This window comes from Hathewaya proteolytica DSM 3090, assembly GCF_900142225.1.
Lineage (GTDB): Bacteria > Bacillota > Clostridia > Clostridiales > Clostridiaceae > Hathewaya > Hathewaya proteolytica.
Genome location: NZ_FRAD01000005.1, coordinates 115,343 through 217,856 on the forward strand (window position 1 = coordinate 115,343; position 102,514 = coordinate 217,856).

Here is a 102,514-nt window from a genome sequence, read left to right on the forward strand (position 1 = left end):
TTCAATTTGTCCATTGATTAGTAGAGAATTAATTTTTGATTTTATATTATCCTTTACGATTTTTTCATTTGCAGCTTCCATTTCATCGCTCTTTTTAGATCTTATTATTGAAATTACACCATCCATAACCATATCTTTATTGAATTTAAGTTCTTCATCTAATTTAGAGTTTTCTTCATACCCTAAAGATACTTTTATTTTTATATACCTTTTTCCCGTGGTATCTGCAAGGTTTACTGTTACAGTGTCTAAAGGATACACCTTCAATACCTTCCTTGCTTCCTTTTTTACCGTGCTGTTATCAGCTTTTTCACTCTTATTTCCTATTATAAAGCCGGTCAAAACACCACCTACAATAAGGATCATAGACAAAATTACAATTATAATTATCTTTAGAAGATTGTCCTTCTTATCTTGCGGTTTTGCAACAGCATTATTATCTTTTTTTGCCATTACCATCACTCCTTGCTATTAGTTGACTTGGTGACTATTAATATGTTTACACGTCTATTTTTGGCTCTATTCTTCTCTGTATCGTTTTTTACCAGTGGAAAAAATTCTCCAAGGCCAGTTGGTTTAAGCCTTCGGGGAGATACTTTGCCCTTATTTATAAAATATCTGGTCACATTATTGGCTCTATCTGCGGACAATGCGTAATTGTCTTCATATCTGTCATTGCTTATAGGTACATTGTCTGTATGGCCTTCTACAATAATTTCATTGTCAATGGTTTTAACATATTTAACTATAAACTCTAATATAGGAAAACTTTCTTTTCTCAAATCAGCCTTTCCCGTTTCAAATAATATTTTGTCCTTTATCTCGAACAAATAACCTCTTGCATCGGTTTTAATATCAATATAATCCTGCATATCATGTTCTTGAATATAGTTTTTTAAACCTTCAACAGTGGCCTCCACATTTTCACCAGAATTTTCTCCCACATCATCAAATTTTTCTGTATTTCCTACTACGGGGACTTCTCCACCAGACACATTTAAATCTAAAAGCTGATTTGAAGAAGTGCCCATAAGTACATTTTGCAATGCCACAGCTACAGATTTAAATTTTGTAGCATCCACATTGGAAAAAGCATACAGTAGTACAAAGAATGTAAGTAAAAGAGTTATGGTATCTGCATATGTTCCAAGCCAGGAGTTTGTATCCATAGCCTTTTTAGGTTTCTTTTTTCTAGACATTTTCCGTCACCTCTGCCTCCGATGACTTTCTGAATTCTAGTCTCTCTTTTGGCGATAAGTAGCCCATAAGTTTTTCCTCCACAATTCTTGGATTTACTCCAGACTGGATAGCCAATATTCCTTCAAGCATCATAGACATATTTGCTGTTTCTTGCTCTGTTTTAATATCTAAATTGTTTCCCATGGGTATAAGAATTAAATTTGCGATTAAAGAACCATAAAAAGTTGTAATAAGTGCTTTTGCCATACCAGAAGCTAGTCCGGCTTGGTCCTGCATATTGGCAAGCATTTGAATAAGTCCTATTAATGTACCAACCATTCCGAAGGCAGGTGCAAACGTTGCCCAAGCCATAAGTATTTTTGAATTAAAGTTATGCCTTGATTCTAGCTCATCAATTTCTAATTCAAGAATATCTCTTATTACTTCTGGCTCAATTCCATCCACCACCATTTGAAGACCTTTTTTCATAAATTCATTGTCTACATTTGTTATTTCATCTTCTAGGGAAAGAAGACCTTCTCTTCTCGCCTTTTGAGATAAATCTCCAAATCTTTTTATAATCTGCCCCGAGTTCATAGCTGGACTTTTAAAACTCTGTGGCAATACTTTAAATAAAAGCTTTACATCATTTAAGGAATATGTTATAAGTACTGCGGCAAATGATCCTCCCACAGTTATGGCCAGACTCTGAAGATCCCAGAATATCTTTAATCCTAATTCACTGGTCATACCCCATAAAAGTAATACAATACCTAGTAATAAACCTATACCTGTCGTAATATCTGATTTCTTCATCCAATTATCCCCCTGATTGATTCATTACTATAAGTTCTTCATAAAGCGTCTTTTAAATAAGACTATTTCATCCATAATTTCATCTATACTTTCCACCACCATATACTTTCTATCATTGCTCATTGTAATGATGGTTTCTGGAACATTTTCCATTTTTTCAATATTATCTTCATTTAAATAAAATACATTGTTGTTAATTGCAGTAACTTTTATCATGGCCTTCTCCCATTAGAAACAGGTATGGAGAAGTGCTTCCCATACCTGAAATTATGATGAATCACTATCTCTTAAGATTAATTATATCTTGTAATATTTCATCTCCTGTAGATATCATCTTAGTGCTTGCTTGGAAAGCTCTATTTGCTACTATCATATCTGTGAACTGCTCTGCTATATCCACGTTTGACATCTCCAAAACACCTTGAATCATATCTCCGAAAGCCTTTCCATTGTCGTAATCCGCACCGATACCAGTTCTTATTAAGGCCACACCTGAGTTAGAGGAATTTTGGTAAAGGTTCTTACCTAGAGATTCTAGACCTTCTGGGTTGTTAAATGTAGCCATGGCAATCTGGCCTAAAACACTTACCTTTCCATCTTCAAGCACCGCCTTTAGCATGCCATCCTTTTCCACAACGAATGTATTTACTTTTCTATCTCCCTCTGCAGATATAACAGATGTAAAGGAATATTTAGCTGCATCCTTATCTTTAGAATCTAATCCATTAATATTCATATCCGTTACTTCTACAGTCATGCTGTCACTTAAATTTAATTGTTCATAAAGTTTATTCCTATTTTTTTCGATTTCATCTGTTGATGGTGGTGTAGCTGCTTTTTGCAAAATAATACTTGAACCCGGAGTTCCCACCAATAAACCATTAATATAAACTTTAGATTTATATTCATCGCCATCTTTTACTTTTTTAACTTCGATTTTCATGTCTGTGCTTCCCAAATACTTATTGTTGCCGCCTGATTCCAGTGTAACTTTAGGTATTCCATCCTTTTCAATCTTAGTTTTATCACCTGTACCTGTAAATTCCATATCCAAGTCTTTTACTACAGAAGCCTTTACATATACCTTGTCTGGTATTCTAAGAGGAACAAGAGTTTCTTCTGCCTTTAAACCACCCTTGCTGTCAGCATTTACAAAAGAACATTCGCCGTTCTTTTCGTAATCTATACTAGAAGTTCCAGCGTTGTCTCCCTCCTTTTCCCTAACAGCATATCCAAGTACTCTGTATCCGTCAGAAGTGACTAAATTTCCACTAGTGTCCAAGGCTAAAGCACCATCTCTCGTGTATGATACTGCCATGCCGTTACCAGAGGCAATAGAACCATCTGTAGTGTCCAAAAGAACTCCATTGGCATTGTTTATGGGAATAGGCCCCCTTCCCACCACAAAATAGCTATCACCGTCCATAGCTACATCTAGTTTACGCCCAGTGGGCTGCATCATACCTTGAGTTACTATTCTATCAATACCTGCTACTCTTACACCCAGTCCAACCTGTCCTGGATTCACACCACCAGTATTCATAGCTGGCGCAGAAGCAGTGGATTGTGTTTGGCTGAGCATGTCCTGAAATCTAACCCTAGAAGATTTAAAAGCTGTGGTTCCAGAATTGGATACATTATTACCAACCACGTCCAATTTTGTCTGATTTACCTTCATTCCCGAAATACCAGAATACATAGATCTTAACATTTCAATTTCCTCCTACAGATTTATAATCACCGACTATTTTTTAATTAAAATTACATTTTCGCTGGCAACGTTTCTATCGCCACCATTTACTGCATTACAATCTACACTCCAAACCACCGTATTGTTTGGCTTGCTTTCCGGAAGAACAAAACTTACACCCTCTGGAGGTTTTTTCTCATCATATGTTGTCCACTGTACCTCTTCCGTTTTTTCGCTACCCTTCACAAATTTATATTGGTATACATCCATTTCACTATCATATCTTAATAAAACTTCGCCAGCTTCAGGCCCTTTGTATATTCCCTTAAAAGTTGGTTTTTCCACACTATATCCTGATTCCAAGCTCATATCAGAGGATACATACTCACCTTCTACATTGATGTTTAAGTTTATTAGCATTCCATCTTTATATACAGAGTTTACCTTAGCAGAATATAATTTACCGCCATCAGATACTTCCACCGTTTTTCCAATGAGAGACGAGGACATGAGAAAATTCATATTACTGTTAACAGCATATTCTGGGCTAATGGTGTTCATCACGTCTGTAATATCAGAAACACTAAATTTTTTTCTTTCATATTTGCCATTCTCGTATACGTCAACCTCCGCTATCAATTCTCCCTTATCCTTATAGACACTCTGCACCACACCACCGTATTGATTTCCATGGATATCCTGTTGATTAAATGCCACAGTCTTACCTACTAAGGAATATGCATTGTACTCAGTCATAGATGTTGTTAGATTGGTCATTTGTTCGATTTGTGAAAATTGCGCTAGCTGGGCTACAAAAGCTGAACTATCTTGCGTGTTAAATGGATCTTGATTTGTAAGCTGTGCTGTCAATATTTTTAGGAATGCATTTTTATCCAATGCATTATTCTTTACGATTTTAGTTCCTCGATTAGTAGCTGTAGCATATCCCTCCGCCGCCTTTGAAGAAATACTATTTTTTAAACTATTATTGGTCTCCAACTCTTCACCTCCTAAGCTAACATATTTAAAACACCATAATCATCTTCCTGAAGCTCCTCACTTATGTCCATATCCTCAATGAGACTTTCACGGGATCCATTTTTTCTAGTTATAATATAATTCATATTTTCATTATGTCTAAAATTTTCTTTGTTTCCAGTAGTTGAATTCTGATCATATATGTCCACTGAGAATTCTTGGATTTTCATATTTTCATTGCCTAATTTCTCTTTAATGAACTCTGCATTATTTTGCATTAATTCATAGCCTTCCTTTGTGGATGCCTTGATGTTGGCTTTCAAAATGCCATTCTCCGAGGACACAGTTATTACTAGTTCACCTAATTCCTTTGGTATTACCTTTAAGGTCAATTCCTTCATGTTTGAAAGATTCATTAATCGTACAGATTTTATTATATCTACTTGAATATTCTCTTTTCTAATTGTCAAATTCTCGCCTTGCATCTTTTCACCTACATTGGCATCAAAAGAAGCATAACTTTTAAATTCCACCAGTGGATTTATTTTTATATTGTCTATAGTTGAACTCTTCTTTGGACTTTCTGAAACAATTGACTTTAAAAAGGAAACTTCATGTGAATCAACACTTCTAGTTGTTTTATCTCCTTTATTTGCGAACTGTTCAGCACTAAAATATCCATTTGAGAACTTTTTGTCATCTCCTTGAATACCTAACAAAGAAGTTTTGTCGACTACTTCTAGCTTTTTATTGATTTCCTCCATGAACTCACCATGCAGACTTTTAAAATCATTAATTAAAGGGCCTACATGAGGTGTATCTTTTGCTGCTACAATTTCTGTGGTTTTATCAACTATACCCTTTACATAATCTACAATGTCACCTTTAGTACCCTTACTAAAAAGTTCAAATAGCATCCCATCATGTTTAGTGTTCTCATCGCCTAATTTAATTAGAGTCCCCTCTTCAGCAGAGTTCATATTTTCCATTACTATTTGAAGAAAATCAAACCTGTCCATACCTATGTCTTTCATGTTATCTGATTCATTTAAAATTCCTTCTAGTAAAGTCCTTATCTTTACCTCTGGCACTCCAAGGAGATGACTTATAATAGAGATATCCTCTGGTGAAAACTCTTCTTCAACTTGGGATTTGTTTTTATCTTTACACTGAGGAGAGACATCCTTAGATGGTTCATTTTCATTGACATTGATTCCTTCATCAGCATTTATTCCCTTACTAATGTTCGCTTCTTCACCGGCTTTTGATTTGTCACTAGTTTTGCAATCATCATCAGCCTTAGTCACATTCTTTTCTATCCGACTTTGTTTTGCCTTATTACCCTTAGAAAGCACCTTAGCGAACTCTTCTCCAGTATTACTTTCAGAGGAATAATTGCTCTTAGAGTTTTTTAATATATGGCCAGATAGACTAGTGGAAATATTTATCATAGCTTCTCTCCTCTCTACAATTTTCTATTTCTAATAAAAGCATATAAAGCAAGTTCATCGTTATTTCTCTGCTCTACAAGTTTTTCTTCAGTTAAAAAGTCCTGATACTTTTTTTCCTTTAAAACCTCTACGGTTTTTTTTGAAATCTGCTTTTCTAAAAGCTCACTTCTGTTTTCATCAACTTTTTTACTTTGCACTGTGATTTCAGACTTCATAGTGCTAATATTGTTGCTGATTAAATTTAAATAGTTAAGCCTTAATTTTTTCTCGACCACCGATTCCTCTTTATGAAAATCATTATGCTGCTGATAATTTTTTTCAAGACTTTTAAGTTTCATATCCATTTCTTTTTTATGTTCAATGGATTTTTTTAGCTTCATTTTACACAAATCCTCTTCCTTAACTCTCATGTCCAACACCTTCTGGAGCCTGAATTCAAATTTGTTCTCCATAAAGATCACTCCTTTAATATAATTTAAATTTTAACTTCCTTAAGTGTTTCAATAAGATTGTTAACACAATGATCCATACTATCTTTTTCATGTACACCCTGTTTTAAAAAGTTTGTAAGGTATTCATGGTACTCAATGGATAAATCAATTTTTCTATTGCTACCCTTGGAGTATGCACCAATATTTATTAGGTCCTCAGCCTCCTTATATGTGGCTAGGAGGTCCCTTCCCAGTGAAGCTGCTCTTTGGTGTTCCTTAGAAGTAATCTCTGACATAAGCCTGCTTACAGATGATAAAATATCAATGGCCGGATAATGGTTTTGGGATGCCAGTTTTCTCGATAATACAATGTGACCATCTAAAATACCTCTCACAGCATCAGCTATGGGTTCATTAAAATCATCTCCATCTACAAGAACAGTGTAAAATGCTGTTATGGAGCCTTTATCTGAGGTACCAGCTCTTTCCATAAGCCTAGGCAACTTTGCAAAAACAGATGGAGTGTATCCCTTTGTAGCCGGTGGTTCACCAATAGCTAGTCCAATTTCCCTCTGTGCCATGGCAAATCTAGTAACGGAATCCATCATTAAAATCACTTTTTTACCACAATCTCTAAAATATTCAGCTATGGCAGTAGCAGTAAACGCACCTTTTAATCTTACTAAGGCTGGATTGTCTGACGTTGCACACACAATTACGGATTTTTTCATACCCTGGTCTCCAAGGTCCTTCTCAAGGAAGTCCTTAACTTCCCTACCTCTTTCACCAATCAACGCAATGACATTTACATCTGCCTTTGCTTCACGGGCAATCATTCCGAGGGTTGTACTTTTTCCCACACCACTGCCTGCAAAAATTCCTATTCTCTGTCCTTCCCCACAAGTTAGAAAAGCATCTATAGCTCTAACACCAGTTGGAATTATGTCCTTAATTCTTCTTCTATTAAGAGGGTCTGGCGGTGAAGCATCCATGTTATAGCTCTCTCCTAACATAGTTCTCTCAAAACTTTTTAAAGGATTTCCTATACCATCAAGAACGTGTCCAAGCAATTCCTCAGAGCAAACTACATTAAGAGCTTCCCCAGTAGGTATTACCTTGCAACCTGGTGATATTCCCATAAGCTCTCCTAGAGGCATTAGAAGTAGCGATTCATCCTTAAAGCCTACTACTTCACACTTAATCTCTTCATTCAGGTTATTATATATAATACAAACCTCCCCAACAAAGGCTTTTATACCGCTGACCTCAATGGTTAGCCCAATTATATTCTTTACGACTCCTTCGTAATAAGTGGTAGTTGTATTTAATATTTTTTTATTTAACTTATGAAAATTAATCTCCAAAATGGTTACCTCTCTGATTATTTTTACTTCAACAGCTCATCCTTTATCTTTTCCATGGCATAATTCACATCTATTTTTATTTTCCCGTAGTCTTTTTCAATAATCACTTTGTCCATCTGCATGTCATCCATTGGGATGAAGAAAACATTGTCTAATACGTACTCTAGTTTCCATCTTTCAATATTGTTTTTAATTTCTTCTTCATAACTTGAGTTAGCTTTTATAATGACGGTTTTACTTTGTGATATTTTTTCCAACTCTTCCTTTATCATCTCTGAAATGACCCCAGTGTTTCTGATTTCTGTGTGAATAACTTGTTTTGCCATATCTATAATGCACTGAATAATGTTTTTTTCATGCTGCCTGAAATATTTTTCATGTTCATCTCTACAGTAATTCAGGATTTTCTCACCCTCACCAATAATTCTTTCTTTTTCTTCTTGGGCTTTATCTATAGCATCTTGATATGCTTTACCGTATCCCTCATCATAGCCTAATTTATAACCCTCGTCATAGGAGTTTTCTTTAATTACTTTAGCCTTATTATTAGCTTCACTTATTATTTCCTGAGCTTTCTGTCGTGCATTTTTAATCATGTTTTCACCAAGAGTCTTATACATTTCTTGGGTAGCATCCTCACTCTGTTTTGCTTCGTCATGGTACTTTTCATCCTCATGGCAGTGTTCCCTGTTTTCTTTGCAACTGTATACGTATTGAGTTTCTATTTCAACATTGCCCTGCAACTCCACATGTCCATTTTTTATGACATTAGATGATGATTGCATCTTCACCACCCCTAGCCATGATGATTTCGCCTGTCTCATCAAGTCGTCTTATTATGTTAACTATATTCTGCTGTGCCTTCTCCACATCAACTAATCTAACTGGACCAAGGTACTCCATATCTTCCTTCATAGACTCAGCTGCCCTCTTAGACTGATTCTTAAATATGTGTTGCTGTACATCTTCAGATACATTTTTAAGCGCCAATACAAGATCTTTGCTGTCCACTTCTCTAAGAATTCTTTGAACTGATAAATCATCCAGATTGATGATGTCTTCGAATACGAACATTGACTCTTTAACCTTTTCCGCTAATTCTGCATCTTCTCTTTCTAAACTCTCTGTTATGTTCTTCTCTGTTGTCCTGTCAACCTGATTTAATATATCTACTATAGATTGAATTCCACCTAGATTAGTTGTCTCGGTTTTTATAACTGATGACAGCTTTCCATCTAGAACCTTTTCAATTTCTTTTATAACTGTAGGTGAAGTTGTATTCATAGTTGCTATCCTATAAGCTACATCTGCCTGAAGCTCTTCAGGCAGCTCTGCTATTATCTGTGCCGCTTTATCAGATTGCAGATAACATAAAACCAAAGCTATGGTCTGAGGGTGCTCATTTAGCAGCACATTTACCAGTTGTATAGGATCAGCTTTTCTAGCAATGGAGAATGGTCTAAACTGCTGAGTGGCCTCAGTTACCTTGTCTAAAATTTCAGCTGCCCTCTGTGGTCCTAAAGCTTTTCCAAGTAGAACGCGGGCATAGTCTATTCCACCTTCCTTTAAAAATTCTTTTGCCTTATTTATCTCAATAAACTCTTGAAGGATGTCCTGTCTTTGTTCAGATTTTACTGTATTTATGTTAGCTATCTCAAAAGTGATTTTTTGTATTTCTCTTTCAGGCAATTTTTTTATTATATTAGAGGATATTTCAGGACCTAAGGTGATAAATAGAATTGCTGCCTTTTGCACTCCTGTCAAACTATCAAATTTACTCATTTAGATCACCTCTCATCCTCAGCCAACCAAGATTTAACTATATCTACAACTTGTTCTGGTTGATTCTGTGCATATTTCTTTACTTCAGATTCCATGTGAGTAGTTGGAGTCTCAGATTCAAATACTATAGGTTCAAATTTATCCTCTCGACCCTTAGGCTGTATTACACTTTCCATGATTTCATCCAACCCAACATCATCCTCTTCTATATCTTTCTTTCCCCAAACTTTTTTGTATACTACTAACATTACTATTAATAAGATTATTCCTAGAATAGCCATTATAAGATTTCTTTCCAATGTCTTTTGCAGATTTTGATTTGAAGTAGAATTCATTTGATTTTTTGCCTCATCCATAAGAGGATTCTTGCTATCTGCAAATACAAAACCTTGTATGCTCACAGTATCTCCCCTAGTTTTGTCTATACCAGCAGCGGACATAACAGCTTCTTCAATTTTTAATCTAGAGAGATCATCCAATTTCGCTTTGGTTTCATCTATGGCAACTGAGATATTAATTTTATTGATTTTTCCTGGGGCTTCTACCTCCGTTCTATTCACCGATGGAACCTGATAATTTCTCGTCTCATCCTTATAAGTATACTCTGTACTTGTACCTTCCCCATCTACCACAACTGGTGACAAATTATTGTCCACAGGAGAACTAGTGGTTTTGTCTGGAGTTTTATTTTTATCGTTGGTTTCTATTATATTCTCACTAACAACTACACCAGGAGAATAGTTTTTGCTATCAGTTTGCACTGCATTAAAATTCAAATCTACATTTACAGAAACTTTAACACCACTGCCATAAACAGGTTTTAAAATTTCCAATACTTTTTCCTTCATAGATTCTTCTTTATTGTTTATCATCTCTCTTTGTTTATCAGTTGATACTTGACCCTTTGCAACATCTTCCTCATCATCAAATAATTTATCTGTAACTAGCTGAATGTCATTTACAGCTATATTCACATTTTCCCTTTGTATATTGGGCACTGCGCCAGTTACCAAAGAAACTATGGCCTTTACTTGATTATCCTGAAGAGATTTTACACCGGATTTCAACTTAATATAAATAGCTGCAGAGGCAGCTTCAGTAGATTCCTTTATAGCAAAGGTGTCCTTTTCTACAAGCTTTAAAAGTACTTTGCAATTCTCAACTTCCTCAAAGGACTTTATCATAAGTTCAATTTCCCCCTGAAGAGCCCTTTGATACTTAACATTGTTTTCAAAATCAGTAAGAACCATACTATCCGATTCAAATAATTCAAGACCTACACTGCCATTTTTAAAATCCACCTTGGAAAGCGTTTCCATACGAGTTTTAGAAATATCCTGTTTAGGAACCATAATAGAATTACCCTGCACCTTATAATCGATGTTTTGTTCCTTTAGATAATCTATAACGCTACCTGAGTCCTTTGAGTCAAGATTTGAAAATAGAACAGCATACTCCGTTCTAAAAACAGAAAAGCAAATATATGCAATAATTAGCAGTGTACCAATTATTGCGGATATTATGGTAATCTTTTTCCCCTTACTTAGTGCCTTCCATTTTCCTTTTATGCCACTTACTTTTTCTGTTAGTTTTCCCATTACGCGCACTCCCAACCTTTAAATCTGCATTCTGCTTATTTCCAAATATGCATCAACTAACTTGTTCCTTATTTCTACCGCCATTTGAAGGGTTGTACTTGCCTCCTTAGCAGACACCATTACTTCGTACATGTCAATATCTTCGCCATTTAAATACTTTTCTATGTTTTGCTCATTATTTACCTGATAATTATTAACCTTGTCCAGCTCATTTTTTAGAACACTTCCAAAATCTCCTGGACCATTTATGGATTCCAGGTCTTCTGATTTGCTTTTATTTACACTGTCGCTTTTCAATATGTTTCTTGCACTATTTATGAGATCTAAATTAACTGAAGGTATAAATTGATTTGTAACCATGTATTTTCACTCCTGTTATTTTCCTATTTCTAAAGTTTTCATAAGAATGTTTTTTTGAATATTTATGCATGTAACATTGGCCTCATAGGCTCTAGAAGATGCAATTAAATCCGCCATTTCATTAAGAGTGTTAACGTTTGGCATGGTTACATATCCATTCTCATCTGCATCCGGATGCTCTGGGTCGTATACATTCCTTAAAGGGGATGGATCTTCCTCAATCTTTACAGCCTTTACCCCCATAAGTTGACTAGTTTTTCTTCCAGTAACTCTGCTTATTTCATTTTGATAATTCTCTTTAAATACGGCTATCTTCCTTACATAGGGCTTGCCGTCTTTTCCTCTTGTAGTTGTAGCATTTACCATATTTGAAGCTATGGTGTCCATTCGTAGACGTTCTGCAGCAAGTCCACTTGTGCTAATCCTCATGCTCTGGAAAGCTCTCATTATTATTTACCTCCCCTAATGACAGTATTCTTCATAGCAAATTCGTTGTTAATTGAAGTTACTAAAGATTGATACAATATTGCATTTGCTGCAAGATTGCCCATTTCAGAATCCACATCCACATTATTGCCATCATTTTTCATAGAAGTTGAGTTATCTCTCTTAATTTCGTATGCTGATTCAATTGAATTGGAGGGTAGATGTTTTTCCTCAGTCCTCTTCATTTCCATTTTATTGTGGTTTTTTAAATTATTTTTAAGAATTACGTCAAACCTCTTGTAACCCTGAGTATTTACGTTGGCTATATTGTTTGAAATCACACTATCTCTTTTCATACTTGCCGCCATAGCATCTTTTATATAACCATAAACATGGCTTCCGTAACTATTGTTATTGAATATACTATTAACACCATTACTCATAGAATCAACCTCCTTAATATATTATATGTGAATAAAAAGTAAATAACTTTTGCTTTTACAAATACTCTTTTATTGGGATTTGCTATTTTAGTTCATTATTTATTTAAGTTGAATATATTTTTTAAATATATTTATTAATACATTATAATTGATAAACAAGTTTTTTTAAACATGTTTTATTACCATAATTTAAATATTCTCTTTCAACATTGTATTTTTCTTAAATGTTTAATTTAATTTTATATTTAACATTATTTTTGTTAAATATTATACTCTAGGTAGATATGCCTTCAATTTTTTTCACTTTTACTATTCTTTAAAAGCTTTTTTTAAACAAATGATACAATATACATTTTTTTGCATAAAAGAAAGCTACTATTTATATAAATAGTAGCTTTCTTTTATTTCATATTCCTTAATATATTCAAAACCTCTGAGGGCATTCTATTTGTTTGAACCATGATAGCATTACTTGCTTCTGTAATAATATTTTTTGTAGTCAAATTTAGTATTTCTTCAGCTACATCTGCATCGCTTATCATACTATCAGCCCCCTCCATTGCTAGTACAGTATCTTGCACTATATCAAAGGTAGATTCTAATCTATTTTGTATAGAGCCGTAGCTGCTTCTAGCAGTAATGACTTTTTCCATGGCTGAGTCAATTTTTTCAAGAGATTCTCCCACCTTATCCACAGTTGAAATATCTATCTGTTCTTTTTCAATGCCAAGCTTGTCTGTTGTTAGTTGAAAAGTGGGAATTTTTATATCATCGTCTTCCATACTGATTTTGGAGATTATATAATCTGGTGTCCCCTCTATGCCATCTCTATTCAGCATACTCAAACCATTCATATCCGTATTTTTTGCCAAATAATTTATATTGTCCACCATTACATTGATCTCTTTTTTTATTTCCTCTTTATCTTTTTCTGTCATCATTCCGCCAGCTTGCACCGTAAGTTCTCGTATCCTCTGAAGACTTTCAGACATACCAGATAATCCACCATCCATGGTTTGAATTAAGCTAACACTATCTTGAATATTTCTAGAGCAACTATTAAGGGATCTTATGCCCAACTTTAGCCTCTCACTTTGAGAGATTCTATTGGGATCATCAGCAGCGGAATTGAGCTTGCTTCCAGTGTTGATTCTATTCATGGCCACAGATTGCTTCTTTTCAGTCCTTAACAAATTTCTATACACATTTAACGATTGAAGATTGTGATTTAATCTCATTACGGCCTCCAAATTACTATACTTGAGTATTAAAATGAACTTGCCTTTTCAAATGGTCATTGTAAGCATTGTGTGCTTCCCTATTCCTGACTATTGACGCCATCTCATTTTTGTACTCTTGAAGTTTATTCTTAATTAACTTATTGATCTCCTTCTGAAGCTGGTCAACATTTAGATTTTGCCTCACTTCTTGAGATACCTTGTTTAAATCCATATTCTTAAGGTCTAGCAAAATTTTCTCTCTCTCTTCAGTGAGATCATAAAAAGATACAAAATCACTTTTTTCAAGGGCTTCCACTATCTTTTCACTTATTTTTTTGTACTCCAAAAGAGTTTTTTCTTCATTATTCATTATTTTATACCGCCTAACTGGGAAGCAAGCCAATTACTTTGTGCATTCAGCTTATTCATAGCTTCCTCCAGCTTTGCAAACTGACTGTAATATACCTTCTCTTTGTTGAACATTTTGTTTTCCATTTGAGCAATAGCTTTTTCTTGCTTCAAAATGCTCTTTGTAAGGTCATTTTCAAATGCATATCTAGAATTTTCAAATCCCGCTTTTTTTACAAAAACACCCTCGCCACCGGCATATTCATCTAAAATAGAAGATATCCTTCTAAAAATACCTCTTTCATTGTAAGCTTGCCTTTTTTCATTTGCTGTAGATTCATAATTAATATTTAGCTTTGTATCCTTAGTAAGCAAATTAAATATTTCTTCACCATTAACTTCAAAAGCAGTCTTAAACTTATCCTTGTCAAAGGTAATAGTATTGCTATCTTTTTTTGTATCTATCCCTATTTTTCTGTAGTCAGTAGAAACGCCCTCTATTCCATCGCTAAAAGCCCTTCTCAAACTCAAAATCATGGACTCTAATTGCTTGTCATTTCTAAACAATCCTTTTTTAGCTTGATTTTCCCACTTTTCAATTTGCTTCTCTGATAAACTATCTTTTTCCTCATCTGTCAGAGGTTTATATCCTGTGGTCTTTTCTGAAAGTAGGTCCTCAATTTTTTTCACTAATTCATTGTAGGAATTTATAAATTTTTCAACCTTGCCCGCTACCTCAGTGGCATCTGGTCTAAGGTTAAAGGAAATTTCTTTAGTGGAATCTGCCTCTTTCAATGCAAAAGTAATATTATCCCTAGTAAATAAATTTGATTCGCTGGTGACCTTAGAGTACTCTGTCTCACCTGGTATTTTCACTTCTATTTCAGCATCGGTTCCTTTTGCCTCTACAGGTAGGCCACTGCTCATGCCTAATTTTTCAGCAATGCTACCTTCAACCTTAATTGAAGAATTGCTTCCTGTTTTAACAGTCTGGAAAACAATTTTATTTGTTATGGTACTAGCCCCTATGTTTAAAACACTAGAAAGAGATTTGCTATTTCCGTTGCTATCTTTAACTGTTGTATTCTTAAGCTCCTTTAGGAAATCTCCCAAAGTCATGTCGCTGTTCATATTAAATTCAAAAACATCATCGCCTACAGTTATTTTAAGATTTTCATTTTGTCCTTCTCCCACTGCACCAATATAATCGCTAATTGGTTTGTCCACATCTAACTTAGTTCCTTCAGGTAGATTGCTATGAATGCTTGCATTGCTAGCTAGGTTGTTTACCTTAACCTTATAGTTACCTTGTATGGCACCAATGCTTCCTTTAACATCCAAATTTTTTCTATCAGCTTCTAAAATATCATTTTTTAAAGTACTATAAGTGGAATTTAGAAGTAGATTATTATCTCCAGATTTAACAATATCCATATAATCTGACTTAAGTTTTCTCAAGTTTTGCGTTAACTCCACATATGTTTCCTGTTTCCACTCATCCACTTGTTTTTTTTGCTTAAATCTATCCACCTTGATCTTATGAGCTTTCAACATATTTTTTACTACTTGATCTGTGTCCATCCCAGTTGCAAGACCTGTTATTCTATTTGTATTAATACCTGAAATAGCCATTATCCTTCCTCCTTTTCCTCCATTAAAACTACTTATTATCCACTTTTGATAGCTTGTACGCTTCGTTCCACGTATCTCTCACATCGCAAATTAGTGAAATTGTGTCATCCAAGGTTTTTGCATCCTTACTTATATTTGCTCTTCCCAAGTTATCAACTATAAATTCATATACTCTTTTTAAGTCTTCTGCCCACTTGCCACCTAAATTTGTATCAAGACTGTATGTCAATTCTAAAAATATATTCTCAGTCTTAACGATATTATTATGTGCTTCATTTATATTGTTCTCTTCTATAGCAACCCTTGCCAATTTCGAAAATTTAACTGCACCATCTAACAACATAAGAAGAAGTTGTTCCTTAGATGCATAATTTACACTGTTACTTTTATACACATTATAAGCATTCCCAAAGGTCATTCCTTTTCCCCTCCACAACAAAATTTACAGCGTTCTATCCAAAAGCAAGCCTTTGCCTTCACTCTTAGCGGCTTCCTCAATATTCATCTCTGCATCCACAATGACCGTCTTTTCATTGGATTTTTTTAAATTCATATTTTGGTGCTTCATATCATCGTTTTCTCTTATTATATTTTCCTGTTTTCTGTGCACCTTACTTTCGGAAGTCTTTTCATTTATTCCTTGGCGAATTTCAAGATCGACCTTGTTCAATTTGGTTTCCATACGGCTCCACTTCCTTAGGCTTTTTTATCAACCATAATTCCCACCATCTCGCACATTTTTGCAATCATATCCAAGATTTTTTTAGGTGGCACCTCTTGCAACACCCTTCCGCTATCTGTATCTACTATTTTTATCATGATCACGTTTTTAAACTTATCGTGCATAGAGTACTCTGCGTGAGAATTGTGTTTCTTTAATAGGGCATTTACTATATCCAAAGATTCTTTTAATTCCTTTTCAGAATAAGACTGTTCTTTTACACTTTCTTTGTTAGAAGTATTGTCTAAATTTGACGTTTCCTCCTTGTTGATTTCCTCAACTGAAAGTTCTTCTTGCTCAGCTACGTTGGAAATAAGATTTTTCATGCTTTCCATTGTGTTGTTTTGTTTCATATTTACGATTTCCAAAATAAAATCACCTCCATTAACTTTAGTTAAACTTTTATCTCATATAATCCATTAACGTCGGTTGAAGTACTTTTGCACTAGTCTGCAGTGAAGCTAAGTAAACTGATTGCAACACTGCATATTCCATGGTCTTTTCCGTTATATCTATATCTTCTGTTTTAGATAAAATCTCAGTAAGATTAAAATTCTGCTCTATATTCTTTTCCTTTGCAGAATCCATCCTATTCTGTTTTGCACCAACCTCTGCCCTAACTCTTAGTACATTTTCCATGGCACTCTTTAACTCTGACAAATCTTCAGTAAGTAATTTTTCCACGGCTTTTTCATCTATTTCATTTCCATTGCTGTCTTTTCCGTCAAGATGATTGGTTATGGATTTTAAAAGTTGCCTAAAATCTTTGGAATCACCATTTTTGTCCCTAAAACTTAGCACATCAGTGGCTGTTACATTGTATCCAATAGTTACACCTTGAGATATCTCTACCAAAAGACTTTCAGATAAAATTTTGTTGGGCTGTCCATCTTCCGTATTGTACATTATTTCAGTATTGCCGTTGTCTACTTTAACAGAAGTGGTGATACTTTTTATGTCATTAACACTGTTTGGAATTGGACCTCCACCTGCATTACTTGTAACAGAAATATTTAGCTCTTTTCCAGTTTCATTTATGAATAAAAGCTTTCTATCCTTGTTGTTAGTTACAACCCTTAAGTCGTCCTTTTCATATTGTTCAGATATACTTTTATTTATTTCAGCTGCAATATCATCCAATGTTGGTTTGTCATTCAATGCCTTTAGATCCACCTCTATTTTTTTTGTTGGGTCCAAAGGATTATCTATACTAAGTTTTACATTTTTCCATTTTGCTATCTCATCTTTGTCATCGCTAAATTTGATACTAGCAGCATTATTGTAGCTTATACCACCAATTGTCTTAATAGGTTTAGTTGTGCCGCTTGTACCGGAAAAAATATATTTTCCATCAAAAGAAGTATTTAATATCTGACTTAATTCAGAAATCTTTTGATTTATTTCATCCTTGATAGCTCTTCTCTCTGAAGAACCATAGCCTGCATTTCCAGCAGATACCAGTAATTCATTAACCCTTTGCATCATCTGAGTTGTTTGATTTAATGCAGTGTCCGTTACATCTAAAAAATTAATGGCATCTTCTATATTTTTATTGTACTGCTTATTTGTACTTATATCGGTGTGCAATTGCATGGCCCTAGCCACCTTAAAAGGATCATCAGAAGGAAGCCTTACCTCTTTTCCAGAAGTCATTTGTTGCTGTAGTGTCTGCAAGTGATTAAGATTTCTATTCATGTCTGAAAGAAAAGAGGTAGCCAGCATTTTATTTGTTATTCTCAATTAATATCCCTCCCTTTCATTATCTAATCAATCCATTGACAACCACGTCAAGCAATTGATCAACTATAGATATTATCTTAGCATTGGCTTGGTAACAATGTTGAAATTGAATAAGGTTAGTCATTTCCTCATCCAAAGAAACGCCAGATTCCGAAGCTCTTCTCTCTTCAAAGTTTGAAAGCAATGTATTCTGATTGTTTACTATTCTCTTAGCCTCTGAACGCTGTATTCCCAACTGATCCACAATATCCTTAAAATACGCATCAGTTTTGGTTCCCGATTTATTTCCTTTAAGGATTATAGCACCATTCAACTCAGAAGACACCTCTGTTCCACCAAGGATTTTGTCTATGAAGTCCTCTTTATCAGTTATATCTTTGGAGTTGCAATTTGAAAAATCAATGAGAACTTGCTGAATTTGTGCAATGGCAAGAGCCCTAGAGCCATCCGATGCTCCACTGGCTGTGCCATCGTACTTACTGCCAGCTTTGATTTTCATAACATTTTCTAACAATTCTTTATTTATAGCTATATTTTTAGCATTTATCTTCATATCATCATGAGGTACTCCATCATTATTAACAAAAAATAAAGTTTTATCTGCATCTTCCTTAGGACTGTAAAGAGCATTTACAGCTATGGAAAAGCCCTTTGCCATCTTGTCCAGTTCTTCTTGATATTTATCTATATCCTTTTGAATGGAGATTAAGCCCTTGACTTCGCCATTGTCAGGCACAAACAATCCTAATTGTGACTTGATAGAATCAAATTTCTCACCTTTAATTTCTTTACTGTATGCCTGTCCATCTTCATCACAAAATATAATTCTGCTTTGTTCTATGTCCTTATATATAGAGTCTACCTTGTCTGCAGCTATATTCTTAATGGTTATCACTTCTTGTTCGTTTGTATTTCCCAGCTTTGAATACTTCAAAGTCAAAGTAAAAGTATTGTCATTCTCTTCCTTCTTCTCAATGGAATTAATATAAGAAAATCTGCTAACTGCATAATTAGGCTCTTTTCTAACAAGAAGTTCCTGTCCCACTGAAGGCACATTCTCAGTATTTCCCGGTTTGATATCTATAGAGTAAAATTCTTTTTTATCTATGTCTATATTAAAAGCTTTACTAAGTTTGTCAATCAATAAATCCCTTCTATCCATGAGATCATTGGGCTCTTGTCCAGCTATCTTTACATTCATTATCTGTTGATTTAAATCATCAATTTGATTCAGCATGCTATTCACATTGGTAACTTGCTGATTTATCTCTAAATGTATATTGTTCTTTGTATTTGTAAGTTGACTATAGGTATGATTTATTTCCTTCGCCAGAGCATCTGCCTGATTGGCTACCACTGTACGGGCATTGGAGTTTTCAGCTTGTTTTGATAAATCGTGCCAGGCCCCAAAAAATTGGCCGAACATAGTGGATAGACCGTGTTCCGTTGGTTCATTTAATATACTTTCAACCTCGCTAAGATACCTATCTCTGTATTCATATGTGCCCAATACCGTAACTTCTTTTCTTACCTGAAAGTCAAGAAAATGGTCTCGGATTCTGCTTATAGTTACAATTTGAGATCCTGTCCCAAGTTGACCCGGACTTATGGCAGAGTGCATGGAAGGCATAGAAAAAGGTTTTGTAGTCTGTAGTTCCGCCCTTTGTCTTGAATAACCTTCCGTATTGGCATTTGCGATGTTGTGTGATGTTACTTGTAATGCTTTTTGTTGCGAACTCATTCCTCTTGTTGATACTCCAAATGTTGCAAATAATCCTGACACATTATCACCTCTTCACTTTTCCATATGAATTATATGTTTTGGGAGTTTTCCCACTAGGATTTATAAAATCTAAAATTTGCGTTGTAAATCCTAGCCCTTGCCTTATGAGAATATCATTAGAATCCTTTTGTGTTTTTAGCTCATGAAGAAGATGTTGAATCTCTCTATAAAGCAAATCTAAATTTTCATTGCCAAAGTTTTTCACAATTTCTCTTATAGACTGTTCACCAGTTATACTTCTTCTCTCCATTTCCAGAGAAGCCACATCCTTATTGGCATTTTCAATTTTTTTTACTATGGCATCCAGGGCAAATACATCTTCTTTAGTAAGGTATTCGTGCTGTTGCTCTAATAAATTCAGCAGTATTTTTAAAGCTTCTTTTTCCTTTTCAAAAACATATATCAATTTTTCAATCATATATATCTCCTTACACCTATATTCCCTTATTTCCAAAGCTTGCAACTAATTTTTTAGCTAACTCCTCAGAAGAAACCTTATAATTTCCACTTTCAACTAGGGCTTTTATTTCCATCACCTTTTTGTCATCTGGTATTACAATTTCCTCTTTAAAAAATCTGCTTATATTCTTACCAGCTGAAGATATTTGTATGCTGTCATTTTCATTTTTTTGTCTCTCATTTGAGTTAGCTCTATTGCATTTCAATTTATATAAATTATTCACATTATTCATTGTAACATTATTAATTTTCAAAGTTACACCCCCTTGATTCGTCTCATATTTTATTATCGAGTTTTCTATATAAATGTTTAGAAGTATAGCAATTTTTTTATCCAATATGAATGATTTAATTCGCTCTATGTGTTAAATAATAAAAACCCGCCATGCGGGTTTTTATTATTTATAGCATAAACTATTTGCCCAGTGACCTAACGCGATCCTCTGAACTAACTATACTATTTATTCGGACTCCAAAGTTTTCATCCACAACTACAACTTCACCCATGGCAACTTTTTTTCCGTTTACCAATATTTCTACAGGTTCCTCAGCCAATTTATCCAGTTCAATAAGGGACCCAGACCCTAAATCCAATATGTCTCTGATATTCATTTTTGTTCTTCCAAGAACCACAGCAATGTCCAACTGTACATCTAATATAAGATCTATATTGTGAGGCATATCACCTAACTCACCGCCAGTAAGAGGTGGGAAAGTAGCCTGTTTCACGTTTACCGCTTGCCTTTCAACTGGTTTTTCTTCTATGTTACTTGCAACATATGAGCTGTTGGAGTAATTATAGCTATCATCTGGAGCTAACGTTGCTTCCTCAGCTTCAAATGTAGAATTGTCTACTTGCTGAGTATTTTCCTCAGTGTCATTTCCCATCATAATGTTTATTATGGTTTTTGCAGTATCTATAGGTAGAATTTGCATAATAGTGCTATCCACTAGATCTCCAATAGTCATGCTAAAGGCAACGCGAACGATAACCTCATCATTTCCAATGGATTTTGATAATATGTCAGTCTCATTATTCCACTGTATAGAAGTAGGTGGCGATATATTTACTTCCCTTCCAAACATAGTGGCCATGGAGGTCGCTGCAGAACCAATCATTTGATTCATAGCCTCCGACACAGCACTAACTTCCAGTTCACTTAGCGCCTCAATACTAGGATCCACCTCTCCATTGCCGCCCATCATGAGATTTGCAATAACTGCAGCATCAGATATTTTCATAACAAAAACATTTCCACCAACAATACCTGTCACATACTCCACATCTAGGGCAATATTAGGCACATCAAAAGTGCCTCTTAATTTTTTTAAAGTCGTTATTGCCACTGATGGCGTAGTTATATTTACAGGCTGGCCTATTATAGTGGACAATGTTGTTGAAGCTGAACCCATGGATATATTACCTAATTCACCCAGTATATCTTTATCTATTTCATTTAAAACTTCTTCCATGTCCTGGTCATTTGTTTCATTGTTTACGTCTACATTTCCTTCTCCAGCTAATAGAGAATTTATTTCTTCCTGTGATAGGAATCCATTATTCATAGTTCTCCACATCCTTATCTATAATATCCAAAATCTCTAACCCCTGGAACTTTCCTATTACACCTGGTTTAGCATAATAGTAAGGCTTATCATCAATATATATGCTAACAGGTTCATCAACCTTATTGTTTAGCGTCATCACATCTCCCGGAGAAAGCCTTAAAAAATCCTCAATGGTTATCTGGGTTTTGCCCAATAAAGCGACGACTTCCACTGCCACATGATCTAATTTATTTCTCAGGTTAAGAGAATCTTCTTCACGAGTTTCATCCTGAATGTTACTTCCCTTAAATAAGTACTGTACCTCAAGTTTACCCAAAACTTTTTCAATGCTAAGGAAAGGAATACATATATTCAGGAAGGTACTACTTCTACCCATATCTACTGTAAATGTAATAAGCGCAACAGGTTCATTGGGAGCCAATGTTTGGTTAAGAGCAGGATTGGTTTCTAAGCTTTCCATTTCTGGTTCCACATCTAAAATATCTTCCCAAGCCAACTTCATATTTTCAATGAGACCCTTATTAATTCTCCAAATAATATTTTTATCTATATCAGAGAGCTCTCTTGCCTTTATTTTTCTATCACCTTTACCACCTAAAAGCACATCAATTATTTTGAATACAAAATCTGGATTTGTCTCAAAGATAAGTGACCCTAGTAGTGGTTGCATTGAAAACAAGGTCAATACCGTAGGATTAGGCACAGAATGTATAAATTCCTCATAGGTTATCTGTTGAATAGTTTCAATCTTAACCTTAATATTGTTCCTAACTTGAGCAGTAAGGTAAGTGGAAATTATACGACTATAGTTGTTGTAAATAAGCTCTAAAGTCCTTAAATGCTCCTTTGAAAACTTTTGAGGACTTCTGAAATCGTATTTCTTTACCTTGTGCTGTTCTTCCTCATGAAGATTTTCCGGTTCAAGTTCACCTGATGACAAAGCTGACAATAGAGCATCTATTTCACCCTGCGATAAAACATCAGCCATAATTCTACCTCTTTTCTAAAAGTTTTAACACTTTGGTATCAGTTTATTGATATCCACAAGGGTTATAATCCTTTCCTGGAACTTGATTATGCCTCTGAAGTACGGCTTATCTTTGGCATCGTCTATTTTTTCTAGACTACTCTCTTCAACTTCCAGAACTTCCTTTACCTCATCTACAGCTATTCCCACAGCTTCGTCTTCTAAATTCATTATTATTATGCTGCTGCTCTCGTCACTCTGAGGTAAATTCATTAATAAATTTATGTTTAAAAGTGAGCTCACATTTCCACGAAGATTGATAAGACCCATTATATATTCTGGAGCCCTAGGAACCTTTGTGATTTCCATCATATCATTTATGCTTTTAACCACATCTGTACTCACTGCAAATTGTTCATCTAACAATCTGAATACAATAACTTGCATAATTTATTCCTCCTAGCCAACAACTTTTTTTATGGCCTCAAGAACTCTGTCTGCCTGGAATGGCTTCACAATAAAATCCTTGGCTCCCGCTCTTATAGCATCCATAACCATGGTTTGTTGCCCCATAGCACTACACATAATTATTTTTGCGTTTGGATCAAACTTTCTGATTTCTTTTACTGCCTGTATCCCATCCATTTCAGGCATTGTTATGTCCATTGTAACTATATCAGGTTTTTCACTTTTATACAATTCCACACCCTTAATACCATTACTTCCTTCACCTACTACTTCAAATCCGTTTTTTTCTAAAATATCCTTAATCATCATTCTCATGAAAGCTGCATCATCAACTATTAACACTTTAGTTGCCATTTTATAATCCCTCCATTAACCTATATTCCTAAAGAACCCAATATTTTTTCTAAAGCTCCAGGAATAGGTATAAAATAAAAATTTCCCGTTGTCTTGTTATTACCTTCCTGAATAAAAGATGTTTCTATGTCCAATACGTACTCGTCGTATTGACCTGACTCCATAAACACAGTGGTCAGCATTGCACCAAGCATATCGCAATTTATAGCAGGCACAGATGACATCATAGCTAAATTTGTGAACTTACTAATTGAATTCATGTATGACGACGATATAATGTTGCCTACCTCGCAAAGTGCTGACATTGCCATATCATTCATTTCTGTTATATGGTCTCCCATAAGATTTCTAACTATATTTAAAGCACTTTCCTCTTCAAATACAAATAAAATATTGCCAGGACAGTCACCAAGTACTCTAACTAAAACACCTATAACAATTTTCTCGGCCAAACCATTTTTGTAAAACTCATCAAAAGGTACAATGTTTACATTTGGCACTGTAATGTCTACTTTTTTATTTAAAAGCTGTGATAGTGCCGTGGCAGAATTGCCAACTCCAATATTTCCAACTTCTTTTAGGGCATCCAGTTGCATAGAAGAATAATCTTTATAACTCATATATCCTCTCCTTAACTATATAAGTGAAGCCACATCAAGAATAAGAGTAACAAGTCCATCCCCAAGTATTGTAGCTCCAATATATTCTTTTAGACTCTGCAATGTTTTGCCAAATGGTTTTATTACTATTTCCCTTTGCCCTAGCAGTGAATCTACTAGGAGACCAACTGTTTTATCTCCCACTTTGGCAATTACAACATACTTTTTGCTTTCAACCTCTGGAAGATTAAGTTTTCTATTTATCCTAATAAGGGGAATTACATTTCCACTGTATAAAATCACTTCTTTTCCATTAGTTTTTTTAACCATGTTATCTGTAAAATCCAATACTCTATCGATGTATCCCAGCGAAATCGCCATGGTCTCATTTTCTATTCTAACTAGCAAAGCCTTAATTATTTGCAAAGTCAAAGGAAGCTTTATGGTAAATGTAGAACCTTTTCCCTGTTCTGAAACAAGATCCACAGTGCCTCCAAGGGAAGTAATCTTTGTCATCACCACATCCATACCTACGCCTCTACCGGATATATCAGTGACTTTTTCGTTAGTACTGAAGCCCTGATCAAAAATCAAGTTCTTTAATTGGTCATCATTTAGACCTTCAGTATTGATTCCCTTTTCTTCAGCCTTTGCCTTTACTCTTGCCACATTTATGCCGGCGCCATCATCCTCCACCTTAATTACAGCCTTTGTACCTTCTTGGTATGCAATAAGTCTTATCTGACCTACAGCAGGTTTTCCGGCTTTAAGCCTTGTTTCCTTATCCTCGATGCCATGATCTGCTGAATTTCTAAGAAGGTGAATCAAAGGTTCTCCTATTTCATCTATTACAGTCCTGTCCAGCTCGGTATCTTGTCCCTCTATTATAAGTTCCATATCCTTGCCAAGTTCCACAGACAAGTCCCTAATCATCCTTGGAAATCTATTAAACACAGTTTCAAGAGGAAGCATTCTTATTTTCATAACTAGCTCCTGAAGATCAGTGGTAGTTCTTCCTATTTGCTCTAAGGTCTCATTAAACTCTGTTACTTTTTCGTTAGATGCTATCTGTTCCAATCTTGTCCTGTGAATAACAAGTTCAGAAACCATGGTAAGAAATTTGTCCAACCTCTCCAAATCAACTCTTACAGATTGATGAGATTTCTTGTGGGAAGAATCAGTGTTTTGCCTTTTAACTGTTTCTTTGTTATCAGGTATTTTAGCCTTTACTTCTTCCTTCAATACCTGAGTTTCAATTTCAGCATGCTGTATTGTGTTTTCACTAATTTTGTTTTCATTGCATTTTATCTCAACTACATCCACGCTTTTTATCTCCGACACACCCATTATGGCTTGCTGTATCTCTTCCTTTGTGTTTCGAGATACTATTATAATGTTAATATTGTAATCGAAGTTTTCATTTTCGATGTCATCTGTAGATGGCATGGATTTTATTACTTCACCCAATTCCTCAACAACTCTAAAAACCAAGAAAGCTCTTGCAGATTTAAGTATGGTGTTTTCATCCAAATTAATATCCACATCATAGGACATAAAACCCTTGTCTTCAGCCTGTTTTATTATATTGATGTCGTACTCATTGAGTTCACATCTTAAATTCCTTGTCTCTTCTTCAACACAAGGCTTACATTCATAGGGTTCCTCTTTCGGTTCCTCTATTACATCAGCGGATTGGTTCTGTATATCCTGTAATCTCTGAATTATATCGCTTACATCTACTTTTTCATCGTTTTCTTCAGAAATATTATCAACCATAAGCTCCAAAGTGTCAAGACATTTAAACAAAGTAGTGACAACATGAGCCGTCACCGTCATCTCTCCATTTCTAAACTTAGACAAAACATCTTCCATCTTATGCGTGAGCTCTGCCATATCTGAAAATCCCATGGTAGCAGCCATTCCTTTAATCGTGTGAGCGACCCTGAATATTTCATTTAGCTTATCCACATTTGTTGGATCTTGCTCTAACTCAAGAAGAGATTCATTCAACGTCTGTAAATTATCCATGGATTCTTCTAAAAACATAGACATGTATTGTGATGTATCCATCCTTCATTCCCCCTATATCTTTTTGTAAATAAATGTGGAAACTTTTTCAAACCCATATTTTCTATAACTATATATACTTTCAGTAGCACCAACAAAAAGTAATCCACCTTGTTTTAGGGATTGGCTGAATCGAGTATATATTCGTTCTTTGGCTTCTTCATTAAAATATATAACCACATTTCTACTTATGATTGCATCAAAGTCCTTTTCATATATATCATTAATAAGATCATGCCGCTTAAATGTAACTAAATTTTTGATTTCTGTCTTTACTTTATATTTATCGTCAATTTTATCGAAATATTTACGTAAAAAATCCATTTTTATATTTTTAATTTCTGCATTAGTATAAATGCCTTCCTTTGCTTTTTTTAATATGGTGGCATCAATATCCGTAGCTAGTATTCTTGTAGAACTCGGAGTGTTCATATTTTTTACAATCATTGCAATGGAATAAGGCTCAGAGCCATTAGAACATGCTGCACTCCATATATTTATTCTTCCTGAACGGCTCTTGATGTAATCCGTAAGGGCATCCTCAAATTCCTTAAATATATCGGGATTTCTAAAAAACTCCGTTACATTAATAGTTATAAAGTCCATAAACTTTTGTTTAGTCTGAGGATTCTTGTCCATATATGCCACAAAGTCCTGTGCATTATTTATACCCAATCTCTCCATAAAGCTATTTATTCGCCTGTGAAGTTGATTGGATTTATATGCAGTAAAATCTATACCATATTCTTTTTTAACCCATTTCCCTAAATAATCAAAGTCCATGACTAAACTCCTCTCTTCATGACTATTTCCGTAATTCTTTTTGCCGCATTGTCCAGTGAAACCACTTCATCAACTTTGCCCGTGGCAAAAGCTGCCTTTGGCATTCCATACACAGTGCTACTTCTTTCATCTTGACATAAAGTTATCCCACCACCATCTTTTACAACTGCAGTTCCATCTGCTCCATCTCGCCCCATGCCCGTCAAAATTAAACTGAGCAAGTTTGAGTTGTACACTTCTACTGCAGAGAAAAACAATTTATCCACGGCAGGTCTGACTCCCCATATTGGTTCACTTTCATCCAATTTGAGGCGATTACCCTGGGATACCTTTAGGTGATACCCGGCTTTTGCTATATAAACAGTGTTTTTTTCTATGACCATATTGTTTTCCGCTTCCACCACTGACATCTTGCTATTATTGTTCAGCCTTTCTGCAAAGGATTTTGTAAATCCTACGGGCATATGTTGAACTACAAAGATGGGTATATCCAACTTAGGTAGATTGGTTATAACCTGAAACAATGCCTTAGGTCCTCCTGTTGATGCGCCGATTAGAATAGCCTTTATATTTTTACTTTTGTTCACAACCTTTGGCGATTTTCCAAAGGATTGCACAAGGGGAATTTCCTTTTCCTTGGGGGACCAACTTGCGGGAATAAACCTTCTGCTGTTTTTAGCCTCCCTTATCTTATCTATTAACTCATCCTTTACCTTATTTATGTCTAAAGATATGGAACCTGATGGCTTTGATATAAAATCAAAAGCCCCCAATTGAAGGCATTCCATTGTTATATCTGCTCCCGATTTTGTAAGGGAGCTAAGCATAATAACAGGCACCTGTATGTGGCTTTGTTGTAATATACTCAAGGTTTCAATGCCATTTACCACAGGCATTTCCACATCTAGAGTTATGACATCTGGCATAGGACTTAGTTTTTTTAGCAGTTCATCTCCATTTTTAGCTGTATTGATTACTTCCATATCATCTTGAGAATTTATCATATCAGAGATTATTTTTCTCATTAGCGCTGAATCATCTACAACAACAACCTTTATCTTACTCACTTCACCCACTCCAACTCTATATTTCCTTTGTGGCAACTCCGATAACTTTAACAGTAAGTTTACCACTTTCAGTACACAATTTTATAGTTCTTCCTTTATTGCCACCTGTATCCTCACTTAAAATTGATATATTTAGCTTTTTCAATGTTTCCTTCACTGCATTTACATTTCGCTCTCCGATGTTCATAGTCATCTTTTGATCACTGAAGTTAAACATTGCAGCACCACCAGCAATCTTTGCCTTTAAGTTTCTCTTACTACACCCCATGCGAAGAAGTTTGTCGATAAGCATAGGAATAGCTAAATCTGCAAATTTCATTTTATTAGTCACATTTGAAAACTGCGAACTATCAGGTAGCATAATGTGAGCAAGACCTCCAATTTTTGTAACACTGTCGTATATGGCAATGCCCACACAGGATCCCAGCCCAATTGTTATTAAGGGTATAGGTGACTTGGCGGTATTAAGATCACCTATGCCAATCTTTATCTCTTCTTGCATAATTTTATCCACCTATATATCCATTTGTTCTTTATCAAATTCCGATAATATATATTTAGTATCAAGGGAAATAATGATATTACCTTTCAACTTAATAAGTCCATTTACATATTTTTTAGATATACCGTTAGTCACATTAGCATTCTTTTCAATATCTTTTTCATGCACATTGATTACTTCCGATACCTCGTCCACAACAATACCCATATGCTTTCCGTCACATCTAGTTACGATGACCTTAGATTCCTTAGTAACATCGCAAGAGTCAATGTTGAATTTCTTGGCCAAATTGATTATTGGGAGAATCCTGCCCTCATAATCCTTCACTCCATCCACAAAACTTGGCATTTCTGGTATCTTTGTTGTCTCTTCATAAGCTAATATTCTCTCAATCTGCATGATATCTAGAGCATAATACTCATTTTTCAGCATAAATATCAATACCTTAATCTCTTTATTTTCCATATAACATTCCTCCTACCCTTTCTACTACGCATTAAATTTATCAACCATAAGCTCACCATTTGATGATAAATACACGTGAATATCTTTACTTGGCTTCTCCAAAGTGTATTGATATGTTCCCACAGTAAACTTTGTGTTATGATACGCAAAGTTGGCAAAGATTTCGCCCTGTTTGTCCACCTTTAGCTCTGTTTTTACACCAGCGTCACTGCCTATAAAGTTACATTTTATTATATTACCAGCTTGTATGATTCCACCTCTAGATACAGATCTTATGCCAGTTATATATACACTATCCCCTGCCATAATATTTGATTGATATTGCCCTCGTCCATTTATATATACATTTCCAGTGGCATTTATAACACTGTCTTGACAGTAGGATAACTTTATATCAGCCTTTGAAGAGTTGTCAACCACTAGCCTATGTATTTCATCATTCAGTGCTATTATCAACTCTTGCAACACATCATATTTCTCTATGGTTAGTGGACCGCCTCCTAACAATCGCATTTTCAGATTTATGTAAAGCTTTTTATTGCAATTGTCAAAGGCCAAATAAACTCTTAAAAAATCTGAAACTTTATTGGTGAGATTCCTGAATTTTCTTTCCAGGAGTATTTTAATCAATTCTCCTGGCCTAACAGGTTGTCCAAGCGTATTTTGTTTTTCGATTTGCATACAATCACCATAAAGCTCTTCTAAAGATATAGATATTGACTTCATTTTTTCTCTTATAATGCTGTTTGCATTTTCTATTCCTCCAGCATTGATATTTGACAAAAGACTATTTCCACTTATCTCTATGTTTCCATTGGATTTTATCACTGAATTAGCTACAGATTTATATATCTCTACCCCTGCAGTGCCTTCAACCTCCATGCCCTCGAGAACATGACCGTATACAACTACATGACCTGAAAATTTAATATTTCCAGTGCTAAGATCCACATTACTTCTTACTTCGTGTAGCTCAGATACTGAAAACTTTCCGCCATTGTAAAGGGGCTTTCCTTTTAGTGTGGATTTTATCTGATTTCCAAATTGCTCACATCCACTTCCACAAACAATCTTTAAAGGCTTGGGCTTTGGAACTTTAATTATCTTTCCTCTAACTGAAACTCCATCACTGCCCTGGTTTCCCTCAATTATCTGTGCCAACAGCTGACCTGGCTCAACAGATACTATTTGCCCAATAGACTTATAATCTACATTTCCCTTTAAATCTTCTTTAAATTTAGGTGGTTTAATCTTAAATTTTATATCCACTTTATCAGGGACAGGCGCCACAGGATCCAAACCTTCTGCTACCAGTCCTTCCGTAAAATCGTAGGATGTCATGGCAGCCTCTATAACTTCCCTATCAATACCATATGAAATGCCTGCGCTTACAAGAGCCTTTTCAATCTCTTCTCTGGTATATAGTGGTGGTAATATCTCTTCCTTTTTTTCTATATCAAAGGATGTAAATTTTGCAAATTGTTGGTCCTTCAATTTATACCTGATGCCTGGCTCATAGGATACAGATAGAATAGCCTTCATTTCATTGTCCTTGCATAAAACCTTCATATTTCTTAAGGCAACTTTTTCAGGTATTTCGTACGTTACATCAGTGTAGCTGAAAACGTCAGTCTTCGTTTGTACTTTTTCACCACTGACGAAAACAAATAACTTAGATGAAGGAATTATATATGCAGGCTCGCCATGGCCCTCAGGATTATTAACTACAATCCTGCCATTTACTACACCAATACTCCCATCTTTATTGTTTACGTCTTTTGGCATATTGTTATCTTTAATTTCTAAATCCATACTCATCTAATTCCCCCTATGTTGGAACAAACAAATAATAATATATATTTATTATTATCGTTTAAAATTTTATTTACTTTAACACTATTCCCATTGCAACACTGGAAAGTTCGCTCTCCTCTTGTAATTTATAAGATAGGGTTTTCCAACTAAATTTAAAAGTGGAGAGTCGGATAAAGAGTCAGAAAACATATATGAGTTTTTGTAGTCTACTTCTTTTATGCCCCTCTCACTTAGAAAACTGTTGAGCCTACTAATTTTCTCTTGTCCCTTGCAATTTTTCCCTTCAATTACATTAATATAAGAATTGTTTTGTATCTTCACCCTAGTACCAATTATTTTAGCAACACAACCCAAGTCATATAAAGTGTTAAGATAAAACTCCGGCGAGGCAGAAATAAGAATCACCATATAGCCACTATCCCTTAATTCCATCATCTTATCTATGCCGTCTTTGTACAATATATTTTTAAGGCATTCATGGTAGAATTGTTTGCATATTTTATTCATATCCTCCACAGAAATGCCCTTAATAAAACTCATAAAAATTTCCTTCGTCCTTTTTTCCTTGTGTATTCCAAGCCCATAGCAAAGCCCTGAGTACAAAACCTTGGGAAAATATTTAATGTATTTCTTGTTCTTTTTTATCATAAACCGATAAAACTGCAACAGAGTTTCCTTTTTAGTAATAGTAAAATCTATATCAAACAAAGCTAACTTTTCCATCTTTACTTTATCTCCATTCCATATTTAGAAAAGCCATTGAATAATCAATGGCTTTTGTTTAAACTCTATTCTTCTTCTTCATCTTCCTCTTCACTAGCAAGAAGGTTTTCATAGTAATCTTTTACTTCGTTGAATTCTTCTTCAGATGGAACGACTAGTTCTCCCATATCATCATCCTCATTACCTTCAACTTTGAAAATGTAATATGATTCATCTTCAGGGTTTAATAAAACCGCATATTCTTTATCCTTGTAGTCAAAACCATCAATTACATCGCAAAGTATAGGATTTCCATTTTCGTCCTCTAACTCTACTTGCATAACTTCTAGTTCTTCTTCTCCACAGCCACAGCAGCAACCACATTCATGATCGTGTTCCTCATGGTTTTCACAATTGCAAGTAGCATCCTCACAGCATTTTTTATCTTTCTCAGTCATTTTCATACCTCCTAAAATGGTTTATGTGATGGCTAGCCGTTTTAACACACCCTCCTCTTATAGGAGGGCGATGACATCGGACACGCCCCTATATAACGACTTCTAACCTTCACCTGGGGTTAAAACTCCACGTGAAGCTAAGAATTCTGTTTATGTTATAATGATACCCTTAAATAGAGAATATTAAAAGCCTTTTTTAAAATTATTTTGATTTTACAAGAAAAAAATCGCACTTCAAATTGAAGTACGATTTTTTATTAAAATTTATTAGTCGTTTTTAGCCAATTTCTTGTAGTTTTCAAGTCTTTCATTTGCATCTTTTTCAGTCTTAGCATATAATTCAGCTGCTAAATCTGGTTTTATTTTCTCAAGAGAAGCGTATCTTACTTCACCCTTTAAGAAATCGATGAATGATGCTGTAGGCTCTTTTGAATCAAGTGAGAATGGATTCTTACCTTCTTCTTTAAGATCTGGGTTGTATCTGTACAATGCCCAGTATCCACATTCAACAGCCTTTTTAGCCTCTAATTGAGTGCATCCCATACCAATCTTTATACCATGGTTGATACATGGAGCATAGGCAATTATTAATGAAGGTCCGTGATATGCTTCTGCCTCTGCGATAGCCTTTATAGCCTGGTTCTTGTCAGCACCCATAGATATCTGTGCAACATATACATAACCGTAGCTCATAGCCATCATACCAAGGTCTTTCTTCTTAGTTCTCTTTCCACCAGCGGCAAACTTAGCTATTGCTGCAGTTGGAGTAGCTTTTGAAGACTGACCTCCTGTGTTAGAGTAAACTTCTGTATCAAATACGAATATGTTTACATCTTCGCCTGATGCAAGTACGTGGTCAACACCGCCGTATCCGATATCATAAGCCCATCCGTCTCCACCAAATATCCACTGAGATTTCTTAACTATGAAATCTTTCATCTCTAAGATCTTAGAAGCAAGATCATTAGCTTTTTCAGCTTCAAGTAATGGCAATAATCTATCTCTTATTTCCTTAGTCTTTTCGCCTTCAAATCTGTTATCAAGTAATTCCTGTAATGTAGATTTTAATTCAGAGCTTAAATCGCTGTTTTGAGCTTCTGTGGCTAAGTCAAATAATTTTTCTCTCATCTGGTTAGCTCCAAGGAACATACCTAAACCGAACTCTGCATTATCTTCGAATAATGAGTTAGCCCATGCTGGTCCTCTTCCTGCTGCGTCCTTAGTATATGGAGTTGAAGGAGCACTACCACCCCAAATTGAAGAACATCCAGTTGCGTTGGAAACCATCATTCTATCTCCAAATAACTGAGTTATTAGCTTAGCATATGGAGTTTCTCCACATCCTGCGCAAGCACCTGAGAACTCTAAAAGTGGAGTCTCAAACTGACTTCCTTTTACAGTGTTTTTGTTCATTGGGTTTTTCTTTGGAAGTTTTATAGCATAGTCAAAAGCATCTTGTTTATCTAATTGAGTGTGAGCTGGCTGCATAACAAGAGCTTTCTTTGGTGCTGGACATACTTCAGCACAGTTTCCGCATCCTGTACAATCTAATTCACTTACAACGATAGAGAACTTGTATTCTTTTAATGCTGGACCACCAGTAGCTGGTTTAGCATTTAAGTTTGCAGGAGCATTGTTCATCTCTTCATCAGTTAATAAAACTGGTCTTATACAAGCATGTGGACATACAAATGAACACTGGTTACACTGTATACAATTGTCTAAATTCCACTCTGGAAGATTAGTTGCTATTCCTCTCTTCTCGAAAGCAGCTGTTCCTGCTGGGAATGTACCATCAACGCCCTCTGTAAATGCGCTAACTGGTAACTTGTCTCCCTCTTGTCTATTTATAACGTCTACTATTTCAGTTATAAACTTAGGTTTGTTGTTGCTTTCACAGTTGCATTCTTCCTTTGCATCTTTCCATGAAGCTGGAACCTCCACTTTAACTATAGCATTGACACCCTGATCTATAGCATCGTGGTTCATTTTAACAACTTTTTCACCTTTTTTACCGTAAGATGTTACAACAGCATCCTTTAAGTATTTTAATGCTTCTTCTAAAGGAATGATGTTAGCTAATTTGAAGAATGCTGATTGCATGATCATGTTGATTCTTCCGCCAAGACCTATTTCCTCTGCAATCTTAACTGCATCTATAGTGTAGAATTCTATGTTGTGTTCAGCAATGTATTTTTTCATTTTAGCTGGTAGATGCTGTTCTAATTCTTCCGCATTCCATATACAGTTAAGTAAGAACTTACCGCCATCTTTTATACCATCTAATACGTCATATTTGTATACATATGACTGGTTGTGACAAGCAACATAATCAGCCTTATTTATTAAGTAAGGTGATTTTATCTTTTCCTTACCAAATCTTAAGTGAGATACAGTTATACCACCTGATTTTTTAGAGTCATATGAGAAGTAACCCTGAGCATACATGTCTGTATGGTCACCGATGATTTTTATAGCTGATTTATTTGCTCCAACTGTTCCGTCAGAACCTAATCCCCAGAACTTACAAGCCTTTGTTCCCTCTGGAGTAACATCTACTTCTGAAGTTATTTCAAGAGATGTGTTAGTTACATCGTCAACTATACCTATTGTAAAGTTGTTCTTTGGTGCATCCTGCTTTAAGTTATCAAATACAGCTATTATCTGAGCTGGAGTTGTATCCTTTGAACCTAAACCAAATCTACCACCAACTACAACTGGTCTGTTTTCAACGTTGAATAATGCATTTGTTACGTCAAGGAATAATGGCTCTCCTATAGAACCTGGTTCCTTTGTTCTGTCAAGAACAGCAATCTTCTTAACTGAAGCTGGAACAGCTTTTAAGAAGTGTTCTATTGAGAATGGTCTGTATAAGTGAACTGATAATAAACCTACCTTTTCACCCTTTTTATTTAAATAATCAATTGTTTCTTCTGCAACATCGCAAACAGAACCCATAGCAATGATCATTCTATCTGCATCTTGTGCTCCGTAGTAGTTAAATAAATGGTAGTCTGTTCCTATCATCTTGTTTACTTCGTCCATAAAGTGTTCAACTACTGCTGGTAATTCATTGTAATAATTGTTGGAAGCTTCTCTTCCTTGGAAGTATATATCTGGATTTTGAGCAGTACCTCTTGTTACTGGATGTTCTGGATTTAATGCATTTTTTCTAAATGCCTTTATATCATCCTGAACTTCTTCAGCAAGCTGTGCAAGCTGTGAGAAATCCCAAGTTTCGATTTTCTGTACTTCGTGTGAAGTTCTAAATCCATCAAAGAAATGCATAAATGGAACTTTTCCTTTAATTGCTGCCAAGTGTGCAACAGCAGCTAAATCCATAGATTCCTGTACGCTGTTTGAAGCAAGAAGAGCAAAGCCTGTCTGCCTTGCTGCCATTACGTCCTGATGGTCTCCAAAGATTGAAAGTGCGTGTGTAGCAAGAGCTCTAGCACTTACATGGAATACTCCTGGCAATAATTCTCCGGCAATTTTGTACATATTAGGAACCATCAATAAAAGTCCCTGTGATGCTGTATATGTTGTAGTTAAAGCACCTGCCTGTAGAGAACCGTGAACCGCACCAGCAGCACCAGCCTCTGACTGCATTTCCATAACTCTTACAGTTTGTCCAAATAGGTTCTTCATTCCTTGCGATGACCATTCGTCAACTTTTTCTCCCATTGGAGAAGAAGGTGTAATTGGGTAAATTGCAGCTACATCAGTGAATGCATAGGAAACATGAGCAGCGGCAGTATTACCATCCATAGTTTTCATTTTTCTATTCATCGTAAACCCTTCCTTCAGAATATATTTTAAGCCTTAGCTTATTATAGCAACTCATTTTTTCATGATACTACATACTAAATATACACTTTTGATTTAAAAATGTAAATAGAAAATGCATTAATTTTTGCATTTTTAAGCTCTTATCAATGCTTTCTATAATAAATTGCCATATCATTTGTTATTTTATATATGTTTTTAACTATCGAAAAGTTTTTAAATAACTTATTCATGAATTATTTCTTGCAACAATTTTAAAACTGAGTTCTTGTTGATTTCATTTATCTCTCCAAAATTTTCTATTGTCCTTAGCAATTTATCCCTTAAATCGTAATCAACAATTTTTTCCTCATCTACAAATAGAGTTTCGCCCAAATTGGCAATGGTAGAATTGTATCCATTGCTCTGCAATAACTCATTAAAACTTTCTTGAGATTTTTTATCACCGTGAACTAAAATTACTTCCTTTGGCTTTTCTTTAAATGCTGATAAAAATCTGTAAAGTCCTGCTCTATCTGCGTGGCCTGACATACCTTCTAAATTGTATATCTCAGCGTTTACAGCGATCTCTTCACCAAATAATTTTACTTTTTCAGCTCCCTCAAGAAGACTTCTTCCTAGGGTACCCTCAGCTTGATATCCAACAAACACCACAGAACATTCTGGTCTCCACAAATTATGCTTTAGGTGATGTCTTACCCGACCAGCCTCACACATACCGCTGGCGGAAATTATTATGGCACCACTTTGCACCTTATTTAAACTAGCAGAATCTCCTGGGGATTTTATAAAATCCAATCCCTGAAACTCAAGAGGATCGTCGCCCTCTAAAATCATGTCTTGTATTTCATCTTTGAATAAATTTTGGTGTTTTTTAAATATCTTCGTGGCTTCCATGGCAAGAGGACTGTCCACGTACACCTTTATGCCTTTTAGTATTTCGTTTTCTATATAGTGATTTAGCACGTATAATACATCTTGAGTCCTTCCAACGGAGAAGGATGGTATTATGATGTTACCTCCTCGCTGTACAGTTTTTTGAATTATATCCGCTAATCTATACAGTTCTTTTTTGATATCTGCGTGATACCTATCTCCATACGTGGCCTCCATAATAAGATAATCAGCATAATCCACGTAAGTAGGATTTTTTATAAGAAAAGAATCCCCATTTCCGATGTCCCCACTGTAGCAAAGCTTTATAGGTTTATTTCCCTTTTCCTCCACAAATATTTCTGTAATGGCAGCTCCTAGAAGATGGCCAGCATCTCTAAATCTAACTTTAAGCCCTGGAAAAACATCTATTAGCTCGTCGTATTCATAACCTGTAAATAGATATGTTGACAACTCCGCTATTTTTGAAGTGTAAAGAGGCTCTATTGGAGGCAAGCCCTGTCTTTTTCTCTTCCGATTTTTCCATTCCACCTCTGTTTCGTGAATATAACCACTGTCAGGTAGCATGACGGAACACAAGTCCTTAGTAGCACTAGTGCTGATTACAGTTCCTTTAAAACCCTTTTTATACAAAAGAGGTATTCTTCCGCTGTGATCGATATGGGCATGAGATAAAATAACAAACTCTATCTCTTTAGGATCGAAGTTGAAATTCGCATTGCCTACATCAGAGTCCTCAGTTCCTTGAAGAAGCCCACAGTCTAGCAATACTTTTCTTCCATTTACGATTAGCATATGACATGAACCTGTTACAGTTTTCGCAGCTCCAAAAAATTTTAATTTCACTTAAAATCACCCCTCCAATTTATTTTATGCCTTATGTTTTAAGGATTTTTCTATAAGCTGTAGAATTTTTTCTGTGGCATTTCCTAGATTGCTGTTTTCCATATTTTTGATGAAAACTTCTTGGTTTTTTCTTAACTCTTGAAGCTTTTCCATGAGAATATCTGAATTAAGATTTTCCTCTTCTATAACTATGGAGTAACCTTTTTTTCTAAATGACTCTGCATTTAATATTTGATCTCCTCTACTAGCTTTTTTTGATAAAGGGATCAAAAGGTTTGGTTTTTTTAGCGACAGTATTTCAAATATAAAATTGGCACCAGCCCTAGATATAATGTAGTCAGCAGCATTCATAAAATGCTTAAGTTCTTCATTGGCATACTCTACTTCATAGTAACCCTCCATTTTTTCTATAGAAGTGTCCATATTTCCTTTACCACATATATGAATTATATTGTATTCTTTTAAAAGATTTTGAATATTTTTTCTAACGATTTCATTTATGCACTTAGCTCCAAGGCTACCTCCAATAACAAGGAGAATTGGCTTATTGGAATTTTTAAATCCGCATATTTCTACAGCTGAGCTCCTCTTTCCAGTGAAAAGTTCACTTCTAATAGGAAGTCCCGTTACGCAGCCTTTGTTTTTATCTACATATTTTAATGTCTCTTCAAAGGTGACACATATTTTATCACAATATCTAGAAGCTAATTTATTTGCAAGACCAGGTGTAATATCGCATTCGTGAGCTATAACAGGTATGTTTAGCATACTAGCAGCCATTACCACAGGTACAGATACAAACCCGCCCTTTGAGAAAACAATATCCGGCTTTTCTTTTTTTAAAATTCTTTTTGCATCTAAAATTCCCTTTCCAACTCTGAATACATCTAGAAAGTTTCTTCCTAGATTCTTAATGTTCTTTCCTCTTCTCAACTTTCCACTGCTTATGCCAAAGTATTTTATATTAGCATTTTCAATAATATTTTTTTCTATGCCGCTTATGCTACCTATATAGCTAATCTGGTATTCCATTTCCTTTAGCCTAGGAACAAGGGCAAGATTTGGAGTTACATGACCAGCAGAACCGCCGCCTGTAAGTATTATTTTATGTTTTGTCATTCACATCACCTTATTCTTTATTATATATTATATTTTACTACTTCAATGCTATAAAAGGAACAACTTATTATGTTAAATCTTTGCAAAAGAATGGTATTAAAAGAATTATTTTTCAAATTAACCTGTAATGTACTAAAATAATTTTTCTCATACGGGATAAAATATTATTACAAAGACGAAGAGGAGGTGAAAAACAATGGCATATTCAAACAAGAACTTAGTTCCAGAAGCTAAAGAAAAATTAAACCAGTTTAAAATGGAAACTGCTAAAGAAGTTGGAGTAAACCTTAAACAGGGATACAACGGAGACTTAACAAGCAAAGAAGCTGGTTCAATCGGTGGAGAAATGGTAAAGAAGATGGTTCAGCAGTACGAAAATGGTTTAAAGTAGTAGAATAATACTTAGTAAATTTGAAACCATTAAGATTTTCATTCACTATGTATGTGAAGACTAAGGAGGAAGAAAACATGGCAAAAAGTTTAGTACCAGAAGCAAAACAAGGACTATACAATTTTAAAATGGAGACAGCTAAGGAATTAGGCGTAAACTTCACAGGGTATAACGGAAATTTAACATCTAAAGAATGCGGTTCCGTTGGTGGCGAAATGGTAAAGAAAATGGTTCAGCAATACGAGCAAAATCTTTAATTTCACTAAAGGACATTTAAACTAATCAATAAATAGATTTGTGAGATTAATATAGTTATATCAAACTAAGAACCAGGCAAAATAATATCTTATTATTGTGCCTGGTTTTTACCTTTTAATTGCTAAATCTCAGGTCTTTGCATTTTAGCTGTACAGATTTCCTGCCCATATATTCGTTGATGTCAGTATAAATAACAAAATCCATAAAAAGATTTTGTATACCTCCACGCAGCATTATGTCAAAATCAATACTTTCCTTTATAAGCATTTCTTTAAACTTTATCATCATATCTTCATAGGATATAATTTGTATATTCATTTGCTCATATTCACAATTGAGTTTTAAAACATTTTTATTTTTTCCGTATACATTTCCACCCAAGACTTTGGCATTTTTTACTCCAAAAAGTGGCTTTGAATTTCCCTTTCCGTAGGGCTCTAGCTGTTCAACATATCTTTGAAAACCTGGAGACATGTAATCTAAAGGCAATTTGTCATCCATGTGGATCACTGGTTTTATGTCTTCATCAGTCAAAGTGCAGTTTTGGTTTAAACACTTGCTCAGCTCTTCTATATTTTCTTTTTTTATAGAAAGACCTGCAGCCATAGGATGACCTCCAAATTTATGCAGTAATCCTTTGCAATTTTGAAGTTCTTCAAACATATTGTATTTTTCTATAGAGCGTCCTGAACCCTTTGGCATCTCTTTCCCATCAGTTATGACCAGAGTAGGAAGATTGTATCTATCCTTTATTCTTCCTGCCACAATCCCAGCAATGCTCTCGTGAACTTCTCCATTATACAAAACCAAAACCTTAGGTACATTTTCCCTTTCACTTAGCTCTTCCATAATTTTAGTTACATTGTAATCTGTCATTTCCTGACGCTGTTTATTGAGCTCCACCAGCTTTCCAGCCAATTCCTCGCAGTACTTTTCATCCTCACTTAAAAAAAGCTCTATGGCAATATCCGCTGTTTCTAGGCGTCCAGTGGCATTTATGCAAGGACCAATATTAAAACCTATATTGTAGCACTTTATCTCCTTATCAGCTAAGTTCAGTTGCTTTATCAAAGCTCTTATTCCCACATCTGGACTAGAGTTGATTATTCTTAGACCTTCTTTTACTATAATTCTGTTTTCATCCTGAAGGTCCACAACATCACATATTGTTCCCACAGCAGCATATTGAAGGAGCTTAATGGTTTCATCATTGTTTATATTGAACAACCTAAATAAAGCTTGAATAAACTTATAGCTTATAGCTGCACCACAAAGGTATTTGAAGGGATAAGTGCACTGTCTTCGGTGAGGGGCCACCACAGCACAAGCAGCAGGTAAAATCTCTTCAGTTGTTTTGTCCTCTTTTTCAACAAAACTTGGCTGATGATGGTCAGTCAATACCACGGGAATTCCCATTTCTCTTGCGTAATCAATTTCTTCCATGGCACTTATACCATTGTCACAAGTAATTATAACATTTGCACCCAATTTTTTCAATCTGTCTATTCCGATTTTTGACATACCGTAACCCTCTTCTTCTCTATTGGGTACATAATATATAACATCAGCTCCACAGCGCCTCAATCCTTTATACAAAATCACCGTACTGCTGACACCATCTGCATCGTAATCACCATAAATTGCTATGCGTTTTTTCTCTTCAATGGCTTCCTTAATGGTTTTCACAGCTTTTTCCATATCCATTAGCATATAAGGTTCATACAGATCTTTTGCTGTGCCATTAAAAAATTTTTTTATCTCATTTTCATCCTTTATTCCCCTGTTGAACAACACCTTTAAAAAAGAAGGGCTTATTTTAGTCTTTCTACTCAAAGGCCCTAAATCCCCTTTGAAGTTCTTAATCATCCAAATACTTTCCATGAACTCACCTGCCCTTACGTCATTATTTCTATAGTTGGATCTTTTAAAACCTTATTTACCACTGCCAATATGGTTTTTTCATCAATGGTATTTAAACATAATTCATCATAATACAAAGGAGATATATAATCATGAATTGCAAAATTATTATCATTTGAAGTAGAACAATATAATTTTTTGTCCTTTTTATCTCCCATGATTTCCATAATACAAAGCCTAAAGCTATGAACTATAGATTTTTCTAGATCAATGCTCTGCTTTAGTTTTAAATTTTTTATAGCCTTATCTATAGTCTCTGATTTTATTTTTATAATATTGTTTTTAATTTTATATATAAGCTGGTTTACAACTTCCACCGCCACGTCTGCCTTTTCACTAGAAGTGCCTAGGTAAATCTTGTAAATCTCTACACCCTTTTCATCCTTCAGTTTTGCTCCAACCTCGTAAGACAACCCTCTTTTTGTCCTAATCTCATTATACAACAGAGAGCTCACTCCTTCAGCAAAGAAATTGTTAAACACCCTAAAGTTCATAATTTCTTCAGAAGTAAGATTGTCTAATGAGTATACAAAATTGATTTTGCAGCTTTCGCTACCAATCTCATCTTTGAAAATCCCAGCAGCATTAACTTCATGTAGCACAATATGTTCTTCGCAGTATTGGGGCTTTATATCCCTGAATCCATCTTCCACAATATCTATTATTATGTCCAAATCTAAGTTGCTAGTTACAGACACAACGCAATTTTCTCCAACATAATGTTTTTTATGAAATTCCCTTATATCTTCTAAGGCTATATTTTCCAAAGTTTCGCAGTTTCCAATAATCAATTCCCTTACTCGCTTTTTTTTAAAGCCGTGGTAAAAGCAAAGATCCTCACAGTGTTGATAGGCATCCTCTTTCCATTCCTTGAGTTCCTCTTTTATAACATCCATCTCCTCCTTAAACCCTTTTTCACTAAAGGCTGGATGAATAAGAAAATCACTATGTAACTTAAAGCCCTGCTGAAAATCTTCACTAAGGCAGGTTCCATAGTATACCACATAAGGATAATTGGTCATAGCGTTGCTAAATCCAAAAAGCTCATCTATCTTTTCGTTTATCTCATGTTCATCTTTTGTATTTGTACCCTTGTATACCATGTGCTCCACCGCATGGGCAATTCCATAGTATCCCTCAGGATCTTTATTGGCACCAGCCTCAAATCCTATACAAAAGGAAGTTAGATTGCTTTGAGACTTTTTATATATAAGCCTAACACCATTTTTAAAACAAACTATATTCATAAGCACACTTTCCCTTTTAAATTATTTTATCTGACACAGTAAAAAACAATGCCCAGATGGTTTTGAAATTTAAAACCTGGGCATCGTATAACTCTTTAAATAAAACATTAAGACAATTTAAGAGCATCTTCTATAAGCTTTCTATTTTCCTCATTGACTACTTTGTTGTTATGCCAAGTTTCACTGTTTTGCATCATGGCAGCGCATATTCGTATAAGAAATCGTATACTGTTCTCGTCAACAGGACTATTAAATCCCATCTTCTTTAAAATACCAGTGCACAATTTTAGCGCTAATTTTTCCTTATCATCATTATTCATATTTAAAAGTTCGCTTTCAATATAACGAACAATATCGCCAATAAGCCTGATTATAAGTTTTTTATTGTCTGTATTAGCTTCATCGCTCTGCATTGTATTTAAAATTGCATAAGATAGTCCAAAATAATCTTCACTTATCTTTATACCCTTATCTTTAAGTAAATACAACAAATATCCTAAACCGGTTATTAGTATAACTATAAAAACATAGCTCAAAACAATTTCCGCCATTATTACCATCCCCATAACTTAGTATACTACCTTTATATGAAAGTTATGAGGGATTAGTTCCTATTTTACAAGCTATTTTGTATTGTCAACTTCCTTTGTTTCAAACTCCTGTTTATACAATTCTTTGTATTTTTCTTCATACTGCTTAATCTTCTTTACGTACTCCTTTGTCTCTGAAAAAGGGATATCCTTTAAAGTTTCACCATCATCAGAGTAACGACCATCTTGAAGCCAACTGCTCACATTTCCCCTACCGGCATTGTAGGCCGCTAGGATAATCTCATCTTTTTTCCCAAATTCCTGTCTTAAATTTTGAAGATACCAACATCCCATTTCAATATTTATAGTGGGCTCAAATAGCTTGTCCTCACTAAAATCCTTCATTCCCATCTTTTCAGCTATCCAATGTGCTGTCTTAGGTGTTATTTGCATGAGGCCCATGGCACTCTGGGAAGATTTTGCATCTTTTTTATAAGCGCTCTCTGCCTTTATAAGGGCGAACACCATATAGGGATCTAGTGAATACTTTTCAGAATTTGCAAAGACCACGTCGCTATATGTAACGGGGTATAACCTCTTTAAATCTTCTACCTTTACTGGCCTATTTTTTATGTACTTTAAACCAAACAAAACACTTAAACACGCTATAATCACCACAAATAACGCAATGAACCACTTTTTCATATCTCTACTCCTATTTCACTAAATATTTTCTTCAAAGATGCGTAGGTATCCTCTAAAGAAAAGCTGTTATCCAAAATAAAATCAGACTTTTTCATTTTTTCCTCCACGGATAACTGACATGCTAATCTTTTTAGAACGTCATCTCTGCATATTCCATCCCGCTTCATTACTCTCTCTATTTCCTTTTCCAAGTTGCAATAAACTAGAATATTATAATCCATTTTCTCATGAAGATTGTTCTCCATCAAAGTTGGCGCATCCAGTACACAACATTTTTCGCCCCTATTTTCTGCACTTTTCATTCTAAGATCTATTTCATGAAAAATATAGGGCATCACAATAGATTCTAACATTGACTTCTTATCTTTCTGTGAAAACACTAGGGAAGCCATTTTTTTTCTGTTAAGCACTCCATTTTCAACGTATTCACAGCCAAAGGCTTCCCTAATTTTTAAAACTAAATCACTGTATATTTCATAAATTTCCCTGCTTATTATATCAGCATCAATTACACAAACACCCTTATCCTTAAGGTAAGATGATATACTGCTCTTTCCTGAACCAATGGATCCCGTGAGCCCAATTTTAATCATTTTATCACCCGTACTTTGATATTACTTGGCTTCATACCAGTTTTCACCCATATTTATGTCCACTTCCATGGGAACTCTCATCTTTACGGCGCTTTCCATTTCCTTTTTTACCACATCCTTAACGATTTCCAGTTCCTCATTTAAGACATTTAGAATCAATTCATCGTGGACTTGCAATATAAGTCTTGATTTAAGCTTTAACTCTTTTAGTCTATTAAATACTTTAATCATAGCTAATTTTATTATATCCGCTGCACTGCCTTGAATAGGAGTGTTCATTGCCAACCTTTCCCCCATGGCCACTATAATTTTTTTAGAAGAATTAATTTCCGGAATGTTTCTCCTTCTGTTTAGAATTGTGGTCACATATCCCTCTTCCTTGCACTGCAAAACTATATCGTTGAGATAAGATTTTACCCCAGGGTATCTATTAAAATAAGCATCTATATAGTGTTTAGCTTCTTTTCTGCTTATTTTAAGATCCTTTGAAAGACTAAAATCACCTATGCCGTATACTATACCGAAGTTTATTGCCTTGGCATTGCTTCTCATCTCTTTTGTCACTTGATCCATAGGAATCTTGAAAGCTTCTGAGGCTGTGAGGCTGTGAATATCCTCGCTATTTTTATATGCATTTATCATATTTTCATCATTTGAAATGTGGGCCAATACCCTAAGCTCTATTTGTGAATAATCTGCAGATAGAATAACAGAGTTTTCTTCCGGAACAAAAACCTTTCTTATTTCCCTACCCATTTCATACTTTATAGGTATGTTTTGAAGGTTGGGTTCCGTGCTAGAGAGCCTTCCCGTAGTTGTAACAGCTTGATTGAAGTTGGAATGTATCTTGTCATCGGAATCAATGACAGCTGTGAGCCCTTCCACGTAGGTAGAATACAATTTCGATAGCTGTCTAAAGTAAGTTATTTTATCGATAATCTCATGTTGACCTTGAAGTTCCTCTAATACCTCCGCATTGGTTGAATAACCAGTTTTGGTTTTCTTTATCACAGGCAAATCTAACTTTTCAAAGAGAATTTTGCCTAGTTGCTTTGGTGAATTTATGTTGAATTCCTCTCCAGCCTCTTTGTAAATTGCACTGGCAGTTTCCGTGAGTTCAGAGCTAAATTTTCTGCCTAAAGAATTCAGCATTTCCCTATTAATCCTAAAGCCCTCACATTCCATGGAAGAAATAACAAGAGTCAGTGGCAGCTCCACATTGTACAATAAATCTTTCATATCTAGCTGCTCAATGTGTTCTTTTAACTTTTCTTCTACAGTTTCCATATAGAGGATAGACTCAGTTTTGTCCTTACTATCTAAAGCTAGATGACAAAAGCTCTCTGTTAAAGAATTTATTTCGTATTCCTTTTTTCCTGGATCAATTAAATAGGCCGCAATTTCAGTATCAAAGTCCATAAGATTAGGTTCTAAACCATTTAATCTCATGAAATTGTAAAACACCTTGGCACTGTGAACAACTACTTTTTTGCACTTATTTATGTTGTTGAGAAGTTCATTTACATCTTCACCTTGTAGAAACTCCATATTTATGTCATAGACCTTATCTCCTTGCATAAGTACTACATTTATGATTTTAAGTTGTGATAAGACGCTGTAGGTACTAGCCGTGTACAAAAGATATAAGGGTTTTTCATTATCTATTTTTACTTTCTTCAGTTCCTCACCATTGGATACATTCATAACACTGCAATGTCTTTTTTCTGCCGTAGCTTCTTTTTCTACTATATCTTCTTTTTCTACTTTGTGTTGTGTATCCTCCGTGGTCTCAGGTACTTTGCTATACAAAGTTTTAAACTGCAACTGTGCAAATAATTTCTGTATACCCTGAAGGTCCTTAGGTATATTGGGCTTGATATCGCTTTCATCTAATTCTACCGGAACTTCTGTCACTATGGTGGCCAACTTTTTACTGAAAATAGCCTGTTCACTGTACTCCCTTAAATTCTCTTTTAGCTTATTTCCCTTTAAATTGTCTATATTTTGAAGTACATTTTCCACGGACTTGTATTCTTGAATTAGCTTATAGGCAGTTTTTTCACCTATGCCAGGCACACCCTTTATGTTATCAGACTTATCACCCATAAGCCCCTTAACGTCGATGAACTCCTTTGGAGTGACCCCCAATTCATCCTCTATTTTCTGCCTATCGTAGATCACTGTATCCGTAATCCCCTTTTTATTTATCACAATTTTCACGTTGTCTGTGGCAAGCTGCAAGGCATCTCTATCTCCCGTAACCACGAAAACTTCCATACCATTTTTCTCAGCAAAGACCGATAAGGTACCGATGAGATCATCTGCCTCAAATCCATCCATTTCAAAAAGTTTTATCCCATAGAGCTTAAGGAATTCCTTTAAATACGGAATCTGTTGTGACAACTCTTCCGGCATTTTTTTTCGCCCAGCTTTATACTCATCATACTGAAGATGTCTGAAAGTCGGTGCCTTTCTATCAAAAGCAGCTACTATATGTTCTGTTTGGAATTCTTTTTTTATCTTGAAAACCATATTTATAAATCCGTATATGGCATTTGTATGTATTCCTTCAGAATTTGTCAAATCCGGCATAGCAAAAAAAGCCCTATACAAAAGACTGCTTCCATCTAAAATAACTAACCTATCTTTATCCAATAATCTTACCATCCTTTTTTAAAATATACTTAAATCCAACTCCTTGGACAAGGCTTCCAATACCTTAAGTCCTCCTATACTATTTCCCTTAGGATCTAGAGCCGGTCCCACAACTCCAATTCCCATTCTTCTAGGAACAGCAGCAAATATACCTCCGCCAACGCCACTTTTTGCTGGTATTCCTATGTGAACGGCAAAATCTCCTGATGCGTCGTACATACCGCACGTAACCATTATTGTCTTTATTATTCTGGCAACAGTTCTAGAAATTATTCTCTCATTGTTCCATGGCATTACACCGTCATTTGCAAGGGTTGCACCTATTCTAGCTATGTCTTTACAAGTTACCTCCATGGAGCACTGCCTAAAGTATACATCTAGAACTTCCTCCACATCCCCTTCCATAACTCCCGTACTTTTCATATAATAAGCCAAAGCCCTGTTTCTGTTTCCTGTAGACTTTTCAGAGCGATATACCTCTTCATTTATATTTATGTCTGGGTTTCCCGTTAGCTTTCGAGTAAAGTTGATTATCCTATTAAATTTTTCTTCAGCGGTTTTCCCTTCAATCAAAGATACAACGCAAATAGCACCTGCATTTATCATGGGGTTTAGGGGCTTGTTGTGGTCGTGTACTTCTAAGTTTGTAATAGAGTTAAAGGAAGCCTCTGTGGGCTCCATATCCACCTTAGAAAAAACATAATCCTTTCCATTGTCTAAGATAGCTAGCATCAAGGTCACTACCTTTGATATACTTTGTATTGTAAATTTTGTATTAAAATCTCCTGAAAAATACTCTTCTCCATTAAGTGTGGAAACGCATATGCCTAAAGCCTCTTTGTCAGCTTTGCTCAATTCCGGTATATAGGATGCCACCTCGCCTACTTCCGTCCATTTTCTACTATCATTTATTATATCATCTAATATTCTTTGCATTAAATTACTCCTTTATAACTAATTATTAGCCAACATAGCAATTTAATTATAATATATACTCTCAGCAATATAAAGCAATATTTTATATATGTACTATTGGGGCTTTTTAAAGCATAAACTATGTATTATTAGCCAAAGGATGTGATGAAACCATGAAAAAATTTCTTATAGCACTTATAATGTTGTGTTTTATTTTTACCTGTGGGTGTGAAAAAGCTATTCTATTAAATTCAAAGAAAGAAAAGCCCTCTCCTAAGTACTATTCTGAAAAATTAATTAACTCTTTTTCTTCTGGCAGCTGCAAAGTGAGGATACTATCCACAGACTTTTATAGAAGTGTAGCTATAGATGAAGTCTATTATCTCACCATAAGGAAATTTTTTAAATACGTACCCAAAGAAAACTTCGGTGTAAAACCAGATTTCTCAAAGATCAGCCCCAAATACAAGATGTTCATAGACTTTAATGACAATCAAAGGTACGTTATTAATATATACAACGAATCACTTATAACAGTATTCCCATGGGATGGCATATACGACGTAGACTGTATTTCCATGCAAAATACATATACCTCCTATAATCTCTTTTACCTCTGCGATTATATAACAAAAAATCTTAAGTGAACTCACTTGATATAGGTGGATGTGGTGTGATAAACTGAAGCATAAGTAGGTGATAAAATGATAAAAGCAGATTTACATACCCATTCAAATTTTTCTGATGGAATTTTGAGCCCTGAAGATCTGATCTTAAAAGCTAGCAATTGTGGACTACAGATTATTTCTATTACAGATCACGATACCATGAAATATGGGCGCACTTTGATAGATTTTGCAAAGGAAAATGGAGTTACCCTTATACCAGGTATTGAGTTAACCACCCTTCACAAAGGCGGAAATATACATCTTCTAGGTTACTTTAAAGATGACTCCTATACAGACTCAATATTTCAAGATAACTTATATTTTCTCCAAACAAAAAGGATGGAACGGGCAAAAAAAATGGTGGACAATTTAAAAGAATTCTATAATATAATAATAGACTTCCAACATTTAATCCACAGTTCCAATTCCCTAATCGCAAGACCTCATATAGCAAAAGCCATAATCGAGGCCGGTTACAACTATACCTTTACAGAGTTATTTGACAGTGTTTTAAGCAAAAAAAGCAAGGCTTACATACCAAACTTCGGTTTGACTTTAGAGGAAGGTATTCAGCTCTTACACAAGTACAATGCCATCACAGTAATAGCCCATCCCACTCTTATGAGAAGTAACTCAATAGAAGATTTAATGGATATGCCATTCCAAGGTATAGAGGCTATTTACCCTCAAAACAAACCCTTAGAAACAGAAAAATTCATAGCCCTAGCAGAGGCCCACAATAAATTGTATACAGCGGGTTCTGACTACCATGGAATAAACGGGGACATAAAGCATGGCGCCATGGGAGATTATACTCTCACCGGAAGTGCCCTTGAAAGATTCCTTCAGTGTTTAAATGCCAAAGTATAAAATAACCCTATAATTAAACTGCGAATGCATTTTTATATTACATCCGCAGTTTTTTTTATATTTTTTTTATTATATTTCTTTTAAGAATACTTCATATGCCCTGCATGTTTCGTATATATCAGCCTTACTTGCCAATTCGTATGGAGCGTGCATGCTGTGAAGCGCTACACCTGAGTCTATAACGTCCATTCCGTATTGTGCCAAAATGTAAGCTATAGTTCCGCCGCCACCCTGGTCTACTTTTCCAAGTTCGGCAGTCTGCCAAGCTACATTGTTTCTATCAAGTATGTTTCTAAGCTGTGCTAAATATTCAGCATTGGCATCATTACAGCCAGATTTACCTCTTGAACCAGTGTACTTATTGAATACAATACCTCTTCCAAAATATGCTGAGTTATTCTTTTCAAAAGCATCTGCAAAACTTGGATCAAAGGCAGCACTTACATCTGAAGATAGCATTTTTGAATTTGCTAGAGTTCTTCTTACCTTTAAGTCAGTGTAGTTTGACTCTTTAAGGTTAATTATTTCTGCTAAAGCATTTTCAAAGAATCTTGAATGCATTCCTGTTGCACCTATGCTTCCAACTTCTTCTTTATCTACTAGAAGAGTAACGCATGTCTTGTCGCACTGTTCAATGTTTAACATAGCTTCAAAGGAAGTATAAGAACAGATTCTATCATCGTGTCCGTAAGCTAAAACCATAGAGTTATCAAGTCCAAAATGTTTTGCTCTTCCAGCTGGCACGATTTCAATCTCTGCTGATACAAAATCTGCTTCTGTAATACCGTATTTCTTATTTAAAATGTTTAGTATATTTAATTTAACTCTCTCTTTAAGATCCTTGTCTTCCACTGGAATAGATCCTACCATCACATTTAGCTGTTCGCCTTCTATAGCTTTTCCTAAAGTCTTTTCCATCTGGCTTCCTGCTAAGTGCACTAATAAATCAGAAATACCAACTACTGGCTCGTTTTCTTCTTCACCAAATACCACCTTTGTAACTGTTCCATCTTTTTTAACAAATACACCGTGTATTGCTAAAGGAAGAGTTAGCCACTGGTACTTCTTAATGCCGCCGTAATAATGAGTCTTAAGATAAGCTAATTCCGCTTCTTCAAATAGTGGATTTTGTTTTAAATCCAATCTTGGTGAGTCAATGTGGGCACCTAGAATTCTAAGTCCAGATTCAATTGGTTCAGTACCAATAAGGAACATAGCAAGAGCCTTTCCCATATGATTTACATATATCTTGTCTCCAGCTTTTATGCTGTTACCATGGCTAATGATTTCGGTTAAATTCTTATAACCATTTTTTTCTGCTCTTATAACAAATTCGTCTACACACTCTCTCTCTGTTTTGCACAAAGACATAAAGTCGATGTATCTCTGTGATAAGGCCATAACCTCATCTAACTCTTTACTATCATATTTTTCCCAAGCCGTGCTGAATTTTCTTTTTAAGTCTAACTGTTCCATCTTCTACCTCCTAAAATAATATAATAGTTACACTACTAAACCATTATATCACAATATTTATATATGTTAAGCAAATTAAATATACTTTTTCACAATAAGATAATTTATATTTTTTTAAAATACATCAATTATTCTTTCTTTATAATTCTACATATTTCAATGAAATTTTTTCCATAGTCTTTTGCCCTTTCCCCACAAATCGCATTTTGTTATATTTTTACATAAGCTGCTAATGTGTTTTTATGTAGAAATTTGTCGTATTACTGCGATTTGTGTAAAACGATTTAGATTAACAATCGTGGAACTATTTGCTACAATTAAACTACAACAAACAATTTTCACAAAATTATTTGTTCTATTGTTGACTTTAGACCTAAAAATATATTTCTGTAAAAGAATAGAAAGTCACTTTTATTTATTATTTTTTTAAGAGAGGGATCAAACATGAGAAAAAACATTATCTATGGTAAAATCGCCATATTAAAATGGTTCTTAGATTTTACACTGAAGTACTTCAGCCACACCAACAGCATGGTGGTCTTGCTGAGCAAGTTTCTTGACAAGTATATTGTTAAATACCAAATGATTCGTTATGCGGAGTACAAAAGACGTCAGAGCTTTAGCGGATTTCAATTAACATAATTTTATTAGTAAACACCGATATGCCCTTATCTGCATTCGGTGTTTACTTTTCCAATAAAAAAAAGCCTTTCGGCTTGTTTTTAGAAAAATATATGCCCAGAATGCCGTCCCCTCATATGTTCAATACCCGCCCTTAAGCAGGTGGGCTTCACTCATCAGATTCCTATCTCCTCCTGCAAGCATAAGCTTAATTACTGGAGTCTGATATTCCTCTGCATTTTGTAAATCCCATAAATCAAATGTCGGTTGAACATTATAAGTTACACGAACATACCAGGCATATACTTTTCTTTACATTATTATAACATACTTCATCTATTTTTCAAGTTAAATTGAAAATTTATTTACAACTCTATAAAATCTCTGTTATATAGTCCTCTAGATCAAACTCTAGTCCTTCATGGTAAAATGCCACAACGAAGGTGTTGTATTGGTATTCTTCCATATCCATATCAAAACTCAAAAGCTGATACTGAAGATTTAAGTCTTCACTCAAATCCCTTATGATATCCTCCACGTTGTCAATGGCTATATCGCTAAGGTACGGTATAAAGTAATCATCATAGTATCCGAAATCATGGTTTCCTTCCTCGCACTCTGCGTCAGCATATGCTTCCGCACCTTCAACTTCCACCTCATCAAAATAGTAATTCATGCGAACCACATATACGTCTTCTTTTGATATTTTAATTTCTTTTATGTCATCTAAGTCATTTTCCTCAAGATATGAAAGGATTTCTTTTTTCATTGGGACATCTCCTTTTGGTTTAAAATCCATATTATTCCTCATCATCTCTATATACAAATTTAGTTCTATCAGTATAAACTATGCCGTCTAAATGGTCTAATTCGTGGCAAAAACATCTAGCTAACATACCCGTTGCTTTGTATGATACCTTTTTTCCATTTACATCGTTTCCGAAAACTGTTACAGCTTTTGGCCTAACCACCTCACCAGTGTAGCCAGGATAACTAAGACAACCCTCGTAGCCTGTTACAGTACCACTTTGAGATATAATCTTAGGGTTTAGAATTAAGATTGGCTCACTGCCATCCCTCATATCTATTAAAACTATCCTGTGTAACTCACCTATTTGTGGTGCAGCAAGACCAACTCCATCGCTATTATACAAAGTGTCCTTTAAGTCCTCAATTATCTCAAGGATATGATTATCTATAGTTTTTACTTTTTCACATTTTTTATGCAGTTGTGGTTCATCAAATGTCAATATCTTTCTTATAGTCATAAGCAAATAAAGGTGTATTCCTTTCTCCTTTCATTATTTTCCTTAGATATACTGATCCGTATACTCCGTCTCCAGGTACAATTCATAAAGCTTCAACGCCTCTACTTCAGGAATTTTCCCATCCTCAAGTTTTCTATACAAAATATACAATTTTAGATTTAAATCCTTGTCCTTTGTGGTTCTCATCTTGTATTTAATTTGTTCGATTAAAGTTTCTCCCTCAAAACTGCACTCTCCACTGGTGCAATCGTTCTTTTTAAGTGCCTCCAAGGCCTCTGTAGCTAAGTAATTTATTTCTTTTTCGGAAGTTTTCTTTATTTTTTCTAGGTTTTTTATTACAATTTCCAAAGCTTGCTTTTCAATTAAGACTCTCGACGTTTCAAACTCCATTTTTACCCCTCCAAATTCAACTTAATAAAATAATATCATATATTTAATTACTTTTCAAACATATACTTTTTCTAAGATAAACAAATATACGCAAATTAAAATGGAGTAGGCACAATACGCCATACTCCATTTTTACTAAGCTTGCTTTTCCTGTAACATAGATTTTACTTTCATAAGTCTTGTTAAAGCGCCTCTTTCGTTTTCCTCAAGCTTCATTTTAATGTACTTTACAGTCTCTTGTAGCTGAGGAATAGTCATATACTCAAGAGCATTAACTCTTCTTCTAGTCTTCTCAATCTCATCTGCCATTAGCTGACATGATTTTTCAACTTCAGCAAGCTCTAAAAGCTTTGGCAAAATGCCGTACAATTTTTCAATGGAACCATCAAGATCACTAGATGTATTTGCAAAACCATAAGGGTAAATGCTTCCACTCTGGTCTTCCATCTCTCTTTTAAATTCCATCTCAGGAACATTAACGCTCATTATGTTTTTAGTCCTTATATCCACAGATATGTTTTCCTTTGGAAACATGATAGCTTCCTCTAGAAATTCTGATGACATAAGAGCTCTTGCCATAACAAAATCCTTAAAAGCACCTGATAACTCTTCTTCTACGCTTTTTCTAAGCTCATTATTGTGTTTTACAAGGTCGATAAATCTTCTCATAAGCTCATCTTGCTTATCCTTTAAAAGCTTATGACCTCTTGTAGCCGTTACAAGCCTTTTTTTCAGCTTTGTAAGCTCCATTCTGGTTGGGTTTACGTTAAGTTTTGCCAAGGTTTACTCACCTTCTTTTTTAGGCAGATATTTCTCCAAGAACTCATCTCTAATTCTCTTTAACTCGTTCTTAGGAAGTATACTTAATAGTTTCCATCCTAAATTTAATGTTTCTTCTACAGTTCTATTTGTGTCAAAGCCCTGAGAAACGTATTCATTTTCAAAAGCCTCTGCAAATTTTGCAAACTGCTTATCTGTATCGGATAATGCAGATTCTCCTAGGATTACTGCTAGTTCCTTTGCTTCCTTACCTTGAGCGTATGCAGAGAACAATTGGTTCATTGTATCTGCATGGTCTTCTCTAGTCTTGCCTTTACCAACACCCTTATCCTTAAGTCTTGATAGTGATGGTAAAACATCTATTGGAGGCATAATTCCTCTCTTATATAATTCTCTTGAAAGGATTATCTGTCCTTCTGTGATGTATCCAGTTAAGTCTGGAATTGGATGAGTTTTATCATCTTCAGGCATAGTAAGAATTGGAATCTGAGTTATAGAACCACTTTTTCCTTCAAGTCTTCCTGCTCTTTCATATAGAGTAGAAAGGTCAGTGTAAAGGTATCCTGGATATCCTCTTCTTCCTGGAACTTCTTTTCTAGCCGCTGATACTTCACGCAAAGCCTCTGCGTAGTTTGTAATATCAGTCATGATAACAAGTACATGCATATCTTTTTCGTAGGCAAGATACTCAGCTGCTGTAAGAGCCATTCTTGGAGTAGCTATTCTCTCTACAGCTGGGTCAGATGCCAAGTTCATGAATAGAACTGATCTATCGATAGCACCTGTTTCCTTAAATTCATCTACGAAATACTCAGCTTCTTCAAAGGTAATACCTATAGCTGCAAAGACAACGGCAAATTTTGAGTCAGAGTTTAAAACCTTTGCCTGTCTCGCAATCTGAGCTGCCAACTGTGCGTGTGGTAAACCTGAGCCTGAGAACACTGGAAGTTTCTGACCTCTAACAAGAGTGTTCAGTCCATCTATAGCTGAAATACCAGTTTGAATAAATTCAGATGGGTAGTCTCTTGCTACAGGATTTATAGCCTCACCATTTATATCTACAGTTTTATCTGGAAGAATTTCAGGACCTTGATCCTTTGGTCTTCCAAGTCCATCAAATACTCTTCCAAGCATATCCTCAGATACACCAAGTTCTAGAGGTCTTCCCTGGAATCTTACCCTAGTACCCTTAAGATTGATTCCAGAAGAACCTTCGAACAACTGGACAAGAGCCTTGTCTCCGTTTATCTCAAGTACCTTACCATTTCTCTTTTCACCTGTCTGAAGTTCAATTTCAACTAGCTCGTCGTACTTTACACCCTCAACCTGATCAACTAGCATCAAAGGACCAACGACTTCTCTAACGGTTCTGTATTCCTTAAGCATTCTCTACCACACCTCCTTTTGCAATTAAATTTTCCATGTCTTCTCTTAAATCTTCTCTTACTTTATCTATTTCATTTATATTATCTTCGTGAATATACTTAGCTCTTGCTATCCTATCTCTTATTTCCATGCACAATATGCTATTTAAGTACACCCCTGCCTTAAGAGCCTTCTTACCATAATCGTAGAAAGACAATACAAGCTTCAACATTTTGTACTGCTTATCAAGGGAAGTATAGGTATCTACCTCATGGAAAGCGTTCTGCTGAAGATAATCTTCTCTTACAGATTTTGCAACCTCAAGTTTTAATCTATCAGACTCAGAAAGGGCATCAATACCTACAAGTCTTACAATTTCCTGAAGTTTTTCTTCATCTTGAAGTATTGTCATAGCTTCAGTTGTAAGTTTCGTCCAGTCAGAAGCCACATTGTCATTTATCCATGTACCAATTTTATCTAAGTACAAGGAGTATGAGTTCAACCAGTTGATGGATGGGAAATGTCTCTTGTATGCAAGCTGAGCATCAAGACCCCAGTAAACTTTAACTATTCTAAGTGTAGACTGGGTAACTGGCTCTGATATATCTCCACCTGGAGGAGAAACCGCACCTATAGCTGTAACTGCTCCTTCTCTACCATCTTTACCTAAACAAATAACCTTACCTGCTCTTTCATAATAGTCAGCAAGTCTTGAACCAAGGTATGCTGGATAACCTTCATCACCTGGCATCTCCTCAAGTCTTCCTGACATCTCTCTTAGTGCCTCAGCCCATCTAGATGTAGAGTCAGCCATGATTGATATTGAGTATCCCATATCTCTGAAGTACTCAGCAATGGTGATACCAGTGTATATGGAAGCTTCTCTCGCTGCAACTGGCATGTTTGATGTGTTTGCAATAAGAACAGTTCTCTTCATCAAGCTTTCACCTGTTTTTGGGTCCTTAAGCTCTGGGAACTCCTTAAGAACGTCAGTCATCTCATTACCACGTTCACCACATCCAACGTACACAACGATTTCAGCATCTCCCCATTTTGCTATCTGGTGCTGAACAACAGTCTTACCAGCTCCGAATGGTCCTGGAACTGCAGCAGCTCCACCCTTTGTAACTGGGAAGAAAGTGTCTATAACTCTCTGTCCTGTTATCATAGGTTCCATTGGGTTAAGCTTTGATGCAAAAGGTCTTCCTTTTCTTACAGGCCATTTTTGCATCATTGAAAGTTCCTTATCTCCATCTTCAGTACTTAAAATACATACTGTGTCTTCAACAGTGAACTCTCCACTTTTTATATCCTTAACTTTTCCCTTTATACCGTATGGCACCATAATCTTGTGAAGAACAACAGAAGTCTCCTGAACTGTACCAATTATATCTCCTGCCTCAACTTCATCTCCTATGGATACTGTAGGAACAAAATCCCATTTCAATTCTCTATTAAGAGATTTTAAGGAAATACCCTTAGTTAAAAATGCCGACTTTGATATTTCTCTAAAACGATCAAGCGGTCTCTGTATACCATCAAACATGGAAGCTACTAGACCTGGTCCAAGTTCCACGCTAAGAGGTTCACCTGTACTTACAACTGGGTCCCCAGGTCCTATACCTGAAGTCTCTTCGTAAACCTGAATAGACGCTCTATCGCCTCTCATTTCAATTATTTCACCTATAAGACCCTTTTCTCCAACTTTTACAACGTCGAAGACATTGGCCTCATCCATATCCATGGCAACAACCAATGGACCTGAAACTTTAATAATCTTACCGATTTTCAAGTTTTCCTACCTACCTTTCTATAATATATTTACTCCTACAGCCTTCTCAACATTATCGCTAATCTTTTGAAGTCCAATATTAAGCGATCCTTGATTACTTGGTATTAAAATAATGGCAGGAAGCATTTGTCTATTATATCTTTCAATAGTTTCCTCAATTTCTGCTGCTACTTGCTCTGTAACAAATATAACAGCATACTCATCTGCAGCTAATTTATCCACAGTTTTTTGAGCTTCTTCTTTTCCTATAACAGGGAAAGTATGAATACCTATAGCTTTGAAAGCTAGTATAGAATCCTTATCCCCTACAACGCCTATTTTATACATAAACATCACGCAACCTTTCTCTGATTACGTTACTTTGAACCTTATTGAGCTTAGCAACCATAATTATTCTTATTATTTTAATTTCAGTTTCCTTTGCCAAAATATACGAAAATAAAGGTTCTGGTCCGAAATTAATGTATTTGCCATCTTTTACGTGTTCCATAATACAGTCCTCAAAGGATTTTTCAAAAAGAGTCAACTTTCCAGTTTGTGCATATTCGTTTAGCCCCTCTTTAATCTTTGGACCATATACAGTTTTGGAAAGTCTTGAAACAATGTTTTCATCGCTTTCACTGTACATTTTTTCATAAAACTCTAGCTCAATAGTACCACCCTTTAAAAGCACTTCTCTTAAGAAGTTCATGGATTTCTCCTGCTTTTTAACTCTTAAAAAGGTTCTAATGTTAATGAAATCTATGTTCATTTTAACGTATTTTAGAATAAACTCTTCCTTCATATCCTCTGCTCTTTTAACCATATCAGAGTACATGAACCTATCCACTATAATATCTATTATCTGAGGATCCTTTGTTTCCTTATATTTTAACTCTGCCTCTTTAATTGCATCTGCAAAGGAAGCGGGAAGCTCTTTATAATCTCCAACTGCTATAGCTTCTTTTAACTTACCAGCATCTACAGTACCTGCCTGCATTAATAAAGAATTAAATTCAGAGGAAAGTGCCTTTGCCTTTATCAAAACCTTTATATTGTGGTAATCGTATTTAACACTTAAAATATCCACAACAGAATTGTCGCTAGTTAACTCATACATAAGTTTGTATACTCGCTGCAATTCGTTTTGCAAAAGTACCTCATAATCCTCCGCCCTGTCTACATCATTCATAAGAGCGGAATACTCACCTTCCCCAAGGATGCTAAGTGCCTCCATAGCGGAAGGTGCATCAATCATTCTCTCAATCTTAACTTTATTAAGGAGCCTTTTTTCCAGGACTCTCAGCCTGGCAACTGCCGATGTGAAATCCATTCTATTCATGGGCATCCTCCTATAGCTTATTGAAATAGCATGCTGGCTACTTCATGCTCTAATTCCTTTTTCATTGATGCTACCAAAGCCTCAAAAGTAAAATTATATTCTATTCCCTTGCAAACGATTATAAATCCTTCAGGAATTTCTCTATTATCATTACTTCTAACAAGCTTTAATTCATTTATCATATTATCATCTATTACAGATTTAAACTTTTCAGACAGAATTATTTCCTCTCCGCCGCTTAGCTTTAAAGATTCCACATTGTTTTTAAGGTAAGCCTTAAATTCCTCAGCACTCATGTTGCCAAGTTCTTCTACAGCTTTGCTATACACATCTGCAATAACTTGCTGCTTTGCCTTAAGCTTAATGTTTCTGCCCTTAAGTTCTGCATTAGATATTATTCTTGCTTTTTTGCTCTCAGCTTCTGCCATAGCTTTGTCTATAAAAGACTTTTTTACAGCCTCTGCTGAATCAGACTTCTGTTTTAAAATTTTATCGGCCTCTTCTTTAGCCTTTTGTAAAATTTCCTCAGCCTTAACCTTAGAATCCTCTAAGATTTTAGAAGTCAAATTTTCTAAATTAGACATACGTTCACTTCCTTATTCTAAGATATTTATGATGCCTAGAATTTAATAACTAATAATAATGATATAACCAATCCTAAAAGTGCATAAGTTTCAACCATGGCAGCTAAAATAACACCTTTCATAACGTGCTTAGGGTTTTTAGCTAGGATTGCAATACCAGCTGCAGATGTTCTTGCCTGTAGTTTAGCTGACTGCCAACCTACAAATGCTATTGGAAGACATGCCATAAATAAATAGAAACCTTGCTGTAAAGTCATATTTGTACCGATTTGTAAGTAAACCATTAATCCTATTATGAATCCATAAAGACCCTGTGTACCTGGAAGAAGTTCAAGGATAAGAGCTTTACCAAACTTCTCTGGCTCTTCTGTCAATAAACCTGCAGCAGCCTCACCAACAAGACCAACACCCTTAGCAGAACCTATACCCGGTAATATTACAGCTAATGCTATACCCATTGCTGCGAAAATGTAACCACCATTTTGAATTAAAAAATCTAAAAATTTCATTTACTATTCCTCCTAATCATTTTTTACATTGATATATTTATTTTCACATTTAAAAGGTGTATATTGTTTTCCCCCACCTTCGTAAAACTTACCGAAATACTCAACATACTGTAATCTACAAGTATGAACATATGCACCAAGTGCACTAATAAATAAGTTGAAAAGATGGCCAACTACGAAGATAATTATTCCACCTATCCACCTTGCAATTCCTGCTGGTATAAGAGTAATCATAAGGTTAAATGCGTTGGCAACGAATCCACCAGCAAGACCTATAGCCATAAGTCTTGAGTAAGAAATTAAATCTCCCACGTAACCAGTTAAACCGTACAGAGAATACAATCCCTGACCAATTCTCGCACCTAAATTGCTGAATTCTCTTCCCCCAGTAAGAACTATAATAACCATACCAAGGATCATTGCCCACATAGAAATAGTTTTAACCATTGGTGGTATTCCACTTACAGCTGTTGCAGCCAATAAGCCTGTTGCACCTAAAAGAATTAAGTACATAGACACAACATCGTACACTATATCCATGTATTGTTTATTCTTGATATAATTATATGCTTTTACGCCTAGTCCGAATAGAATGTGGACAAGACCAAAAACTACAGATACTAAAAGAATCTTTATAACATCTGTTCCTGGGTCTACAATTCCCTTAAACAGAGCTACATTAGGGAATTGAGTTTTCATGAAATCTCCAAAGAAACCACCATAAATAAATCCTACAATCATGGTTGGCACGCCTAAAGCCATGAAAAATCTCATGAAATTCTTTGTATCTTCCTTCATGTTAAACACTGCTAGTGCAATGCCGGCACCTACAAAAAGAAGCAATCCGTATCCCACGTCTCCCATCATCATACCAAAGAAAACAAGGTAGAAGAACATAAGACCTGAAGTTGGATCCGTTTCACCGTATTTTGGCAAGCTGTACATCTTTGTAATGGATTCAAAAGCTGTAGCAAGCTTGTTGTTTCTAAGCTCTACAGGAACCTCTGGATCTTCTTTATCAGCTTCCTCAAAAGAAAGATAGTAGTTATTGCTGCAAGCTATTTTAATTTTTTCCTCTAGCTTTTCAGTTAGCTCTGTTGGGACCCAGCCCTCCACTGCAAGTATGTTGCTAGATTTTAAGAAATTATCTGAAGCCTTGGATTTCTCCATGAGTGCATCGTAGTACTGACTCACCACTTCAAGATTTTCTCTCTTATCTGCATAGGATTCAATTTCTTTTACTATAGCCTTTTCTTTTTCATTTAGCTTAGTGATTCTTTCATTTTTTTCTTCAATAGAAACAGTAGGAATCTCATCGCTAACAGTTGTAAAAGAGCTGAAGCCATATTTTTTCAACATTTTTTCACACTCTGATGCGTCTGCTCCATGTACTATGGCAACAAGGTTCACATCAGTCTTAACTTCGCCTATGAATTCAATATAAGCGCCATTAAAGTTGTTGGTAAATTCCTCTACAAAGCCCTCCTTCATAACCTTTGGTATAAAGCCTGTAAATGCCTTTGCTTTTACTAAAGAGTTTAACTCTGCAAAGCTTACATCTAGCTTTTTCCAAGGTGAAAGAATCTCGATGTCAGATTTTAGTTTTGTTATTTCGTTTTTGATACTGCTCAATTCCGTCTCTTTTGCTTTTAACGATTGGTAGTATTCTTGCCATGGAGTAGTGCTTCCGATTTTCTCGAATTCCGAGAAAGATATGGTTTTTAAACCTTCCTTCAAGGATTTTAGACCGCCACCCTTAGGTGAGTACTTGTTTATAAAATTCAAGGAGAAATTAAGTTTTGATATAGCTTCCTCAATTTCAGCTGAATTGATTTTGTCAGAGTCCTTTGCAAAAAACTCTAAATCATCATCTTCTTTTTCTTGAAGATTTATAAACTGAACCTTTTCAAACTTCTGCAAGACATCCAGCAATGCACTTTTATCGTTCTTAAAGGAAAGCAAAGAGAACTTACTCATTTTAATTATTGCCATGAGACCTCACTATCCTCTCATAGATTAATTTCACTGCTTTATCCAATTTTTCGCCATTGATGTTAGAGTATGATTTTATTTCATCCTCACATCTGGCAATTATGGGATTTGCCATGTTTTTTCCTTCTTCTTCAGCATTTGACAAAATCCTATTTTTCTCGTCTTTTGCCTGCTTTAGAACCTCTTCATACATATTGTCTCCGTCCATCTTCGCCTTTTTGATAATATCCTTAGCTTCTGCCTGTGCTTTAGCTATTACCTCATTACCGCGCTGCTCACACTCTTTGATCGACTTGATTGCCTCTATTGCCAAGTTATCACCACCTTTATAAATATTTATACATATATAGTAATGGATAAAATTAGTGATAATTAAACTAATCATACCCTTCTATATCATACTACATTTTTAGACAATAAAAAACTAAATTATTAATTTTTTATTGAAAAATAATGACCATCTTCATAAAAAACAAGGTAACTGACATTTTCTATCAACTTCTTATATTTTATGTAACGAGAAATGTCCATATTAAACTTCTCAATGTAGATTTTATCTCCCTTTTTTATGAGGTCTTTTTCAATCAATTCTTCTTTTATTTTATTGACTTCGCTCTTAGTAACATCTACTCTTAAGAAGTCAGGTATCCAAGTTTTTTTGTTGTTTATGATGTAATCCATGCGAAGCAAATTTTTAAAAATCACTTGGCCATCCTTGTCTTTTGAAAAATAACTTTCATTGAAATCCATAAGCAAACCGTAGTACTGAGAAAAGGTAACGCTTCTATGAAAATACCCCTGCTCTAAGGCAAAAACACTGAGTTTTTCGTAGAAATCAAAAGCACTTTCAAACTTCTCTTCCAGATATGATATGGATAAACTGAACTTAGAACTATTGTAGTATCTATCCACCATGCTCTCTATTTTCTTAAGTTTCATAAGTTCATGGTAGGATATATACTTAGTCTTTAAGATCTCATAAGGAGGTATGTGGCTGTACACAAGTCCCCACTTATCCTTTTCCTCTTCCATGACAGTGCCCTTTAGCACCTTAAGAAAACCAAGCTGTATTTCATCAGGCTTTAAAGAATAAACATCATTAAAAGATTTTTTAAAAGAATTGTAATCTTCCTCTGGCAGACCTGCAATAAGGTCCAAATGCTGTTTTACGTTGTTACATTGTTTCAAGCTTAACACTTTGTTCATAATATCTTCAAACTTCACAAATCTATTTATATCCCTTAAGGTATTTTCGTTGGTACTTTGTACTCCAACTTCAAACTGAAAAAGTCCACTTCTAGCTTTTCCTATTAGCTCAATTTGTTCTTTTCTTAAAATGTCACTGGAAATCTCAAAATGAAAGCAAGTGTATCCATTGTCATTTTCCATGAGATACTTCCATATCTCCATGGCGTACTCGTGCTTTGCATTAAAAGTCCTATCCACAAACTTCAGCAATTTAACCTTTTTATCTAGGAAATATTGTAGTTCTTTTTTTACCCTATCTACATGCAAAAATCTTAAATTTCTATCTGTAGATGAAAGGCAATACTTGCACCTAAAAGGACATCCTCTAGAGCTCTCGTAATATAGGATTTTGTTGTCCAAATCCTCTTTTTCATCGTATGGAAACACCAAATCATTCATATCTATGTTATCCCTTTTACCATGAAAATATGTTTTATTTTTATCCCTATAATATAGACCCTTTATTTGATCTATTTTATTTTTTGAAAGCTTGGACTGTATAAACTCTCTATAAGTTTCCTCTCCTTCACCCACTATAACGTAATTAGCCCAATGACAACTTTCCATAAAAGCTTCAGTGTGGAAAGACACCTCTGGTCCGCCATAGAGTATCTGTATATCTGGATAAACACTTTTTATGAGTTTCCCCAAATCCTTTACCATAGTTACATTCCAGATATAAGTAGAAAAACAAACCAAATCTGGCTTTTCAAAGAGGATGCCCTCTAGAATCTCCTCAATCCTATTGTTTATGGTAAATTCTTTTATACGGCAAGTATACGGAAGATCCCTAGTATAATGATCTAAATACCGTAGAGCAAGATTGCTATGTATGTATTGAGAATTCAATGCCACTAATAATACATTCAACTAATATCACTTCCTACTTAATAAGTTTTATTAAAACCGTAAACACGGTTCGCCACACCGTATAGCTTATACTTTATAATATTAGTACATATTCGTAAAATAATCAATCATATTGATGAATTTTTTTTCATAATTATATTTTAAGTAATAAATAATGTGGAGGCATACGTGATTAACGACGATTTTTATAAAAATTCTTTCATTTTGACACTTTCCAACTTAAGCACAGCAATCCTAAGATTTCTATTTTCCGTTGTCTTATCAAGAGAGCTAGGTTCCGAGGGTTTAGGTTTATATGCCCTTATAATGCCCGTATACGACTTGTTTTGCTGCTTAATTTGCGGTGGAATGGTTACCTCTCTTTCCAAGGAAACTGCCAAGTACTACAACAAAAAGGATTACGCCAATCTCATGAAGAGCGTAAAAGTGTCCTTTGTATTTAATCTTATTTGGGGATTATTTGTAACTTCAATATTTCTTCTACTGTGCCCCTTTATATCAAAGCACATTATTCAGGACAACAGAAGCATATATCCCCTTTTAGCCATCAGCCCAGCTCTTATACTGGTAGCTCTATCTTCTTTGTTCAAAGGATTTTTCTACGGAACATCAAAGGTAAAAATCCCCTCTATCATAGACATTTTTGAAAAAGCACTGAGGATGATAGCCATAATCGTATTGATGAGAATTATAAATGAAAAAAGCATAACATTTACAGTAACCATTACATACATTTCACTGACCCTTGGCGAACTACTAAGCTTCATACTTTTATTTTTTTATTATAAACACAATAGACAAAGATTATCAAAGGGAATAATATCAGAGGAACACACAAGGTCTAAAATACTCAAAAGCATACTGATAGCAGCCATACCACTTTGCATAAATGGACTGCTGACCACAGCCCTCAGTTCCTTTTCAACCCTCATCCTTCCCCGCAGGTTGATTTTAGCTGGCATCACCTACACTGAGGCCTTGAGTGTTATTGGAAAATTTTCAGGAATGGCACTTACCATAGTGTTCTTTCCCTCATTTATAATTTTGTCATTTTGCACGCTCCTTATTCCGGAGATATCAAAGTACATCGCCTCAAAAGACCTCATAGGCATGGAAAGAAGGCTGCGACAAGTAATGGAGATCTCATTTTATTTAGGCATGATAAACATGATAATATGCATTGTAATACCAAATCAGCTGGGAATAATCTTTTACAGCAGAACAGACATTGCGCCCTATATTGTCTTTTTAGCCGTCAATGCACCAATACTTTATTTATCTTCCTGCACATATAGTATTTTAAATGGTATTGGCCTTCAAAGTAAAGTACTTATCAACTCGCTAATTTCATCGGTATTAGAAGTGGTGCTTTTATTTGTACTTCTAGCAAAGCCATCTATAAACATCTACGGATACGGCATTGCAATGTTCATAAGCAATATAATATCTTTTGTCATGAACTTTTATTTTATAAACAGATTTTACAAAACAAAATTCACATTAAAGGAAAATTTAATACCCACGTTGATATGTGCAATTTGCCTCAACATCTCCCTAATCATAAGAAATTATTTCACCTTTATGGACATCTTATCAAAAACTGTTGTCATAGTAATTTTAGGCTTTACTTCCTTTATATTCATCACAGTGCACATCAAAAAAAATCTAAATTAAACTAACCCCTGACACTGCATAAACACTGTCAGGGGCAAAGCAAATTAAGTCAACCTGTTTTTTATGAAAGACGGTATAACCTTTAATAGTTTTTTAGGGAACACGTCAAAATCTTTCTTTCTTATGGACTTTGTCACAGTTAAAACAAAGACATAAACAATAGCCCCCACCACAATGCTTATAACCGTAGCTATAACATTGTTGATGTACACATGTTTAGATATTAATCCAAAAACAAAACTTACTACCCTATGGCACAAAATAGCCGCTGCTCCCATGAGAACCGAAGATACCACAATAAGAAAAATTCTCTTTGCCATTTTTATTTTGCACCTCAAAGTTCTTCTTATACTCAGGCTGTTCATTAAAATGGGAACAAGGTAATAAACGAAGTTGCCGATTAAAATACCGTAAATATTGAAAAAAGGCATTCTTATAAAAACAATGTCCGCAACTATCTTGCATACAAGGCCAAAAAAAGAATGAAAAGTTACCACATTTATTTTTCCAAAGCCTTGAAGAATAGAAACTTGTATCTGGGCCACGGACATTAGTACAATGTTTAAAACTCCCAGTACAAGCAGATTAACTATGACACTATTGTATCCCAAAATCTTGCATATAGGCCCTGAAAGGCTCATAAGCCCCACAGCACATGGCACAGACACTAGAAAAGTTAACTTGTAAGCGTAGAAAGTATTCTTCCTCAAGTTCTTCATGTCATCTAGTGCTGCAAACCTTGATATGGCAGGCAGAACCACCACAGACAAGGATGTAATTATGGCAATAGGAACACCCACCAAGGAATTATAGTTAAAAACATTTCCCACAAGAGCATCAGCGTTCATGCCCATGGTAGGCAGTATTCTAGAGGCAATAATGTTGTCAAAAAGCATACCCATGTTCTGAATTAAAACACATATGGTCATGGGAATTGAATACTTTATAACTTTTTTCAAAAGAAGAGCCTTCCTCTTCTGAACCTTTTCCTTTGCATTTATTTTGCTTACTCTTATGGTCTTATCCTTATTGTAATAGGAAATAAGGATAAGTAAAGCCACAATGGCTCCAATGGTAGTTCCCGTGGTAGCTCCAGCCACCCCTAACTCTATATCGCCGTATTTTAAGAGAAGGTATGCGATTAAAAGGCTGAAAACCACATTAAAAACCTGTTCAAAAATCTGTGATACCGCTGTAGGCTTCACATTGCCCCTACCTTGAAAATACCCCCTGTAGCAACTCAATAGACAGGTTATAAATAAAGTAGGAGACAAAACCTGTAATCCAATTTTTATAGAACTATTTCCAAACATTTTGCTTATAGGACCTGCAAAGGCAAACAAAGACAAAGACAAAAAAAGTCCCAAAGCAAAAAGAAATAATCTAGTTATCTTAAAGGCATTGACAGCATCCTTGTACCTCTGAAGAGCAAGCAATTCCGATATATTTTTTGAAATTGCAGAAGGCAGTCCAGTATTGCCGATTACATATACGAAATTAAATACATAATACACGGAGGAGTATATCCCTACTCCTTCCTCCCCAAGAATTCTTCTTAGAAGAGGATTATAAAATACAGATAAAACTTTTATTAAAAGACCTGCAGCAGTAAGTATGACGAACCCTTTGCCAAAGGACTGTTTATCGGATGTTTCATCCATCACTCTTCCGTACCTCCAAACTATTTATATTGTTGTAAAAGTAAATTTTAGAATCTCATTACATCTTTTTTAATCTTTTTAAATATAGGTGGCAAGCTTTCAGCAATGGTTTTGTTCTCAAGATAAGATAAGTTATCACTACAGGACTTAAAAGTCAGCTTATAAGCGTATAAAAATTGATAGTTCAAGCCATATTTGTTGTAGAAATAATCATTTTCTTTTTTTACACCGTACTTAGGATCTCCGATTATAGGATTGCCGAGGAAACTAAGATGTGCCCTTATCTGATGGCTCCTTCCGGTAAGCAATTTGATTTCTATGTATGAGTATATGCCCACGGACTCTAAACTCTTAACTTCCATGGCTATTTTCTTGCTGTTAGCTTCTTCTTTTAAAGATACCTTGGACTCGTTGGTCTTAGGATTTTTTGTTATATATGCCTCGTAGATCCCGTCCTTTACTCTTCCCTTTACTAAAGCAAGGTAGTACTTATCAATATCCCTATTTCTAAGCATCTCATTTAAGGATTTTGTGGCAGCAAAGTTTTTTCCGAAGATCACTATACCTGAAGTGTTTTTGTCCAATCTATTGCAAGAAGTCGGTCTAAAAGTAAGCTCCTCTTCCTTGTAGTAAAAACCCTTATCCTCAAGATAAGACAATACGTGGTCTGTTAAAGTTACTTCCCCCACTGCTTTATCACCGTGGACAAGGACACCAGGCCATTTTTCTACAAGAAGCATATTTTCATCCTCATAGGTTATCTTAAGCTTCATCTTCTCTATTTTATTGAACTTCTTCACTTGGTGATTAAACTCTATGTTTTCAACATCCACCACATCACCAATTTGAAGCATATATTTTTCCTTAGATTTTTTTTCATTTACCTTTATGTTTCCCATTCGAATACTTTTGTAAATAGCACTTAAAGGCACATCCTTAAAGTACTTTCTACAAAATTTGTCTAATCTTTGGTTTCCCTCATTTTCAGTTATATTAATTTTCATCCATTTTCAGGCTATAAAATATAGCCACTCCTTTCAAAGTAAATACATGAATTATTTTACCATACTTTTTTCAATAATCCATAGTCAATAACAATTTGTGCGTCAAATTTGCGCTGAATTTTATCTTCAAATAAAACAGTCACAGTTTTTTTCTTTATATTTTTTACAACTCCAGTTCCAAAAGCCTGGTGTATCACCTTATCGTTTAAAGAGAACTGGGTGTTGTCCTCTACTTCTACATTTATCTCTTTGAGAAACCTAGAGGGCTCCATGGGCTTTCCTAACCTACTCTTTACGTAGCTTAGATGTAGAGTGTTTATACTTCTAGTGATACCCACATAAAAAATTCTCCTCTCTTCCTCCAAATCGCTTTGGGCACCACACTGGCCATAGGGCAAAATTTCCTCATTGCAATTCACTATAAACACATGGGGAAATTCCATGCCCTTCACGCCGTGGATAGTGCTTAAGAGAACGGCTTCTTCAATTTTTTTGCGGTTTTCCTTTTTGATTTCCGCATCTTTTTTTACACTTTCAATGTGCTGTATAAATTCATCAATGGACTTAAATTCCTCCGCAGAATCCACAAATTGCGATACAATAAAAAGTAGTTCGTCCATAGGAATCTTGAACTTTTCACTGTGGGACTTTAGATAATCCTTGTACCCTAGATCCTGCATAACGCTATTAATAGCACCCTTTAAAGACATTCTATTTAGGTTGTTTACGTATCTTTCTGTGGACTTTATGTCCTTTATCTGAAACACCTTTAATTCCTTTAAATTGCAAACAATATTGAAGCAGTTCTCCTTGTAAGGATATTCCCTAAGGTTCAAGAGCACATTTCTACCCACATATCGAAAGGGCTTATTTATCACACTGCAAAACAATTCTTTGTCGCACATATTTATGCTGAGTTTTAAGTAATTTAATATATCCCTGCAGATAAAATTGTCGTAAAAGTTGTAACCTTTATCCGTCACATTAAAGGGAATGCCACTCTTAGTAAAAGTGTCTATGAGCACCCTGCTCTCCTCATTTGTTCTGTACAAAATGGCGTAATGAGAAAAAGCACCCTCATGGTTTTCCACCTGATTTTTTATGTACCTTGCCAGGTGAAAAGCCTGCTCCCTTTCAGTGATATAAAGATTGCATACCACCTTTCCATCATCAGATCTATTTGAACATATTCTTTTTTTATTTCTCATAACATTGTTGCAGATTAAAGCTGAAGAGTATTCCACCACATTCTTTGGACACCTGTAATTTGTACCCAAGTATGTTTTAAAACCATTTTTGAATTTCTCGTGAAAGTCCACCATGGCATCAGGTCTGGCTCCCCTGAACCCGTAGATACACTGATCCTCATCACCTACAGCGAAGACCTTAGAGCCCTCCTCACTGAACATCTGTAAAATGCTAATTTGGAGATTGTCGCAATCCTGAAACTCATCCACTAAAATATATTTGAAGAGTTTGCTATAGGACTTGAGAATATTTTTGTTGCTCTTTAAAACACTGTACATCTCTTTTTCCAAGTCATCAAAATCATAGTAGTTCTTGCTCTTTCTGTATTGCTCGTAGCTTTCATAGCATATACTAAATACCTTGCTGTTACAGCCCTCAGGGTGAAACTCCTCCAAAGAGGTATTGGAGCTCTTAAAAAAGGAGATTAGATTTAATATATCTCTCATTTTGTCTTCACTGACCTCATCATAAATCTTTGTGAGCTCTTTTTTTATCACCTGCCTAGCCTCGTCCTCTGGCATGATGTCGAACTTGCGATCTAAGCGCTTTAGTAGTCTATAAAATAGAGAGTGGAACGTGCCAAAAAAAGGTGAGCATTCCCTTCCCGTAAGTCTTTCATATCTGCTTTTCATACTTTGTGCTGCGGCCTTTGTAAATGTAATTATTATAATGTTATCTCTGGAAACACCCTTGAGCTGAAAGTAATTTACCCTATTTATTATAGTAGTAGTTTTCCCAGAACCTGGAGCCGCTATCACAAGGATATTGTCTTTTTCATTTTTTACAGCCTCTACTTGTTCCCTATCCAAGGAATCCAAATTAATCATATTTAAAATACCAACTTCCACGTACATTTTTAATTTCCATACATCATAATATATAATTATACCCTATTTCTCAGTATATCTAAACTATAATCTATTTTTTAATCATATGTTACTAAATATTGTTGTAACAATTTAAATTTAAGTATAAAATAAAGATAAAAACAATAAATGTTTCAAGGGAGATTTTACAATGGAGTACAACAGAAAATTTGACATACACAAGGAGAGAAACCTTACAATGTTAGTAGATTTTTATGAACTAACCATGGCAAACGGCTATTTAGAGAGCGGAGTAGGCAACAAAATCGTCTGTTTTGACATGTTCTTTAGAAGGGTGCCCGACGAAGGCGGTTACTGCATTATGGCTGGAGTAGATCAGCTCATTCAGTACCTATCAGAGCTATGCTTTTCAAAAGAAGACATAGATTACTTAAAAAATAAAAATATTTTTTCAGAAAAATTCATTTCATACCTAGAAAATTTTAAGTTTACCTGTGATGTATATGCAGTACCAGAGGGCACACCAGTGTTCCCCAACGAACCCCTAGTAACGGTAGTAGGACCAGTAATGGAAGCGCAATTCGTGGAAACCATGATCCTCCTAACCATTAACCATCAAACCCTAATAGCCACAAAAGCCAACAGAATTTGTCGAGCAGCTGGAGAAAGGCCTGTTTTAGAATTAGGTTCTCGAAGAGCACAGGGCTACGATGGAGCTATTTTTGGAGCTAGAGCTGCAGTTATAGGCGGATGCTCTGCCACCGCTTGTACCATAGCTGAACAGATGTTCAACATCCCCGCCGTGGGAACCATGGCCCACAGTTGGGTACAACTCTTTGACGACGAATACTCTGCTTTTAAAGCATGGGCTGAAGCTTATCCTGACAACTGCCTTTTGCTAGTTGATACTTACAACGTGCTGAAATCTGGCCTTCCAAATGCAATTAAAGTATTCGATGAAGTTCTAAAGCCTAAGGGAAAAAGACCTGTGGGCATAAGAATTGACAGTGGAGACATCACCTATCTTACAAAAGAAGCTAGAAAAATGTTGGATGAAGCAGGCTATAAAGATGCAAAAATCACCATTTCAAACTCCCTAGACGAATACATCATAAAAAGCGTTTTAAGTGCTGGAGCTAAAATAGACAGTTTTGGCGTTGGAGAGAGACTCATAACCGCAAGATCAGAACCCGTATTTGGTGGAGTTTACAAATTGTCTGCAGTGCAAGATACACAGGGTAACTTTATACCGAGAATAAAAATCAGTGAAAACGCTGAAAAAATAACAAACCCCGGCTTTAAGGACCTTTATAGACTTTACGACAAAAAAACAGGCAAAGCCATTGCAGATCTTATAACACTGCACGGCGAAGAGATAACAGAAGACAAACCTCTTTGCATCTTCGACGAAGTCCATACTTGGAAAAAGAAGATACTAGAGAATTTCACCGTAAAAAATCTAAGAGAGAAAATCTTCCAAAATGGAAAATGCACCTACAAGTCTCCCGATGTAAAAACAATACAAAATTACTGTTCTAAAGAGCTATCTACCCTTTGGCAGGAAGTCCTTAGGTTTGAAAACCCACATACCTATTACGTGGATCTTTCAGAAAAGCTATGGCATACAAAAAGAGAACTACTAAACAACTTCTCAAATAAAATTTCAAATATGTAAAAAGACAAAAAACACTATGAAACCCATAGTGTTTTTTGTCTAATTGCACCATATATTTTTGCTATATATGTATATACTCCTCTAAAAAATCTCCAAATTTATTTTCTTCTTCGCTTTCTACGTATAGTATATCCTCTTCTTCATCGTAATCCTTTTTTGTTTCCAACTGCATAAAAATACAGTCCCCATCTTCTTTGAAAAAACAACATTCTTTAAAACAAAACACCTTATCCCTTTTTGTCGTTAAAAACGGACACAATTTCATAAAACCACCCCATTCTTTACAATATTTAGAATGACCATAATTTTAATACAACTATACATGATATTATACCACAAATAAAATATATTTATAGGTGTTTTATTAAAAATTTTTTTATTTTTTTCCCCAAATTCAACGAACCTAATAATTATTTTTTTTTTAGCCATACTATGTTATTATATAGGTATTATATATTTGTTATAATAACATAGATAAAACAATTTAGGAGGATTAACATTGGGAAAAAAACTTTCAGCACTATTAATAACATTAAACCTTATTTTCTGCAACACAACTTTAGCTCTTGCAGATACAAAGGAGAAAAAGGACGACCTGGATTTAAAAGCTACCTCTGCAATCTCCTATGACTTAGACGATAAATCCATAATATACGCAAAAAACATAGATACAAAAAACTACCCTGCATCTATTACAAAATTGCTTACAGCCCTTGTATTCTCAGAAAATAAAAAGGAAGAAGATATGTTGTCTTACACAAAGTCTGCTTACGACCAGCCACCTTATTCCTACAGATTAAATCTTCACCCTGTGAACATAGGAGATAAAATGAGTGCCAAGGATGCCATGGATGGACTGCTTCTCTACTCTGGCAACGACATTGCTTACATGATAGCAGACAACGTAACAGGAGATACAAATTCATTTTTAGATGCCATGAATAAAAAAGCAAAAGAATTAAATATGAACAACTCAAGATTTGAAACACCCAACGGCATAGATGACAACTCAAACAATATGTACACCACAGCCTACGACCTTACAAAGCTGATGTCTGCTTGTTATAAAGATGAATGGATAAAAGGTTCCATGGCAAAAAAGACCTCTACCATTGGATTCTTAGGCGGAAATAAGGCAAATGTTGAGAATAGAAATAAACTTATAAATATTGATGGCTGCATAGGCGGAAAGACTGGGTACACATCAAAGGCCGGCAGATGTCTAGTTGCACTGTACGAGAGAAATAACAGAAAAATCGTGGGAGTTGTATTGAATTCAGAGTACAATTTCCCAAAGGACACCGTTGTTTTCGAAGACATGAATAAATTAATAAATTATAGTTACAAAGCTAAAAAGCAAATAGTATACAAAAAGGGAAGTAAGGTAGGAACCACCTCAGTAAAGTATAAAGCAATTCCTTTCTTAGGACCAGAAAAAACTATGGAAATACCTGTGTATGTAAATCAGGATATTGCATACTTTAACAAAGACCTTCCAATGACAAATAAATTCAACTACAACACTATAAATCCTTTTAGATTCTCTAGTGAAGATGCCATAGGAACTATAACAGTATCTCAAAAGGATGATTCAAAGCAATTTAAACTTTACTCAGAGGTTACCTTTAAATCTGTTTTAAAAGACAATTGGATGATATACACTTTAGCCATATTGTCTTTAGTGGCAATAATTACCACCATTGTGTGGACAATAAACAGCATAAGAAGAAGAAGTAAAAGGCACTACTATTAGCCTTAAAAAATGGCTTGTACCAAAGGAACTCTCTCCTAGGTTACAAGCCATTCTTATTTTACCTTACTAATTTTACTTTTTGATTATAGATGTGTTTGATCCCACAGGTTTATCAAGGATGATGTGCCCACCCAAGGTATCCATAGGATCCTTATTCACGCTAAAGGTTACCTTTTCGATGCCTAGCTGAGTGTTTAAAATCAAAGTATTGCTGATGCCGTATAAAGCCATGGTTTCTCCAGCACTTCCCGATACCTTTCCTAAAATACTGTTGTCAAAATCCACGTTGGCAACTTTATCCTTTATAGTGACACTATTCACCTTCACAGTTTTATCAATAACCATGTATATATCTTTTTCAGTAGGCCCAAGTATCAATTCTTCAAGTACTTTTTTAGCATCAGCATTTTCTATTTTTCTCACTTCTGCCACAAGGTGTTCAGCCTCACTATCTCCAAAATAAAGATTAAAGTTATCTTTATCATCTTTACTTGATTGAGTATCCCCTTGCCCACCATTGTTATCTCCTGACTGTGTATTGTCCTTAGAATTGTTATCCTTAGAGATATTATTTTCATTTATCTTTGAAGATTCATCCCCAGGATTAGTAGTTACATTTTTTGTGCATGCAACCAAGGACAAAGCCATAAGGCATATAAGGACATAATTAATTATTTTTTTCATTTTCATACAAACATCTCCTTCACTCATTTAATATTACACATTCTACTCTGTGTAAAAGTACATTTTACCATCCTCAACGGAATACTTTAAAATATTATTATTTTCAAAGTAACATAAAAAAGCTGATACAGTAAACATATTGAGATAATACTGTTTAGGGCTCAATTCTAATTCATTAAAAATGCAAAGGTTTTGAAGTATATCTTCTTTTGTTACAGGAGTAGAGAGAATATCTAAAATCTGCTCCTTATATCGCCTTATGTTGTTATTGTTGAATTCAATAAGTGATAAAAACTCCTGACGGTCTAAAACTTTATTACAATGAGAAGGTAGAAAAAAATCATCTTCTATGGTTTTCATGTACTCCAAGGTATTTAATGTTTCTTCAATATCGTAGAGAAATGGGAAGGAATACTTTTTAAGTATTTCCATACTGAATATTGCATCCCCCACAAAACACACCTTGTCAGGAGTGCTAATCCCTATGGAGCCCACAGCGTGACCTGGAAGATTGTGAATTGAAAACTTTTCATCCTCAATTTTTATCATTCCTTCTTCCACCGTATTGTCTATAGTTGTGGTATTCTCCTTGGAGCTAAGTATCTTTATAGGATTTCCACCAAAAAGCATGGCACCATCCAGGAACCCCTGTTGAATTAAAGTTTTACACTGTACCGATGCGTAGGTTTGTATACCTGTATATGTTTCCCTAAAGTATTTATTGCCTCCAGTGTGGTCGCTGTGGTGGTGAGTATTGAAGATATACTTTGGTTTAAGCCCGTTTTCTTTTAAAATATTATCCGCTTTCCTTGCAAAGGTATTGTTTATTCCTGTATCTACAACAATACTCTGCTTGCCCTTAAAGGCATAGACGCCAACATTTGTTGGTGAATTGATATAATATGTATTGCCGTGTATTTTAGCAAATTCCATAGGCAGTCACTTCACTTTCCATGATAATATCTTAATCTATTATAACACGTAAAATATACCTATGAAAACACAATAAAGAGAATAATTTATTCATTGAAGGTAATAATATAAATGTATTAAAGAAAGAGGGATAAAAACATGTATTTTTTTATTTTAACTCCAATTATTTTAATAGTAACAGTAATTTTTTCAAAAAAAGCCATTTCAAGAAGAAAACTTCGCACCTCCCTGAAGGCCCTTGTAGAATCTTCGGGAAAACTTACTGTCTACACTAAGATCAACGAACAATAAGCCTTACATAACAATCTATCAATTGCTGCCCCCAAAGCATAGCTGCCATTGCCCCCATTGCAATAAATGGACCAAATGCAATGGCATCTTTTCTGCCCTTTTTTCTTGTAAGCAATACAATAACACCAACTATTCCCCCAAGTACTATGGCTATAAATATGGTCAGCAAGGTGTATTTAAATCCAAGGACCAATCCACATAAAGCGCAGAGCTCTGCATCACCCCATCCCATTCCGTGGGTTAGAATAACTATAAGAGAAATAAACCCCCCTCCAGCTAAAGCCCCATAAAAATAAGTCATGACATTTTCACCTTTTAAAAACATATATGCAATAAAAACAAGCTGCACCACTGCAGGAGCAATTATATGAATATCGTATATATCCTGAGTGTCAAAGTCAATGAGTCCGATTACAATGAGAAAACAGGTGAATATTAGATACACAGCGAACTTAAGAGACACACCAAACTCCATAAACAACAGTAAAAACATAAGGCCCGTAAATAACTCCACAAAAAAGTATCTAGAGGAAAGCTTGGCGCCACACTTTCTACATTTTCCTCTAAGAAATAGCCAACTAAATAAAGGTATTAGATCATACCATGCTAGCACATATCCGCAATCATTGCAGTGAGATGGCGGCTTCACTATGGATTCCTCCGCTGGAATCCTAGATGCACATACATTCAAAAAACTTCCCACAGAAGCCCCCATAAAAAAAATAATTGCATAAATCAAATAATCCATAAAAGCCCTCCTACTTAAAAAATAAGTTCCCAAAAATAGGAACTTATTTTCTTAAATTATTTTACTCTACTTCTAGCCCATTTTGTTACTATATATCTATCTTTACTCTTCCTAACTCTAGCATTTGCATTAACATATTCATCTTTCCCCACTATGGCACTGGAAATATTATAGTTTGCACCCATTTCACCAGGTGCAAAAAACTTTTCAACCACTTTTGCCTTAGAAAATGTATTTTTTATCATATCCTCAGAATAATTAATTTTTATACTACCATTTATAGTAACATTGCCACTGCATATAATAGCTCCATTTATACTACCTGTTGCTCCTGAGTTTTTTAGATTTAAATTCCCTAAGCAGTATATAATTCCATTAAAATCTTTGCCAGCTAAATCCAAAGTTGTACCCCCAGGTAAGTATTTAACAATATTCGCAGTACTCCAATTTTTTGTATCACTTAGTTTGAACTTAGGGATTGCCTCAGGTTCTTCAAAGTTAACTATAGTATCTTTTAATAAATTCGTATTAACTAAATTAGTAACACTTCTATTCACCGTTCCAAAATGCTTAGTTTTAGCAGCTAATATTTGATTGAGAGTATTCTTTGGTGTATAGCTTGTTGAAGGTGTTTTACTCCTATATTGTGCTACCTGCGAAGAAGTACAACCTTCGTCATACTCATTATCTCTACTAACAAAAGTCGTACCTACAAATCCTTTGTTTATTTCAGTAGTATTATTGTAGTTAATTTCTGATGTATAGTCTTTTACGTCATTACCCCCAATCCTCATTGATGAGGTATCTTTAGCTGAAACCATAAGATTAGTAACTTTAAATTTAGATAATGAGCAATTCGACATATTTACTTTGCCTGAAAATAAAAGATTTCTAGTGTCTAAACAAGTTGTATTATTACTATTATTAATATTAACATTAGGTGCGTAGATGTTACCACCTTTAGTATCATTAAAAATAAAAGGCATACATTTTCTAACTTGCCCATCCTCCGTAGTGTACGAATAAAGCTTAGGGCTACCTTCCATAACCTGTTCTATTTTAGGTTCAGATATAGCAAATGTTACTATATCATCTTCGTCAGTATCATAAAAGAATGGCCTATTTTTATATACACTCAATTTTATATCATAGGCTTCAGAACCAAAACTATTTACGGTTAGTTTAGCATTATTATCTATATTAAGATTGTTGGCAACGCTTACATTACCATTTATAGTTGTATCAGATGAATTAATGATAATGTCTCCATTTGCTGCTGCTATCTCTCCATTGATAGTTTGAGTCCCACCATTTATAAATATAGATCCACCAGCTGCTATGGCATTTGTATATACAGGATTACCTCTTACAGTTCTGTATTTTGTACTGTCAGCCCCTTCATATACCGGTGGCATAATGGCCAAATTTCCGGTTATCATTCTCCCCTTTAACTCCTTAGTTCCTAAAACTCTTTGTCCACCCGCTAATGCTGATGCACCATTTTCTACATTGCATCCATAAACATTTAGATCCATTACAAAATCAGTAGGGGTAAGCTCAAATTTTTTCCATTGTTCCAAATTGCTAATTTTTTGTTTTTCTTTTAAAACTTCCGGTTGTACTGAATCATCTTCCACAGTATTTATCTTAAAATTTTTATAATTTTTACTTTCATTTACGTTAAAAGAAGCTGTATAATAGGCCTCATAATATTTTGCATTAGATGCTACTTCTCCATTTGATACAGTTATACCACTAACATCAAACTTATTGTCATTATAATCTTTTTGTGCGTATGAATAATACAATCTATTAAATGCTTGGTTAAAAAACACCTCTAAAAACTCTGAATACAAAACACTATTTATAGTTACTCCATCTAGCATTACACTTTTGTCTTTTACTTCACTTTCCCATATACTGTGTATTAAATTATGATTATCTTCAGGACTAGTTAAAGCCATTACTGATTCCTCATACTGTACATAATCATACGTCTGTTTATATAGTTCATTTTTCATATATTTTACAGCTAGCATCTCCGCTTGTGAGAGATTCTTATCTAAATCCGTCAGTACCTTCTGTGCAGCTTTTTCCAAATGATAATATTCAGCATTGGACGTTGCAACCTTTCCCGCCATTTTCATATTGTTTAATGACATGGCCAAGGAAACACTACCTAAGCTTAAAATCAACATAATAGAAATTAGAGCAATAATTAAGGCTGAACCTTTTCTTTTTTGTTTGTGAATATTTTGTTTCATAGTTTCCTCCTATTTAGACAAATATTCTTTAGAAGATAGTTTATATATAATATTTCCTTTGTAATCTTTAACATTTATATTTAAATCATACTTAATTTGAGCACTTTTTTCTACATTAAGCACAGTTTTTGTAGCACTACCATATATAAGTTCTACATTTACTGCTTTGTTCAGCAAATCCACATTCTCTTGATTATTTGAAGCAATATAAATTTGCACATCCAAATCACTTTCATTTATAACCTGAATATTATATTTTCCCTTAACCTTTATGTCTATGTCACCTTCAGTAATTTTTATAGGAAAAATACCTTTACTACATTGTTCCTTAGTCATATCTACTTTTGAATATACCCTCTTATCAGCATCAAAATTGTTTATACCTGTACTAAGTAGATGACAGTAAGCAAAATAATTGAAAGTTACTGGCCCTGAATTTCTATAATTTTCATAGTGAGCTAGTGTACAACCCGCAAGCCCATTTTTTACGTCTTTTTTATATGATGGGAATAAAGGTGAAATTTCATCCTTTATCCAGTTGTCCCATTCAGTATGAGTCCAATTCCTAAATAAAGCTGCATAATAATTTCCACCATAATAATCAGGTTCGTTTGCCACATAAAGCAAATATTTTTCCTTATCTCTTGCCAACTTCATCCCTGATTGAGAATCGAGCCCATCGGGTGTATACATTATACTACTTCCTATAGTTTTATCCTCTACAATGGTATAGTCTACTGAATATCCATTTCCAATAGGCGCTGCCGGATCAAGCTTATTCCAAGTATAGTCGTATTTTTCACTGCCTACATAAGTTGTTTTAGAACTAGACCCCCCTGCTTCAGGGGTGCCAGTCAAATTATTAGTTCTTATAAATTCTTCAGGATTCTTTTTAAATGATTGAAGTAAATTACTAGCCACTTCATTAGATTTATCAGTAACTTTAGCACTTCTATTTACTAAGCTGGAAGTTTTAAAAGCTTCCATGACAGCTATACCTACCATAACAAAAATTGCAACAGCTACTACCACCTCTATTAGTGTGGTTCCCCGTTTCCTTGAATGTTTTATCAGTTTAGGCATATTATCTTGTCACTCCTTTTACAATGACATTTTCTTTAGGGTTTTCCAAGACAAATTTAGGATTAAAAGCATCATCATTTACAACGGTTATTTCAAGATTATACTTAGTATTATTGTTAACTGATAACTTCAATTTCACTATATCTTCAGCCGTAACTCTTGGAGTAGATAAAACTGTCATGCGAATAGTATTATTTTTCAAAACGATATTGGAATTAATAGTTTTAGAATTCTTACCTAGAGTACATTTAGCAGTAAGATTTTTTTCATTTCCGCTGATATTTAAAGTTCCATTGATCTCACCATCGTCAAGAGAATAAACTTCAGTTTCAAACTTTCCGTTTTCTATGAAAAGCACCTTCGCATCCTCATATTGTGAAGAATTTATATTCATAAAATACTCCGGAGTATAATAAACTGAATCCTCAGGTAAGTTGCCAAGTCCAGGTGTAGTTGTGAATATATCAGCACGACCTTCAAATGGTGGTAACTTATATGGACATTCCACAACTTCATTTTTATCAACATAGCTGATTGTATCAAGAGTCAAACTTCCAAAAAGAGCTCCTATTTTTGATTCTTTAATAGTTACATTTTTTATAGAAAACAACCTATCAGCATTTTCTATATCCTTTATGAAATCAAATATGTTTTTAAATTCACCAGAAATCTCCATGGCAAAGCCATTTTGAACTACGTATTTTGGCAAAGTATTCTGCTCTGGTGGAACTCCAGCTCCTCCACTTAGAAATGTTTCCACACTCATACAAAGGGCTCCATTGTTTGCAACTGATGAAATTTGTATATTTCTAGCAGCAGCACTTCTATATAAAATATCCAAAGAGTGTGGTAAGGATTGGAAAGGCGGTACTTTCAATTTCATTCTTTGGTCGGTATGCTTCAACTTTTCATTTTGTTTTTTTAATGTAGCTATATTTTCAAATTTTTCTTTTAAATCATCTCTTTTAGCTTCCACAATCTTATAATTTTCTCTATTTTCCTTTGTGGATTGTAATTTAGGAGATATTAAGAAATTATACCCTAAAAATATTACAGCAATTATTCCTACTCCAAACAACAAATTTTTATCTCTATCAGATATCTGTAGGCTCGATGTCTTAGGTTTTTTAAATTTAAGCATTTTCTCCCTCCTCCTATTGAACTATCTCTATGTTAAAATTATACCTTGAGACAGCTGGTGCACCGCCGCCCTCTGCATTAACATTAGTATTCTCGCTGATTAAGCCACAATTGCGAAGCTCTACAGATTTAAAATAACCACTAGTCCTAAGAGTTTCAGTAAATCCAATGACTATCTCCTTATCACTACCCATTCCAGACAATTTTAAGGCACCATTATCATCTAACTCATAACTAGAAATAGCTATTCCCTCAGGGCATTTCTCACCAATCATCTTAATTGTATCACTCTTCTTTATGATTGCATTACTCTTGTCTACAAGCCTACTCAAAGAATTAACACTATTGTTTAGCTTTGCACTTTCATTCTGTACGGTAACTACTTCACTATAGGTTTCAATTTCTTTATTCAAACTGTTAATTCTAAAGTTTAAAAATGTATTATAAATGAATAAACATAAAAACACACCAATTACCGCCGCAGCAGAAATTGCAAAAATACTTGCGATTAAATTTTTTGAGCTTTTTCTTTTTGATAAAGACTCCAATACACTTTCTTTTTTTAAAAAGTTAATATCCTTCATCAATTATTCCTCCCTTATGGCCGCACCTATAGCTGGCAAGTATAATGACATGTCCTCTATTTGTCTCGTTTTAATGCTAGAAAAATCACCGCTGCTCAATACTATAGTAGGTATCTTAAATATGGTCTGGAAATGATTTTGTATTCCCGGTACTTTTGCACCGCCACCAGTAAGAATAATTTTACTTATTCCCTTTGTGCTCATATTTTGATTAAAGAAGCTAATTGTTCTTTGGATTTCCTGCTGAATAGAACCATATGAAGTATTTATTACAACACCCATCTCTTCCTCATCAAACATTCCATCATAGCCTTCTTTTTTTCTTCTCTCTGCTTCTTCAATAGTCATATTAAATTCCCTAACCATGAACTGATCTAAGGTTACTCCCCCTGCAGGAACGTGTCGGCTAAGAACAAGAACATCATTAGACACAATACTAACCATGGATTTTTGAGTTCCTATATCCACAACAATTATATTACCTTCTCTTATTGGCAAGTTTACATAAACATTTAATGCCTTACAAACACAGTTAGCTGACACATCAATATACCTTACAGCGCCATCCAAGTCTTGTACTAACTTCATATATTCTTCGTAAATTCCCTTAGGACACATAGCTACAAAACCATACATATTATCGCTATCCGTATTTGTGATCTTATAAGTGACCTCATAATTGTCAGTTATACCCTTATACGAATTGCTGATATCCTCTAAAACCTTGTTTTCAATTTCCTTTTCCTTTACTTTTGGAATCTTAAGTTCCCTTATTATCACACTGGGGGACCCGATTGTAAGTGCTATAGCTTTATATTTATTATCCAAGGTCAATAAATATCTTCTAATTTCTTCACTGATGGCTAGAAAATTTTCTATATTTCCATTGCTTACAGCATCTTTGGGTGTTTCAATAGAGCTTAAATGAAGGATTTCACTCTTTTTACCATAGTTTTTGATCATAGCAAAGGATATTCTTTTTGTGCCAATATCTATACCAAGAATATTTCCTTTCTTACTGATGTTAATCATTATATTGTACCTCCCATTTTGTAATTTACAGACCTAAGCGTCACTTTTTGATTAATCTCTTTTATTGAACCATCAGAGATGTTTTTATACTGTATCTTAATTTGAACATAATTCATATCTTCTGCTTTTTCAGCATTTTTATATTCCACACTAAAGCCAGATATCTTTGCAATATTGCTGTCATAGGTGTCTGTAGCTTCCTTTAACATCCCCTGGGAACTGTCATAAAATATTTTTACTTTATCCCTTTCATCACCATTTCGCTTTACATACAAAATTGGGTTTGAGGCATCAGTTTTATCCACTGATATGGCATTGCTGATATCATTTTGTTGCAGAATGTTTACTATGTAAGACATAGCAATCCTAGCTTCACTGACTTCATCGTATTCCTTTTTTATATTGGTGCTTAATTTACTGCTGCTTACTGTATAGACAGCTATAAGGGAAGACAAAATAGCGATTAATGCTAATACAATTATTACTTCAATAAGAGTAAATCCAGATTTTCTTTTATAATTTAAATTATTATTCCTCATTTTAGAGTAACCCCCACATTGTAATTGTGACTTAAAGGGTTATAAGTATAATTATACTTTTGGCGGTCTATACGTGTGCCGTAAGAAGAGTCTTTTTCTAGATCGCTTATAGTAGCAGGATATTCACCCTCCAAGGCATAATACTGTCTTATAGCCTTGTTTACAGAAACTTTATGAACTTCCAATTCGCTCTGTTGTTTTCTTTTATAACTTTCACTTACAGATGGAACAGCAATAGCCATTATGATTCCCATAATAGCCAAAACAACTATGATTTCAATTAAAGTAAAGCCCTTCTTTTTCATTTTCTCCCTCCTTATAAATTTAAAAAATCATTATATATCTGTATCACCTAGAAACATCTATAGTGATTTTTTAAGCTTATATATGGAATACAAGCTTAGTTTAGCTTTTTAGGCTCTTGGAACTTTCCATCTCCAGTGTACTCAACTTCATAGTTGTCTTTTGAAACGTACTTAAAGGCACCATTGGTAGTGTCTAGTCCATCGATGTAAGGTTTTTTTGTAGTATCAAAGGAAACAGGTGCTGGAAGTCCACACTTTACAAGCTCATCTCTATCAGAAGTAGTGGGAAACTTTCCATGCTGTCCGTTAAAGTATTCAATAGCTAACTGACAATTTTTTGCCTCAGTTAAGGCAGACTTGCCCCTAGCATCATCTGTAAAGCCAGAAAACTTAGGTAAAAGCACTGCTGCAAGAACGCCTAAGATAGCAATAACTACGATTAATTCAATTAAAGTAAAACCTTTCTTTTTCATATAAACTTCCCCTTTCTATAATGTTAATCAGAATAAGCAGCATACATATATAATTATACTGTATGCTGCAAAATTTTATTAACTAACTTACGAATCCTTAAGAGTTCCGTTTTCAGTAACTTTTATCGTGATTTTGTCACTAAACTTATACGTAAATAAAAGTCCACTTCCATCTGTCGGTACCGTACTTGCGATTGTTGTATTGGTTCTAAGTTTATCTGATAAATTTGATAGCGTTGTTGCTTTATCAGTTTCAGTTGGATATACACCCTTTTCAGCATAGTATGCTGACATGGCAGTGTATACATTCTTTGCCTCAGACATTGCTGATTTCTTTCTTGCATCATCTGTGAATCCTGAGAACTTAGGCAATAGTACTGCCGCAAGGATACCTAGGATTGCAATAACTACGATTAGTTCGATTAATGTAAAGCCTTTTTTAACACTTTTCTTTTTCATTTCGCTCCTCCATTTCATGCTAAAAAGCATTTTTTAAGTTATACTTCGCTATGATTTTACAGTTAAAGTACCATCTCCAGAAACAGATATCTCAACTTTTCCATCTTTATAGGTAAACAATTTTGCTTCTGTACCATCAAAGGTGTTTAGCTTGCTTTTTAGTCCTGAAGGTAGTAATGCTTCTGCTGCTGTCTTATTAGCTGGGTATGAACCTTTTTGGGCATATTCTGTAGAGAATATTGTGTACATGTTCTTTGCTTCTGACATTCCACTTTTCTTTCTTGCATCATCTGTGAATCCTGAGAACTTAGGCAATAGTACTGCTGCAAGGATACCTAGGATGGCGATAACTACGATTAGTTCGATTAATGTAAAGCCTTTTTTTGTACTTCTTTTTGCTTTTTTCATTTTAAAAATCCTCCTTTATTTTTATAATATATTATAAACTTTAATTAATTAAAGTTCATGTAACACTGTTACTGAATAGTATTCATCATTCCAACCATTGGCAGCATAACTGCTAAAACTATTACTGCTATGGCTCCACCCAAGAAAACTATAAGTATAGGCTCTATCATGGTGGTCAAAGTACCCACTGCTGCTTCCACCTCTTCGTCGAAAAATACTGCAGTTCTACCTAGCATGTCATCTAGCTCTCCTGTGTTCTCACCAACGGATACCATGTGTACAAGTAGTGGAGGGAAGAAGTTCATTTCCCTTATAGGGCTGGAAAGACCTTTACCTTTTTTTACTTCCTCTTCGCATTTTTTAAACTTTTCTTCTGCGATTTTGTTTTCCATAAGGCCAGACATTATATCCATAGCCTCAACTATGGGTATACCACTTTTAAGAAGAATACTCATACTTCTTGCAAACTTTGAAGTAATCAGTTTCATTTGAAGAGTTTTAATACCTGGAATGTTAAGTTTTAGGTAGTCCCATTTATATCGTCCTTCTTCAGTTTTGAAGTACACTATAAATCCACCTACAATACCGCCAATTATTATTATAAGCCATATGAAATTTTTTCCCATAAAATCACTGACTGCCATAACGGCCTTTGTGATACCAGGAAGTTCAGCTCCTGCATCTTTGAACATGCCAGTGAACATTGGAAGAACTTTTACCATAAGAAGCGCTATGGCTGCTATGGCTACCACGATTACGATAACTGGATAAGTCATGGCTCCCTTAACTTTTTTTATCATCTTGTCTTCTCTTTCGTAGTACTCTGCAACTCTATTAAGTATAGTATCTAGGGATCCACTTGTTTCACCAACTCTTATCATGTTTATGAAGAATTCTGGGAAAACATCCTTGTGTTCTGATAGGGTATCAGAAAAAGCCTTACCCTTTAAAAGTTCTTCATGGACTTGTCCTAAAATAATTTTTAATTTCTTGCTTTCTGTCTGCTCTTCCATTATGGATATACCTTCAACTATGGTAAGACCGGCATTTAGAATTACTGCAAACTGTCTGCAGAATATAACGAAGTCTTTAAGCTTAACAGAACCCTGCCCAAGACTTATGGAAATCTTGTCTTCTTTTGAAGACACAAGAGTTAACCCCTTGTTGTACAAAACTTTTCTAAGATCAGCGGGTGTTGTTGCTTCCACTGCTCCCTGCACAGTTTGTCCCTGTGCATCCTTTGCCGTGTATTTATAAGTTGGCAATTTCTATCACCTCACTGTAGCTAATTGTTGGAATAATTTTCTATCTAAAGCTCTAGCATATGCTTCTTCGAAGGAAACTAATTTTCTGTTCACCAAATCCGCTAGTACATTGTCCATGGTTTGCATACCTTCTGCCACGGAACCTTGCATTATGCTGTATATTTGATGGGACTTTCCTTCTCTTATCAAGTTGGCTATAGCTGGATTTACCATCATGACTTCGCAAGCTGGAACTATGGAGTCTTTATTATAGCTTGGCAAAAGTTCCTGCGATACGATTCCCTTTAAAACTGTGGATAACTGGTTTCTTATCTGAACCTGTCTCTCCGCACTGAAGGAATCCACAATTCTGTCTAGAGTTTTGGGAGCTCCTACTGTATGAAGAGTAGAGAACACTAAGTGCCCAGTTTCAGCAGCTGTTAAGGCTATGTTTATAGTTTCTGGGTCTCTCATTTCTCCCACAAGTATGATGTCTGGGTCTTCTCTTAATGCAGCTCTAAGGGCATTGGAGAAACTATCCGTATCACTACCTACTTCCCTTTGATTTATTCTACACAACTTGTGATTGTGCATATATTCAATAGGATCCTCTATGGTTATTATGTGTTTTTTTCTAGTAGTATTGACGATGTCGATTAAAGAAGCTAGTGTGGTAGACTTTCCACTTCCTGTAGCTCCAGTTACCAGTACAAGACCCTTGTGAAGATCTGCAAATTTTTTTATAACTGCCGGAATTCTCAATTCATCAAAATTAGGTATTTTCTTTGGTATTCTTCTTAAAGCAAGAGATACACTGCCCCTTTGCATAAATACATTACATCTATATCTGGCATCCCCTAGACCAAAGGAAAAGTCTGCTTGTCCAACCGTTTGTAATTCTTGCTTGTTTCTGTTGCTCATAATCTCACAAGCGTATCCATAGCAAGTCTCTGTATCTAAAATATCCGTATCTGGTATATCGTATAAATCCTTATTTACTCTTATGCAGGGTGGAGCTCCACAGATAATATGTATATCTGTTGCCCCCATGGTCTCTGCGTATGCAAGAATTTGCTCTATGCTTGCCGCTTTACTCACCTTCATGCACCACCTTTATCATCTCATTTACAGTAGTAAGGCCTTTTAGCACCAATTCCCTGCAGTTGTCGAACAAGGAAACCATGCCGTTTTTCTTTGCTGCCTCACCTATTTCCTCTACTGTACCATTGTGTTCTATTATCTTCTTCAACTCTGTACTCATGGACATAACCTCATGGACAGCGATTCTTCCCTTTAACCCAGTTCCTCCGCAGTATTTGCAGCCCTTGCCATAATGAATCATTTCTGGTTTTTCTAAGCCAAGGACCTCAGTTTCCCACTCATCGGACATCTTAGCTTCCTTGCAGTGAGGACAAATCCTCTTTACAAGTCTTTGGGCTATTATACCTTCCAAGGCATCTGCCACAAGATAAGGTTCTAGATTCATATCGATTAATCTAGTTACAGTGCTGGGAGCATCGTTAGTATGCAGTGTAGATAAAACAAAGTGTCCTGTTATAGATGCCCTTACGGCTATCTGTGCAGTTTCCTCGTCTCTTATCTCTCCCACCATTATTACATCCGGGTCCTGACGAAGCATACTTCTAAGACCAGATGCAAAGGTAAGGCCAGCCTTTGAATTTACCTGTACTTGATTTACCCTATCTAGCATATACTCCACAGGATCTTCTATGGTTATTATGTTTTTGTCAGTAGTGTTTATTTCTTTTAAAAAGGAATACAGTGTGGTTGTTTTACCACTTCCTGTAGGTCCCGTAACAAGCACAATGCCGTTAGGGCGCCTTAACATTTTATCGATGACAAGATTCTCTTCATCTGTAAAGCCTAAAAGTTCTCTTCCAATAAGAGACCCTGTTCTGTCAAGAATTCTTATAACAATCTTTTCTCCATAAATCGTTGGAAGGGAGTTCACACGAAAATCGTAGGGTTTTCCCTTTACTTTCATTTGTATTCTTCCGTCCTGTGGTATTCTCTTTTCAGCAATATTCATACCAGACATGATCTTCATTCTAGTGGAAACAGCAGCATAAGCATTTTTAGGAATAAACATAATTTCCTTTAAAGACCCATCAACTCTGTACCTAACTAGCACGTTTTTCTCAAAGGGCTCTACGTGAATATCACTGGCACCTGCTTCTATGGCTCCTGTAAGAATTGAGTTAGTTAGCTTTACCGTAGGAGCGTTGGATACTTCGGACTCACTTATATTTATCTCTGTCTCTTTTATCTCTTCAATTTCATATTCTTTTTTTAAGTCTGCTATGGTCTCAGCATTATCTTGTTTCTTATAATACTTGTTTATAGCCTGTTGAATGGAATCCTGTTTACATAAGAAAACCTGTATATTTTTCTGAGTTATAAACCTTAAGTCATCCACCACAATAAGATTGCTAGGATCCGTCATGGCAACACAAAGCACACCTAACTCTTCCTTAAAGGCTATTACATTGTATCTCTCCGCAATATCCTTTGGTATATTAAAAACCGTCTCCTCTGGAATATCCATATCAGATAAATCGATTTTCTTTATATTCATCTGCTTTGAAAGAAAGTTTATAAGATCTTCTTCATTTATAAAACCCTTTTGAAGTAGAATTTCACCAAATTTACCCTTGGTATTCTTTTGTACTTCCAGTACTTCCTTTAATTGTTCCTCGGTGATGATTCCCTCTTCAAGAAGCATGTCACCAATTCTTTTTTTCTCTTTTTTCTTCCATACCATCATAACGGCAAGTACCTCTTGTAATTATTTTCCCCATATTACAATTCCCCTAATACAATTATATTCTCATAATTTAAAATTTGAACTATAATATTAGGCAAAATCCACCTTTGTCTTTATTCATTTACCAATTTAAATATTTTTTGAAGCAGGACTAATATTGTTTCCTTTAAAAACGTCATATTTTTCCTTTATTTCCGGTTTCAATATTTCCCTTTGTGGATAATTGTGCTCTACCACTTCCATTATATCTTGAGTTGTGATTAACTCTGCTCCTCTTATGAAGGCATTTTCCATGGAATCTTTTACGATACTTTCAAGGCTTACGCCGGTGAAACCTTCCGTAGATTTGGCAAGTAAATCCAAGTCTAAATTGCTGATATCTCTCAATCTCTTCTTTAAGTGAATTTCTAAAATTTCCTTTCTCTCCTCTTCGTTTGGAAAATCCACAAAGAAAACTTCATCAAATCTACCTTTTCTCAAAAGCTCTGGAGGAAGGGAGTCTATTTTATTTGCTGTGGCTATTACAAATACGGGGCTTTCCTTTTCCTGCATCCAAGTCAAGAAATTAGAGGTTATGACAACAGCTTCTTTTCTTCCACCTGCCGTTGAGTTAAGCTCCATAAAGGCTTTCTCGATTTCATCAATCCACAAAATACAAGGCGAAAATCTCTCAGAGTATCTTATGACCTTTGTCATATTATCGTCAGATTCCCCCGCATAGCTTGCCCCAATTATTTTTCCCATATCAAACTTTAAAAGTGGGATTTTAAATAAATCTGAAGCTCCCTTTGCAGTAAGGGATTTTCCGCAACCAGGCATACCAACAATGCATAAACCCTTTGGTATGTCAATGCCCATCTCTATGGCTCTATCGTACTGCTTATAGATTATGGACTTCCTTAAAAGCCACTGTTTTAAATTCTTTAGTCCACCAATTTCATCAAATTTTGTGTTGTGATTTATCATGGTTAAAACATCAGATTTTTTTACAACCTTTGCCTTTTCATTTAATACAAGCGGCCTTATTCTAGAACTTATTTCTCCGTAGCTAGTGTAAGCTAAGGACAAAATATTTTCAATCTCATACTCTGTAAGACCTTGGAACAGCATTGCCAGTTCCTTTATAAAGGCTTTATCTATTATTTCTATCTCATATTCGCGGACAAAATTATTTATTATCTTTTCAATATCTTCCTTAGTCAAAGGCTCCAATTCAAAAATAGTTACAAATTCTCCTATATCTATAGGAAATTTTCTCATAGGTCCTATGAAGAATATTTTAAGATCTATGCCATTTATGATAAGGTGCACAAGATCCTTAATTTTAGTTATTATTTTAAAATCCTTGATATAATGTTGTATATCTTTTATGATAATTGCCTTTCCGTTTAAATCGCTTTTTTGTATTTGGTTGAAATAGCTTAAAACCATTTCCAAGCTGTTTAGGCCTTCATCTAGATTTTCTTTGCTTTGAAAATCCACAAATCCCTTTGCCGTATTCCACTCAAATATTTGGTAGTTTCTGCAGGCCTCACCTAGTATTCTCTCAGCCCTACCCTCTTCATAGGTGTCAAGATGGATGATTGGATATTGAGCATCCATATATAGCGTCAACTTATCAATTATGGATCTTTCAGACATTTTTATTCCCCTTCCCTTACTTTTATAAAAATTTAATTTTTGAATTCATAGCAAACTGTGTCGTTTTCCTCTTCTTCATCACAATCTAAACACTCAATGCTTACACCTTTAAATTGGATGCCGTTCTTTGATTTTGTTCTCTCTGCGGATTCAATAAATTCTATAATATCCTTCTTAACTGTTTCTTCAGGGCCAGTAAACACGTCATAAATGTACGGTATTCCTGTATCTATATTCATTATTTCAATTATCTTTGCTTGATCTATTCTATTTACTATCTCATTTTGCTTGAATATCTTAACTGGAGCAATCATGACGTATTCAAGGTAGGAGTACATTTCTTCTTTGCTGAAGATATCCTGAAGAACATGGATTGTGCTTTGGTATTTTTTATTTTGCTCTTTTTCAATGGCTTCTACAGTTTCATCAGTTATAAGAGCCATGAATTCAATGCCAATTGCCACATCCCTTTTGAATATATCAATACTTTCCATATTGCTAAATATATCGGATATATCGTGAATCTTACCTAAATCATCAACGTAGAAAGCTGTACTTATAACTCCCATGGATAGATCCGTGAATATGCGAAGTCCCTTTAACTGAACTGTAGCCATAACTTGAGATTCACCTGATTGTCCATCGTAAAACCTAGAAATATATTTCTCTATAGTGATTTCATTTTCCATGCCAAATTCGCCCGAATTTACTATGGCATTGGTTTTTTTCATATCCTTCATTATTGAAGGGTATTTTTCTATAATATCACTGATACCTTTTTTAATCTTTGTTTTGTCGAAGGTACAGTTGTCCAATTTGCTGCATATAACCATGATGGAATTTTCAGCAGATATTCTCACTCCAGAAAAAGAAATTTCACTTTCATCGCAGTTAAATACTTCTTGTGATATAAGGATCACAGTAGGCTTATTTATGCCGATATATTCTATATTTTTATTAGTTTCAGATATCCTAAGACCATTAAAGGAAACTACAACTCTTAGCCTAGTATTACTGCTAACTCTTCTTTTTAGCAAACCTTCGTATTCCTCTTGATTGTACACAGTGCCCTTATAGGATTTCACTGTCTCATCAATGTCATTGCTATTTCTCTTTTTTTCTATACTGTTTAATTTTTCAAAGTCCACACCTAAACCGCTGTCTAAGGTTACTTTCTTTTCAGATATAGGATTTGCAACATTGAGTTTTGGGTTTACCTCTATGGTCATCTTCTCTTCGTTGTAAGCTCCAATTCTACTATCTGTTTCCTCCATTAACCTTGCATTTTTTTCCACATTCAGATTGATTTTTTCAATCAATTTTTCAATGTCAATATCTGAAGAATCTACTTTATCGGGACTTTTGCTTTCTACTTTACTTTCAGTTTTTGTTTCAATTTTAGGTTCTATTTTAGATTCTATTTTATTTTCGTAAATTTCAGGCACTGGCTTTACTGGTAATTTTTCTTCCTCAACCTTGGAAGCTGCAATCTCTTCTAGGCTTTGCTCTGTCTTTTCTGCCTTAAGTTTTGAGAATACACTCTTTTTCTTTAATTCTAACAATTGCTTTCGGCTATCCTCAATATTAATACTTGGTATATTTAAATCCGTACCTGGATTTGGATTTAGATCATTATCTTTTTTGTTATTAAAGTTGCCAAAGCCAAAATTAATTTTCTTTTTTTCTTCTTGAGGAGATGTTTTCCTAATTTCATTGTCCAAAGATTTCATAGATTCACTTATGCTGCTCTCTTTTATATCGGAGGAATCATCCATAAAGAAATCGTCCTTGAAAAAGTCGTCATCGCTTATCTTTGAAATTTTGTTTTTATTGAATACAAATTCAGAACTCTTAGGTTGGTTTATTATATTATTTTCGTTTTTTGCTAACTTATTTTTGAAAGGAAACCTTTCTTTATGGTCTAAAATTGCATTGCCGTATATCTCACTGTCATCTATTCTAGATGGCTTTCTAAAGATACTAGATAACGTTTTCTCTTCTTTCTGTATTTTATCTTTTAAGTCTGGTGCTTTTAAGTCTGTTGCTTCAGGGTTTATAGAAAACTGCTGTGACGGATTGTACTGAACTGTATCTTCCTTTACCATCATTGGCTCTTTTATTGCACCTACTTCTTCTACTTTTGACTCCGAGTCCACCTTAATTTCATTATTTGCTTCGCTTATACATGTTTCTCTTACTTCTTCCCTGGCTTGGGCTTTTAAAGAATTTTCCGGTTCTTTTCCATCTAAAAGTATGCCATCTATGGATTTTTCCATATAGTTTTTTATATCCCTCTTAAGGTTTTGTATAAGCTGGTATTCTCTATCGTATTCATTTTGTTCTAGCCATCTTTCTAATTGTCCATTTTGAAAATACGCTAAAATCTTATCTATATCATAGTACGTTTTTAACTCTTCAAGAGATCTAACTGGTTTTCCATCTTGTAACAACAAGGCAAATTTCAAATTTCTTTTTTTCAACTACATTACCTCCTTATCAATTCTAAACTATTGAAAGATTATATATATATAGTTATTATAGCATAGTAATTATTTATTTTACATATTATGTTTTGATTTTGGCGAATTTTATTTACTATTTATTCATTATTTTTGTCCAATGTTTTATAATTTTAAATAAATTCACTACATCATATTCATTATACGACAAAATTCGACTAGAAAGGCTGTTAGGGCAAGATTTCCCCTTTATGCCAATATCCCTTATTATCTTTGCCAATTGGAACCCGGTTAAAACTTCCCCTTCTCTTTCTATATTCAGTTCCTTTTCTAGATTCTTAAGCCCCACACCCACTTTATTTATCTTCTCATATTCCCTTTGAAGATCTACATCTACAAAGGATTCACGTATATTAAAATCTATGTTGTTTTCTTTAAATAAATGTTCAATGACACCAAAATCGTTATTTCCAGAAAAGGTAACCATGTATTTTTTTACTTGGCTAAATTTCTTTAAATATTCATAAGTTAAGTTGAGGATGGGGATCTTATCTTCCTCACTTTCAATCATATACTGAGTTAAGTGCACCATATCTTCATTATGATCATACACACAGGCTCCAAAAACTCCTATACACAAAGGAACTTTGTATATATAGTGTTCTAAATCCATAAAGACTGAGTATCTTTCAATACTGTCCTTTCCATTGTATTTAAATCCAAGGTCCTCGTCTATCCCTCCAATTTTTATACTTTTACTTACAGTAATCACCATAATCCTCCTACAATTTTGCGTATTTAAATGTAAAATGGCCCTGAAATTAGATTTATCCAACGTCACCGCCATATACTTACGCAAAGCATTAATATGTATCTTTTATAATAAAATCGATGTCTTCTCCTTTATTGTTGCCCTTTAATATACTTTCTATAGCCTTTGAAGCAGCTTTTTTTGAAATAATATTTAAGTTGCTCTTTAGTTTTATATTGTTTTTGTACATCAAGGACTTAATATATTTTAACTGATTTGGAGTAATGCTAGGTTCCTTTATCACAGATGGGTCTGTATCAATTTTATGTATAAGTTTAAACAAAAGAGGCAAGTTTAGAACATCCTCGTAGTTGTGAAGCATAATGGTATCTCTTATGTCGTCGTTGTTTGTGTAAAGATACTGTTTGTATAGCTGTGCACTAAAGCCTCCATCTATTTGATCCTTTCTTTCAATACCCAAATACTTTTCTATGGTTTTTAAATTGCATCTATGAAGTCCAAACTGTGTGTAGTAAGGCTTTATTTTTCTGTATAAGTCAAAGTGGTTCTCTGGGCACTTAAAGTCCATTTTGTACATCTGCATTTTAGTTTTAATATAAGGTTCATCAAAGGCAATACCATTGTAGGAGCACCAAGTCTCAAATTCAGGCAAATACTTTTCTAGCTCCTTTATGATATTTATCTCATCTTCAATATATTCGGCATAAAACTGCTGTATATAAAATTCATTGTAATCTGTGTAATACCCTAAAGATACCAATACAATAGTGTCACTTACCTTGTTAAAGCCAGTGGTCTCTATATCGAAAAACAGTATGCTGTTTAACTTGTATTTTGTGTATATTTCCTTTGGTATTTCTAGTGTATCCTTGTACTCTCTTTTATACATTGTATTCCTCCAAGCTATATTAGGTCATAACTTATATTATACATCATATCATGGCTTATTTCACTTTTATTTTACATAGAAGCTAATTTTAATAAAAACATACTCCCACAACACAACGTCATGGGAGTAGAAGCTCTACATTTTCTCAACAACGCCTATACCTAGCAATGAAAGAGCATTTTTAATAACTATAGCCGTAGATTCAACTAACTTTATTCTAGCCATCTTAAGACCTAAATCCTCTGTATTGGATATGTTTATATTATTGTAAAATTTATTGAAAGCTTTTGCCACGTCTAAAACATATCGTGATATAACGCTAGGTTCAAGTCTATCTGCCGCTATGGCGATGTTGTTTTCAAAGTTTGACAGTATCTTGCAAAGTTCAAACTCCTCTTTCATGGTGAGTTCACCGTAATTAGGCTCTCCGCATACATCTACAAGTTTTCTCAAAATGCTCTTTGCACGAGCGTAGGTGTACTGAACGTATGGTCCTGTCTCCCCATCAAAGCTCAATATTTCTTCCCAATCAAAGGTGATATCCTTTTCCCTTCCATTTTTAAGGTATATAAATACCATGGCACCTATGCCCACTACTTTTGAAACTTCATCTTTGTTTTCAAGGTCAGGATTTTTTTCTTCAATTATTTTAGAAACCTTATCCACGGACTCCTGAAGCAATTGTTCAAGTAACACAACCTTGCCCTTTCTTGTGGATAACTTCTCATTGGCAAAGCCCACCATACCAAAAGGTACATGCACACAGCCCTGTGCCCAATCAAATCCAGCTAGTTCAAGAGTCTTAAATATTTGTCTAAAATGAAGCTTTTGCTCTTTTCCCACCACATAAATATTTTTGTAGAAATCGTAAGTGTCTTTTCTGTACTTTGCAGCTGTAAGGTCTCGAGTAGCGTATATGGTAGCTCCATCGGATTTTTTGATGATGCAAGGAGGCATATTGTACTCATCTAGCATAACCACTTTAGCCCCGTTACTATCTGCAAGTATGCCGGCTTTTTCAAGGTGCTCTACCATGGCTGGCATTTTATCTCCGTAGAAACTCTCTCCATTATAAGAGTCAAATTCTACACCTAACATCTTATACACCTTTTCAAACTCCACAAGGCTAAGTTCTCTAAATTTCTTCCAAAGTTTAGTTTCGTATTCAGCCCCATCCTCAAGATTTTTGAAGTGCAATCTAGCTTCATCCTCAAGAGCTGGTTCATTTTCAGTTTCCTCATGGAATTTTACGTATATCCTTAAAAGCTCGCTGATAGGATCCTTCTCCAAAGCTTCTAAGTCTATCCATCTCTCATAAGCAGATATTAGCTTTCCAAACTGAGTTCCCCAGTCACCAAGGTGGTTTATTCTAGTACAATTGTACCCCTGTGCACTTAAAATTCTATACAGAGAGTTTCCTATGGCAGTACTGAACAAGTGACCAATATGGAAAGGCTTTGCGATATTTGGTGAAGAGAATTCAACGATTATGTTTTTTCCAGCTCCCAGCTGATTTTTTCCGTAATCCTCTTTTTCCTCTAATACCTTTTGAACTAAATCACTGGAGAAAACTCCTTTGTTCACAAAGAAATTTAGATAAGGTCCCACAGCTTCTATTGTGTCAAATTCTTTCATATCTAATTTATCTTTTAACTCTCCCGCTATAATCTGAGGTGATTTTCTCAAAACCTTGGCAAACTGGAAGCAAGGAAATGCAAAATCGCCCATATCGGATTGAGGTGGAATTTCTATAAGCGCTTCAATTTTATCACTTTCCGTATCCACTAATTTTCCTATATTTTCTGCAATTATTTTTTTATAGTCCATATGTTTTTTCCTCCTGAATTTTGAATATAAAAAAACCCGCCTCTAAACATAGAGACGAGTTAAATCGCGTTACCACTCTAATTAATCAGACAATAAATCAATAAAAAGATATTTAAATATAAATCTGATTCTCTCAACATCTTAACGCATGGCTGCGGCACACCTTACTAAGACTTAACCTTTAGGGCGGCTCCTCCATGGCTCTTTTCACAATAGATAACTCTACAGACTCCCACTCTACTCTGCTCGCTTAAGACTTAAATTATTATTACTCTCCACTTCACAGGATTTATAAAAATAGATTAATGCTATTATACTATAACAAATTTACAATTTCAATATATTTTATTTTGAAAATCTATATTTTGTATTTTATGCTTTATTTAGTACAGTTAATCAATTTTATGAATATTTTAAATTTGTAATAACTTTGTAACAAGTTTTATTGAATTTAAATTTTTTATATTATACAATTAAATTATTGTAAATTAAATATGGAAACAATACCAGCTTTGGTTCATTGTTTTTACATCACTTCTAAAATTTTATATCAGAAAGGAGGATGTATAGTGAGCACAATCATTATACAAATTCAACATGAAAACTTTTTATCACTTGAAAGGATTCCTTAAAGATCACAAATGGTCTTATGTGTCAGGTATTATGATTCTCCTTGTGGCTGATGCTGTGCAGCTTGTAATGCCTAAACTTCTAGGTTATATCACAGACTCTCTAGAAAATAGAAGCTTGACCTCAAAATCAATGTATATACTTCTAGGTATTATGTTACTAGGAGCCGTGATTATATCCTTATGCCGCTACGGATGGCGTATGCTCATCTTCGGCAATGCCCGAAAGCTTGAATTCCACCTTAGAAACAAGCTGTTTTCTCACCTAGAAACTCTAAGCCAGAACTATTTCAACAATCACAAAACCGGCGATTTAATGGCCTGTGCCACCAATGATATAAATGCTATAAAGCTGTGTTTTGGCGGCGGTATCGTCATGATGGTGGATTCAATTTTCTTAGTTTCTTTAACAGCCATTACCATGTTCTTAACCATTGATGCCTCTTTAACTGTAATAGCCATATTTCCTATGGTGATTATACCGATAATTTTTCTTACCCTTGGAAAAAAAGTACACAGACGTTTTAAAATCGTTCAAAAATACTTTGGAAAAATAACAGACAACGTTCAAGAAAACATCTCCGGTATCAGAATAGTAAAATCCTTCGTACAAGAGGAAGGGGAATGTGAGAAATTTAAGAATTTAAATGAAGAAAATGTTGAAAAAAACATGGATCTAATAAAGATATTGGCACTTGCACAACCAATGACCATGTTTATCTCCGCCATAAGCTCCATAATTGCAATTTTATACGGTGGATTTATGGTTATAGACAAATCAATAACCCTTGGAGATCTAGTTTCTTTTATAACTTACCTAGGACTACTTACTTGGCCAATGATGGCTGTGGGACAAGTAGTTAACGTTATCCAAAGAGGAACTGCCTCCATGGAGAGAATAAACGAAATACTGAATACAAAGCCAGAGATATACGATAAAGAGGACTGTTTTGAATCCGAGAAATTAAAAGGAAACATAAAGATCAATAATCTTACCTTTTACTACACGAACACCACAGTGCCAGCTCTAAAAAACATAAACATTGATTTAAAGGCTGGCAGTACCCTAGCCGTAGTTGGTAAAACTGGCTCTGGAAAAACAACTCTTGTAAACCTTTTGCTTCGCCTATATGAAGTGCCAAATGGCAAGGTATTTTTAGATGGTATGGATATTAACTATATTCCCCTTGGGGTTTTAAGAAAAAATATAGGTTTTGTACCCCAGGATAATTTCCTTTTCTCCAGAAGTATTGAGAAAAACATCGCCTTTTCAGATAGCAACCTTAGCTACGAAGAAGTTGAAAAAGCGGCCATCATGTCTCAAGTACACAGTGAGATTTTATCATTTCCTAAGGGTTACCAAACATCTCTTGGCGAGAGGGGCGTAAACCTTTCAGGAGGACAAAAGCAGAGAATTTCAATATCTAGAGCTCTTGTTAAAAAGCCTAATATTCTTATCTTCGATGACTGTCTATCTGCTGTGGACACCAACACAGAGGAAAAAATTCTTAAGTATTTAAATGAAGAAACAAGCAACCGCACATCCATTATTATATCTCACAGAATATCTTCTATTAAAAATGCAAATGAAATAATAGTTTTAGATGACGGCTCCATAGTAGAACACGGAACCCACCAGGAGCTGCTAGAAAACAACGGATTGTACAAGGAATTATATGACATGCAGGAATCTTCCCCGCACAATACCCCTTGTGAACCCGAACTATAAGTGAAAGGCTGGTGATCAATGTGAGTGAAATTTTAAAGGATGATTTTAATTCAAAATCCGGTGGAAAAAAGGACTGGAAACTTTTAAAACGACTTATGAAATACACAAAACCCTATGTATTAATAATGGTTTTGTGCGTGATTTTAATTATTGTGTCTTCTCTTTGCGACGTTAGCAAACCATTTTTGATGAAATTGGCTATAGACGATCACATAATGGCCGGAGATAAAAATGGAGTAGTCCTTATAAGTATACTTCTCTTTGCTGCTCTCTTTGTTGGATTTCTTGCAAATTACGGACAAACCTATTTTTTAAATTATATGGGTCAAAAAATAATATTCAAGCTTAGAATGGATTTATTCCAGCACCTTCAAAAGCTACCCCTTAGTTTTTATGACAAAAACCCTGTGGGAAAAATCGTCACTAGAGTTACCAACGACATGGAAAACATAAACGAACTTTTTACAAGTGTAATTGTAACTTTTTTAAAGGACGTATCGCTTTTATTCTTCACTGCTTCTGCTATGTTTATGCTGAACTTTAAATTGGCAGTAGTTTGTTTTTCCACTTTGCCTATTGTCATTGTCTGTACATTCTTCTTCAGAATAACATCGAGAAATGCCAATAGAAAGGTAAAGGAAAAACTCTCAAAAATCAACATCTCCTTAAATGAAAACATCATGGGAATGAAAACCATACAAATTTTCCACAAGGAAAAAGATATCTACAATGAGTTCTACAAAACCAATGAAGAACATAAAAAAGCCAGCATGGGTGAACTTCTTGTGTTCTCAATCTTTAGACCTGGAATGAACTTAATATACAACATAACCCTTACCATACTCATTTGGGTAGGTGCAAACAATATGCTAAGCGGGGTAATAGAATTCGGTGTGCTTTTCGCTTTTATAAAGTATATTCAAGACTTTTACGATCCTATATTTGACTTAAGCGAAAAATTAAATATCTTGCAGGCTGCTATGACCTCCGCCGAAAGAATCTTTGGACTTTTAGATATAGAGATTACAACAAATGAAATTGCAAACCCTATTTCCCTTCCAAAACTTAAAGGCAGTATTGAATTTAAAAATGTTTGGTTTAGATACGATAAGGACTGGGTTTTAAAGGATGTATCCTTTAAAATAGAACCTGGAGAAATGGCAGCTTTTGTTGGAGCCACTGGTTCTGGAAAAACCACAATTATAAGCCTTATAACCGGTCTATATGAAATTGAAAAAGGCCAAATCCTAGTAGATGGAATAGATATAAACAACATAAAAAAAGAAGATCTTAGAAAACAAATCGCCACAGTACTTCAGGATGTATTCCTTTTCTCTGGTAAACTTAAGGACAACATAAGGTTAAACAACAAAGAACTTACCATGGACAAAATTAAACAAGTATGCGATTACGTAAACGCTACTAAATTTATAGAAAAGCTACCTGGAACCTTTGACCACGAGGTAAAAGAAAGAGGTGCAACCTTCTCTGCTGGGGAAAGACAGCTTTTATCCTTTGCTAGAGCCTTGATCTTCGATCCTTCTGTTTTAATACTAGATGAAGCCACCGCCAACATAGATACAGAGACAGAATCTTTAATCCAAGATGCCATAGCAAAAGTAACACAAGATAGAACCACCATAGTAGTTGCCCACAGATTGTCTACTATTCAAAGTGCAGATAAGATAATAGTATTGCACAAAGGTGTTTTAAAAGAAATGGGAACCCACGAAGAGCTCATAGAGAAAAAGGGATTATACTACAATCTACACTCTCTTCAATACAATCAATAAAAAGGCAATGAAAAGCAATATTTAAAGTTATAAAGCCCGCCAAATCATATACATATAAATATGATTGACGGGCTTTATTCTTCTATACTTAACTTTCTTCTTTAACTACTCTACTACACAGCCCTAAAAATATTATATAGTAAGGTGATGTGTAGTACATACTGTTTCCAAAAAACGATGACATAAGATACGCCACAGTTACACAGATAGCTACAAGGCTATCACTGCGTATCTCACAACGTATTTTGAGACTCTTCACATATATTATGGTTAGCATAGCAATATACATCAATAAAGCCGGTATGCCCAAACTAGCAGAAATCTGAAGGAAGGTATTGTGAGGCCTATCGGATATTTTATTGTTTTCCCTAAGATAGGCTTCTTCCAAACTATCTGGACCGTAACCTAAAATTGGCCTTTCAAAAGTAAACTTTACTGCATCTTTCCACAAAATCCACCTATACATGCCAGAAGTATGACCTTTTACCCCTTTAGATATATTTTTCACTTCACTGGTGGTCTGTGAAACATTTTCCCTTAAAACCTTGTACTTAAAATTAAATAAAAGGCTTACGGCCATGAATACCATTAACAAGTATATGGACTTCTTTAGCACATTTCTCTTGCAGATTCTAAAAGCTATGATAAGAAAGATCAAGCCAAAGAAAACAGCAAGATAAGAGCCAAAAGTGTTGTTTATTATTAAAGCCACTGAAGAGATAATAAAGGTTACAAGGCAGTATATTTTCTCTATAGAGCTATTTTTGTCTAATAGAGCCATGCCAGCAGCACAAATTATCACCATAGTAAGATAATAACCATAATGGTTGGCATTAAAAAACACAGATGTAACTTGAGCTTGAAAAGACCTCAATTTCTCATTTTCTATAAACTTAAAGAAAGTTACGGAGGACAACACTAGTCCAGAAAACAAGAAAACACACATAAAAAGCTTTATATGCTTTTTGTTTTTGCTGAAATGCCCTAAAAAGAAAAAGCCTAAGTAGGAAATGTACCTCAAAAATCCTTCTAGACGGTATGCGTTGCCATTAAAGCTTATCTCATAGTCACTAGCATTTAAAGCTGATACAAAACTCCATATCAAAAGAAAGATAGGGATAAAAACCTGCAAATTTTCTAATATGGTCTTTGAATTCAAAAAGTTTCTGTCTTCTCTGTACTTCACTAAAAACTTCGTCAGAGCTAAAGATAAAGCTATATAACCAAGCTGATATTGGACTTTGCCGAATACGTTAATGTAGTCAAAATGATCCACAGATGTAAGAGCTCCATATATAAGAGGCATAATCATCCACAAGCATATGGAGAATAGCATTAAATAATCAATAAGTCTATTAAATTTAACTTGTTTCATATTTATGGAAAACATAGGTTCCTCCTGGATTGTTAATCTGACTTTTGCGCAAATAATTGGATAATAATATATATGTAAAAATACGTTAAACCCGGTTTATAGTTATTTTCAAATCTACAATTCTATGTGATATTTATATAAACTCATTAATATTTCTTATCTATTATTTCAGGCTTAGTGGATTATTATTATTTTTGCTAATTTTTTAATGCTTTTCTTGAAAGAACGTTCATCCCTTTCACTACTAGTGTCCATTACCATGAGAGCATTATACTATGGGATAATATTCCATGTCAATAGTGTTTACAAATTTATTATAATCTTCTGATAGATTTTATTATACTCCTAAGTATACTTAATCATCAAATTTGTTATATATTCAAAGCTTTCTTCTACTTTTCCTACATTCAATATTTTTATTAATTTATGAGCTTCTTTTTTGTCTGGAATAGCTCTTATTATAGCCTGACTTCTATGAAATGGATCTAGTTGAAAATGTACACCTTCTTCTTCCAAACTCTGCCTTATCCACAGTGCACCATCTCCGTTTAAAATTCTTGTCTCTATTTCATCCACATTATAAACTTCAGCAATGCTTGCATCACCAAGCTCCTTAAATTTTTTACTACTCTCAAAACTAGCCCAAACTAATTTATTTTCAACTACATAAGCTTCCTTACTACCATTTCTCTTCTTCCAGCCTTCATAGCTTATTCCAAGCTTTAGCTCTTTCTTT

The 102,514-nt window shown here is 34.9% G+C and carries 98 protein-coding genes and 1 other annotated feature (1 of these 99 only partly in view); of the genes, 10 read left to right on the plus strand and 88 right to left on the minus strand.

The features are described from left to right. From BUA73_RS03320 to BUA73_RS03520, 41 genes are all read right to left on the minus strand, one after another. On the minus strand, positions 1-453 hold the 5' portion of the coding sequence (locus BUA73_RS03320) for a flagellar basal body-associated FliL family protein (protein WP_072902346.1). It extends 33 nt beyond the left edge of the window; only the first 453 of its 486 coding nucleotides appear in the window; the start codon lies at positions 451-453; the stop codon falls past the left edge of the window. Positions 454-458: 5 nt separating this feature from the next. Continuing rightward, positions 459-1,199, minus strand: a complete 741-nt coding sequence (locus BUA73_RS03325; protein ID WP_072902347.1) for a flagellar motor protein MotB — start codon at positions 1,197-1,199, stop codon at positions 459-461. Beyond that, positions 1,192-1,995 (minus strand): motility protein A, encoded by an 804-nt coding sequence (locus tag BUA73_RS03330; protein WP_072902349.1) that lies wholly within the window; start codon positions 1,993-1,995, stop codon positions 1,192-1,194. Before BUA73_RS03330 ends, BUA73_RS03325 begins: the two co-directional genes overlap by 8 nt. 27 nt (positions 1,996-2,022) lie before the next feature. Continuing rightward, positions 2,023-2,211, minus strand: coding sequence for a flagellar FlbD family protein (locus tag BUA73_RS03335; RefSeq protein ID WP_072902351.1), 189 nt, complete (start codon positions 2,209-2,211; stop codon positions 2,023-2,025). Positions 2,212-2,275: 64 nt separating this feature from the next. Next, positions 2,276-3,706 (minus strand): flagellar hook protein FlgE, encoded by a 1,431-nt coding sequence (locus BUA73_RS03340; protein WP_072902352.1) that lies wholly within the window; start codon positions 3,704-3,706, stop codon positions 2,276-2,278. A gap of 33 nt (positions 3,707-3,739) precedes the next feature. After that, positions 3,740-4,684 carry a flagellar hook capping FlgD N-terminal domain-containing protein gene (locus BUA73_RS03345; RefSeq protein WP_072902354.1) on the minus strand — a complete coding sequence of 315 codons (945 nt, stop codon included), beginning with the start codon at positions 4,682-4,684 and terminating at the stop codon, positions 3,740-3,742. Between the two features lie 11 nt (positions 4,685-4,695). After that, the gene (locus BUA73_RS03350) at positions 4,696-6,114 is read right to left on the minus strand and encodes a flagellar hook-length control protein FliK (protein WP_072902356.1); all 1,419 of its coding nucleotides are present in this window, start codon (positions 6,112-6,114) and stop codon (positions 4,696-4,698) included. A gap of 14 nt (positions 6,115-6,128) precedes the next feature. Then, positions 6,129-6,566, minus strand: a complete 438-nt coding sequence (gene fliJ, locus BUA73_RS03355; protein WP_072902358.1) for a flagellar export protein FliJ — start codon at positions 6,564-6,566, stop codon at positions 6,129-6,131. A 23-nt stretch (positions 6,567-6,589) separates the two neighbouring features. Further along, positions 6,590-7,912 carry a flagellar protein export ATPase FliI gene (fliI, locus tag BUA73_RS03360; protein WP_072902360.1) on the minus strand — a complete coding sequence of 441 codons (1,323 nt, stop codon included), beginning with the start codon at positions 7,910-7,912 and terminating at the stop codon, positions 6,590-6,592. A gap of 20 nt (positions 7,913-7,932) precedes the next feature. Next, a complete protein-coding gene (locus BUA73_RS03365; RefSeq protein WP_072902363.1) occupies positions 7,933-8,694 on the minus strand; it encodes a FliH/SctL family protein in 762 nt (253 codons plus the stop codon). Beyond that, the gene (gene fliG, locus BUA73_RS03370) at positions 8,678-9,691 is read right to left on the minus strand and encodes a flagellar motor switch protein FliG (protein ID WP_072902365.1); all 1,014 of its coding nucleotides are present in this window, start codon (positions 9,689-9,691) and stop codon (positions 8,678-8,680) included. The genes BUA73_RS03365 and fliG overlap by 17 nt, the downstream gene beginning before the upstream one ends. Positions 9,692-9,696: 5 nt before the next feature. After that, complete coding sequence (gene fliF / locus BUA73_RS03375) at positions 9,697-11,289, minus strand: flagellar basal-body MS-ring/collar protein FliF (RefSeq protein ID WP_072902367.1); 1,593 nt, start codon at positions 11,287-11,289, stop codon at positions 9,697-9,699. An 18-nt stretch (positions 11,290-11,307) separates the two neighbouring features. Next, a complete protein-coding gene (gene fliE / locus BUA73_RS03380; RefSeq protein WP_072902369.1) occupies positions 11,308-11,649 on the minus strand; it encodes a flagellar hook-basal body complex protein FliE in 342 nt (113 codons plus the stop codon). Positions 11,650-11,664: 15 nt separating this feature from the next. Then, positions 11,665-12,096: a flagellar basal body rod protein FlgC gene (gene flgC, locus BUA73_RS03385; protein ID WP_072902371.1), complete on the minus strand. Its 432-nt coding sequence runs from the start codon at positions 12,094-12,096 to the stop codon at positions 11,665-11,667. A gap of 2 nt (positions 12,097-12,098) precedes the next feature. Further along, positions 12,099-12,518, minus strand: coding sequence for a flagellar basal body rod protein FlgB (flgB, locus tag BUA73_RS03390; RefSeq protein ID WP_072902374.1), 420 nt, complete (start codon positions 12,516-12,518; stop codon positions 12,099-12,101). A 401-nt stretch (positions 12,519-12,919) separates the two neighbouring features. Further along, positions 12,920-13,756 (minus strand): flagellin, encoded by an 837-nt coding sequence (locus BUA73_RS03395; protein ID WP_072902376.1) that lies wholly within the window; start codon positions 13,754-13,756, stop codon positions 12,920-12,922. 16 nt (positions 13,757-13,772) lie between these two features. Further along, a complete protein-coding gene (gene fliT / locus BUA73_RS03400) occupies positions 13,773-14,108 on the minus strand; it encodes a flagellar protein FliT (RefSeq protein ID WP_072902378.1) in 336 nt (111 codons plus the stop codon). Further along, positions 14,108-15,718 carry a flagellar filament capping protein FliD gene (gene fliD, locus BUA73_RS03405; RefSeq protein WP_072902381.1) on the minus strand — a complete coding sequence of 537 codons (1,611 nt, stop codon included), beginning with the start codon at positions 15,716-15,718 and terminating at the stop codon, positions 14,108-14,110. The genes fliT and fliD overlap by 1 nt, the downstream gene beginning before the upstream one ends. Positions 15,719-15,746: 28 nt before the next feature. Further along, complete coding sequence (fliS, locus tag BUA73_RS03410) at positions 15,747-16,136, minus strand: flagellar export chaperone FliS (protein WP_072902383.1); 390 nt, start codon at positions 16,134-16,136, stop codon at positions 15,747-15,749. A 24-nt stretch (positions 16,137-16,160) separates the two neighbouring features. Next, the gene (locus BUA73_RS03415) at positions 16,161-16,400 is read right to left on the minus strand and encodes a hypothetical protein (RefSeq protein WP_072902385.1); all 240 of its coding nucleotides are present in this window, start codon (positions 16,398-16,400) and stop codon (positions 16,161-16,163) included. A gap of 14 nt (positions 16,401-16,414) precedes the next feature. Next, positions 16,415-16,807 carry a flagellar protein FlaG gene (locus tag BUA73_RS03420; protein WP_084672018.1) on the minus strand — a complete coding sequence of 131 codons (393 nt, stop codon included), beginning with the start codon at positions 16,805-16,807 and terminating at the stop codon, positions 16,415-16,417. A gap of 34 nt (positions 16,808-16,841) precedes the next feature. Further along, positions 16,842-18,179, minus strand: coding sequence for a flagellar hook-associated protein FlgL (flgL, locus tag BUA73_RS03425; protein WP_072902387.1), 1,338 nt, complete (start codon positions 18,177-18,179; stop codon positions 16,842-16,844). 19 nt (positions 18,180-18,198) lie between these two features. Beyond that, positions 18,199-19,962, minus strand: coding sequence for a flagellar hook-associated protein FlgK (gene flgK / locus BUA73_RS03430; RefSeq protein WP_072902389.1), 1,764 nt, complete (start codon positions 19,960-19,962; stop codon positions 18,199-18,201). A gap of 4 nt (positions 19,963-19,966) precedes the next feature. Continuing rightward, on the minus strand, positions 19,967-20,380 hold the full coding sequence (locus BUA73_RS03435; protein WP_072902392.1) for a flagellar protein FlgN: 414 nt from the start codon (positions 20,378-20,380) through the stop codon (positions 19,967-19,969). A 16-nt stretch (positions 20,381-20,396) separates the two neighbouring features. After that, positions 20,397-20,675, minus strand: coding sequence for a flagellar biosynthesis anti-sigma factor FlgM (gene flgM / locus BUA73_RS03440; RefSeq protein ID WP_072902394.1), 279 nt, complete (start codon positions 20,673-20,675; stop codon positions 20,397-20,399). A gap of 160 nt (positions 20,676-20,835) precedes the next feature. Further along, positions 20,836-21,987 (minus strand): flagellar motor switch phosphatase FliY, encoded by a 1,152-nt coding sequence (gene fliY, locus BUA73_RS03445; RefSeq protein ID WP_072902396.1) that lies wholly within the window; start codon positions 21,985-21,987, stop codon positions 20,836-20,838. Next, positions 21,980-22,978, minus strand: a complete 999-nt coding sequence (gene fliM, locus BUA73_RS03450) for a flagellar motor switch protein FliM (RefSeq protein WP_072902399.1) — start codon at positions 22,976-22,978, stop codon at positions 21,980-21,982. Before fliM ends, fliY begins: the two co-directional genes overlap by 8 nt. A 24-nt stretch (positions 22,979-23,002) precedes the next feature. Then, positions 23,003-23,404 (minus strand): chemotaxis protein CheW, encoded by a 402-nt coding sequence (locus tag BUA73_RS03455; RefSeq protein WP_072902401.1) that lies wholly within the window; start codon positions 23,402-23,404, stop codon positions 23,003-23,005. Between the two features lie 12 nt (positions 23,405-23,416). Then, positions 23,417-23,779 (minus strand): response regulator, encoded by a 363-nt coding sequence (locus tag BUA73_RS03460; RefSeq protein WP_072902404.1) that lies wholly within the window; start codon positions 23,777-23,779, stop codon positions 23,417-23,419. Between the two features lie 20 nt (positions 23,780-23,799). After that, positions 23,800-24,399, minus strand: coding sequence for a chemotaxis protein CheC (locus BUA73_RS03465; RefSeq protein WP_072902406.1), 600 nt, complete (start codon positions 24,397-24,399; stop codon positions 23,800-23,802). Between the two features lie 15 nt (positions 24,400-24,414). Further along, the gene (locus BUA73_RS03470) at positions 24,415-26,448 is read right to left on the minus strand and encodes a chemotaxis protein CheA (RefSeq protein ID WP_072902409.1); all 2,034 of its coding nucleotides are present in this window, start codon (positions 26,446-26,448) and stop codon (positions 24,415-24,417) included. A 12-nt stretch (positions 26,449-26,460) separates the two neighbouring features. Next, positions 26,461-27,228 carry a CheR family methyltransferase gene (locus BUA73_RS03475; RefSeq protein ID WP_072902412.1) on the minus strand — a complete coding sequence of 256 codons (768 nt, stop codon included), beginning with the start codon at positions 27,226-27,228 and terminating at the stop codon, positions 26,461-26,463. 2 nt (positions 27,229-27,230) lie between these two features. Beyond that, positions 27,231-28,295, minus strand: coding sequence for a protein-glutamate methylesterase/protein-glutamine glutaminase (locus BUA73_RS03480; RefSeq protein ID WP_072902414.1), 1,065 nt, complete (start codon positions 28,293-28,295; stop codon positions 27,231-27,233). Positions 28,296-28,311: 16 nt separating this feature from the next. After that, the gene (locus BUA73_RS13770; protein ID WP_072902416.1) at positions 28,312-28,797 is read right to left on the minus strand and encodes a chemotaxis protein CheD; all 486 of its coding nucleotides are present in this window, start codon (positions 28,795-28,797) and stop codon (positions 28,312-28,314) included. A 12-nt stretch (positions 28,798-28,809) separates the two neighbouring features. After that, on the minus strand, positions 28,810-29,262 hold the full coding sequence (locus tag BUA73_RS13775) for a chemotaxis protein CheW (RefSeq protein WP_072902419.1): 453 nt from the start codon (positions 29,260-29,262) through the stop codon (positions 28,810-28,812). A 24-nt stretch (positions 29,263-29,286) separates the two neighbouring features. Beyond that, the gene (locus BUA73_RS03495; protein WP_072902421.1) at positions 29,287-31,080 is read right to left on the minus strand and encodes a DUF342 domain-containing protein; all 1,794 of its coding nucleotides are present in this window, start codon (positions 31,078-31,080) and stop codon (positions 29,287-29,289) included. Between the two features lie 78 nt (positions 31,081-31,158). Further along, positions 31,159-31,800, minus strand: a complete 642-nt coding sequence (locus BUA73_RS03500; RefSeq protein ID WP_072902423.1) for an HAD-IB family hydrolase — start codon at positions 31,798-31,800, stop codon at positions 31,159-31,161. A 65-nt stretch (positions 31,801-31,865) separates the two neighbouring features. Further along, positions 31,866-32,237 carry a DUF1292 domain-containing protein gene (locus BUA73_RS03505; RefSeq protein WP_072902426.1) on the minus strand — a complete coding sequence of 124 codons (372 nt, stop codon included), beginning with the start codon at positions 32,235-32,237 and terminating at the stop codon, positions 31,866-31,868. A 267-nt stretch (positions 32,238-32,504) separates the two neighbouring features. Continuing rightward, complete coding sequence (gene nifJ / locus BUA73_RS03510; RefSeq protein WP_072902428.1) at positions 32,505-36,026, minus strand: pyruvate:ferredoxin (flavodoxin) oxidoreductase; 3,522 nt, start codon at positions 36,024-36,026, stop codon at positions 32,505-32,507. 222 nt (positions 36,027-36,248) lie between these two features. Continuing rightward, positions 36,249-37,763: an MBL fold metallo-hydrolase RNA specificity domain-containing protein gene (locus tag BUA73_RS03515; RefSeq protein ID WP_072902430.1), complete on the minus strand. Its 1,515-nt coding sequence runs from the start codon at positions 37,761-37,763 to the stop codon at positions 36,249-36,251. A 24-nt stretch (positions 37,764-37,787) separates the two neighbouring features. Continuing rightward, positions 37,788-38,882: an undecaprenyldiphospho-muramoylpentapeptide beta-N-acetylglucosaminyltransferase gene (locus BUA73_RS03520; protein ID WP_072902432.1), complete on the minus strand. Its 1,095-nt coding sequence runs from the start codon at positions 38,880-38,882 to the stop codon at positions 37,788-37,790. A gap of 196 nt (positions 38,883-39,078) precedes the next feature. Here BUA73_RS03520 and BUA73_RS03525 point away from each other — a divergent pair, with 196 nt between their 5' ends. Both BUA73_RS03525 and BUA73_RS03530 read left to right on the plus strand, forming a co-directional pair. Continuing rightward, positions 39,079-39,273, plus strand: a complete 195-nt coding sequence (locus BUA73_RS03525; protein WP_072902434.1) for an alpha/beta-type small acid-soluble spore protein — start codon at positions 39,079-39,081, stop codon at positions 39,271-39,273. A gap of 77 nt (positions 39,274-39,350) precedes the next feature. After that, complete coding sequence (locus tag BUA73_RS03530; RefSeq protein ID WP_072902437.1) at positions 39,351-39,530, plus strand: alpha/beta-type small acid-soluble spore protein; 180 nt, start codon at positions 39,351-39,353, stop codon at positions 39,528-39,530. Positions 39,531-39,645: 115 nt separating this feature from the next. Here BUA73_RS03530 and recJ read toward each other — a convergent pair whose 3' ends face one another. The 7 genes from recJ to glsA all read right to left on the minus strand — a co-directional run bounded on the left by recJ (position 39,646) and on the right by glsA (position 48,117). After that, a complete protein-coding gene (gene recJ, locus BUA73_RS03535) occupies positions 39,646-41,412 on the minus strand; it encodes a single-stranded-DNA-specific exonuclease RecJ (protein ID WP_072902440.1) in 1,767 nt (588 codons plus the stop codon). A gap of 14 nt (positions 41,413-41,426) precedes the next feature. After that, complete coding sequence (locus BUA73_RS03540) at positions 41,427-42,698, minus strand: M16 family metallopeptidase (RefSeq protein WP_072902442.1); 1,272 nt, start codon at positions 42,696-42,698, stop codon at positions 41,427-41,429. A 107-nt stretch (positions 42,699-42,805) separates the two neighbouring features. Next, the gene (locus tag BUA73_RS03545; protein WP_072902445.1) at positions 42,806-43,249 is read right to left on the minus strand and encodes a hypothetical protein; all 444 of its coding nucleotides are present in this window, start codon (positions 43,247-43,249) and stop codon (positions 42,806-42,808) included. Between the two features lie 72 nt (positions 43,250-43,321). Further along, positions 43,322-43,933, minus strand: a complete 612-nt coding sequence (locus BUA73_RS03550) for a lytic transglycosylase domain-containing protein (protein ID WP_072902448.1) — start codon at positions 43,931-43,933, stop codon at positions 43,322-43,324. Further along, on the minus strand, positions 43,930-44,526 hold the full coding sequence (coaE, locus tag BUA73_RS03555) for a dephospho-CoA kinase (RefSeq protein ID WP_072902451.1): 597 nt from the start codon (positions 44,524-44,526) through the stop codon (positions 43,930-43,932). The genes BUA73_RS03550 and coaE overlap by 4 nt, the downstream gene beginning before the upstream one ends. A gap of 21 nt (positions 44,527-44,547) precedes the next feature. Then, on the minus strand, positions 44,548-47,181 hold the full coding sequence (gene polA, locus BUA73_RS03560) for a DNA polymerase I (RefSeq protein ID WP_072902527.1): 2,634 nt from the start codon (positions 47,179-47,181) through the stop codon (positions 44,548-44,550). Positions 47,182-47,199: 18 nt separating this feature from the next. After that, positions 47,200-48,117, minus strand: a complete 918-nt coding sequence (gene glsA / locus BUA73_RS03565; RefSeq protein WP_072902453.1) for a glutaminase A — start codon at positions 48,115-48,117, stop codon at positions 47,200-47,202. Positions 48,118-48,269: 152 nt separating this feature from the next. Here glsA and BUA73_RS03570 point away from each other — a divergent pair, with 152 nt between their 5' ends. Continuing rightward, complete coding sequence (locus BUA73_RS03570; protein WP_072902455.1) at positions 48,270-48,743, plus strand: DUF4883 family protein; 474 nt, start codon at positions 48,270-48,272, stop codon at positions 48,741-48,743. A gap of 57 nt (positions 48,744-48,800) precedes the next feature. Beyond that, a complete protein-coding gene (locus BUA73_RS03575; protein WP_072902458.1) occupies positions 48,801-49,634 on the plus strand; it encodes a PHP domain-containing protein in 834 nt (277 codons plus the stop codon). Positions 49,635-49,703: 69 nt separating this feature from the next. Here the strand turns inward: BUA73_RS03575 and BUA73_RS03580 are convergent, their stop codons facing one another. Next, positions 49,704-51,110, minus strand: a complete 1,407-nt coding sequence (locus tag BUA73_RS03580) for an aminopeptidase (RefSeq protein WP_072902460.1) — start codon at positions 51,108-51,110, stop codon at positions 49,704-49,706. A 444-nt stretch (positions 51,111-51,554) separates the two neighbouring features. Between BUA73_RS03580 and BUA73_RS13860 the strand changes: the two genes are divergently transcribed. Beyond that, complete coding sequence (locus BUA73_RS13860) at positions 51,555-51,752, plus strand: hypothetical protein (RefSeq protein ID WP_143146967.1); 198 nt, start codon at positions 51,555-51,557, stop codon at positions 51,750-51,752. A gap of 352 nt (positions 51,753-52,104) precedes the next feature. Here BUA73_RS13860 and BUA73_RS03585 read toward each other — a convergent pair whose 3' ends face one another. The 13 genes from BUA73_RS03585 to BUA73_RS03645 form a co-directional block, all read right to left on the minus strand. Next, positions 52,105-52,500 carry a hypothetical protein gene (locus BUA73_RS03585; protein WP_072902529.1) on the minus strand — a complete coding sequence of 132 codons (396 nt, stop codon included), beginning with the start codon at positions 52,498-52,500 and terminating at the stop codon, positions 52,105-52,107. 31 nt (positions 52,501-52,531) lie between these two features. Next, complete coding sequence (gene def / locus BUA73_RS03590) at positions 52,532-52,999, minus strand: peptide deformylase (protein WP_072902463.1); 468 nt, start codon at positions 52,997-52,999, stop codon at positions 52,532-52,534. 42 nt (positions 53,000-53,041) lie between these two features. Then, the gene (locus BUA73_RS03595) at positions 53,042-53,389 is read right to left on the minus strand and encodes a hypothetical protein (RefSeq protein ID WP_072902466.1); all 348 of its coding nucleotides are present in this window, start codon (positions 53,387-53,389) and stop codon (positions 53,042-53,044) included. Between the two features lie 135 nt (positions 53,390-53,524). After that, on the minus strand, positions 53,525-54,169 hold the full coding sequence (locus tag BUA73_RS03600; protein WP_072902468.1) for a V-type ATP synthase subunit D: 645 nt from the start codon (positions 54,167-54,169) through the stop codon (positions 53,525-53,527). A 3-nt stretch (positions 54,170-54,172) separates the two neighbouring features. Continuing rightward, positions 54,173-55,555 (minus strand): V-type ATP synthase subunit B, encoded by a 1,383-nt coding sequence (locus tag BUA73_RS03605; RefSeq protein WP_072902471.1) that lies wholly within the window; start codon positions 55,553-55,555, stop codon positions 54,173-54,175. Then, the gene (locus BUA73_RS03610) at positions 55,548-57,326 is read right to left on the minus strand and encodes a V-type ATP synthase subunit A (protein ID WP_072902473.1); all 1,779 of its coding nucleotides are present in this window, start codon (positions 57,324-57,326) and stop codon (positions 55,548-55,550) included. Before BUA73_RS03610 ends, BUA73_RS03605 begins: the two co-directional genes overlap by 8 nt. A gap of 18 nt (positions 57,327-57,344) precedes the next feature. After that, on the minus strand, positions 57,345-57,653 hold the full coding sequence (locus BUA73_RS03615; RefSeq protein WP_072902532.1) for a V-type ATP synthase subunit F: 309 nt from the start codon (positions 57,651-57,653) through the stop codon (positions 57,345-57,347). Beyond that, the gene (locus BUA73_RS03620) at positions 57,646-58,647 is read right to left on the minus strand and encodes a V-type ATP synthase subunit C (RefSeq protein WP_072902475.1); all 1,002 of its coding nucleotides are present in this window, start codon (positions 58,645-58,647) and stop codon (positions 57,646-57,648) included. Before BUA73_RS03620 ends, BUA73_RS03615 begins: the two co-directional genes overlap by 8 nt. Positions 58,648-58,664: 17 nt before the next feature. Next, complete coding sequence (locus BUA73_RS03625; protein WP_072902477.1) at positions 58,665-59,231, minus strand: V-type ATP synthase subunit E; 567 nt, start codon at positions 59,229-59,231, stop codon at positions 58,665-58,667. 35 nt (positions 59,232-59,266) lie between these two features. Beyond that, positions 59,267-59,740, minus strand: a complete 474-nt coding sequence (locus tag BUA73_RS03630) for a V-type ATP synthase subunit K (protein WP_072902480.1) — start codon at positions 59,738-59,740, stop codon at positions 59,267-59,269. Between the two features lie 12 nt (positions 59,741-59,752). Further along, entirely contained in the window at positions 59,753-61,732 is a 1,980-nt protein-coding gene (locus tag BUA73_RS03635; RefSeq protein WP_072902482.1) for a V-type ATP synthase subunit I, read from the minus strand. Then, positions 61,719-62,045 (minus strand): hypothetical protein, encoded by a 327-nt coding sequence (locus BUA73_RS03640; RefSeq protein WP_072902485.1) that lies wholly within the window; start codon positions 62,043-62,045, stop codon positions 61,719-61,721. Before BUA73_RS03640 ends, BUA73_RS03635 begins: the two co-directional genes overlap by 14 nt. 119 nt (positions 62,046-62,164) lie before the next feature. Next, complete coding sequence (locus tag BUA73_RS03645) at positions 62,165-63,850, minus strand: B12-binding domain-containing radical SAM protein (protein WP_072902488.1); 1,686 nt, start codon at positions 63,848-63,850, stop codon at positions 62,165-62,167. 168 nt (positions 63,851-64,018) lie between these two features. Between BUA73_RS03645 and spoVB the strand changes: the two genes are divergently transcribed. Further along, positions 64,019-65,524, plus strand: coding sequence for a stage V sporulation protein B (spoVB, locus tag BUA73_RS03650; protein WP_072902490.1), 1,506 nt, complete (start codon positions 64,019-64,021; stop codon positions 65,522-65,524). Between the two features lie 44 nt (positions 65,525-65,568). On the opposite strand, the gene BUA73_RS03655 is transcribed toward spoVB, so the two are convergent. From BUA73_RS03655 to BUA73_RS03665, 3 genes are read right to left on the minus strand one after another with little or no spacing between them, the layout of a single operon-like run. Then, complete coding sequence (locus tag BUA73_RS03655) at positions 65,569-67,185, minus strand: putative polysaccharide biosynthesis protein (protein ID WP_072902534.1); 1,617 nt, start codon at positions 67,183-67,185, stop codon at positions 65,569-65,571. Positions 67,186-67,232: 47 nt separating this feature from the next. Beyond that, a complete protein-coding gene (locus tag BUA73_RS03660) occupies positions 67,233-68,189 on the minus strand; it encodes an RluA family pseudouridine synthase (RefSeq protein ID WP_072902492.1) in 957 nt (318 codons plus the stop codon). Positions 68,190-68,245: 56 nt separating this feature from the next. Then, positions 68,246-70,291 carry an ATP-dependent helicase gene (locus BUA73_RS03665; RefSeq protein WP_084672025.1) on the minus strand — a complete coding sequence of 682 codons (2,046 nt, stop codon included), beginning with the start codon at positions 70,289-70,291 and terminating at the stop codon, positions 68,246-68,248. Positions 70,292-70,454: 163 nt separating this feature from the next. Between BUA73_RS03665 and BUA73_RS03670 the strand changes: the two genes are divergently transcribed. Both BUA73_RS03670 and BUA73_RS03680 read left to right on the plus strand, forming a co-directional pair. Further along, positions 70,455-71,939 (plus strand): nicotinate phosphoribosyltransferase, encoded by a 1,485-nt coding sequence (locus BUA73_RS03670; protein WP_072902494.1) that lies wholly within the window; start codon positions 70,455-70,457, stop codon positions 71,937-71,939. A gap of 499 nt (positions 71,940-72,438) precedes the next feature. After that, positions 72,439-73,692, plus strand: coding sequence for a D-alanyl-D-alanine carboxypeptidase family protein (locus BUA73_RS03680; protein ID WP_072902497.1), 1,254 nt, complete (start codon positions 72,439-72,441; stop codon positions 73,690-73,692). A 72-nt stretch (positions 73,693-73,764) separates the two neighbouring features. On the opposite strand, the gene BUA73_RS03685 is transcribed toward BUA73_RS03680, so the two are convergent. The 21 genes from BUA73_RS03685 to argS all read right to left on the minus strand — a co-directional run bounded on the left by BUA73_RS03685 (position 73,765) and on the right by argS (position 96,252). After that, positions 73,765-74,382: a GerMN domain-containing protein gene (locus BUA73_RS03685; protein ID WP_072902498.1), complete on the minus strand. Its 618-nt coding sequence runs from the start codon at positions 74,380-74,382 to the stop codon at positions 73,765-73,767. Between the two features lie 36 nt (positions 74,383-74,418). Next, a complete protein-coding gene (locus BUA73_RS03690; protein WP_072902499.1) occupies positions 74,419-75,309 on the minus strand; it encodes an MBL fold metallo-hydrolase in 891 nt (296 codons plus the stop codon). A gap of 277 nt (positions 75,310-75,586) precedes the next feature. Continuing rightward, complete coding sequence (locus BUA73_RS03695; RefSeq protein WP_072902500.1) at positions 75,587-76,348, minus strand: prepilin peptidase; 762 nt, start codon at positions 76,346-76,348, stop codon at positions 75,587-75,589. A 56-nt stretch (positions 76,349-76,404) separates the two neighbouring features. Then, the gene (locus BUA73_RS03700; protein WP_072902501.1) at positions 76,405-78,612 is read right to left on the minus strand and encodes a pilus assembly PilX N-terminal domain-containing protein; all 2,208 of its coding nucleotides are present in this window, start codon (positions 78,610-78,612) and stop codon (positions 76,405-76,407) included. A 9-nt stretch (positions 78,613-78,621) separates the two neighbouring features. Further along, complete coding sequence (locus BUA73_RS03705; RefSeq protein WP_072902502.1) at positions 78,622-79,695, minus strand: type II secretion system protein; 1,074 nt, start codon at positions 79,693-79,695, stop codon at positions 78,622-78,624. Position 79,696: 1 nt separating this feature from the next. Continuing rightward, on the minus strand, positions 79,697-80,836 hold the full coding sequence (locus BUA73_RS03710; RefSeq protein ID WP_072902503.1) for a type IV pilus inner membrane component PilO: 1,140 nt from the start codon (positions 80,834-80,836) through the stop codon (positions 79,697-79,699). Positions 80,837-80,849: 13 nt separating this feature from the next. Then, positions 80,850-81,419, minus strand: coding sequence for a PilN domain-containing protein (locus tag BUA73_RS03715; RefSeq protein WP_072902504.1), 570 nt, complete (start codon positions 81,417-81,419; stop codon positions 80,850-80,852). A gap of 3 nt (positions 81,420-81,422) precedes the next feature. Then, entirely contained in the window at positions 81,423-82,451 is a 1,029-nt protein-coding gene (gene pilM, locus BUA73_RS03720; protein WP_072902505.1) for a pilus assembly protein PilM, read from the minus strand. Next, positions 82,451-82,990 carry a type II secretion system protein gene (locus BUA73_RS03725; RefSeq protein WP_072902506.1) on the minus strand — a complete coding sequence of 180 codons (540 nt, stop codon included), beginning with the start codon at positions 82,988-82,990 and terminating at the stop codon, positions 82,451-82,453. Before BUA73_RS03725 ends, pilM begins: the two co-directional genes overlap by 1 nt. After that, entirely contained in the window at positions 82,987-83,295 is a 309-nt protein-coding gene (locus BUA73_RS03730; RefSeq protein ID WP_072902507.1) for a type II secretion system protein, read from the minus strand. The genes BUA73_RS03725 and BUA73_RS03730 overlap by 4 nt, the downstream gene beginning before the upstream one ends. A 95-nt stretch (positions 83,296-83,390) precedes the next feature. Continuing rightward, the gene (locus BUA73_RS14285) at positions 83,391-83,768 is read right to left on the minus strand and encodes a type II secretion system protein (protein WP_072902508.1); all 378 of its coding nucleotides are present in this window, start codon (positions 83,766-83,768) and stop codon (positions 83,391-83,393) included. 87 nt (positions 83,769-83,855) lie between these two features. Then, positions 83,856-84,245 (minus strand): type II secretion system protein, encoded by a 390-nt coding sequence (locus BUA73_RS14475; RefSeq protein WP_072902540.1) that lies wholly within the window; start codon positions 84,243-84,245, stop codon positions 83,856-83,858. Between the two features lie 30 nt (positions 84,246-84,275). Further along, positions 84,276-84,635, minus strand: coding sequence for a type II secretion system protein (locus BUA73_RS14480; protein WP_072902509.1), 360 nt, complete (start codon positions 84,633-84,635; stop codon positions 84,276-84,278). Positions 84,636-84,703: 68 nt separating this feature from the next. After that, positions 84,704-85,900 (minus strand): type II secretion system F family protein, encoded by a 1,197-nt coding sequence (locus BUA73_RS03750; RefSeq protein WP_072902510.1) that lies wholly within the window; start codon positions 85,898-85,900, stop codon positions 84,704-84,706. Between the two features lie 6 nt (positions 85,901-85,906). Then, positions 85,907-86,977 carry a type IV pilus twitching motility protein PilT gene (locus BUA73_RS03755; RefSeq protein ID WP_242942317.1) on the minus strand — a complete coding sequence of 357 codons (1,071 nt, stop codon included), beginning with the start codon at positions 86,975-86,977 and terminating at the stop codon, positions 85,907-85,909. Beyond that, a complete protein-coding gene (locus tag BUA73_RS03760) occupies positions 86,970-88,664 on the minus strand; it encodes a GspE/PulE family protein (RefSeq protein WP_242942318.1) in 1,695 nt (564 codons plus the stop codon). The genes BUA73_RS03755 and BUA73_RS03760 overlap by 8 nt, the downstream gene beginning before the upstream one ends. A gap of 129 nt (positions 88,665-88,793) precedes the next feature. Then, complete coding sequence (locus BUA73_RS03765) at positions 88,794-90,305, minus strand: AAA family ATPase (protein WP_072902512.1); 1,512 nt, start codon at positions 90,303-90,305, stop codon at positions 88,794-88,796. A gap of 32 nt (positions 90,306-90,337) precedes the next feature. Next, the gene (locus BUA73_RS03770; protein ID WP_072902513.1) at positions 90,338-92,785 is read right to left on the minus strand and encodes a hypothetical protein; all 2,448 of its coding nucleotides are present in this window, start codon (positions 92,783-92,785) and stop codon (positions 90,338-90,340) included. 115 nt (positions 92,786-92,900) lie between these two features. Continuing rightward, the gene (locus tag BUA73_RS03775; RefSeq protein WP_242942319.1) at positions 92,901-93,536 is read right to left on the minus strand and encodes a ribonuclease H-like domain-containing protein; all 636 of its coding nucleotides are present in this window, start codon (positions 93,534-93,536) and stop codon (positions 92,901-92,903) included. A 91-nt stretch (positions 93,537-93,627) separates the two neighbouring features. Next, positions 93,628-94,425 carry a ribonuclease H-like domain-containing protein gene (locus tag BUA73_RS03780; protein ID WP_072902515.1) on the minus strand — a complete coding sequence of 266 codons (798 nt, stop codon included), beginning with the start codon at positions 94,423-94,425 and terminating at the stop codon, positions 93,628-93,630. A gap of 135 nt (positions 94,426-94,560) precedes the next feature. Beyond that, positions 94,561-96,252 carry an arginine--tRNA ligase gene (gene argS / locus BUA73_RS03785; protein WP_072902516.1) on the minus strand — a complete coding sequence of 564 codons (1,692 nt, stop codon included), beginning with the start codon at positions 96,250-96,252 and terminating at the stop codon, positions 94,561-94,563. 47 nt (positions 96,253-96,299) lie between these two features. Further along, positions 96,300-96,545 (minus strand) — a binding site (T-box leader). Between the two features lie 358 nt (positions 96,546-96,903). Here argS and BUA73_RS03790 point away from each other — a divergent pair. After that, on the plus strand, positions 96,904-98,610 hold the full coding sequence (locus BUA73_RS03790) for an ABC transporter ATP-binding protein (RefSeq protein ID WP_242942320.1): 1,707 nt from the start codon (positions 96,904-96,906) through the stop codon (positions 98,608-98,610). A gap of 20 nt (positions 98,611-98,630) precedes the next feature. After that, a complete protein-coding gene (locus BUA73_RS03795; RefSeq protein WP_242942321.1) occupies positions 98,631-100,403 on the plus strand; it encodes an ABC transporter ATP-binding protein in 1,773 nt (590 codons plus the stop codon). Positions 100,404-100,491: 88 nt separating this feature from the next. Here the strand turns inward: BUA73_RS03795 and BUA73_RS03800 are convergent, their stop codons facing one another. Together BUA73_RS03800 and BUA73_RS03805 are read right to left on the minus strand one after the other, a co-directional pair. Next, the gene (locus BUA73_RS03800) at positions 100,492-101,793 is read right to left on the minus strand and encodes an O-antigen ligase family protein (protein ID WP_072902518.1); all 1,302 of its coding nucleotides are present in this window, start codon (positions 101,791-101,793) and stop codon (positions 100,492-100,494) included. A 330-nt stretch (positions 101,794-102,123) separates the two neighbouring features. After that, the coding region (locus tag BUA73_RS03805; RefSeq protein ID WP_178139216.1) for a UPF0236 family transposase-like protein at positions 102,124-102,514 on the minus strand (391 nt) is incomplete at its 5' end.

Bases quoted from the DNA above. Each gene is read 5' to 3' on its own strand.
- BUA73_RS03325 (WP_072902347.1), bottom strand. From the start codon at position 1,199: ATGTCTAGAAAAAAGAAACCTAAAAAGGCTATGGATACAAACTCCTGG.
- BUA73_RS03330 (WP_072902349.1), bottom strand. From the start codon at position 1,995: ATGAAGAAATCAGATATTACGACAGGTATAGGTTTATTACTAGGTATT.
- BUA73_RS03335 (WP_072902351.1), bottom strand. From the start codon at position 2,211: ATGATAAAAGTTACTGCAATTAACAACAATGTATTTTATTTAAATGAA.
- BUA73_RS03340 (WP_072902352.1), bottom strand. From the start codon at position 3,706: ATGTTAAGATCTATGTATTCTGGTATTTCGGGAATGAAGGTAAATCAG.
- BUA73_RS03350 (WP_072902356.1), bottom strand. From the start codon at position 6,114: ATGATAAATATTTCCACTAGTCTATCTGGCCATATATTAAAAAACTCT.
- fliJ (WP_072902358.1), bottom strand. From the start codon at position 6,566: ATGGAGAACAAATTTGAATTCAGGCTCCAGAAGGTGTTGGACATGAGA.
- BUA73_RS03365 (WP_072902363.1), bottom strand. From the start codon at position 8,694: ATGCAATCATCATCTAATGTCATAAAAAATGGACATGTGGAGTTGCAG.
- fliG (WP_072902365.1), bottom strand. From the start codon at position 9,691: ATGAGTAAATTTGATAGTTTGACAGGAGTGCAAAAGGCAGCAATTCTA.
- fliF (WP_072902367.1), bottom strand. From the start codon at position 11,289: ATGGGAAAACTAACAGAAAAAGTAAGTGGCATAAAAGGAAAATGGAAG.
- fliE (WP_072902369.1), bottom strand. From the start codon at position 11,649: ATGGTTACAAATCAATTTATACCTTCAGTTAATTTAGATCTCATAAAT.
- flgC (WP_072902371.1), bottom strand. From the start codon at position 12,096: ATGAGAGCTTTCCAGAGCATGAGGATTAGCACAAGTGGACTTGCTGCA.
- flgB (WP_072902374.1), bottom strand. From the start codon at position 12,518: ATGAGTAATGGTGTTAATAGTATATTCAATAACAATAGTTACGGAAGC.
- BUA73_RS03395 (WP_072902376.1), bottom strand. From the start codon at position 13,756: ATGAGATTAAATCACAATCTTCAATCGTTAAATGTGTATAGAAATTTG.
- fliT (WP_072902378.1), bottom strand. From the start codon at position 14,108: ATGAATAATGAAGAAAAAACTCTTTTGGAGTACAAAAAAATAAGTGAA.
- fliD (WP_072902381.1), bottom strand. From the start codon at position 15,718: ATGGCTATTTCAGGTATTAATACAAATAGAATAACAGGTCTTGCAACT.
- fliS (WP_072902383.1), bottom strand. From the start codon at position 16,136: ATGACCTTTGGGAATGCTTATAATGTGTATAAAAGTAACAGTGTAAAT.
- BUA73_RS03415 (WP_072902385.1), bottom strand. From the start codon at position 16,400: ATGGAAACCAAATTGAACAAGGTCGATCTTGAAATTCGCCAAGGAATA.
- BUA73_RS03435 (WP_072902392.1), bottom strand. From the start codon at position 20,380: ATGATTGAAAAATTGATATATGTTTTTGAAAAGGAAAAAGAAGCTTTA.
- fliY (WP_072902396.1), bottom strand. From the start codon at position 21,987: ATGAATAATGGATTCCTATCACAGGAAGAAATAAATTCTCTATTAGCT.
- fliM (WP_072902399.1), bottom strand. From the start codon at position 22,978: ATGGCTGATGTTTTATCGCAGGGTGAAATAGATGCTCTATTGTCAGCT.
- BUA73_RS03455 (WP_072902401.1), bottom strand. From the start codon at position 23,404: ATGCAAGTTATTGTATTCAGATTGTTAGATGAACAATTTGCAGTGAGT.
- BUA73_RS03460 (WP_072902404.1), bottom strand. From the start codon at position 23,779: ATGGCAACTAAAGTGTTAATAGTTGATGATGCAGCTTTCATGAGAATG.
- BUA73_RS03465 (WP_072902406.1), bottom strand. From the start codon at position 24,399: ATGAGTTATAAAGATTATTCTTCTATGCAACTGGATGCCCTAAAAGAA.
- BUA73_RS03470 (WP_072902409.1), bottom strand. From the start codon at position 26,448: ATGGATACATCACAATACATGTCTATGTTTTTAGAAGAATCCATGGAT.
- BUA73_RS03475 (WP_072902412.1), bottom strand. From the start codon at position 27,228: ATGGACTTTGATTATTTAGGGAAATGGGTTAAAAAAGAATATGGTATA.
- BUA73_RS13770 (WP_072902416.1), bottom strand. From the start codon at position 28,797: ATGCAAGAAGAGATAAAGATTGGCATAGGTGATCTTAATACCGCCAAG.
- BUA73_RS13775 (WP_072902419.1), bottom strand. From the start codon at position 29,262: ATGGAAAATAAAGAGATTAAGGTATTGATATTTATGCTGAAAAATGAG.
- BUA73_RS03495 (WP_072902421.1), bottom strand. From the start codon at position 31,080: ATGAGTATGGATTTAGAAATTAAAGATAACAATATGCCAAAAGACGTA.
- BUA73_RS03500 (WP_072902423.1), bottom strand. From the start codon at position 31,800: ATGGAAAAGTTAGCTTTGTTTGATATAGATTTTACTATTACTAAAAAG.
- BUA73_RS03505 (WP_072902426.1), bottom strand. From the start codon at position 32,237: ATGACTGAGAAAGATAAAAAATGCTGTGAGGATGCTACTTGCAATTGT.
- nifJ (WP_072902428.1), bottom strand. From the start codon at position 36,026: ATGAATAGAAAAATGAAAACTATGGATGGTAATACTGCCGCTGCTCAT.
- BUA73_RS03520 (WP_072902432.1), bottom strand. From the start codon at position 38,882: ATGACAAAACATAAAATAATACTTACAGGCGGCGGTTCTGCTGGTCAT.
- BUA73_RS03525 (WP_072902434.1), top strand. From the start codon at position 39,079: ATGGCATATTCAAACAAGAACTTAGTTCCAGAAGCTAAAGAAAAATTA.
- BUA73_RS03530 (WP_072902437.1), top strand. From the start codon at position 39,351: ATGGCAAAAAGTTTAGTACCAGAAGCAAAACAAGGACTATACAATTTT.
- recJ (WP_072902440.1), bottom strand. From the start codon at position 41,412: ATGGAAAGTATTTGGATGATTAAGAACTTCAAAGGGGATTTAGGGCCT.
- BUA73_RS03540 (WP_072902442.1), bottom strand. From the start codon at position 42,698: ATGAATATAGTTTGTTTTAAAAATGGTGTTAGGCTTATATATAAAAAG.
- BUA73_RS03545 (WP_072902445.1), bottom strand. From the start codon at position 43,249: ATGGCGGAAATTGTTTTGAGCTATGTTTTTATAGTTATACTAATAACC.
- BUA73_RS03550 (WP_072902448.1), bottom strand. From the start codon at position 43,933: ATGAAAAAGTGGTTCATTGCGTTATTTGTGGTGATTATAGCGTGTTTA.
- coaE (WP_072902451.1), bottom strand. From the start codon at position 44,526: ATGATTAAAATTGGGCTCACGGGATCCATTGGTTCAGGAAAGAGCAGT.
- glsA (WP_072902453.1), bottom strand. From the start codon at position 48,117: ATGCAAAGAATATTAGATGATATAATAAATGATAGTAGAAAATGGACG.
- BUA73_RS03570 (WP_072902455.1), top strand. From the start codon at position 48,270: ATGAAAAAATTTCTTATAGCACTTATAATGTTGTGTTTTATTTTTACC.
- BUA73_RS03575 (WP_072902458.1), top strand. From the start codon at position 48,801: ATGATAAAAGCAGATTTACATACCCATTCAAATTTTTCTGATGGAATT.
- BUA73_RS03580 (WP_072902460.1), bottom strand. From the start codon at position 51,110: ATGGAACAGTTAGACTTAAAAAGAAAATTCAGCACGGCTTGGGAAAAA.
- BUA73_RS13860 (WP_143146967.1), top strand. From the start codon at position 51,555: ATGAGAAAAAACATTATCTATGGTAAAATCGCCATATTAAAATGGTTC.
- BUA73_RS03585 (WP_072902529.1), bottom strand. From the start codon at position 52,500: ATGAAAAAAGAAATCCTTTCATATCTTGAGGAAAATGACTTAGATGAC.
- def (WP_072902463.1), bottom strand. From the start codon at position 52,999: ATGACTATAAGAAAGATATTGACATTTGATGAACCACAACTGCATAAA.
- BUA73_RS03595 (WP_072902466.1), bottom strand. From the start codon at position 53,389: ATGGAGTTTGAAACGTCGAGAGTCTTAATTGAAAAGCAAGCTTTGGAA.
- BUA73_RS03605 (WP_072902471.1), bottom strand. From the start codon at position 55,555: ATGCTTAAGGAATACAGAACCGTTAGAGAAGTCGTTGGTCCTTTGATG.
- BUA73_RS03615 (WP_072902532.1), bottom strand. From the start codon at position 57,653: ATGTATAAAATAGGCGTTGTAGGGGATAAGGATTCTATACTAGCTTTC.
- BUA73_RS03620 (WP_072902475.1), bottom strand. From the start codon at position 58,647: ATGAATAGAATGGATTTCACATCGGCAGTTGCCAGGCTGAGAGTCCTG.
- BUA73_RS03625 (WP_072902477.1), bottom strand. From the start codon at position 59,231: ATGTCTAATTTAGAAAATTTGACTTCTAAAATCTTAGAGGATTCTAAG.
- BUA73_RS03630 (WP_072902480.1), bottom strand. From the start codon at position 59,740: ATGAAATTTTTAGATTTTTTAATTCAAAATGGTGGTTACATTTTCGCA.
- BUA73_RS03635 (WP_072902482.1), bottom strand. From the start codon at position 61,732: ATGGCAATAATTAAAATGAGTAAGTTCTCTTTGCTTTCCTTTAAGAAC.
- BUA73_RS03655 (WP_072902534.1), bottom strand. From the start codon at position 67,185: ATGGATGAAACATCCGATAAACAGTCCTTTGGCAAAGGGTTCGTCATA.
- BUA73_RS03660 (WP_072902492.1), bottom strand. From the start codon at position 68,189: ATGAAAATTAATATAACTGAAAATGAGGGAAACCAAAGATTAGACAAA.
- BUA73_RS03665 (WP_084672025.1), bottom strand. From the start codon at position 70,291: ATGTACGTGGAAGTTGGTATTTTAAATATGATTAATTTGGATTCCTTG.
- BUA73_RS03670 (WP_072902494.1), top strand. From the start codon at position 70,455: ATGGAGTACAACAGAAAATTTGACATACACAAGGAGAGAAACCTTACA.
- BUA73_RS03685 (WP_072902498.1), bottom strand. From the start codon at position 74,382: ATGAAAATGAAAAAAATAATTAATTATGTCCTTATATGCCTTATGGCT.
- BUA73_RS03690 (WP_072902499.1), bottom strand. From the start codon at position 75,309: ATGGAATTTGCTAAAATACACGGCAATACATATTATATCAATTCACCA.
- BUA73_RS03695 (WP_072902500.1), bottom strand. From the start codon at position 76,348: ATGGATTATTTGATTTATGCAATTATTTTTTTTATGGGGGCTTCTGTG.
- BUA73_RS03700 (WP_072902501.1), bottom strand. From the start codon at position 78,612: ATGAAACAAAATATTCACAAACAAAAAAGAAAAGGTTCAGCCTTAATT.
- BUA73_RS03705 (WP_072902502.1), bottom strand. From the start codon at position 79,695: ATGCCTAAACTGATAAAACATTCAAGGAAACGGGGAACCACACTAATA.
- BUA73_RS03710 (WP_072902503.1), bottom strand. From the start codon at position 80,836: ATGCTTAAATTTAAAAAACCTAAGACATCGAGCCTACAGATATCTGAT.
- BUA73_RS03715 (WP_072902504.1), bottom strand. From the start codon at position 81,419: ATGAAGGATATTAACTTTTTAAAAAAAGAAAGTGTATTGGAGTCTTTA.
- pilM (WP_072902505.1), bottom strand. From the start codon at position 82,451: ATGATTAACATCAGTAAGAAAGGAAATATTCTTGGTATAGATATTGGC.
- BUA73_RS03725 (WP_072902506.1), bottom strand. From the start codon at position 82,990: ATGAGGAATAATAATTTAAATTATAAAAGAAAATCTGGATTTACTCTT.
- BUA73_RS03730 (WP_072902507.1), bottom strand. From the start codon at position 83,295: ATGAAAAAGAAGGGCTTTACTTTAATTGAAATCATAGTTGTTTTGGCT.
- BUA73_RS14285 (WP_072902508.1), bottom strand. From the start codon at position 83,768: ATGAAAAAGAAAGGTTTTACTTTAATTGAATTAATCGTAGTTATTGCT.
- BUA73_RS14475 (WP_072902540.1), bottom strand. From the start codon at position 84,245: ATGAAATGGAGGAGCGAAATGAAAAAGAAAAGTGTTAAAAAAGGCTTT.
- BUA73_RS14480 (WP_072902509.1), bottom strand. From the start codon at position 84,635: ATGAAAAAAGCAAAAAGAAGTACAAAAAAAGGCTTTACATTAATCGAA.
- BUA73_RS03760 (WP_242942318.1), bottom strand. From the start codon at position 88,664: ATGATGGTATGGAAGAAAAAAGAGAAAAAAAGAATTGGTGACATGCTT.
- BUA73_RS03765 (WP_072902512.1), bottom strand. From the start codon at position 90,305: ATGTCTGAAAGATCCATAATTGATAAGTTGACGCTATATATGGATGCT.
- BUA73_RS03780 (WP_072902515.1), bottom strand. From the start codon at position 94,425: ATGTATAAAAGAGAGTACAAGGATACACTAGAAATACCAAAGGAAATA.
- argS (WP_072902516.1), bottom strand. From the start codon at position 96,252: ATGGACTATAAAAAAATAATTGCAGAAAATATAGGAAAATTAGTGGAT.
- BUA73_RS03800 (WP_072902518.1), bottom strand. From the start codon at position 101,793: ATGTTTTCCATAAATATGAAACAAGTTAAATTTAATAGACTTATTGAT.